The sequence below is a fragment of the Pseudarthrobacter sp. fls2-241-R2A-168 genome (genome assembly GCF_030209335.1).
Taxonomy (GTDB): Bacteria; Actinomycetota; Actinomycetes; order Actinomycetales; family Micrococcaceae; genus Arthrobacter.
In genome coordinates this window covers 169,528-259,920 of the sequence record NZ_JARVSG010000010.1, presented here as the reverse complement: position 1 = coordinate 259,920, position 90,393 = coordinate 169,528, and the positions used below count along the sequence as shown (strand labels likewise).

General features: G+C 65.2%; 81 protein-coding genes, 2 tRNA genes and 4 riboswitches (1 of these 87 only partly in view). Of the genes, 48 read left to right on the top strand and 35 right to left on the bottom strand.

Features of this window, described 5'->3' with window-relative positions; genetic code table 11:
- The first annotated feature begins 421 nt into the window (after positions 1-421).
- A complete protein-coding gene (locus QRN11_RS08225) occupies positions 422-952 on the top strand; it encodes an SRPBCC family protein (protein ID WP_285250583.1) in 531 nt (176 codons plus the stop codon).
- Here the strand turns inward: QRN11_RS08225 and QRN11_RS08220 are convergent.
- Both QRN11_RS08220 and QRN11_RS08215 read right to left on the bottom strand, forming a co-directional pair.
- Positions 949-1,983: a LacI family DNA-binding transcriptional regulator gene (locus QRN11_RS08220; protein ID WP_285250582.1), complete on the bottom strand. Its 1,035-nt coding sequence runs from the start codon at positions 1,981-1,983 to the stop codon at positions 949-951. The two genes, QRN11_RS08225 and QRN11_RS08220, sit on opposite strands and share 4 nt — an antisense overlap.
- 2 nt (positions 1,984-1,985) lie before the next feature.
- On the bottom strand, positions 1,986-3,695 hold the full coding sequence (locus QRN11_RS08215) for a glycoside hydrolase family 13 protein (RefSeq protein ID WP_285250581.1): 1,710 nt from the start codon (positions 3,693-3,695) through the stop codon (positions 1,986-1,988).
- A gap of 174 nt (positions 3,696-3,869) precedes the next feature.
- Here QRN11_RS08215 and QRN11_RS08210 point away from each other — a divergent pair, with 174 nt between their 5' ends.
- Positions 3,870-5,243: an FAD-binding oxidoreductase gene (locus tag QRN11_RS08210; RefSeq protein WP_285250580.1), complete on the top strand. Its 1,374-nt coding sequence runs from the start codon at positions 3,870-3,872 to the stop codon at positions 5,241-5,243.
- A 3-nt stretch (positions 5,244-5,246) separates the two neighbouring features.
- Here QRN11_RS08210 and QRN11_RS08205 read toward each other — a convergent pair whose 3' ends face one another.
- From QRN11_RS08205 to QRN11_RS08190, 4 genes are all read right to left on the bottom strand, one after another.
- Entirely contained in the window at positions 5,247-6,665 is a 1,419-nt protein-coding gene (locus QRN11_RS08205; RefSeq protein ID WP_091417162.1) for a DUF4032 domain-containing protein, read from the bottom strand.
- A 244-nt stretch (positions 6,666-6,909) separates the two neighbouring features.
- Positions 6,910-7,992 (bottom strand): ABC transporter ATP-binding protein, encoded by a 1,083-nt coding sequence (locus tag QRN11_RS08200; protein ID WP_091417165.1) that lies wholly within the window; start codon positions 7,990-7,992, stop codon positions 6,910-6,912.
- 218 nt (positions 7,993-8,210) lie between these two features.
- The gene (gene otsB, locus QRN11_RS08195; protein ID WP_285250579.1) at positions 8,211-9,038 is read right to left on the bottom strand and encodes a trehalose-phosphatase; all 828 of its coding nucleotides are present in this window, start codon (positions 9,036-9,038) and stop codon (positions 8,211-8,213) included.
- Positions 9,028-10,527 (bottom strand): alpha,alpha-trehalose-phosphate synthase (UDP-forming), encoded by a 1,500-nt coding sequence (locus QRN11_RS08190; protein WP_091417169.1) that lies wholly within the window; start codon positions 10,525-10,527, stop codon positions 9,028-9,030. The genes otsB and QRN11_RS08190 overlap by 11 nt, the downstream gene beginning before the upstream one ends.
- A gap of 179 nt (positions 10,528-10,706) precedes the next feature.
- On the opposite strand from QRN11_RS08190, the gene QRN11_RS08185 reads away from it, so the two are divergent.
- Positions 10,707-11,594 carry a DsbA family protein gene (locus QRN11_RS08185; protein ID WP_285250578.1) on the top strand — a complete coding sequence of 296 codons (888 nt, stop codon included), beginning with the start codon at positions 10,707-10,709 and terminating at the stop codon, positions 11,592-11,594.
- Between the two features lie 175 nt (positions 11,595-11,769).
- A tRNA-Thr gene (locus QRN11_RS08180) sits at positions 11,770-11,843 on the top strand.
- Between the two features lie 35 nt (positions 11,844-11,878).
- On the opposite strand, the gene QRN11_RS08175 is transcribed toward QRN11_RS08180, so the two are convergent.
- Positions 11,879-13,300 (bottom strand): FAD-binding oxidoreductase, encoded by a 1,422-nt coding sequence (locus QRN11_RS08175; protein ID WP_285250577.1) that lies wholly within the window; start codon positions 13,298-13,300, stop codon positions 11,879-11,881.
- A gap of 191 nt (positions 13,301-13,491) precedes the next feature.
- Between QRN11_RS08175 and QRN11_RS08170 the strand changes: the two genes are divergently transcribed.
- The 3 genes from QRN11_RS08170 to QRN11_RS08160 all read left to right on the top strand — a co-directional run bounded on the left by QRN11_RS08170 (position 13,492) and on the right by QRN11_RS08160 (position 14,923).
- A complete protein-coding gene (locus QRN11_RS08170) occupies positions 13,492-13,695 on the top strand; it encodes a hypothetical protein (protein WP_285250576.1) in 204 nt (67 codons plus the stop codon).
- Between the two features lie 92 nt (positions 13,696-13,787).
- Positions 13,788-14,090 carry a DUF4193 domain-containing protein gene (locus tag QRN11_RS08165; protein ID WP_050056290.1) on the top strand — a complete coding sequence of 101 codons (303 nt, stop codon included), beginning with the start codon at positions 13,788-13,790 and terminating at the stop codon, positions 14,088-14,090.
- A gap of 284 nt (positions 14,091-14,374) precedes the next feature.
- Positions 14,375-14,923: an AMIN-like domain-containing (lipo)protein gene (locus QRN11_RS08160; protein WP_091417178.1), complete on the top strand. Its 549-nt coding sequence runs from the start codon at positions 14,375-14,377 to the stop codon at positions 14,921-14,923.
- A gap of 70 nt (positions 14,924-14,993) precedes the next feature.
- Here the strand turns inward: QRN11_RS08160 and QRN11_RS08155 are convergent, their stop codons facing one another.
- The 3 genes from QRN11_RS08155 to QRN11_RS08145 are packed head-to-tail and all read right to left on the bottom strand — an operon-like array spanning position 14,994 to position 18,642.
- Positions 14,994-16,547, bottom strand: a complete 1,554-nt coding sequence (locus QRN11_RS08155) for an APC family permease (RefSeq protein ID WP_285250575.1) — start codon at positions 16,545-16,547, stop codon at positions 14,994-14,996.
- On the bottom strand, positions 16,544-17,569 hold the full coding sequence (locus QRN11_RS08150) for an agmatine deiminase family protein (protein ID WP_285250586.1): 1,026 nt from the start codon (positions 17,567-17,569) through the stop codon (positions 16,544-16,546). The genes QRN11_RS08155 and QRN11_RS08150 overlap by 4 nt, the downstream gene beginning before the upstream one ends.
- 44 nt (positions 17,570-17,613) lie before the next feature.
- On the bottom strand, positions 17,614-18,642 hold the full coding sequence (locus QRN11_RS08145; RefSeq protein ID WP_285250574.1) for a nitrilase-related carbon-nitrogen hydrolase: 1,029 nt from the start codon (positions 18,640-18,642) through the stop codon (positions 17,614-17,616).
- A gap of 216 nt (positions 18,643-18,858) precedes the next feature.
- Between QRN11_RS08145 and QRN11_RS08140 the strand changes: the two genes are divergently transcribed.
- A complete protein-coding gene (locus QRN11_RS08140; protein ID WP_285250573.1) occupies positions 18,859-19,338 on the top strand; it encodes a Dps family protein in 480 nt (159 codons plus the stop codon).
- A 100-nt stretch (positions 19,339-19,438) separates the two neighbouring features.
- Here QRN11_RS08140 and QRN11_RS08135 read toward each other — a convergent pair whose 3' ends face one another.
- Positions 19,439-21,019 (bottom strand): MFS transporter, encoded by a 1,581-nt coding sequence (locus QRN11_RS08135; RefSeq protein WP_285250572.1) that lies wholly within the window; start codon positions 21,017-21,019, stop codon positions 19,439-19,441.
- 66 nt (positions 21,020-21,085) lie between these two features.
- On the opposite strand from QRN11_RS08135, the gene QRN11_RS08130 reads away from it, so the two are divergent.
- From QRN11_RS08130 to QRN11_RS08110, 5 genes are all read left to right on the top strand, one after another.
- Positions 21,086-21,625, top strand: coding sequence for a TetR/AcrR family transcriptional regulator (locus QRN11_RS08130; protein ID WP_091417920.1), 540 nt, complete (start codon positions 21,086-21,088; stop codon positions 21,623-21,625).
- Positions 21,626-21,719: 94 nt separating this feature from the next.
- A riboswitch (glycine riboswitch) is annotated at positions 21,720-21,818 on the top strand.
- Between the two features lies 1 nt (position 21,819).
- A riboswitch (glycine riboswitch) is annotated at positions 21,820-21,957 on the top strand.
- 38 nt (positions 21,958-21,995) lie between these two features.
- Positions 21,996-24,923 (top strand): aminomethyl-transferring glycine dehydrogenase, encoded by a 2,928-nt coding sequence (gene gcvP / locus QRN11_RS08125; protein WP_285250571.1) that lies wholly within the window; start codon positions 21,996-21,998, stop codon positions 24,921-24,923.
- A gap of 4 nt (positions 24,924-24,927) precedes the next feature.
- Positions 24,928-26,076, top strand: coding sequence for a glycine cleavage system aminomethyltransferase GcvT (gcvT, locus tag QRN11_RS08120; RefSeq protein WP_285250570.1), 1,149 nt, complete (start codon positions 24,928-24,930; stop codon positions 26,074-26,076).
- A 606-nt stretch (positions 26,077-26,682) separates the two neighbouring features.
- Positions 26,683-27,066: a glycine cleavage system protein GcvH gene (gene gcvH, locus QRN11_RS08115; RefSeq protein WP_285250569.1), complete on the top strand. Its 384-nt coding sequence runs from the start codon at positions 26,683-26,685 to the stop codon at positions 27,064-27,066.
- A gap of 43 nt (positions 27,067-27,109) precedes the next feature.
- A complete protein-coding gene (locus QRN11_RS08110; protein WP_285250568.1) occupies positions 27,110-28,507 on the top strand; it encodes an L-serine ammonia-lyase in 1,398 nt (465 codons plus the stop codon).
- Between the two features lie 32 nt (positions 28,508-28,539).
- Here the strand turns inward: QRN11_RS08110 and QRN11_RS08105 are convergent, their stop codons facing one another.
- A complete protein-coding gene (locus QRN11_RS08105) occupies positions 28,540-29,073 on the bottom strand; it encodes a TspO/MBR family protein (protein WP_285250567.1) in 534 nt (177 codons plus the stop codon).
- A 125-nt stretch (positions 29,074-29,198) separates the two neighbouring features.
- Between QRN11_RS08105 and QRN11_RS08100 the strand changes: the two genes are divergently transcribed.
- From QRN11_RS08100 to QRN11_RS08090, 3 genes are all read left to right on the top strand, one after another.
- Positions 29,199-30,332, top strand: coding sequence for a lipid II:glycine glycyltransferase FemX (locus tag QRN11_RS08100; RefSeq protein ID WP_285250566.1), 1,134 nt, complete (start codon positions 29,199-29,201; stop codon positions 30,330-30,332).
- A gap of 125 nt (positions 30,333-30,457) precedes the next feature.
- Entirely contained in the window at positions 30,458-31,774 is a 1,317-nt protein-coding gene (locus tag QRN11_RS08095) for a peptidoglycan bridge formation glycyltransferase FemA/FemB family protein (RefSeq protein WP_285250565.1), read from the top strand.
- Between the two features lie 55 nt (positions 31,775-31,829).
- The gene (locus QRN11_RS08090) at positions 31,830-33,317 is read left to right on the top strand and encodes a threonine/serine exporter family protein (protein ID WP_285250564.1); all 1,488 of its coding nucleotides are present in this window, start codon (positions 31,830-31,832) and stop codon (positions 33,315-33,317) included.
- Here QRN11_RS08090 and QRN11_RS08085 read toward each other — a convergent pair whose 3' ends face one another.
- Positions 33,318-34,157, bottom strand: a complete 840-nt coding sequence (locus QRN11_RS08085; protein ID WP_285250563.1) for a siderophore-interacting protein — start codon at positions 34,155-34,157, stop codon at positions 33,318-33,320.
- A 14-nt stretch (positions 34,158-34,171) separates the two neighbouring features.
- Positions 34,172-34,942 carry a uracil-DNA glycosylase gene (locus QRN11_RS08080; RefSeq protein ID WP_285250562.1) on the bottom strand — a complete coding sequence of 257 codons (771 nt, stop codon included), beginning with the start codon at positions 34,940-34,942 and terminating at the stop codon, positions 34,172-34,174.
- A 126-nt stretch (positions 34,943-35,068) separates the two neighbouring features.
- Between QRN11_RS08080 and QRN11_RS08075 the strand changes: the two genes are divergently transcribed.
- The 5 genes from QRN11_RS08075 (at position 35,069) to groL (ending at position 39,674) form a co-directional block, all read left to right on the top strand.
- Positions 35,069-35,398: a DUF3263 domain-containing protein gene (locus QRN11_RS08075; protein WP_142059961.1), complete on the top strand. Its 330-nt coding sequence runs from the start codon at positions 35,069-35,071 to the stop codon at positions 35,396-35,398.
- A gap of 51 nt (positions 35,399-35,449) precedes the next feature.
- Positions 35,450-36,088, top strand: a complete 639-nt coding sequence (locus QRN11_RS08070; protein WP_285250561.1) for a LytR C-terminal domain-containing protein — start codon at positions 35,450-35,452, stop codon at positions 36,086-36,088.
- 193 nt (positions 36,089-36,281) lie between these two features.
- Positions 36,282-36,488, top strand: a complete 207-nt coding sequence (locus QRN11_RS08065; protein WP_091417924.1) for a cold-shock protein — start codon at positions 36,282-36,284, stop codon at positions 36,486-36,488.
- Positions 36,485-37,765, top strand: a complete 1,281-nt coding sequence (locus QRN11_RS08060; RefSeq protein ID WP_285250560.1) for an ABC transporter substrate-binding protein — start codon at positions 36,485-36,487, stop codon at positions 37,763-37,765. Before QRN11_RS08065 ends, QRN11_RS08060 begins: the two co-directional genes overlap by 4 nt.
- Positions 37,766-38,045: 280 nt before the next feature.
- The gene (groL, locus tag QRN11_RS08055) at positions 38,046-39,674 is read left to right on the top strand and encodes a chaperonin GroEL (RefSeq protein WP_091417205.1); all 1,629 of its coding nucleotides are present in this window, start codon (positions 38,046-38,048) and stop codon (positions 39,672-39,674) included.
- 86 nt (positions 39,675-39,760) lie between these two features.
- Here the strand turns inward: groL and QRN11_RS08050 are convergent, their stop codons facing one another.
- Positions 39,761-41,071, bottom strand: a complete 1,311-nt coding sequence (locus tag QRN11_RS08050) for an ABC transporter substrate-binding protein (RefSeq protein WP_285250559.1) — start codon at positions 41,069-41,071, stop codon at positions 39,761-39,763.
- 273 nt (positions 41,072-41,344) lie between these two features.
- Between QRN11_RS08050 and QRN11_RS08045 the strand changes: the two genes are divergently transcribed.
- Positions 41,345-42,358 carry a ribonuclease HI family protein gene (locus QRN11_RS08045; protein ID WP_285250558.1) on the top strand — a complete coding sequence of 338 codons (1,014 nt, stop codon included), beginning with the start codon at positions 41,345-41,347 and terminating at the stop codon, positions 42,356-42,358.
- A gap of 32 nt (positions 42,359-42,390) precedes the next feature.
- Here QRN11_RS08045 and QRN11_RS08040 read toward each other — a convergent pair whose 3' ends face one another.
- The 7 genes from QRN11_RS08040 to QRN11_RS08010 form a co-directional block, all read right to left on the bottom strand.
- Positions 42,391-42,678, bottom strand: coding sequence for a WXG100 family type VII secretion target (locus QRN11_RS08040; protein ID WP_091417210.1), 288 nt, complete (start codon positions 42,676-42,678; stop codon positions 42,391-42,393).
- A 110-nt stretch (positions 42,679-42,788) separates the two neighbouring features.
- Positions 42,789-44,264 carry a sensor histidine kinase gene (locus QRN11_RS08035; protein WP_285250557.1) on the bottom strand — a complete coding sequence of 492 codons (1,476 nt, stop codon included), beginning with the start codon at positions 44,262-44,264 and terminating at the stop codon, positions 42,789-42,791.
- A gap of 2 nt (positions 44,265-44,266) precedes the next feature.
- Positions 44,267-44,977, bottom strand: a complete 711-nt coding sequence (locus QRN11_RS08030; protein WP_142059953.1) for a response regulator transcription factor — start codon at positions 44,975-44,977, stop codon at positions 44,267-44,269.
- Between the two features lie 88 nt (positions 44,978-45,065).
- Complete coding sequence (locus QRN11_RS08025; protein ID WP_285250556.1) at positions 45,066-45,566, bottom strand: DUF427 domain-containing protein; 501 nt, start codon at positions 45,564-45,566, stop codon at positions 45,066-45,068.
- A 56-nt stretch (positions 45,567-45,622) separates the two neighbouring features.
- Positions 45,623-47,269, bottom strand: a complete 1,647-nt coding sequence (locus QRN11_RS08020) for a DNA repair helicase XPB (protein WP_285250555.1) — start codon at positions 47,267-47,269, stop codon at positions 45,623-45,625.
- A gap of 13 nt (positions 47,270-47,282) precedes the next feature.
- Entirely contained in the window at positions 47,283-49,763 is a 2,481-nt protein-coding gene (locus QRN11_RS08015) for a helicase-associated domain-containing protein (protein WP_285250554.1), read from the bottom strand.
- A 10-nt stretch (positions 49,764-49,773) separates the two neighbouring features.
- The gene (locus tag QRN11_RS08010) at positions 49,774-50,007 is read right to left on the bottom strand and encodes a hypothetical protein (RefSeq protein WP_285250553.1); all 234 of its coding nucleotides are present in this window, start codon (positions 50,005-50,007) and stop codon (positions 49,774-49,776) included.
- A 206-nt stretch (positions 50,008-50,213) separates the two neighbouring features.
- On the opposite strand from QRN11_RS08010, the gene QRN11_RS08005 reads away from it, so the two are divergent.
- Together QRN11_RS08005 and QRN11_RS08000 are read left to right on the top strand one after the other, a co-directional pair.
- The gene (locus QRN11_RS08005; protein ID WP_009358151.1) at positions 50,214-50,597 is read left to right on the top strand and encodes a cold-shock protein; all 384 of its coding nucleotides are present in this window, start codon (positions 50,214-50,216) and stop codon (positions 50,595-50,597) included.
- A 6-nt stretch (positions 50,598-50,603) separates the two neighbouring features.
- Positions 50,604-51,260 carry a DUF3027 domain-containing protein gene (locus tag QRN11_RS08000; protein ID WP_285250552.1) on the top strand — a complete coding sequence of 219 codons (657 nt, stop codon included), beginning with the start codon at positions 50,604-50,606 and terminating at the stop codon, positions 51,258-51,260.
- A gap of 65 nt (positions 51,261-51,325) precedes the next feature.
- Here QRN11_RS08000 and serC read toward each other — a convergent pair whose 3' ends face one another.
- Positions 51,326-52,456, bottom strand: a complete 1,131-nt coding sequence (gene serC / locus QRN11_RS07995) for a phosphoserine transaminase (protein ID WP_142059943.1) — start codon at positions 52,454-52,456, stop codon at positions 51,326-51,328.
- 279 nt (positions 52,457-52,735) lie between these two features.
- Here serC and QRN11_RS07990 point away from each other — a divergent pair, with 279 nt between their 5' ends.
- From QRN11_RS07990 to QRN11_RS07945, 10 genes are all read left to right on the top strand, one after another.
- Entirely contained in the window at positions 52,736-53,443 is a 708-nt protein-coding gene (locus tag QRN11_RS07990) for an iron-dependent transcriptional repressor DtxR (protein WP_091417222.1), read from the top strand.
- A gap of 135 nt (positions 53,444-53,578) precedes the next feature.
- A riboswitch (cyclic di-AMP (ydaO/yuaA leader) is annotated at positions 53,579-53,790 on the top strand.
- 10 nt (positions 53,791-53,800) lie between these two features.
- Entirely contained in the window at positions 53,801-54,622 is an 822-nt protein-coding gene (locus tag QRN11_RS07985; protein WP_091417224.1) for a M23 family metallopeptidase, read from the top strand.
- 147 nt (positions 54,623-54,769) lie between these two features.
- Positions 54,770-54,930: riboswitch (cyclic di-AMP (ydaO/yuaA leader) on the top strand.
- A 70-nt stretch (positions 54,931-55,000) separates the two neighbouring features.
- On the top strand, positions 55,001-55,675 hold the full coding sequence (locus QRN11_RS07980) for a C40 family peptidase (RefSeq protein WP_285250551.1): 675 nt from the start codon (positions 55,001-55,003) through the stop codon (positions 55,673-55,675).
- A gap of 162 nt (positions 55,676-55,837) precedes the next feature.
- A complete protein-coding gene (locus tag QRN11_RS07975) occupies positions 55,838-56,614 on the top strand; it encodes an NlpC/P60 family protein (protein WP_091417228.1) in 777 nt (258 codons plus the stop codon).
- A 255-nt stretch (positions 56,615-56,869) separates the two neighbouring features.
- A complete protein-coding gene (locus QRN11_RS07970; protein ID WP_091417229.1) occupies positions 56,870-57,370 on the top strand; it encodes an HNH endonuclease in 501 nt (166 codons plus the stop codon).
- Between the two features lie 49 nt (positions 57,371-57,419).
- Positions 57,420-58,067 (top strand): molybdenum cofactor guanylyltransferase, encoded by a 648-nt coding sequence (gene mobA, locus QRN11_RS07965; RefSeq protein WP_285250550.1) that lies wholly within the window; start codon positions 57,420-57,422, stop codon positions 58,065-58,067.
- 15 nt (positions 58,068-58,082) lie between these two features.
- Complete coding sequence (locus QRN11_RS07960) at positions 58,083-58,376, top strand: DUF6457 domain-containing protein (protein WP_170850692.1); 294 nt, start codon at positions 58,083-58,085, stop codon at positions 58,374-58,376.
- Positions 58,373-59,752 carry a molybdopterin molybdotransferase MoeA gene (locus QRN11_RS07955; RefSeq protein WP_285250549.1) on the top strand — a complete coding sequence of 460 codons (1,380 nt, stop codon included), beginning with the start codon at positions 58,373-58,375 and terminating at the stop codon, positions 59,750-59,752. Before QRN11_RS07960 ends, QRN11_RS07955 begins: the two co-directional genes overlap by 4 nt.
- A 75-nt stretch (positions 59,753-59,827) precedes the next feature.
- The gene (fdhD, locus tag QRN11_RS07950) at positions 59,828-60,715 is read left to right on the top strand and encodes a formate dehydrogenase accessory sulfurtransferase FdhD (RefSeq protein ID WP_285250548.1); all 888 of its coding nucleotides are present in this window, start codon (positions 59,828-59,830) and stop codon (positions 60,713-60,715) included.
- Between the two features lie 144 nt (positions 60,716-60,859).
- The gene (locus QRN11_RS07945) at positions 60,860-63,901 is read left to right on the top strand and encodes an alpha-mannosidase (RefSeq protein ID WP_285250547.1); all 3,042 of its coding nucleotides are present in this window, start codon (positions 60,860-60,862) and stop codon (positions 63,899-63,901) included.
- Between the two features lie 254 nt (positions 63,902-64,155).
- On the opposite strand, the gene QRN11_RS07940 is transcribed toward QRN11_RS07945, so the two are convergent.
- Entirely contained in the window at positions 64,156-64,893 is a 738-nt protein-coding gene (locus tag QRN11_RS07940) for a hypothetical protein (protein WP_285250546.1), read from the bottom strand.
- The gene (locus tag QRN11_RS07935) at positions 64,890-65,627 is read right to left on the bottom strand and encodes a hypothetical protein (RefSeq protein WP_285250545.1); all 738 of its coding nucleotides are present in this window, start codon (positions 65,625-65,627) and stop codon (positions 64,890-64,892) included. Before QRN11_RS07935 ends, QRN11_RS07940 begins: the two co-directional genes overlap by 4 nt.
- Positions 65,628-65,873: 246 nt before the next feature.
- Between QRN11_RS07935 and QRN11_RS07930 the strand changes: the two genes are divergently transcribed.
- Together QRN11_RS07930 and QRN11_RS07925 are read left to right on the top strand one after the other, a co-directional pair.
- Positions 65,874-67,517, top strand: a complete 1,644-nt coding sequence (locus QRN11_RS07930) for an ABC-F family ATP-binding cassette domain-containing protein (RefSeq protein WP_285250544.1) — start codon at positions 65,874-65,876, stop codon at positions 67,515-67,517.
- Positions 67,514-69,427: an ABC transporter ATP-binding protein gene (locus tag QRN11_RS07925; protein WP_285250543.1), complete on the top strand. Its 1,914-nt coding sequence runs from the start codon at positions 67,514-67,516 to the stop codon at positions 69,425-69,427. The genes QRN11_RS07930 and QRN11_RS07925 overlap by 4 nt, the downstream gene beginning before the upstream one ends.
- A 43-nt stretch (positions 69,428-69,470) precedes the next feature.
- Here QRN11_RS07925 and QRN11_RS07920 read toward each other — a convergent pair whose 3' ends face one another.
- The 3 genes from QRN11_RS07920 to QRN11_RS07910 all read right to left on the bottom strand — a co-directional run bounded on the left by QRN11_RS07920 (position 69,471) and on the right by QRN11_RS07910 (position 70,452).
- Positions 69,471-69,887, bottom strand: coding sequence for an NUDIX hydrolase (locus QRN11_RS07920; protein ID WP_285250542.1), 417 nt, complete (start codon positions 69,885-69,887; stop codon positions 69,471-69,473).
- Complete coding sequence (locus tag QRN11_RS07915) at positions 69,884-70,378, bottom strand: DUF6314 family protein (RefSeq protein WP_285250541.1); 495 nt, start codon at positions 70,376-70,378, stop codon at positions 69,884-69,886. The genes QRN11_RS07920 and QRN11_RS07915 overlap by 4 nt, the downstream gene beginning before the upstream one ends.
- A gap of 1 nt (position 70,379) precedes the next feature.
- Positions 70,380-70,452, bottom strand: a tRNA-Arg gene (locus QRN11_RS07910).
- Positions 70,453-70,536: 84 nt separating this feature from the next.
- Here QRN11_RS07910 and QRN11_RS07905 point away from each other — a divergent pair.
- On the top strand, positions 70,537-71,325 hold the full coding sequence (locus tag QRN11_RS07905; RefSeq protein ID WP_285250540.1) for a DUF998 domain-containing protein: 789 nt from the start codon (positions 70,537-70,539) through the stop codon (positions 71,323-71,325).
- Here QRN11_RS07905 and QRN11_RS07900 read toward each other — a convergent pair.
- From QRN11_RS07900 to QRN11_RS07885, 4 genes are all read right to left on the bottom strand, one after another.
- Positions 71,287-71,577, bottom strand: coding sequence for a hypothetical protein (locus QRN11_RS07900; protein WP_255470787.1), 291 nt, complete (start codon positions 71,575-71,577; stop codon positions 71,287-71,289). The genes QRN11_RS07905 and QRN11_RS07900 overlap by 39 nt on opposite strands.
- 128 nt (positions 71,578-71,705) lie before the next feature.
- Positions 71,706-73,172 (bottom strand): PGAP1-like alpha/beta domain-containing protein, encoded by a 1,467-nt coding sequence (locus QRN11_RS07895; RefSeq protein WP_285250539.1) that lies wholly within the window; start codon positions 73,170-73,172, stop codon positions 71,706-71,708.
- Positions 73,173-73,174: 2 nt separating this feature from the next.
- A complete protein-coding gene (locus tag QRN11_RS07890; protein WP_285250538.1) occupies positions 73,175-73,987 on the bottom strand; it encodes a hypothetical protein in 813 nt (270 codons plus the stop codon).
- A 107-nt stretch (positions 73,988-74,094) separates the two neighbouring features.
- Entirely contained in the window at positions 74,095-74,727 is a 633-nt protein-coding gene (locus QRN11_RS07885) for a hypothetical protein (RefSeq protein ID WP_285250537.1), read from the bottom strand.
- 32 nt (positions 74,728-74,759) lie between these two features.
- Here QRN11_RS07885 and QRN11_RS07880 point away from each other — a divergent pair, with 32 nt between their 5' ends.
- Positions 74,760-75,590, top strand: a complete 831-nt coding sequence (locus tag QRN11_RS07880; protein ID WP_285250536.1) for an inositol monophosphatase family protein — start codon at positions 74,760-74,762, stop codon at positions 75,588-75,590.
- An 18-nt stretch (positions 75,591-75,608) separates the two neighbouring features.
- Here the strand turns inward: QRN11_RS07880 and QRN11_RS07875 are convergent, their stop codons facing one another.
- Positions 75,609-77,045: an HNH endonuclease gene (locus QRN11_RS07875; RefSeq protein WP_285250535.1), complete on the bottom strand. Its 1,437-nt coding sequence runs from the start codon at positions 77,043-77,045 to the stop codon at positions 75,609-75,611.
- A gap of 120 nt (positions 77,046-77,165) precedes the next feature.
- Between QRN11_RS07875 and pcrA the strand changes: the two genes are divergently transcribed.
- The 5 genes from pcrA (at position 77,166) to sucD (ending at position 84,104) form a co-directional block, all read left to right on the top strand.
- Complete coding sequence (gene pcrA, locus QRN11_RS07870; protein ID WP_285250534.1) at positions 77,166-79,658, top strand: DNA helicase PcrA; 2,493 nt, start codon at positions 77,166-77,168, stop codon at positions 79,656-79,658.
- Between the two features lie 105 nt (positions 79,659-79,763).
- Positions 79,764-81,071: a glycosyltransferase gene (locus tag QRN11_RS07865; protein ID WP_285250533.1), complete on the top strand. Its 1,308-nt coding sequence runs from the start codon at positions 79,764-79,766 to the stop codon at positions 81,069-81,071.
- 19 nt (positions 81,072-81,090) lie between these two features.
- Positions 81,091-81,798, top strand: a complete 708-nt coding sequence (locus QRN11_RS07860) for a hypothetical protein (RefSeq protein ID WP_285250532.1) — start codon at positions 81,091-81,093, stop codon at positions 81,796-81,798.
- Positions 81,799-82,020: 222 nt separating this feature from the next.
- Positions 82,021-83,190 carry an ADP-forming succinate--CoA ligase subunit beta gene (sucC, locus tag QRN11_RS07855; RefSeq protein WP_050056227.1) on the top strand — a complete coding sequence of 390 codons (1,170 nt, stop codon included), beginning with the start codon at positions 82,021-82,023 and terminating at the stop codon, positions 83,188-83,190.
- 11 nt (positions 83,191-83,201) lie between these two features.
- Positions 83,202-84,104 carry a succinate--CoA ligase subunit alpha gene (gene sucD / locus QRN11_RS07850; RefSeq protein WP_091417276.1) on the top strand — a complete coding sequence of 301 codons (903 nt, stop codon included), beginning with the start codon at positions 83,202-83,204 and terminating at the stop codon, positions 84,102-84,104.
- Positions 84,105-84,267: 163 nt separating this feature from the next.
- On the opposite strand, the gene QRN11_RS07845 is transcribed toward sucD, so the two are convergent.
- Positions 84,268-84,777 (bottom strand): SRPBCC family protein, encoded by a 510-nt coding sequence (locus QRN11_RS07845; protein ID WP_285250585.1) that lies wholly within the window; start codon positions 84,775-84,777, stop codon positions 84,268-84,270.
- Complete coding sequence (locus QRN11_RS07840) at positions 84,719-85,099, bottom strand: ArsR/SmtB family transcription factor (protein WP_285250531.1); 381 nt, start codon at positions 85,097-85,099, stop codon at positions 84,719-84,721. Before QRN11_RS07840 ends, QRN11_RS07845 begins: the two co-directional genes overlap by 59 nt.
- A 152-nt stretch (positions 85,100-85,251) precedes the next feature.
- Here QRN11_RS07840 and QRN11_RS07835 point away from each other — a divergent pair, with 152 nt between their 5' ends.
- The 5 genes from QRN11_RS07835 to QRN11_RS07815 all read left to right on the top strand — a co-directional run.
- On the top strand, positions 85,252-85,656 hold the full coding sequence (locus tag QRN11_RS07835; RefSeq protein ID WP_285250530.1) for a tautomerase family protein: 405 nt from the start codon (positions 85,252-85,254) through the stop codon (positions 85,654-85,656).
- 191 nt (positions 85,657-85,847) lie between these two features.
- Positions 85,848-86,882, top strand: coding sequence for a 5-dehydro-2-deoxygluconokinase (iolC, locus tag QRN11_RS07830; protein ID WP_285250529.1), 1,035 nt, complete (start codon positions 85,848-85,850; stop codon positions 86,880-86,882).
- Positions 86,879-87,817, top strand: coding sequence for a Cgl0159 family (beta/alpha)8-fold protein (locus tag QRN11_RS07825; RefSeq protein WP_285250528.1), 939 nt, complete (start codon positions 86,879-86,881; stop codon positions 87,815-87,817). The genes iolC and QRN11_RS07825 overlap by 4 nt, the downstream gene beginning before the upstream one ends.
- Before the next feature lie 29 nt (positions 87,818-87,846).
- On the top strand, positions 87,847-89,796 hold the full coding sequence (gene iolD / locus QRN11_RS07820; protein ID WP_502935020.1) for a 3D-(3,5/4)-trihydroxycyclohexane-1,2-dione acylhydrolase (decyclizing): 1,950 nt from the start codon (positions 87,847-87,849) through the stop codon (positions 89,794-89,796).
- Between the two features lie 35 nt (positions 89,797-89,831).
- Positions 89,832-90,393: the 5' end (the start) of a CoA-acylating methylmalonate-semialdehyde dehydrogenase gene (locus QRN11_RS07815; RefSeq protein WP_285250526.1), read on the top strand. 953 nt of this gene lie beyond the right edge of the window; only the first 562 of its 1,515 coding nucleotides appear in the window; the start codon lies at positions 89,832-89,834; its stop codon lies off the right edge, out of view.

Genomic DNA, 90,393 nt, shown 5'->3' with positions numbered 1-90,393 from the left:
AGCGCCGATGGTACTGCACCCGGGAGGGTGTGGGAGAGTAGGTCACCGCCGGACATAAATTAAACAAGTAGGGCCCTGACAAGAGACGTCAGGGCCCTACTGTGCTTTAACCACCCAAACCATCTCTCACTCAGTGCGCCAAATAGCCGATCCCTCTCTCACCTAACGCGGCCTTTCCACGAATCCTCTCTCACTTGATGTGCTGTCAGCCCCAACGTTCTCTCATTTGATGTGGTTTTCGGCCGAGGTAAGACCCCGTCGGGCTGTCGGCCGCGTCAAGTGATTGAGCGTCACCAGAAAACCCGCATCAAGTGAAGGAGCGTCACCCTAGAAGCCGCATCAACTGATAGAGCGTCGCCCCAAAAGGCGCATCAAGTGAGCGAGCGTCCGGGGGAGGGCTGGACGGGTAGAGTGGGGCACCATGAACAGCCTCTTCAGCCACGGCGCCGAGCCGTTTGGAAGTGATAACCAGCCGGCCCTTGAGCTCCTGGAACCGGTGGTCAACACCATTACCGTTCCGGGCACCGTGGCCCACGCCTTCGCCGGCTTCACGGACCATACGCACCTCTGGTGGCCGTTGGAATCATTCGGCGTCTACGGTGCAGCGTCCTACGTTGAGTTTGAGGAGAACCTCATCCTCGAAACGGCTGACGACGGCCGGACCAGCATCTGGGGAACCCTCGACGATTGGCAGCCGCCTTTGTCCTTCCATGCCACCTGGCACCCGGGATCCACAGCGCTCTGGTCCACCGAGCTTCGGGTGGCCTTCCGGGCCGTAGGGGAGGGCACCGAGGTGCGGGTTTTCCACGAAGGCTGGGAAGGGGCCGAGGATCCCGCCGCCGAGCGTCAACGGTACGTGGAGGCGTGGCCGGACATCCTGGCCAGGTTTGCCCGCTTTATGGGCGCTCCGGAAGAAGACGCCAAGAACGCCAGCGGGAACCAGGACCGCTAAGGGCCGGCCGGGGGCACAGCTGTACTCGTCCTGATAACAAACTCGGTGGGGAACTCCTGATCAGCTGGCACCGGTCCATCATCGGAACCATTCGGTCCACCCTCAAGCAATTGCAGTGCAGTGGCGGCCGCCAGGACTCCTTGCCTGCGGGGATCCTGGTCCACGGTGGTCAGTCCGAACGTCTCGCCCAGTTCGTGGCCGTCCATCCCAACTACTGAAAGATCCCGCGGAACCTGCAATCCAAAGTCCCGGGCGGCGAGAATGGTACCCACCGCCATTTCGTCGGAAGCTGCAAAAATCGCCGTGGGCCGATCCGTGGCACCGCCCAGCAGCCGGCGTGCCGCCGCGTAGGCGCCCTGGACAGTGAAGTCAGCGGTGATCTGCCACTCCGGCCGGATTCCCAAGCCAGCTGCCGCCATGGCCTTTTGGTATCCGCCCTGGCGGATGCCGGGCAGCTTAAAGTCCTGGTTCAGCGCCGCGTCGCCGGTGACGTGGCCTATCCGGGTGTGGCCAAGCCGGATCAAATGGTCAGTCGCCATCCACGCCAGCCGTTCGTCGTCGATCCTGATGGTGGAAGCCCCCGGCAAGGTGCCACCGATACCCACAATGGGGCGGTGCACAGCCAACAGTTGCTGGATTTCGCCGTCCGTCAGCACCAGTGCTACCGCAATGACCGCATCCAGGCGCTTCCTGAGCAGGAAATCGTTGAGCACACTGTGCCGGCGCTCGGGTTTGTCGCCCACGTTGTACAGAGTGAGGTCATAGCCGGCATCCAGCAGGGTCTCAGAGACGCCTTCCAGGACTGAGGAGAAGTACCACCGGTGAATGGACGGGACCACCAGGCCGATGTTGTGGTTCCGGCCGGAGGCAAGGCTGGCCGCGTGATAGGACGGGACGAATCCCAGTTCCCCCGCCGCTTCCATCGCCAGCTTCCGGCTCTTCGCAGAGACATTGGGCTTGCCGCTCAACGCCCGCGAGACGGTGGCAATGGACAGCCCTGCCCTGTCGGCGACGTCCTTGATACCCGCCATACTCAGGGAGCGGAAGTGAGGCTGATCCAGGCGGTCTCGCCAGACGCCAGCAGGCCCTCCGGCCCGGACGGAATGCTCCGGACCAAGACCTGTCCGGCAGGCATTTCCAGCGGTTCGTGGTTGAGGTTCATAAGCACCAGCGTAGTGCCGTTGACATACCCCAAGGATGAGCCGGTGCACCAATCCTCGGCCCAGGCCAGGGATCCCCGCCCCAGGTCCAGCTCGCGGCGCACCGCCAGCATGTTCCGGTAAAGAGCAAGGTGCGACGACGGTGACCCGGCCTGTACGTCCCGCGCCAAGTCCCCAAACGAAGCAGGAAGGGGCAGCCAGGGGTCCTCACCGTGGCCGAAGCCAAGGTGGGGCTCGCCGGCGCGCCACGGCAGCGGAACGCGGCAGCCGTCCCTGCCCAGCCGTTCCCCGCCGGTACGGGCGAACGTGGGGTCCTGGCGGAGGTGTTCCGGAATGTCGACGCCGTCGGGCAGGCCCAGCTCTTCACCCTGGTAGACATACGCCGCGCCGGGCAGCCCCAGCATAAACAGCGATGCGGCCGCGGCGCGCTGCCGTCCCAGTGCGATGTCCGGCTGCGGATCCGCAGGGCCGATGCCGTCGCCGTCGCGGGGGCCCTGCCCGTTGTACCCGAAGCGGCTGGCATGCCGGACGACGTCGTGATTGGAAAGCACCCAAGTGCTGGGAGCCCCAACGCCGTCAAGAACGGTAAGGGAGTCAGTGATCACCGAACGCAGCCGGTACACGTCCAGCCCGGCGTGCAGGTACGGGAAATTGAAGGCCTGATGCATTTCGTCCGGCCTGACCCAGTGCGCCAGCCGGGGAAGGTCAACGCTAGCTTCCGCGCACAGGATCCGGTCGGGACCGTAGCCGTCCAGGATCTGACGCCACGTGCGGTAGATGTCGTGGATGGCCGGCTGGCCGAACATCGGCGCTTCGTGCCCCGGGAAGCCGTCTGAGCTTCCGCCGTCGGGCCGTCCGCCCCAGGCGGGGAGACCGGGCGCCTTGACCAGCGCGTGCGCCACATCCACCCGGAAACCGGAAACACCGCGGTCCAGCCAGAACCGCAGGATCCGTTCGAACTCGCTGTGCACGGCAGGGTTGTCCCAGTTGAAGTCCGGCTGGGAGGAATCGAAGAGGTGCAGGTACCACTGGTCCGGCTGGCCGTCGGGACCGGTCACCCGGGTCCAGGCGGGGCCGCCGAAGTGGGACTGCCAGTTGTTGGGCGGCTCGTGTCCCTCGGGGCCGGTGCCGTCCCGGAAGATAAACATGTCCCGCTCGGGGCTGCCCGCAGGCGCAGCCAAGGCTGCCTGGAACAGCGCGTGCTGGTCGGAGCAGTGGTTGGGAACGAGGTCCACGATCACCCGCAGGCCCAGCCGGTGGGATTCGGCCATCATCACGTCGAAGTGCCCCAGGGTGCCGAAGATCGGGTCCACGTCGCAGTAGTCGCTGACGTCGTACCCGGCGTCGCGCTGTGGGGACCGATAGAAGGGGGACAGCCACACGGCATCCACACCAAGGTCCGCCAGGTGGGGGAGCTCCTCGGTGATGCCTGCGAGGTCTCCCACGCCGTCGCCATTGAGGTCCCGGAACGAGCGGGGGTACACCTGGTAGATCACGGCAGACCGCCACCAGCCCGGCTGGTTGTCGGAAGCGTGGATCAGGGTCAGCGGACCCGCGGCGGGTGTCAAAGTTTCGACAGACATAGGCCCCAGCTTAGGCGGTCGACGACCTTCATGGAAACGCTTCCATCACTATTTTAGAGCCCGTTTCAACGCAGATTAGCGTTTCCGCTGGTCAGGACTGGAAGCGCTTGCAGAAGTGTTACGGGAAGAGACCCATAAACTGATGGAAAACGTGCGACGGCGGATGGAGGCTTCGTGGGAAGCGTGGCAGTTGAGGAGCTGGAGGCGAGCCTGGCGAGTGGTCAGGTGGACCGGGAAGAGACCACGCTCATCCGGTATGCGGTGGACCAGGCGCCGATCCTTGACTACCAGCTCCCGTTGGCCGTGGTGTTTCCGGAGTCGGTGGAAGATGTCCAGGCAGTAGTGCGGATCTGTGCCGCCGGCAAGGTGGCACTGGTGCCCCGCGGGGCGGGAACTGGGGTTTCCGGCGGAGCCCACGCGACGAAGGACTGCGTCATCCTCTCCCTCGAGCGGATGGACCGGATCCTTGCGCTGAACCCGGATGATGAAACAGCTGTGGTGGAGCCGGGGGTCATCAACGCCGTCCTAAACGAAGCAGCAGCCGAACATGGACTGATGTACGCGCCGGACCCCGCCAGTTTCCGCAGTTCCACCATCGGCGGAAACGTGGCGACGAACGCCGGCGGGCTCCGGTGCGCAAAATACGGCGTCACCCGCGACTCAGTGCTTGCGCTGGACGTGGTCCTGGCGGACGGATCACTCCTGCACACGGGCCACCAGACGTTCAAGGGCGTGGCCGGGTACGATCTCACGGGCCTCTTCGTGGGGTCGGAAGGAACGCTGGGCATCGTGGTGGGCGTAACGGTGCGCCTCAAGTACCTCCCCCGGGAAGTGCACACCATCGCTGCCTTCTACCCGGACTTCCGGCAGGCCGCGGCCGGCGTCCTGGCCGTGGGCAGGGCGCGGGTCCAGCCCGCCATCATGGAATTGCTCGACGGCGGCACGCTGGCACAACTGGACGACATCCATGGGTCAGACCTCGCCGCCCGGGGCCGCTCCCTGCTTCTGGTCCAGACCGACGGCTTCGGCGCCGCCGCCGAGGCCCGGATGGTCCGGGAGGTCCTGGCAGCGGGCGGTGCTACCGTCACCACCGAAGCCAGTGCCGAAGCGGAACGGCTCGTGGAACTGCGGCGCCACAGCCGGGGCGTGGAAGTGGACGACGAGTACCGGGTGGGGGAGGATGTGGCCGTTCCCCGGTCCCGCCTGGTGGATTACGTGGCCGCCCTGGAGACCATGGCCGTGGAGCACGCCGTGCACCTCAAAGTGGTGGCGCACGCCGGCGACGGGAACCTCCATCCCACGTTCTGGATCGACCGGAAGGACAAAGCGGTGGACGAGGGAGCACTGGAGCGGCTCCACCGGGCCCTGGATGAGTCCATTACGGCCGCGCTGGGCATGGGCGGCACCATCACCGGCGAGCACGGCGTGGGGCAGTACAAACTGCGGTGGCTCGGGCAGGAGCAGCCGGAACCGCTGCGGGAACTCCAGCGCCGGATCAAGGACCTGTTCGATCCCGCCGGCATCCTCAACCCGGGAAAGGCGATTTAGGGATTAATCATCCACGTCGGGGTATTCGTCGATGGATTCCTCGTCGCCGTAACGGGATTCTTCCGTCTCCACCTCGAGGATCTTCAGCAGCCCGGTGGGCGGGTTCAGCATAATGGCCGCCTCGTCCCGGCGGTGCCGCAGGATGGAGTCGATGTAGCTCTGCACGGCCTCGGCGAGGGGGATGTGCCGTTCCTGTTTTTCTGACATGTACCAGCGGTGTTCGAGGACCTCGTGCACCACTTCGGCCGGCTCCAGCTTGCCGGACAGGTCCCGCGGAATCGACCTCACGATGGGCTCAAAGACCTGGCTGACCCACAGGTGGGCGCTGTATTCCTCATCCATGTCCGGGTTGTTGTCCGCCCGGAAGGTATCCATGTCGTTGAGGAGGCGGCGCGCCTGGTTCTCCTGGGCGTCCAGGCCGGTCAGCCGCAGCAGGCGCCTCATGTGGTGCCCGGCGTCAACCACCTTGGGCTGCAGTTGGATGGTGGAGCCGTTCTGGGTGGTCTTGATGGCGTACTCTTCGACGTCGAAGCCGAGTTCGTTCAGCCGGCGGATGCGGGCACCCACCCGCCAGCGTTCGCCCAGTTCAAAGGATTCCTTCTCCGTCAGCTCAGCCCACAGGCGCCGGTAGCTGTCCATGATCAGCTCGCTGGTGGCCACGGGATCCACCTTCTCCTCGATCAAGCCGCCGTCCAGCAGGTCCATCAATTCACCGGCGATGTTCACGCGGGCGATTTCGAGATCGTACTCGCGCTGGCCGGTGGAAAGGTCCGGATACAGCTCGCCGGTTTCTGCATCCACCAGGTAGGCGGCAAACGCGCCTGCATCGCGGCGGAACAGGGTGTTGGACAAGGAAACGTCGCCCCAGTAGAAGCCAATCAGGTGCAGCCGTACCAGCAGAAGCGCCTGCGCGTCGATGAGCCTGGTGAGGGTGTCCTTGCGGAGCATCTGGGAGAAGAGGGCCCGGTAGGGCATGGAGAACTTCAGGTGCCGCGTGACCAGGACGGGGTTCAGCGGCTTTCCGTCCAGCGTGGTGCGGCCGGTGATCACGGCCACCGGCTCCACGCACGGAACATCCAGCCGGGCCAGCTTGCGGAGCATGTGGTACTCGTGCCGGGCAACGTGCTCGGAGGTTTCCTTGATGGCGATGACCGAACCGCCCAGGTGGGCGAAGCGGACGATGTGCCGGGAGATGCCGCGGGGAAGGGCGGCCAGGTTTTCAGCCGGCCAGTCCTCCAGCGCGATGTGCCACGGCAGGTCCAGCAGCTCGGGGTCGGCCGCTGCTGCCGTGATGTTCAGGGAGCTGGCTGCCGAGGCGACCTTGCCGTCGTCGGCACTCGCGGCCACAAACCGCGGCAGTTTGCCTACCTGCGCATAGTCGGTGGGTTCGTCGTGCCACTGGGCGCTGTATTCCTCGGTCATGCGTCAATTCTTCCGTAGATAGGCGCGGCCAGCTAATTCTTCTGCGGGCACGGTTAAAGGCCGACGGCGGCCCGCACCATTGCGAAAAGGTGCGGGCCGCCGTCAGCTTCATGCGGTATTACCTTGGGCCCACGCCGGCAGGGTTCCCTGGCCGAAGCGGAGCGAGGTTAGGGTGCGGGTTGGGCCCACGCCGGCAGGGTTCCCTGACCGAAGCGGAGCGAGGTTAGGGTGCCGGTGGGGAGGACTAGTCGCCCAGGCGCAGGCCGGTCTTGGTGTCGAACAGGTGCACGTGGCCCGACTGGGGACGGACGTAGATGGACTCGCCCTTCATCGGAGGGCGGCGGCCGTCGACGCGTGCCACGATGTCGTGGTCCTTGCCGTCAAGCGTGGTGTGGCCGTAGACGTAAGCGTCGGCACCCAGCTCTTCGACGACGTCGACCTCTACCTTCAGGCCTTCGCCGTGCGGAGCGGTCTCAAGGTCCTCGGGACGTGAACCGAGGGTCACGGTGGAGCCGTGTGCCTCTTCGAGGACGTCACGCGGCACGGGGTAAACGGTGCCGCCGAACTGGACGCCGCCGTCGACAACGGGCAGTTCCAGCAGGTTCATGGCGGGGGAGCCGATGAAGCCGGCGACGAAGACGTTCTTCGGGCGGTCGTAGAGGTTGCGCGGGGTGTCCACCTGCTGCAGGAGGCCATCCTTCAGCACGGCAACGCGATCGCCCATGGTCATGGCCTCGACCTGGTCGTGCGTCACGTAAACAGTGGTGACGCCCAGGCGGCGGGTTAGGGATGCGATCTGGGTGCGGGTCTGCACGCGGAGCTTGGCGTCCAGGTTGGACAGCGGCTCATCCATGAGGAATACCTGCGGGTTACGGACGATTGCGCGGCCCATGGCAACACGCTGGCGCTGGCCGCCGGAGAGTGCCTTCGGCTTGCGGTCCAGGTAGGGCTCGAGGTCAAGGAGCTTGGCGGCTTCACGGACGCGCTCGGCACGCTCTTCCTTGGAAACGCCTGCAATCTTCAGGGCGAAGCCCATGTTGTCGGCCACAGTCATGTGCGGGTACAACGCGTAGTTCTGGAAAACCATTGCGATGTCGCGGTCCTTCGGGGGAACGTCGGTGACATCGCGGTCGCCAATGAGGATCCGGCCTGCGTTGACGTCCTCGAGGCCTGCGAGCATGCGCAGGGAGGTGGACTTACCGCAACCGGAGGGTCCAACGAGGACCAGGAATTCGCCATCGGCGATGTCGATGTTGAGCTTATCGACGGCGGGCTTTTCTGTGCCCGGGTACAGACGCGTAGCGTTATCAAAAGTAACTGTAGCCACAGTTATCAATCCCTTCACCGGCAGGTACGTGCCGGACGATCCGTTGTGAATGGTTCATGTTTGTTCAGTTATGTGCTGCAGATGCTTCCCGGCCGAGGCCAGAAGCCACCGAGTGACGCCGCACGGTTCTTGTGCGCCACATCACAGATGAAGAGTATGTCAGATAGTGTTCGAATTGGTGCAAATGTTACGAACGTCACAAGTGAGCTTGGTAACCCTCACCCTTCCGGATCTTCCTCTGCCACGGCAAGGCTCCGTTCCTGGAGCAGCACTTCGAGCAGTTCTGCCACATGGACAGGAGCCTCCACCCGGTACTGCGCCTGGGTGAAATCAAGGCCCACTTTGACCCCGACATCACCGGACTCCAGCCGCGCGAGTGCGTCCTCGTCCGTGGTGTCGTCGCCGGCGAACAGGACGGCGCTGGCGCCGCTGATCTGCCGCAGGAACGTGACGCCCTCGCCCTTGGACGCGTTCACCACGGAGGTTTCCAGGACCCGTTTTCCGTCCTTGAGGAAAACGCCTTTGCGGTCCTGCAGCAGCGAGCGTGCTGCGGCCACGGCGTCCTCTGCCACGTCGTCGGGCGCCTGGCGGGTGTGCAGTACTACGCCGGCCGGCTTGTCCTCCAGCATGGTGCCGGGTGCCTCCGCAACGATGCCGGCGAGGATGCTGCGCACCTCGGCGAGGAGTGCTTTCTGCTCATCGTCCAGTTCCAGCCCGGCTGATCCCGGGCCCAGCCACGCTTCTGCCCCGTGGCTGCCGATCAGCAGTGTGTCAACCGGTGGCGAGGCGACCTTGCGCAGGCTGGCGAGGGCACGCCCGGAGATGAGTGCCGTCGTCGTACGCGGCAGCACGGCGAGCCCGGCGAAAGCCGTGGCGGCCCGGGGAAGCGGCCGCGCGTCGTCGGCATGCCCCACGATGGGCGCCATGGTTCCGTCGAAGTCCATGGCCACCAGCAGGTGCTCTGTCCCGGCGATGGTGCGAATGGCTTCGCGCAGCTCCGGCGTCAGCGCCAGCTTGCCGTTGCCGGCCCGGCTCTCAGGTGTCATCACGGACCACTTTCTCCTTCAGGGCCTGCAGGAAATCGGCAGACCAGTAGTCCACGTCGTGCTCAAGGATCTGCTTGCGCATGGCCCGCATCCGCCGCGACGCGTCCCGGGGGGACATCTCCACGGCGCGCATGATCGCGTTCTTCAGCCCGTCGATATCGTGCGGATTCATCAGCAGGGCCTGCTTGAGCTGGTCGGCTGCGCCGGCGAACTCGCTGAGCACCAGCGCGCCGTCGTTGTTGGTGCGGGCCGTCACATACTCCTTGGCCACCAGGTTCATGCCGTCCCGCAGGGCCGTGACCAGCATGACGTCGGCGGCCAGGTACAGGGCCACCATCTCCTCCACGGGGTAGCTGTGGTGCAGGTAGCGGACAGCGGTGTTCTCGAGGGTGTCGTAAGTGCCGTTGATGTGGCCCACAGTGCCCTCCACCTCCTCGCGCAGGAGCCGGTACTGCTCAACGCGTTCCCGGCTGGGGCTGGCCACCTGGATCAGGGTGGCGTCGCTGACGGACAGCCTGCCGTCGGCCAGGAGCTCCTCGAAGGCCTTGAGCCGGTGCCGGATGCCTTTGGTGTAGTCCAGCCGGTCCACACCCAGCAGGATGGTTTTCGGGTTGCCGAGGTCCTGGCGGATCTGCCGCGCGCGCTCGATGATCTCCGGCTTCGCGGCCAGCTCGCTGATCTGCTGGACGTCAATGGAGATGGGGAACGCCTGGGCCCTGGCGATGTGGGTGATTTCCCCGTCCTTGCCCTTGACGTGGACCTGCTGCTGCTTGACGCTCGCGCCCAGGAAGCGACGGGCAGAGCGCATGAAGTTGCCCGCGTCGCTCGGCCGCTGGAAGCCCACAAGGTCAGCGCCGAGGAGTCCGTCGATAATGGCCTGGCGCCAGGGCAGCTGGGCGAAGATCTCCGGCGGCGGGAACGGGATGTGGTTAAAGAACCCGATTTTGAGGTCGGGCCGCGCTTCACGGAGCATCCGCGGCACCAGCTGCAGCTGGTAGTCCTGGATCCAGACGGTGGCGCCGTCGTCGGCATGGCGAACGACGGCGTCGGCGAACCTTTTGTTCACCGAGCGGTAGGCGTCCCACCAGGTCCGGTGGAATTCCGGCGGGGCGATGACGTCATGGTAGAGCGGCCACAGGGTGGCGTTGGAGAAGCCTTCGTAGTAGAGCTCGACATCATCGGCGCTGAGCTGGACGGGCACCAGGTCCATGCCGCCGTGGCTGAACGGGTCCACGGTCTCATCGGGGGCGCCGTGCCAGCCGACCCACGCGCCGTCGGTTTTGGTCATCATGGGTGCCAGCGCCGTCACGAGTCCGCCGGGGGAGCGCCGCCAGCCGGAGTCGTCGTCGCCTTCGCCGGGGGCGACCCGGTCCACGGGCAGCCTGTTCGAGACCACCATAAAGTCGTACTTGGTCTCGGCGCTGTGGCCCGCGCCGGCGGCGCCGGATGCGGCTGCGGTGGCGGGTTTTTCCTGGACGGGTGTTTGCATTGCTGCCCCCTGGGGTTGCTTGTGCCTCTTAGCCCACCCTAACGGGACGGAAACTTCCATGCTATTCGTCCGTTGGTCAACCCGGAGGAATACTTGAAACCGCAAGCTCTCAGCTTTCTCCCCTAAAATGATGGGGTTGCCACGAACTGGTCCCCCTCGTCGATCGACCCAAGGAACACATGAGCCCCGCAAACGAAGTACGTAAGTCCAAGGCTGAGCGCACCGCGGAGGCCCGCGAGAAAGCGCGCCTGATCCGCGAAGCGCAGCTGAAAAAGGACAAGCGCAACAAGCTGCTGATCGGGTGGGGGATTGTGGCCGCCGTGGTGGCCATCCTGGTGGTGGTGGCACTGGTGGTGACCACCTCAATGAAGCAGAATGCGCCCATCGCCGACCAAGGGCCCACGCCGGCCAACGGGAATGTGCACGGCGGCGTCACGCTGCTGGCGAACACTGAAGTGGCCAAGCTGGACCCGGCCACTGTTGACGCAGCCGCTGTTGGCGCGCCGCCGCAGGCTGCTCCGGCCGAAGTGGTGGCTCCCGGGGCCGAGGCCGAGGCGGGCAAGCCGGTGAAGGTTGTGCTGTACATCGACTTCATCTGCCCGGTCTGCAAAAACTTTGAGGCCCAGTACAACGAGCAGCTCACGTCCCTGCGCAACGAGGGCAAGATTACGGTGGAATACCGCGCGCTCGGGTTCCTCGACAGCCGCTCCACCACGAATTACTCGTCCCGGGCTGCCAACGCCGCCGCCTGTGTTGTGAACGAATCGCCGGAGAAGTACGCGGAATTTGTGGATGCGCTCTTCGCCAACCAGCCTGCTGAAGGCGGCGCCGGGCTCTCGGACGACAAGCTCAAGAGCATGGCCTCGGACATCGGTGTTGACATCAGCAGCTGCGTGGACGAGAAGACCTACCGGCCGTTCGTGAAGTTCACCACGAAGGAAGCCTCGGCCATCGGCATCACCGGCACACCCACCGTTTTCGTGGAAGGCAAGCAGTGGGGCAAGGGTGAAAGCGCCCAGACCCCGTTCCCCGATTTCCTCCAGGCCGCGATCGACGCGAAGGCCTAAGGGTTTTCCAAGGGCCCGCTTTCCGGATCTGTTCCGGAAGGTGGGCCCTTTTGTTGCCCCCATTCCTCGCGCCCGGCGGTTCTCCCGGCCTTGAAGCAAGGCCGGCGTTTTTACCACCGGGAAGACTTGGGCTAACCTTATCTAGCGCCGTTGAGGCGCCCGTCCGTATGGGCATGCCTCCTTAGCTCAGTTGGCCAGAGCACCGCTCTTGTAAAGCGGGGGTCGTCGGTTCGAATCCGACAGGGGGCTCTATTTTTTGCCCCGGTGCCGGCCGCGCCGGCCTGCTAGCCGCCCGACGGCGGAATGTTGTGGTTCAGGCGCAGGAGATTCTGCGGGTCATATCGGTCCTTGAGGGCCACGAGGCGCTGGTACTTGTCCTGTCCGTAGGCGCTGCGGGCAGCGTCCGGCGCCTGCACTCCCACTTCCGCTCCCAGGAAGTTGACGTATTCGCCCTGCTCCGCGAATGGCTGCATTGTGGAGTAGGCCTTGCGGGCGAATGCTGTCAGCCGTTCGTCCTCGGCCGCGTCATGCCAGAACCCGTAAACGTTCAGCCAGTACCGCGCGGAGCGGTTGGGGAACGCCGTGTCGTCTTCCGGGACGCGGCCGAACGCACCCTCCAGGTGATGGATATCGATGCCCGTTCCCTCCCAGGCCAGCTCGGAAGCGAAGCCCAGTACGGCGTCCACCACCTCCTCGTCCAGGCGGGAGAACGAGACGTTCTTCCAGTAGCCGCGCGACCCCTTGGGGAAGACGGCGTCCATGGCGCTTTGCCATTCGGGCCACGACGTCGGTCCCACCTCCTCGCCGTCGGGCTGGGCAGCGGCGCGGAGCTTGTCCACCAGCGCCAGGCCTGCCTGCTGGTCTTCGGCAACCCAGGCGAATCCGACAGCCATCCACGGCTCGCTGCCCATGCCGAATTCGGCCGGGAGCACCAGGAACGACGTGATCGAGTTCATGTCGTCCGGTAGATCCCGGGTCCAGGCCTCGAAGGCGAGGAGGGCATTTCGCCAGTGCTCCGGCCGGTAAAAGAGGTTGCCGCCCAGCGGTGCGGCCGGCAGGGCGAGAGCGCGGAACGTGAAGGAGGACACCACGCCGAAGTTCCCGCCGCCGCCACGCACTCCCCAGAACAACTCCGGGTTCTCTTCCGCGCTGCCGTGCACGTGGTCGCCGGCAGGGGTGACCACATCCACGGAGTCCAGGTTGTCCAGGCTGAGCCCGCCGGTCCGGGTCAGCCAGCCTACGCCGCCGCCCAGGGTGAGTCCTGCCACTCCCGTTCCGCTGATAACCCCCAGGGGTACCGCAAGGCCATACGCGGCTGTGGCCCGGTCCACGTCCCCAAGGGTCGCTCCGGGCCCGACGACGACCCGCCTGCTTTGCGCATCGATCCGTACCTCCCGGAGGGCTCCCAGATCCAGGACCAGGCCGCCCTCGACCGTGCCGTGGCCGGCGATGTTGTGGCCGCCGCCGCGGACGGCCAGTGCGAGGCCGCTGCGCCGCGCACTGGCCAGGACCAGGTCAATATCGGAGACGGCTCCTGCCCTGGCGATGGCCCGCGGACGCAGATCGACCATGCCGTTCCACACCGCGCGGGCTTCGTCGTACAGGGGATCCTGGGGTTCGATCAACGATCCCTGCAGCTGCCCGCGCAACTCGTGCAGCGACTGCTGGACGTCCGGCTCCGGAAGGTTTTCATGAACTATGGCCATCGCTGATACTTCCAGATCAAAAGGCGGTAAGAATCCAGCAGGAATACCGATGCCGCGATTTTAGGATCGGCCTCTGGGCGGGTCAACAACTTCTTTTGAGGACTGCCTGTCGCCGTATTCGCGTGGGGGATTAATGTGCGTGAGACCGGGACGAAACGCACCCACAACAATGCCTGCGTAGCGTCGCCGGCATGACAACATCATTTCCCGCCCGTGTCCGGGCCTGGCTTGCAGATGCCTTCTACTTTGACACCCCGGGACAGGCTGCCGATGCGATGGCCGATGCCACGAGATGGGGGTGGCTGCCGGCCCTGAGTGGTGTGGCGGCAGGGGCGGACCAGGTCCGCCGAACCCATTCAGAAACCATCCCGGAACCCCGTGAATTGTCTGCTTGAACACACTATTGCGCGGGTGAGGGCATTATGACCTAAACTGCTTCACTGAGGTGCCTGAAATGGTGCTGTGCAGCAACGAAAGTGAACTCGCTATGGCTACCGATTACGATGCTCCACGCAAGCAAGAGGAAGAGTCTCCCGCCGATTCCCTGGAGGCCCTGCAGGCATCCCGCGGCGGCAACGCCCAGACCGCGGTGATCGACGTTGACGAAAACGACACGGCCGAGGGCATCGACCTGCCCGGCGCCGATCTTTCCAACGAGGAACTGACCGTCATCGTTGTTCCCGAGCAGTCGGACGAATTCACCTGCTCATCGTGCTTCCTGGTCCGTCACCGTTCCCAGGTGGCCCGCGAAAAGAACGGCATGAAGTATTGCCGCGAGTGCGAAGGCTAGAACCGCGACACACAACAGCGTAAAAACAGCGCCGGCCGCCCCTTGGGTGGCCGGCGCTGTTTCGTGGTTCCGGCACCGTTATCCGGCATAACGGCCGGGTCCAGAAACGGCACCGGAACGGTTAAGGAGAGCGGCAAAAGCCCGCGGGATTTACAGCGGCGTGATACGGATCCGGGGTTCCTTACGGTTGCACGCCGAAGCGGCCACAACCCTCGTTTCGGGCTCCCGGCACTCCTACGCTTGAGCTATCCAACCGCACCACTTCCCTCTGGATGGCACACACAATGAAGAAACTCCTCCTCTGGCTCACGGCGCTCCTCGCGGCCGCCGGGCTGGGAATCCTGGCACCGGGGCCCGCCTCGGCAGCCACCTCATATTGCGGTCTCGCATGGGGATCCCTGGCCAAGACCGGGCCAGATTTGAGCACCGCCTCCGTCACCAACGTCCGGACCGGGCAGCATTACTGCTTCGACCGGATGGTGGTTGACCTCAATGGCCCCGTCAAGGGCTACACGGTCCGGTACGTCCCGGAGATCATCCAGGACGGCTCGGGCTTCACCATTCCGGTGCAGGGCAGGGCACGCCTGCAGGTCACCGTGAACGCACCTTCGTACGACCAGAAGGGCAACGTCACCTACGCTCCCGCCGCCAAGGCTGAGCTGTCCAACGTGTCCGGCTACCAGACCTTCCGGCAAGTGGTTTATGCCGGAAGCTTCGAAGGCTACACCAGCGTTGGCCTGGGCGTCCGTGCCCGGCTGCCCTACCGGGTCCTGACGCTGGACGGCCCCGGTTCCGGTTCCCGCCTGATTGTGGACGTCGCCCACTTCTGGTGATGGAAACAAAAAAGGTGCCGCACCCCGTTGATCCGGGTTGCGGCACCTTTTTGCGTACGCTTGGGTTTTCCTATTCCGGGACCACCAGGGCCGGGGTGTCCTGCTTCAGGGTCTCACCGCGGAAGAACCGGGGCCGCAGCCGGGACATCACCAGCATGAACACTGCGCCTAGGGCCAGGATGCCCACTCCGAGGACGAACACCAGGCCCACCCCGAACACTTCCGAGCCACTGCCGAACTCCGGTGCCAGGCTGTCCACAGCCGTCTGGAAGAACACCACGAACAGGCCCACGCCACCCAGCACAGGGCAGAGGAACCGCAGCATGAAGTTGCGGAGGCTGCTGAAGACGCTGTTGCGGAAGTACCAGGCACAGGCGATCGCCGTCAGGCCGTAGTAGAAGCAGATCATCAGGCCCAGCGCCAGGATGGTGTCGTTCAGGACGTTTTCGCTGAGCACGTGCATCACTGCATAGAACCCCGCAGACAGGATGCCGGCGGCAACGGTGGCGTAGCCCGGCGTCGCAAACTTCCTGCTCACCCGGCTGAAGGGCTCCGGCAATGCCTCATAGTGGGCCATGGCCAGCAGGCTGCGCGACGGCGACATAAACGTGGACTGCAGCGACGCGGCGGAGCTGGACAGCACGGCGAGGGACATCAGGATGGCGAAGGGACCCATGATGGGGGAGGCCAGGGCCGTGAAGATGTTTTCGTGGTTTTCGGCGTTGTTCAGGCCGTTGCCGGTATCCCCGACGCCGGCGAACATCATGGTGGCGATGCTGACCAGGAGGTAGATGGCCAGGACGATGACGGCGGTCAGGGTGCCGGCCACTCCGGCGGTCTTCTTGCCGTTGGCCGTTTCCTCGTTGACGGTCAGGCAGACGTCCCAGCCCCAGTACACGAAGATTGACAGGGAGATGCCGGCGGCAATCTGGCCGAACGTCTCGATCTTCGTGACATCGAACCAGTCCCAGCTGAACGGGATGGCCGTTTCGGAGGTGGACCAGTTGGCGAAGGCCATGGCGACGAACAGTCCCAGGACCAGCAGCTGGAAGCCCACCAGGCTGTACTGCACCACCTTGGTGGTGTGCAGGCCGCGGTAGCTGACCCACACGGCCAGGGCTACGAACACAAAGCAGGTGAGGACGTTCAGCGGCTTGTTGTCAGCCAGGTCCGCCAGTTCCGGGGAACCCGTGAGCTGGGACAGGAATAGGTAGAAGAAGTCGACGGCGACCCCGGCCAGGTTGGACAGCACAATGATGTTGGCTGCCAGAAGGCCCCAGCCGCCCATCCAGCCGATCCAGGGGCCGAAGGCTTTGGTCACCCAGGTGAAGGTTGTGCCGCTGTCCGGGGAGTCGGCATTGAGCTCCCGGTACGCCAGTGACACCAGGATCATGGGGATAAACCCGATGAGGAAGATGACGGGCAGCTGCAGACCGGCTTCGTTGACGGTGGGTCCCAGTGCGCTGGTGAGCGTGTACGCCGGAGCGATGGTGGAGATGCCCAGGACAACGACGGCGAGGAGCCCCAACTGCCCGCCCTTCAGGCCCTTAGGGGAGACTCCGGAGGGGGTTGCCGGCTGTCCGGCTCCGCCGGCGGAGGCGCCGGTGCGGATGGTTTCTGTCATAACACCACTTTCTGGGAGGCAGCAGGCTGCTGTTGGGTGATGCAGTGGATCCCCCCGCCGCGGGCAAAAAGCTCACGTGCGTCGATGGCGACAATACGCCGTCCGGGGTAGGCCTCTGCGAGGATCTGCAGGGCCTTGTCGTCCTGGGGGTCGTTGAAGCTGCAGGCGATGACGCCGCCGTTGACCACCACGTGGTTGATGTAGCTGTAGTCCACGAAGCCGTCGTGGTCCCGCAGGGTTTCCGGGGCTGGGACTTCGATGATGTTCCACTGCCGCCCGGCGGCGTCGGTGGTGCCCCGGAGGAAGTCGATGATTTCCCGGGAGACCTCGAAGTCCGGGTGTTCCGGGTTTTCCTGCGAGTGGACCAGCAGCGTCCCGGGGGAGGGGATGGCGGCCACGATGTCCACGTGGCCGCGGGTACCGAACCTCTCGGAGTCCCTGGTCAGTCCGCGCGGCAGCCACACAACATGCGTGGCGCCGATGGTACGGGCCAGTTCCTGCTCGACGTCGGACCGGTTGAGGCCGGGATTGCGGCCGGGATCCAGCTGCACGGTCTCCGTGACGAGCACTGTTCCCTGGCCGTCCACCTGGATGCCGCCGCCCTCATTGACCAGTGCTGACACGATGTGGCGGGCGCCGGACCGGCCGGCCACCTCGCCGGCGATCAGGGCGTCCTTGTCCCACCGTGCCCAGTCCTGGCCGCCCCAGCCGTTGAATACCCAGTCCACGGCACCGAGCTGCCCGTCACCGTCCAGGACGAAGGTGGGGCCGATGTCCCGCATCCAGGCGTCATTGAGCGGGGCGGCAAGCACCTCGACGTCGGGGTGCAGGTACGCTGCGGCCCTTTCGACGTCGTCGGGGTCCACCACCATGGTGACCGGCTCGAACTCGACGGCGGCGTTCGCCACAGCTGCCCAGGTGGTCCTGGCCGCATGGGCGGCCTCAGTGGACTCGCCGAGCGTGTAGCCGCCGGCAGGGAATGCCATCCACAGCCGCTCCTGGCGGGCAGTCTCTGCAGGCATCCGCCACTGCGGAGAGGTGGCGGCGTCCAGGTGCGCGGCGGCGGTCACGAGCAGACCTCGGCGAAACCGCGCTCGCCGCCCAGGAGTTCATTCTGGCGGACCGGCTCGGTGAGGCGGCCATAGGTGTCCGGCCGGCGCGTTGCGAGGAACGGGAACAGGGTCAGCCAGTCCTTCCGCTGGTCCAGGTCCAGGTCCGCCACGAGCACAGCGGACTCATCCCGCGGAGCTTGGGCCAGGATGCGGCCGTAGGGGTCGGAGATGAAGGACGAACCGTAGAAGTTCAGTGTGCCTTCGCTGCCCCAGCGGTTCGGGGCGATCATAAAGAGGCCGTTGGCGATGCCGTTGCCCACAATGACCTGCTGCCACAGCGGCTGGGTATCGAAGTCGGGGTGGTCCGGTTCGGAGCCGATGGCGGTGGGGTACACCACGATGTCCGCCCCGCCCAGGGAGTACAGCCGGGCAACCTCGGGGAACCATTCGTCCCAGCAGGTGGGCATTCCCAGCTTCGCGCCGCCAAGTTCGGCGGGAGTGTGGACTTCGTAGGCGTCGGCGGCGGCCGGTCCCTGGCGGAAGAACTTGTCCTCGTAGTATCCGGCGGTGACGGGGATGTGGAGCTTGTGCGTCCTTGCCAGGAGCTCGCCGGCCGGGGAGACCAGGATGGCGGTGTTCAGCCCCAGGCCGTCGTCCTGGCCGTCCGGGTTCTCCGCACGCTGGTACAGGGACGCGTGGACGGATACCCCGTGGCGGCGGGAAGCTTCGGCGGCGAAGCGGAAGGTGGGACCGGTCAGCAGGTCCTCGGCGATGTCTGAGGGCCGGGTCCTGGTGGGTCCTTCGGAAGGGTCATTGTGCGGGCGGGTATCCGCGGGGTAGCGCGAAAGCGTCAGCTCGGGCAGGAAGACCACGGAGGCTCCCAGCCGGGCTGCCCGGCCGATGCCCTCGTCCAGTTCGGCTTCGAGGACGGCATTGTCCGCGTGCCACCGGTGCTGGACCACGCCGACGCGCAAGGCGGGCCGGGCGGACTGCGTTGTCCGGGCCAGGGAAGCGGGTGCGCCGAGGCAGGAAATTTCAATCATGTTTGCTACTCCAGTGAGACGACGGTCACTAAATGAATGACGTTCATTTAGTATGCGGTGCGACGGCTGCAGATGCAAGGGAAAATATGAATCACGTTCTTTTATGTCACCCAAGGCAGGGTTAGTAAGCTCACTGAGAAATTGCAGCAGGGGTTACCGCCTGCGGTATGGCGGGCTGATAGCGTCGGGAATTACTGGACCAATCGAGGAGGACGCATGAAAGCTTCACCGACACTGACCAACAACCTTCAGGTTGTGCTCGTGGACCTGATTGAACTGCACATCCAGGGCAAGCAGGCCCACTGGAACATCGTGGGAACCAACTTCCGCGACCTCCACCTGCAGTTGGATGAAATCGTGGACGCCGCCCGCCAGTTCGCCGACGATGCGGCCGAGCGGATGCGCGCGCTGCACGCCCTGCCGGACGGGCGGAGCTCCACGGTGGCGGAATCCACCAGCCTTGCCCCCTTCCCTGAGGGGCTCATCAACACCAAGGATGCGATCGAGCGCATCGTGGCCGCCCTGGAGGCAGCCGTGGGCACCATGCGCAAGGTCCATGACGAAGTGGACGAGGAAGACCCCACGTCGGCCGACCTCCTGCACGAATTCATTGCCAAGCTCGAGCAGTTCGCATGGATGGTCAACGCCGAGACGATGAAGGCCACAGCCAGCGTTACGGCGCCCGACTCAAAGTAGCCCACCGCGGCCCACTAGGCATTCGGCGCCCGGTGCCGGACTTCGAAAGTCCGGCACCGGGCGCTGTTTTTGTCTCGTCCGCCTGCCGGCATGCTTCCCCTTAGCCGGCCTTGGGCACCTTCCGCAGGACGACGGCGGCAAGTACTGCCGCCGTCGCCATCAGCACCAGCCCGATCGCCGCGGTGACATGAACTCCTGAGTCGAAGGCGGCGCCGGCAGCCTGCCGCAGGGCGTCGGCCATCGGAGCGGGAAGCCCCGCCGCCAGTTCCATGGCTCCGGCAAGGGTCTGCCCGGCGTGTGCAGCGCCCTGGCCGCTGGCGGCTTCGGCGATGCCGGCCGGTAGCCGCAGGTTGTGCTGGTAGGAGGCCGTGAGGATCGAGCCCAGCACCGCCGTGCCGAGCAGTGCACCAACTTCGTATCCGGTTTCGGAAATGGCCGACGCGGCTCCGGACTTCTCCGCCGGAACACTTCCGAGGATGAGGTCGTTGGAGATGGTCTCCGCCGTCCCCACTCCCAGCGCCAGGACCAGCAGGGCTGCCAGCAGGAGCACCGGGCCGTTCTCGTGGCTGCCGAATGCCACCAGGCTGTACCCGGCAGCGCTCATGGCGAGACCGGCGCCCACCACGAAGCCAGGGCGGATCTTCCGGACCAGCGGCACCACCGCGAGGCCCGCCACCACGGTGGCCACCAGGGCCGGAATCATGGCCACTCCTGCGGCCGAGGGGGACATGCCTTCAAGTAGTTGAAGGTGCTGGGCCAGGAAGAGGATAAAGCCGTTGAAGGAGAACAGGGCCAGGATGTTCGCCGTGATGGCCATGCTGAATACCCGGTTCCGGAACAGCGACATGTCCAGCAAGGGGCTGTCCAGCCGGTGTTGGCGGCGGACAAAGGCGGCGCCCATGGCCAGCCCGAAGGCGATGCTTCCCAGGGCCGCGGGGTTTGGTCCTTCGGTGGCGTACTCCTTGATGCCGTAGACCACCGGCACCATGGTCAACAGCGAAAGCAGGATGCTCGGCGCATCCACCCTGCCCGGGTTGGGGTCGCGGGACTCCGGAATAAACGCCGGGCCAAATGCCAGCAGCGGAAGCATGATGGGCACTGCCACCAGGAGGACTGCTCCCCACCAGAACTGTTCCACCAGCCAGCCGCCGAAGATCGGCCCCAGGGCGGCACCGCCGGAAAACCCGGCGGCCCAGATGGCGATGGCCAGCCGGCGGCGGTTGGGGTCCGGGAAGATGTTCCGGATCAAGGACAGCGTGGAGGGCATCAGCATGGCTCCGAAGAACCCCAGTGCGGCGCGGCCTGCGATCAGCCAGCCGGCGCTGGGAGCGAAAGCCGTTGCGGCTGACACTGCGGCGAAGCCGATGCTGCCGATGATCAGCAGCCGGCGCCGCCCGATCCGGTCACCCAGGCTGCCCATGGCAACCAGCAGCCCGGCCAGCACGAGCGGGTAGGCATCCACGATCCACAGCAGTTCGACGCCGGAGGTGTCCAGTGCCCGCGCTATCGCGGGCAGCGCGAACGTCAGTGCCGTGTTGTCGACGGCGACGAGGAGGACCGGGAACATCAGAAGCGCCAGCGCGAGCCAGTCGCGCCCCGCCCTCCGGGGTGAAACAGGTGCCTGACCCGCTGTGGCGTTCAGGCGGGTGTGGTTTTGCTGCGATGCGGAGGAAGCGGTCATCGTTTAACTATACCGTCCGGACGGTACAGTTAAGAAACCCGTTCCCGTCAATGCATGATTGGAACCATGGCCAGAAAACCCGTGGCGCGGGACGCAGTCCTCGATGCCTTTGAAGAACTCCTGATCGATGTGGGGGAGCGTGCCGCCACCCTGGACGCCGTGGCGAAGCGGGCAGGCGTCTCCAAGGGCGGGCTGCTGTACCACTTCCCCAACAAGGAAACGCTGATCGCGGCCACCCTTGAACGGCTGGACCGCCTGGCGGGGGAGGACCTTGACGCCATGGCGGCGGCACCGGAAGGGGCGGCCGCCTATTTCATCCGGTCATCGCTCTGGTCCGACACCCCCATGGACCGGTCCTTCGTCGCCGCCACGCGCCTGGCTGAAGTGGCCCACGAGGAAGCACGCCGCCGCTTCGCTGCGATCCAGCACCAGTGGCTGGAGCTCATCGGCAAGGATGTGGGCCCGGCCATGGCAAAAGCTGTCCTCTACATGGGGGACGGGCTGTACTTCAATGCCATGTGGGAGAGCGGGCCGTCCGGAAAGCCCGGAAGCCGGGAGGCGGATGTGAAGGAACTGCTGGCCGCCGTCGACCGGCTGCGGGGCTAGCCGTTCATTTGCCCGGGGGACGGCGGCGTAGGAGAATTGGTCCATGTGCCGGCCGTTCCGGCAGCCAGCAAAAACAACCTAATTGAATAGCCTTTGATCTGCGGCGGGAGAGTTCTGCCAGAAGGTACAAGCAGGCGCCGTAGGAGCAATACCTCCCCAGGAATCTCACAGGCCCATGTACCGCCGCGGCGAGGCACCTCTGGAAAGCAGCACGCTGTCCGCCCCGGGAAACCGTCCCGGTTCCTGGACTGCTGTGCTCACCGACGGTGCAAGCGGGACCGGCGCAAGCAGGGACCGCGGAAACTCTCAGGTCCAGTTACAGAGCGGGGAGGACCCGAATCGATGTGGCGTACCCTGCGCCGCCTTATGTATGGAGTTCCTCGTGACTGCTATTTCGGCCTCCGCCATTCCAGCCTCCGCCAATCCCGCCACTGCTCCGGCTGCCACCTTCGTTGACCGGCATATCGGCGCCCGCCGCCAGGCCGACGTCGACACCATGCTTAAAGCCGTCGGCTACGACACCGTGGACGCACTGGTTGATACCGCCGTGCCCAAGGACATCCGCCAGGATTCGGCACTGGCACTGGCCGGCGCCCTGAGCGAAGTCGAGGCGCTCGCTGAGCTGCGGCGGCTGGCGGCGAAGAACAAGACCGCTGTGCAGATGATCGGCCAGGGCTACTACGACACCGTGACCCCGCCGGTGATCCGCCGCAACATTCTTGAGGGCCCGGCCTGGTACACCGCTTACACGCCCTACCAGCCCGAGATATCCCAGGGCCGCCTCGAAGCACTGCTGAATTTCCAGTCCATGGTCGAGGACCTGGTGGGGCTGCCGATCGCCAATGCTTCCCTGCTGGACGAAGCCACCGCCGTCGCCGAGGCCGTGCTGATGATGCGCCGGGCCAACAAGAACGCAGCCGCCCGGGACGGCAAGACGGTGCTGGATGCGGACTGCCTGCCGCAGACTATCGCCATCGTCAAGGGCCGCGCCGAGGCGCTCGGCTTCGAGGTGGAGGTCGCCGACCTCGCCCAGGGACTACCCGACGGCGCCGTCAACGGCGTTGTCCTCCAGCAGCCCGGCGCCTCCGGCCGGGTCTTTGACCACACCGCGGTCATCGCCGAGGCGAAGGAACGCGGAGCCCTGGTGACTGTTGCCGCCGACCTCCTGGCCCTCACCCTCATTACGCCTCCCGGCGAGCAGGGCGCCGACATCGCCGTCGGCTCCGCCCAGCGTTTTGGCGTCCCGCTGTTCTACGGCGGCCCGCACGCCGCCTACATGGCGGTGCAGAAGGGCCTGGAACGCTCCATGCCCGGCCGCCTGGTGGGGGTTTCCAAGGACAACGCCGGAGTGCCCGCCTACCGTCTGGCCCTCCAGACCCGCGAACAGCACATCCGCCGTGAGAAGGCCACCTCCAACATCTGCACCGCCCAGGCGCTGCTGGCGATCGTTGCCTCGATGTACGCGGTGTACCACGGCCCGGAGGGCCTGAAGGCGATCGCCCGGTCCGCGCACACCCACGCCAAGACTCTCGCAGCGTCCCTCAAAGCCGCCGGCTTCGACGTGCTGCACACCAGCTTCTTCGACACCGTGACGGTCTCCGTCCCCGGGAAGGCCGCGGGCATCGTCGCCGCCGCCGAAGCCAAGGGCATCAACCTGCGCAGCATTGATGCGGACACGGTGGGCTTCTCCACCGATGAAACGACGACGGCGGCAATCGTCGACGGCGTCCTGGCCGCCTTTGGCGCCACCCAGGCAGAGGTGACGGACGGTTTCGCCCTGGACGCCGCCGTCGAACGTTCCTCCGACTTCCTGCAGCACCCGGTGTTCAACACCCACCGCTCGGAGACCCAGCTCCTGCGCTACATCCGGAAGCTTTCTGACCGGGACCTGGCGCTGGACCGCACCATGATCCCGCTGGGCTCCTGCACCATGAAGTTGAACGCCACCGCCGAGATGGAAGCCATTTCCTGGCCCGAGTTCGCTTCAATCCACCCGTTCGCCCCGGACTCCCAGACCGAGGGCTGGCGCGAACTCATTGCGGACCTGGAAGCACAGCTGACAGAGATCACCGGGTATGACCAGGTATCCATCCAGCCGAACGCCGGGTCGCAGGGCGAGCTCGCGGGCCTGTTGGCGATCCGCGGGTACCACCACTCCCGTGGTGATCAGCAGCGCAACATCTGCCTGATCCCGGCTTCCGCCCACGGCACCAACGCCGCTTCCGCTGTGCTCGCGGGCATGAAGGTTGTTGTCGTCGCTACTGCTGCCGACGGCACCATCGATCACGCCGACCTGTACGCCAAGATCGAGGCACACAAGGACGCCCTGTCCTGCATCATGATCACCTACCCGTCCACCCACGGTGTGTACGACGCCGACGTCCGCGAAGTCTGCGACGCCATCCACGCGGCCGGCGGCCAGGTGTACATCGACGGTGCCAACCTGAACGCCCTGGTGGGGCTGGCGCAGCCGGGCAAGTTCGGCGGCGACGTCTCGCACCTTAACCTGCACAAGACCTTCTGCATCCCGCACGGCGGCGGCGGACCCGGCGTCGGACCGGTTGCTGCCAAGGCACACCTCGCACCGTTTATGCCCGGCAACGCGGCCACGTGGACCGAAGGAAACGACGTGCCGATCTCCGCGTCCAAGTACGGCTCCGCGGGCGTGCTGCCCATCTCCTGGGCCTACGTGAAGCTGATGGGCGGACAGGGGCTCACCGAAGCCACCAAGTCCGCGCTGCTGGCAGCAAACTACGTCGCCGCCCGGCTGAATGACTTCTTCCCCGTCCTGTACACCGGTGAAGGGGGACTGGTAGCCCACGAGTGCATCCTGGACCTGCGCGAGCTGACCGCCAAGACCGGCGTCACCGCGGAGGACGTGGCCAAGCGCCTCATCGACTACGGCTTCCACGCTCCCACCCTGGCGTTCCCCGTGGCGGGCACCCTCATGGTGGAGCCCACGGAATCCGAGGATCTTGGCGAGATTGACCGCTTCATTGAGGCGATGATCTCCATCCGCGCCGAAATCGACCAGGTGGCGAACGGCGAGTTCTCCGTGGAGGACAGCCCGCTGCGCAACGCCCCGCACACGGCGGCCGCCGCCATCAGCAGCGACTGGGACCGCGCCTACCCGCGCGAACAGGCGGTGTTCCCGGTGAAGTCGCTTAAGCAGGACAAGTACTTCCCGCCGGTAGGCCGCATCGATGGTGCGGCTGGCGACCGCAACCTGGTCTGCTCCTGCCCGCCGCTGTCCGAGTTCGAGGATTCGACAAGCTCAACCACCGGCTTGGAAGGCTGAGCACATGAGTGAGAAGTACACGGCCCTCTATGAGGAGCACAAGAAGCTCGGTGCCTCCTTTACCGACTTCGGCGGCTGGCAGATGCCCCTGAAGTACAGCTCCGAGCTCGCCGAGCACCACGCCGTCCGCAAGAGCGCCGGGCTGTTCGACCTCTCCCACATGGGCGAGGTATGGGTCAGCGGGCCGGACGCCGGCGCCTTCCTGGACTACGCCCTGGTGGGAAAAATTTCCGCGATGCCCGTGGGCAAAGCCAAATACTCTTTGATCTGCAACGAGGACGGCGGCATCATCGACGACCTCATCACCTACCGGCGGCCACCGGCTGCTGACGGCACCGATGTCTTCCTGGTGGTCCCCAACGCCGGCAACGCCGCGGTGGTGGCCGCTGAACTGGCCAAGCGGGCTGCCGGGTTCGACGTGCAGGTGGACGACGCTTCCGATGCCACTTCCCTGATCGCTGTGCAGGGCTCCAAGGCGCAGGAACTGCTGCTCCGCCTGGTCCCTGCCGCGCAGCACAGCCTCGTGACGGACCTGAAGTACTACGCCGCCGTCGAAGTCCCGTTCCTGGTGGGCGGCGCAGGACTGGACCTGCTGCTCGCCCGGACCGGCTACACCGGCGAGGACGGTTTCGAGATCTTTGTGTCCAACGACGACGCCCCCGGGCTTTGGCAGGCGCTCGTCGCCATCGCCGACGACGGCGAGCTGACGCCCGCGGGCCTGGCCTCCCGCGACTCCCTCCGGCTCGAAGCGGGAATGCCCCTCTACGGCAACGAGCTGTCGCTGCAGGGCGACCCGTTCGCAGCAGGCCTGGGGCCCGTCGTCGCGTTGTCCAAGGAAGGTGACTTCGTGGGCAAGGCCGCCCTGGCAGCCAAGAAGGAAGCGGGCGCCGGTTCCACTGCCGGGCGCAGGCTCGTCGGGCTCAAGGGATTGGGGCGCCGGGCCGGCCGCGCCCACTACCCGGTCCTCAAGGACGGCAACGTCGTCGGCGAAGTCACCTCCGGCCAGCCCTCGCCCACCCTCGGCTACCCCATCGCCATGGCATACGTCGACGTCGGGTTCACCCAGCCCGGCACGCCACTGCACATCGATCTGCGCGGCAAGGCAGAGCCCTTCGAAGTCGTCGACCTCCCGTTCTACAAGCGCTCCAAGTAGTTCTCCGGTCCGTGGTTGAGTCCGGTCCCGCCGGACCGGACTTTTCACGCGTGCTTACTTGGGTGCCTGGCTGTGGTCACCATTGGCCCGTCGGGTGCGGCAGGTCACCGATTCCGTGGGCTGCGGGTTGCGTCCGGGCGCACCGGACCGGACTTTTCACGCGTGCTGCTCGTTCCTCGCTTTGACGCACGCTTTCGAAAAGCCCGGCTCCGCCGTGCCCTCGTGGTCAGGTCACCGTCCCGGTGGTTGAGCTTGTCGAAACCTCAGGGCAGGCGACGACTAATCTCGGTGGATGAGTCGTTGGGCTGCGGGTTGCGTCCGGGCGGACGGACACATCATCTTGGGCGGTTAAATCCCTCGAGACTGAGGGGTTCGTCCTGCCTGGCCGTGATTGCGCTTGTTGGAGACTGGACCCTGCAGCACTCTGGCGACGTGTTTGTTTTTCTGGACTGTTGGCCTCGAAAACTGAACCTGCTTTGGCGGCTGTGGGGATTCCGGAAGCGTACGTCAGAGGCGAGGAACGAGCCAGTACGCGGAGGAATCCGCACAGCCGCACCCAACCCGGCCACGAAGAGTTTTCAAACAACAAACAAAGGAAAAACACACATGGCAAAAGTTGCCGCAGACTTGCAGTACTCCGACGAGCACGAGTGGGTGGCCCGGGAGGGTGGGAACCTTGTGTCGATCGGGATTTCCGCTGTCGCTGCGGATGCCCTCGGCGACATCGTCTACGTGGACCTGCCCGAGGTGGGTGCCACGGTGACGGCGGGGGAGACCTGTGGTGAAGTGGAGTCCACGAAGTCGGTCTCCGATTTGTACTCGCCAGTGACGGGTGAGGTGGTGGAGATCAATACTGGAGTTGTGGATGATCCCGCGCTGATCAACAACGATCCCTATGGGGCCGGCTGGCTCTTCAAGGTAGCTGCCGAGTCCGAAGGACCCCTGCTGTCCGCGCAGGAGTACGCGTCCAAAAATGGCGGGGACCTGTAATCCCCGTCAAGCAGCACCAAACCTCTATTAAGGATTTACGCACATGGCTGTTGGTGTCTTTGATCTCTTCTCCATCGGGATCGGGCCTTCGAGTTCGCACACCGTAGGGCCGATGCGCGCTGCCGCCGTCTTCGCCGAGGAGCTGAAGTCCTCCGGAGCGCTGGACCGTGTGGCATCGCTGCGGGTGGACCTCTATGGTTCCCTCGCGGCGACCGGCCACGGGCACGGCACCATGACCGCGATCCTGCTGGGACTGGAGGGCTTCCACCCGGAGCTGATCCTGCCCGACGAGGTGGAGGAACGGCTCGCGGCCATTGCCGAAACCGGAATCCTGAAGCTGGCCGGTGAGGTGCCCCTGCCGTATGGGGTGAAGGACATGGTGCTGCGGCCGCTGACCATCCTGCCGCGGCACACCAACGGCATGACCTTCACCATCTTCGACGCCGAGGACGAGATCCTGCACACCGCCACATTCTTCTCCGTGGGCGGCGGCTTCATAGTCCGGGAAGGCGAGGAGGACGCTGCACGGCAACAGTTGGAGGAGTCGAAGAAAGAACTTCCGCTGCCGTTCCGGACCGCCGCGGAACTTTTGGGCCGCAGCCAGTCCAAAGGACTTTCCATTGCCGACATCATGCTGGTCAACGAGAAGGCCTCCCGCTCCGAAGAGGACATCCGCGAGGGCCTGCTGCACATCTGGTCGGTGATGGAGGACTGCGTGCAGGTGTCCCTGAAGCGTGAAGGGCTGCTGCCCGGGGGACTGAAGGTCCGCCGTCGTGCGCCTGATTGGCATGACCGCCTGCTGAAGGAAGACAAGGACCGGGACCCCAAGTATTGGCAGGAGTGGGTTAACTTGATCGCGCTGGCGGTGAACGAGGAAAACGCCTCCGGCGGCCGGGTGGTCACCGCCCCCACCAACGGCGCGGCCGGGATCATCCCGGCGGTGCTGTACTACGCCCTGCATTACGCCCCCGGGATGGAGAATGCCACCCAGGAGGACCGCGACGACGTTGTGGTCAAGTTCCTGCTCACCGCGGGCGCCGTCGGGGTGCTGTACAAGGAGCAGGCCTCGATTTCCGGGGCTGAGGTGGGCTGCCAGGGCGAGGTGGGATCGGCGTCGTCCATGGCGGCTGCCGGCCTGGCCGAGGTGATGGGCGGAACTCCGGCGCAGGTGGAAAACGCGGCGGAGATCGCGATGGAGCACAACCTGGGGCTGACCTGCGATCCGATCGGTGGACTGGTGCAGGTGCCCTGCATCGAACGGAACGCGATCGCCGCGGCGAAGGCCATCAACGCCGCGAAGATGGCGCTCTGGGGTGACGGCTCCCACCGGGTCTCGCTGGATGAGGTCATCGTGACCATGCGCGAGACCGGCAAGGACATGAGCTCCAAATACAAGGAAACGGCCATGGGCGGCCTCGCCGTCAACGTGGCCGTGTGTTAGGAGCGGCCTGAAAGCGACAGGTGGACCGCCCCTCAGTTGTGGAGGGCGGCCCACCAGTTAAGCGTTGCGGCGAACACCAGCCAGGACACGTAGGGCAGGAGGAGTACGCCTGCCGTGCGGCTGACGGGGCCAAAAGCCAGCACAGTAACCGCGACGGCGGCGATCAGGGCAATGATGATGGCCAGAGCCAGCCACAGGGCAGCTCCGCCGATGGCGGGGTAGAGGCCGAAGAACACGGGCGTCCACGCAAGGTTCAAGGCAAGCTGGAGGCCATATAGTCCCAAGGCGCGCGGGGTGCCGGGTTCCTGCTTGCGCCACACCAGCCAGGCGGCCACGGCCATCCCGGTATAGAGAAAAGTCCAGACCGGGCCGAACACCCAGTTCGGCGGTGACCAGGGCGCCTTGTCCGCGGCGGCGTACCAGCCGCTCACGTTGTTGAAGGTGGCGAGCGAGCCGAGACCCGCAACAAGGAACGATGCAGCCACGAAGGCAACCAACACCAGGACCTGCCTGCTGATGCCCGGCGGTTCCTGATTTTTCCGCGGGGATGGTTCCACCTGCTGCATGCCCCAACCCTTGCCAAGAGCCTCGCTGGAGTCAAGGCAACAGGGCCGGCTCCAGCTTTGAGATGCGGCTCGAGTCCGCTCGACTGAAAAGCCGCCGTGCCGCCAGGCTTTAGACTTGAGGCTGCATGTCCGCACGCAGCCACGAGTACAGAACCGCGCACAACCCCCGATTGGACACGGCCCCTTTGCGAGAATTCACCGCACGTTTTGCCACAGCCGAGGAAATTGAAAACTGGGACAAGCACGTCACGGCCAACCCGAACGGCGGCAACATGCTGCAGTCCGCCGCGTACGCGACGGTAAAAAACGGCGCTGGCTGGAAAGTCCGGTTCCTGGTCCTGGAAAGCCCTGGCTCTGCCAGCTACAACCTGGTGCTGGAGAAAAAGTTTCCGGTCATGGGCCGGCTCTGGTACCTCATCAAGGGCCCTGACCTGGCAGCTGCCGGGGACCTCGGGGCAGCGCTGGAAGCCTGCGCAGCCTTTGTCCGCGACAGGAAACTCAACGTCTTCACCATCAAGATCGAACCGGACATCGTGGACTCCGACGATGCCCAGGCGCACTTGGCCGCCACCGGCCTAGTGAAGGCCCCCAACATCCAGTCCAACGACTCCACCGCGCTGCTGGACATCTCCGGCGCCGAAGAAACAGTCTTCAAAGCAATCTCCTCCCGGGCCCGCAACGCCATCCGCCGCGCTGAACGGGAAGGCTGCGAGGTGCTGCGGGAAGAACCCGGGCCCGCAACCTACCGTGCGCTTTATGACCTCATGGCGGACACTGTGAACGCCAAGGGCTCCATGCCCCTGCGCAGCTACGAGTACTACGCGGCGTTCTGGGACGAGTTCTGCAGCCGCGGCCAGGGCAACTTCTTTTTCGTCTACGAGGACGACAAACCCAGCGTGGGCGCCTTCGTGATCAATTACGGCGCCAAAGCAACGTACAAGGACGGCGGTTCCACCCAGAACCGCAAACAGTACGGCGATTCGCACCTGGTCCAGTGGGCAGCCATCCGGCGGATGCAGGAACTTGGCTGCACTGAATACGACTTCTGTGGCACACCGCCTGCCTCCCGGATCAAGGACAAGAGCCACAACCTGTACGGCATGGGGATGTTCAAGACCAGCTTCACCAAAACCGTCACGGATTTTGTGGGCTGCCACGACTACATCCTTGCCCCGCTCCGCCACCGCCTCTGGGTCAACGGCGCAGAAAAGGTCTTCCGCCGGATTGAAACGGCGCGGACCGGCCAGCAGTTCTACTGACCGCAGCCCCGGCGCAGGCTTAGTCCGCAGGCTGAACCCCGGACTGTAAACAAGGCCGCGCCCGCATACCCGTCCCTGATCCAGCGGCTTTCCTGTTAGCCGCACACCGTGAATAAGGAAATCCCTTGAATCCAGTCACCACCGGCACCGATCTTGAATTTGCCATCCTCAGCGACTCAGAGTTCGAGGCCTTTGCGGTCAAGCACCCGCAAAACAGCTTCCTCCAGTCCGTCGACTTCGCCCGATTCCAGCGCGCCCGCGGCCAGCAGGTGGAGCTCTTTGGCATCCGGCGCGGCGGCGAACTGGTGGCTGCCGGGAAGCTGAACTACACCACTACGCGGCTGGGGTACACGGTGTGTGAATGCGCCAAGGGTCCCCTGATGGACTACACGGACCTCGAACTGGTGCGGGACGTCGTCGGACTCCTCCGCCGGCGGGCTGCGGAGCGCAAAGCCGCGGAACTGCGGATTTCCCCCAACCTGAAGTACATCGCCCGCGACGAGGACGGTGCAGAGCACCCGGAGGTTGAGGACAACCGCCCGCTGGTGTCACGGCTGTCCGGCCTGGGCTTCCAACACCAGGGACTGGAGATGAACTTCGTCAACGTGAACTGGATGTTCATCAAGGACCTGACCGGAATCACGGACGCCGAAGAGCTCATCATGGGCACGAGCTACCGGACGCGCAAGGCCATCCGGAAAGCTGAGAAAAATGGCGTCTTCCTGGAACAGGCCACGCTGGAAACCCTGGACGAGTTCTACGGTGCGCTGAGTAAGGCCGGGGACGAAAAGGGATTCGTCTACCGCGAGCGCGCCTACTACGAGCACCTGCTCCGGACCACGTCCCCGGAATTCACCAAGCTCATGATGGCGAAGATCGACATCCCGGCCTACCGGAAATCCATCACCGAGCGGATGGCGGCCGAATCAGCCACCGCGGCGGAGTTGCGCCGTGAGGTGGAAGAGACCGGCAGCAAGAAAAAGGCGAACCGGCTCAAGGTGGTCCAGGACCTCGTGGACAGCTACGAGCGGAGCCTGACGGACATCGAGCGGTTCCCCGACTCCGTGGGTGTTGCCACTGTGGCCGCCATCCACTTCGTCTGCTACGGGGACGAAGTGGTGTGCGTGATCGGCGGCACCGTGCAGGACTACATCTACTTCAACGGGGCCACGTCGCTCTACTGGGGAATGATGCTGCACGCGCTGGAAAAGGGATACCCGCGGTACAACTTCTACGGAACGTTCGGCATTTCCGGGCAGGACGAGGAAGGCCACGGCGGCTACGAGTTCAAAAAGGGTTTCGGCGGAGAAGTGGTCCAGCTGGTGGGTGACTTCGTGATGCCGGTCCGGCCCGCCGTCTTCCACGCCAACCGCCTGGCCCGGACCGCCGTGGCAACAGCCCGCACGGTGCTGGGCAAGCTGCCCCTGAGGCGTACGGCCTGAAAGACTGGTCACAACACCGCACCGGGACACTGCACCGCACTGGGAGGAGGCAACCATGACTGACCAGCCTGAGTACCCCGGGCGCAGGCCGCAGACGGACGGCCTGCCCAAAACGGAGCCACTGACAGCCTCCCAGGCGCGCCAGAACGCCGCCGCGAAAAGAATGCTGCGCCGCCTGGTCCAGGGCGAAAGCCCGCCTACCGCTCCTTTGAGCATCGTGGACCGGCTCACCGGCAGCCCCTACGCCAACCCGATGATCCAGGTGGGCGGCGTCGACACCTCTGCCCGCAAGACCCTCGACTTCGTCCTGCACCTGGCCGAGACGATGTTCCGCTATGGCGCCGGTGCGTTGGAGGTGGAAACCAGCATCATCGCCGTCACCGCGGCGCTGGGGCTGAAGAACATCGAAGTGGACATCACCAACCAGTCCGTCGGCATCAACTACGCTCCCAAGGACCAGACACCCATCGCGCTGCTGCGCGTGGTGCGCTCCTGGACCAATAACTACGCGGGCCTGGCCAAGGTCCACCAGCTGGTCACGGACATCGTGGCTGGGGGAGTGGGCCGTGACGAGGCTATCCGCCGGCTGGATGAGGCGATCACCAGCCCTAAACCGTTCCCGCGGTGGCTGGTCACGGTGGCGTTCGGGACCTTCGCGGCGGTCTTCGTGGGCGTCCTGGGCGGCGGGCCGGTGTCTTCGGCCATCGCCTTTGTGGCCAACATTGGCATCAGCCTGCTGGCCCGCCAACTGGGCCGGTGGCGGGTGCCGGACTTCTTCATCACCGCCAGCTGTTCGTTTGTGGTGACACAGCTGGCGCTGCTGCTTTGGCAGTTCGGGCTGACAACATCGCCGGCCATCGTGGTGGTGGGCGGAATCCTGCTGCTCCTGCCCACGGGACGCCTCGTCTCCTCGGTGCAGGATGCGATCAACGGCTTCCCCGTTACGGCTGCGGGACGGTTCCTGTCAACGCTGCTGACGTTCGGCGCCATCGTTGCGGGCATCGCCGTCGCCTTCGTGGTGGGCGAGCTGACAGGCATGCAGCGGATCGATGTCACGGAGACGTTCCCGCCGGCCTACGACCTCTGGGTCCTGGTGATCTTCGTGGCGGTGGCCGTGATGGCCATCGGGATTACGGAGCAGACCACCTGGAAGCTGCTGCTGCCCACGGCGGGAGTGGGAGTGGCGGGCTACTTCGTGCTGCTCGCCGCCGGCCAGCTGGGAGTCGGGGACCGGTTCTCGCCCGCGCTGGCTGCCGTAGTGATCGGCCTGCTGGCCCGCGTGGTTGCCCTGCGGATGGGGGCACCGCAGCTTGTGGTGGCCGTGCCGGCCGCCTTGATCCTGCTGCCGGGCCTGACCATCTTCCGGTCCATGTATGTGCTCACCATCGAGGAAGCCGAGATCCTCCTCGGCGCCGGCGGGATGCTCAATGCCGGTGCGATTGTCCTGGGAACGGCGGGCGGGATCGTCCTCGGCGACACGCTTGCCCGGCCGCTGACCAGGAGCCTGGCGAGCAACGAGCGGCGCCGGGCCCGCCGCCGCTGACTAGATCTGGCCGACCGGCAGCTTCTTCTCCGCCTGGAACACGTCCTCCACCCGGCCCTTGGCCCAGTAGCCCGAGAGCGAGACCTGCTTGCGGTCGAGGCCGCGCTGCTTGAAAAAGACGTCGCGCAGGGCCTTCATGTAGCCACGCTCGCCATGGGCGAACACGTCCACGCGGCCGGCAGGCCACGCGGCATCGGCCACGGCCTGGACCAGGAGGTTGCTCTCGCCGGCAGGGACGCCGTTGCGGGTGAGCCAGCGCAGTTCAAATCCCGGCGGGGCAGCGATGGGCTGGATGTCAGCGTCGGAATCCACCTCAAGGAAGGCCAGGCCTGTGGCTTCGGCCGGCAGCGACTCGATGACTGCCGCGATGGCCGGCAGTGCAGCCTCATCGCCGGCGAAAAGGTACCAGTCCGCGTCGGGTGCGGGATTGTAGGCGCCACCCGGGCCGGTGAACGTCAGGGTGTCGCCCGGCTGCGCCTGCGCGGCCCATGGACCCGCCAGGCCCTCGTCGCCGTGCACCACAAAGTCGATGGCCAGTTCGCGGGCTGCCTCGTCCACCCAGCGGACGGTATAGGTGCGGGTGAAGGGCCACTGTTCCCGCGGCATGGTTTCGCGGACGCTCCACAGGTCCAGGGGGGAGGGGTACTCGATGCCCGGCTGCGGGAAAACAATCTTGACGTAGCGGTCAACGAAGTCGTTGTTGGAGAAGTCTGCGAAGCCGTCCCCGCCGGCAACAATCCGGACCATGTGCGGGGACAGTTCTTCCCTCCGGATCACTGTGAGATTGACCTGCGGACGGCTTTTTTTGGTGGCGCTGGTGGCGGCGGGCACGGTGCTCATAAGGCAAGCCTAAGCTAGGGGACTGGCGGGAGCTCCCAGGTTACGTCCGGCGCACCCTGGCTGCGCAGGAGTTCGTTCACCCGGCTGAAGGGGCGGGAACCAAAAAAGCCGCGGGACGCGGACAACGGGCTGGGGTGGGCGCTCGCCACCGCGGGCGCCCCGTCCAACAGAGGGCGGACGCTGTCCGCGTCCTTGCCCCACAGCACTGCAACGAGGGGCTGCCGTGACCCGTCCGGACGGCGCCGGCCTGCGACGGCGGTGACGGCCGCCGTCGTGATCTTCTCCCAGCCTTTGCCGCGGTGCGAGCCGGGGGAGCCCGCCCGCACCGTCATCACCCGGTTCAGGAGCAGCACACCCTGGTCTGCCCAGCCGGACAAGTCCCCGTGCACCCGGGCGGGCACACCGAGATCCGCTTCCAGCTCGCGGTAGATATTTGCCAGGCTCCGCGGAATGGGCCGCGTGCGAGGGTCAACCGAAAAGGAAAGCCCCACCGCATGCCCCGGCGTGGGGTAGGGGTCCTGGCCAACAATGAGCACCTTCACGTCCGCGAGCGGCTGCCGGAAGGCCCGCAGGACGTTCGACGGCGCCGGCAGGACCTGGTGCCCCGCTGCCACTTCGCCGGCAAGGAAGGTCAGTACGTGGCGGAGTTCGCTTTCAACTCCCGCCAGAGCAGCAGCCCAGTCAGGTGCCATAAGCTCATCCAGGGGGAGCAGCGCCAGCTCCGCGAAACCCACTGCATCCGCCGGTTGCTGCGCCAGGTCGAACAAAGCATCTGATTCAAACACCGTCCCATTCTTGCAGGGACGCCCAGGGTGAGGGGCCGGCAGCCAGGCCGTGTGCAAATGACATTGGTGTTATTCGCCCGTAGCATGGGGGTCAGACATTTTTGTAAACCAGCAAAGGAGTATGCAGTGGCGGAGCCAGCCCGGGAGCACCTGCCGGAGCAGGAACCACGGCATTCACTCCTGGCCGATTTCTCGCTCCGTGACTCGCCGCTGAGCGAGCGGGAGCAGCAGATGCTCGCCCTCGAACGGCAGTGGTGGAAGTACGCCGGTGCCAAGGAGCAGGCCATCCGGGAGCTCTTTGACCTCTCCGCGACCCACTATTACCAGCTGCTCAATGCCCTCATCGATACCGAGGATGCGCTGGCCCACGATCCCATGCTGGTCAAGCGATTGCGTAGACTACGTACGTCGCGTCACCGTGCACGTACTGCACGGCGCCTGGGGTCCGACGCGTAAGACGCTCCCGCTGTGCCCTCCAGCAGCAAACCAACAAGGATGTCATCCACCATGACCAGATATGCCCGCGATGAATTCGACAAGGTCCCGGAGACTGCTTCGCGACAAGGTGTCCACCGCACGGCTTCCGCCCCCGCCAGGGTGCGGCTGTGGCCTATCCTCGCCGTGGGCGTGGCAGCACTGGCCATTGGGCTGGTGTCTTTCCTGATCCTTCCCAAGCTGGGTTTCGCCACAGCCGGTGACCAGGCCTCCGTCAGCCAGGAGGCAGCGCCGCTGGCCGGCACCGGATCCACGCCCTCGGCAACTCCGGACGCTTCTCCGTCCGCTGATGCCCAGCCTTCCGCGACGGCTGAACCCGAAGCAAGCGCCGAGGCCAAATCCGCACCGATCGCATCTGCCGAGGCCCCTGCACTGATCAACAAAGCCCAGGCTGTGGCCATCTACAACGCCGCGGGCACCGCAGGGCTGGCAAGCCGTGTTGGCGGCACGGTCCAGGCTGACGGCTGGACGCTGGGGCAGGTGGGCAACTGGGCCGGTTCGCCACAGCAAAGGTCCACCATTTTCTACTCGGGAGCAGGCCAGCTGGCCAGCGCCCAGGCGCTGGCAGAGCTCCTTGGTATCCCCACGCTGGTGAACAGCACGGAATTCCAGGTGCCCCTGGTTGTGGTGCTGGGGCCCGGCTACCGGTAGACAGCGTCCGTCCTGGCGGCCACGCACCTGCCCGCCTGCCCGGCTGTTACGCCTGAATAACTATTGCCGGCTGTCCCGGAGCCGTCCCGCCCCGGGGGGCACGGAGTTGGCTAGAGTGATTTTCAGGTTCGGTTCGGGCCAGCCGGAATACCGCGGCGTGGACACCCGGACACAATGGAAAGAGTGGTCGGACATGGCACTGGGGACCGTCAAATGGTTCAACGCGGAAAAGGGCTACGGCTTCATCACCGTGGACGGCACGGGTGATGACATCTTTGTCCATTGGTCCGCCATCCAGGGCGAAGGCTACCGGGCCCTCGACGAAGGCCAGCGCGTGGAGCTCGAAGTCGGCGAAGGCGAGAAGGGCCCGCAGGCCGAAAGCGTCCGGCCGGCCGAGTGAACAGCGCTTTCCTCCGTCCCGTGGGCATCCGCCGGACACTCATCACAGCTGCCGCCTGCTCAACCCTCGCCCTGACCGCCTGCTCCGGTGCCACCGGCAACGCGAGGGTGGAACCGGCGGAGGCGTCCGGGGACGGCACCCTGCGGATCGGGCTGATCCTGGACAGCACCGGCGAGAACTCCTTCCTGAACGCACCCCAGCTCGCTGCCGCCAGGCTCGCCGTGCAGGAGATCAACGCCGCGGGCGGCCACAAAGGCAAGCCGGTGGAGCTGCTGCCTACCGAAACGGGCCAGGATGCCGCCGGGCAGGCCCAGGCACTCGTTTCCGCAAAAGCTGACGTTGTGATCGGCCCCACCGATTCGAGCCACGCCGCCGCTGCCATAGACATCCTGTCCCGCGCCCGGACACCCCTCATCTCGCCCGCCAACACGGCCGCCGGCCTCAGCACCTCCAACAGCGGCGGCTATTACTTCCGGACGGCAGCTGCCGACGTCGCACAGGGCCCCGTCCTCGTGAAGCTCGCCAAGGACGCCGGCGCCATAACTGTGGCCGTGATGCACCAGGACGGTTCCTACGGCACGGACGTGTCAGCCGCCGTCGCCACCGCTGCGGAACAGGCCGAAATGAACGTGGCAGCCACCAAAGACTTCAAACCGGGTGAGGTTGGCCCTGCTGCCGCGGAGGTCGGCAAGGCCGGAGCGGATGCTGTGATTGTCATCGCCCGGGACGGTGCACAGGGTGTCCTGGCCGAACTCGCCAATGCCGGCGTGGACGGGAAGCGGATCATCCTCAGCGACGGTGCCTTTGCCCGCTACAGCTCCCGGCTGCCCGCCAAGTTCCTCGACGGCGCCCGGGCGGTGGTTGCCGGGCAGCTTCCCGACGCCGACTTCCAGGCCAGGCTGCTCACGGTGGACCCAGGACTGAAGGATGTTTCGTTCGCCGCCGAGGCCTACGACGCCGTGACCGTTGCCGCCTTGGCTGCCGCCAGGGCGCAGGATGACGCCGGCCGCTCCATCGCCGCCAACCTGATCTCCGCCTCCGGAGGAGCGGTGGAAGGATCCTCCGGGAAACCGGAGGCCGATGCCTGCCAGACCTACAAGGACTGCCGGGCAGGGCTCATGACCCGCCCCGATATTAATTACGACGGCGAATCGGGCCCGATTGCCTTCGACGCCAACGGGGACATCACCACCGCCACCTTTACCGTCTATACCTACGCGGCCGACAACAATCCTGTGCCGAGCGGCCGGGAGACCGCCGGACGGGCAGCGGGCTGAGCTTCGCCCTCGGCTAAACGGGGCAAAGCAGGGTCTTATTCGCTTGCACTCTAACGTGGGGAGTGCTAATTATTGAGTTAGCACTCTGACGTACCGACTGCTAAAGCAAAGCTGGTTCCGGCCCGCGGCGCGCTGCACCGGTCGAGGAGCGAAGAAACACCTAACTGGAGTGAGATCCGCAGCCGGAGGCATACAGAGGCCAATGGCGAAGGATCGTCCGTCGCGGGCACTGCAGCGAAGGTTCATTCTTAACGACTGTCCCGAAAGGACTACTGCCGTTATGGCCAAGATCATTGCATTTGATGAAGAGGCACGCCGCGGCCTTGAGCGGGGTCTGAACATCCTCGCCGACGCCGTTAAGGTCACCCTCGGCCCGCGTGGACGCAACGTCGTCCTCGAGAAGAAGTGGGGCGCCCCCACGATCACCAACGATGGTGTTTCCATCGCCAAGGAGATCGAGCTGGACGATCCTTACGAGAAGATCGGCGCCGAGCTGGTCAAGGAAGTTGCCAAGAAGACGGACGACGTCGCCGGCGACGGTACCACCACGGCAACCGTGCTGGCACAGGCACTGGTGAAGGAAGGCCTGCGCAACGTTGCTGCCGGCGCCGACCCGCTGTCCCTCAAGCGCGGCATCGAGAAGGCCGTTGAGGCCGTCACCGCCGAACTGCTGAACTCCGCCAAGGAAATCGAAACCAAGGAAGAGATCGCCGCAACGGCGTCCATCTCCGCCGGTGACGAGGAAATCGGTGCCCTCATCGCCGAAGCCCTGGACAAGGTGGGCAAGGAAGGCGTCATCACGGTCGAGGAGTCCAACACCTTCGGCCTGGAGCTTGAGCTCACCGAAGGCATGCGCTTCGACAAGGGCTACATCTCCGCCTACTTCGTCACTGACGCCGAGCGCCAGGAAACGGTCCTCGAGGATCCGTACATCCTGATCGTCAACTCCAAGATCTCCAACGTCAAGGAACTGGTTGCTGTCCTCGAAAAGGTCATGCAGTCCAACAAGCCGCTGCTGATCATCGCCGAGGACATCGAGGGCGAGGCCCTGGCCACCCTGATCGTCAACAAGATCCGCGGCACCTTCAAGTCCGTCGCCGTCAAGGCTCCGGGCTTCGGTGACCGCCGCAAGGCACAGCTCGCCGACATCGCCGTCCTCACCGGTGGCCAGGTCATCTCTGAAGAAGTTGGCCTCAAGCTGGAGAACGCCGGCCTGGAGCTCCTGGGCAAGGCACGCAAGGTTGTTGTCACCAAGGACGAGACCACCATTGTCGAAGGTGCCGGCGACGCCGACCAGATCGCCGGCCGCGTGGCCCAGATCCGCGCCGAGATCGAGAACTCCGATTCGGACTACGACCGCGAGAAGCTGCAGGAGCGCCTGGCCAAGCTGGCCGGCGGCGTTGCAGTCATCAAGGCCGGTGCCGCAACCGAGGTTGAGCTCAAGGAGCGCAAGCACCGCATCGAAGACGCAGTGCGCAACGCCAAGGCTGCTGTTGAAGAAGGCATCGTGGCCGGTGGCGGCGTGGCCCTCATCCAGGCCGGTGCCAAGGCATTCGCCAACCTGCAGCTGTCCGGTGACGAAGCAACCGGTGCGAACATCGTCCGCGTTGCCATCGACGCCCCGCTGAAGCAGATCGCCTTCAACGCCGGCCTGGAGCCGGGCGTTGTGGTCGACAAGGTCCGCGGCCTGCCCGCAGGCCACGGCCTGAACGCCGCAACCGGCGAGTACGTCGACCTGCTGGCTGCCGGCGTGAACGACCCCGTCAAGGTGACCCGCTCTGCCCTGCAGAACGCGGCCTCCATTGCCGGTCTCTTCCTCACCACCGAGGCAGTTGTGGCCGACAAGCCCGAGAAGAACGCTGCCCCGGTTGGCGGCGGCGACGACATGGGCGGCATGGGCGGCTTCTAAGCCTTCCCTGCCGGGCCTGGTCCCGCGAATACATAAATGCGGCCCCCTCTTGGAGGGGGCCGCATTTGTTTTGTCCAGCAGGAGATTTACTTCCTGGCGCTGGCCAGCATTCCTTCAACTTCCTTTTTGAATGCTTCAGCAGCTGCCTGCGGCGTGAGGCGGTCGTAAAGGACTTCATCGGTGTACCGCTTGATGACGTTCTGCACGCTGCCGGCACCCACCGGCGGAACCGGTGGTGCTTCCTTGATATCCGCGGCGATGTCCTTCAGGAAGCTGACCACCGTGGTGTCCGCAGGCTTCAGCGAGGGCGTGATGCCCTCCACGATCTCCGGGTTGGTGGGTACGCCCCGGTCAGTCATCAGGATCGCCCCGGCTTCAGGGCTGTTGGCCAGGTAGTTGATGAAGGTGGCTGCCTCTTCCGGATGCTTTGAGCGGGAGGAGGCGGACCAGAACATGGTGGGCTTGTAGTACATGCCGTTCCCTGCAGCGGAGCCGTCAGTGCTGGGCGCGCGGAGCATCTTGATGCTGCTGCCGGTCGTCGCCTCGAGGGAACCGAGCTGGTTTGTCCACCACCAGGCCATGCCCACCCTGTTGGTGCCGAAGAGGCTTTCTTCCAGCCCCGCGCCGGCGTCTTCGGTGGCGACAGTGGCGGGCGGGCTGGCCTTCGAATCACGCTGTTCCTTCAGGCGCTCCCAGAAGGAGGCGGCCGTCGAGGTATCGAAATCCAGCTTGCCGTCCTCTGAATAGAGGTTCTCGCCGTGCTGCCGCAGCCAGATGATCAGGTCCGCTTCGTTGGCGCCGTAAGCCGCGCCGTAGTTCTTGCCGTCATCTGATGCGCTGATCTTGGCGGCCGCGGCCATGAAGTCATCCCAGGTCCACTTCGTGTCATCCGGGAGGGGAACATTGGCCGCCTCAAAGACTTTGGTGTTGGCCATGACCACGTAGGCATTTTGGCCTGTGCTCAGGCCATACTGGGCGTCGTCGTACTGCCCTGATGCCAGCGCTTCCTTGTCCAGCTTGGAGGTGTCGATACCCTTCTGCTTGGACAAATCAAGGAGGGCACCGCGTCCGCCGTATTCGGCGATGTACTTCTGGTCCATCTGGATGACATCCGGCGCGTCGTTCGCAGCAGTCTTGGTGGCGAGCTTGTCCCAGTAGCTGGCCCACTCGCCGGGCTCGGATTCGATCTTGATATTCGGGTGCTCGGCTTCGAAAGCGTCAATGACCTTTTCGGTCTGTGCGTTGAGGTACTCATTGCCCCACCAGGCAAACCGCAGCGTCACTTCCTCGCTGTTGCCGGAACCGCCGGACGCGCCGCATCCTGTTGCCAGGAGGGAGAGGGCCACTGCTACTGCGCCCAGCTGGAATTTCCTCCGCCTGCCGGTTGGAATCGTCATCGATGTGCCTTCCTCGTTCTGGTGGAAACGCCTTCTCCTTGGGTGACAAAGGGGACGTCCTCGCCCGCCTCGCCCAGACCAAGAAAGCGTTTTCTGGTATGACATCCGATTGTGCCGGGCGCCGATGCCGCCGTCAAGGAGTTTCGGTAAACGCTTTCCTGCCAAGGGGTGTTCCTTCGTCCGGTGAGGGCAGGCAGCGGTCACAGCAGGCAGCAGTGGCCGGAAGCGCGGCCCGACCATCTGTTTGTCGGTCTCTTCTGGCAGGATGGACCGGTGACGATTACAGCAGCGGCCGACGGTTCGGCTTTGGGAAATCCCGGCCCGGCAGGCTGGGCCTGGTACGTGGACGACGACTGCTGGCGCGCCGGCGGATGGCCGCACGGGACCAACAACCAGGGCGAGCTGATGGCTGTCCTGGATCTGTTGCGGGCCACTGCCCATCTTCCCGAAGAGGACCTGCACATCCTCTGCGACAGCCAGTACGTCATCAACTCCATCACCAAATGGATGCCAGGTTGGAAGCGGAAGGGCTGGCGTAAGGCGGACGGCAAGCCCGTGCTGAACGTTGACCTGCTCAAGGAACTGGACCGGGAACTGGCGGGGCGCAAATACCGGTTCGAATGGGTCAAGGGCCACGCCGGGCACGACCTGAACGAAGCCGCCGACGAGCGTGCCCGGGCTGCGGCCACTGCCTACCAGCAGGGTGTGGCCGCCCGCTCAGGGCCCGGCTTCCCCGGTGCGCACCACCTTCCCGCCTCGGGAGCACGTACTGCGGGGCCGGCTGCAACCCCGGTCCGCACTCCCGCAGCAGCAGCCCGTGAGCCTGACCTGTTCAACCAGCAGGAGCTGACCCGGCAGGACACCAGCCAGGACTACGCCCAGCTGGATTTCGCCCAGCTTGGTGATGGGGCTTTCGACCTCGCCGGAACCGGCCCGGCTGAAACGGCGCCGCCCGAAGCACTCGTGGAGCAGCTGGAGCGGGAACTGCTGGGTCCCCTGGTTCGTGGTGATATCGGCAGGACAGCAGTCCTCCTGCACCCTGACTTCCTGGAAATCGGCAGCTCCGGCCGGGTCTGGACGCGGGATGCCATGATGATGGCGCTGGAAGAGGACCCGGGAGAGCGGACCGACATCGAGATCATCGGCGCGGACCGTGTGGGCCCCGGCGCCGTGCTGCTGACCTACCGGAGCTTCGCGCGCTCAGGCACCACCCTCCGGAGCTCCCTGTGGGTGCTCGACGGTGAGCGCTGGCGGCTGCGGTTCCACCAGGGCACGCCCGAAGCCTGACGAAGGCTACGAGCGGGTGTCCGGCGGTGGGCCTAGCTGAACCGCTGGGTATTCCCCTGCTCTGCCTGCGCGTACGTGGCAGCCGCCGAGGCAAGTGCCATGTTGATGGACGCCAGCGAAGACTCCACCCGGCCCTGCGTGATGGTCCATTCCGTGACCAGCGCCTGGAAGTTGGTGGCTGCGGAGCCGCGCCACGAGCCCTGAAGCTCGTCCAGTCCCCGTTTCATGGCCTGGACGTCGGCGCTGATCCGCTCCACCGTTGCCTGGACGTTGGCCGACTTGAGCTGCAGGAGTTCGGTATCGACAGAGATGATGCTCATGGCAGTGCCTTTCGCTGTAGCGGGCAGCAGTATGTGCTCCCGTGCCCGGCTTCTCCGGACGTCTGCAACGAGCCTAGGGATGCGCCGGCTAACGGTGCCACGGCCGAAAGTTATATGTGGATAACCTCGTCGCTGCCCTCGGCTTTGGCCTCCATCGGCGCGTCTTCGCGCTTGGGAAGGCTGACCACCAGGGTGGCCCCGCCGCCGTCGGTGGTGGCAACCCGCACCGAACCGCCGTGGGATCCGACAATAGCGGCCACAATGGCCAGGCCCAGGCCGCTGCCGCCGGTCTCACGGGTGCGGGACGTGTCGGCACGGTAGAAGCGTTCAAAAACCTTGGACGCATCCTCCTCGGAGATACCCGGTCCATGGTCGCGGACTTCGATAACGGACCGCTCCTGCCCGTCCTCTGAAACGTGGACACCAACAGCCAGTTCAATGGGGGTGTCTTCAGGAGTGTACCGCAGGGCGTTGCCCACGAGGTTGCCCACCACCTGCCGGAGCTTGGCCTCGTCGCCCAGCACGGGCGCAGGTGCCGCGGAGCCGCCGTCGAGCCCCACCAGGGAGATCACCCGCGACCGCGAGCTGGCCTGCGTATCCACCACCGCATCATGGGCGATCAGCTGCAGGTCCACCGGCTTGCGCTGCAACGGGCGCTGCTCGTCAAGGCGGGCCAGGAGCAACAAGTCCTCCACCATGGAGCCCATGCGCTTGGCTTCGCTCTCGATCCTTCCCATGGCGGTGGCAACGTCCTCGTCAGTGGTTAACGCACCGTGCCGGTACAGCTCGGAAAAACCGCGGATGGTCACCAGCGGGGTCCGCAGTTCGTGCGAGGCGTCGGCAGCGAACCGGCGCATCCTCGCCTCCGAGGCCGTCCGGGCGGCGAACGCCGTTTCGATGTGGGCGAGCATCGCATTCAGCGAACTGCTCAGCCGGCCCAGCTCGGTGCCGGGGTTCTCCACTTCAACGCGGCGGGAGAGGTCACCGGCGGCAATCGCGGCTGCCGTCTTCTCCACCCTGGCGAGCGGCCGGAAGGAGCGCGACACGGTCCAGCTTGCTATCAGGGACGCCAGCAGCAGGGTCAGGAGGCCAACGCCTGTCACCACGAGCGTGGCGTGCTTCAGCACATCATCGACGCTCTGCAGCGGCAGCCCGATGACAACAACAGCCGTGGTCTGGTTGGTCTGGACGGTCACCGCAACCACCCGCCAGTTCTGCCCGTCGGTACCCCTCACCTGGTACGGGACCACTCCGCGGGCCTGGGCTTGCTCAACGCTGATGGCACTGATGTCCGGATGCTTCTCGGCGTCACCACCAAACGGATAGGGTTCCTGTCCCGGGACAAAAAGTATCAAGGAGTAGTCGGTGGGGACCGGAGGATTGGGGGTCTGCAGCTGCGTGAAGGAGCGCTGCTTCCCGGCCAGCTCGACGGCGGCATACAGCTTGTCATCCACCTGGCCTTGCAGGTAGCTGTGAAGCAGGGTCAGGGTTCCCGCGCCGGTCACGGTCAGTGCAACGATCAGCAGGGCCATGATCATGGCCACGAGCTGAGTCCTGAGGGAGGCCGACTTCCAACGCTGGAGCAAGGTCAGCGCTTTTCTGCCGTCCGAAGCACGTACCCCACGCCACGCTTGGTCTGGATCAGGGCTGGAGCTTCAGGATCGATATCCACCTTCCGGCGGAGGTAGGAGATGTAGGACTCCACGATGGAGGCGTCACCGTTGAAGTTGTATTCCCACACGTGGTCCAGGATCTGCGACTTGGACAGCACGCGGTTGGGGTTGAGCATAAGGTAGCGGAGCAGCTTGAACTCGGTGGGGGAGAGTTCGATGACGGTGCCCCCGCGGCGGACTTCGTGGGCGTCGTCGTCGAGTTCCAGGTCATCCACCCGGATCACGGCGTCGTCATCGAGCAAGGGCTGCGTCCGGCGCAGGACGGCGCGGATCCTGGCCACTACCTCGTCCAGGCTGAAGGGCTTGGTGACGTAATCGTCGCCGCCCACGGTGAGGCCGGTGACTTTGTCCTCGGTGTCGTCCTTGGCGGTCAGGAACAGGACGGGGAAGTGTTTGCCTGAAGCGCGGAGCCGCCGGGTGACGGTGAACCCGTCCATGTCCGGGAGCATCACGTCCAGGACGGCGAGGTCCGGTGAATGCAGGTCGGCGGCGGCAAGGGCGTCGCGTCCGTTGGCTGCGGAGACGACGTCGAATCCGGCGAACCGCAGGGAGGTGGACAGCAGCTCGCGGATGTTGGGTTCATCGTCCACCACAAGGAGCTTCGCTTCTGGACCGTTCTTGTTCATGTTCCCATCATGCTCCCAGACTCTGGGAGTTGTCTGGATATTGGGTGGAAGGCCCTTGTGAAGAAGGAGTGCCGGCAGGAGCAGCGATTCACCAGAACGCCGTTGCCGGTTCGCCCTTGAACGGGCCCACCACCCTGCTGGTGATCCACCCGCCATAGAACGAGCCGCCCTGGGGACGGACACGCTCGCCGTCCACCTCGCAGTGGTCCATCCGGCCGGGGTACAGGGCCACGTAACCGGCCAGTGCGGTGAAGCCCGGCGACGGTTCAGGGTAGAACCACGCCGCCGCAGGGGCCACCGTGCCGCCGCCAATAACATCGAGGTACCGTGCCGTCCCCTTGAACTCGCAATAGCTGCTTCCCGTTGCCGGCTCAAGCGTGCCGGCCCCGAAGGCTTCCCGGGGGAAGTAGTAGACCGGCGGGTGGCTGGTCTCCAGAACGCGCAGTGACTGAGAGGCGTCAAGGATGAGCTCACCGCCCAAGACGATCTGGATCCGTTCTTCACTGGGCTCCACGCGCGGTGGCCGCGGATAGTCCCAAACGGATTCCTGGCCGGGTTGCGGTACAAAGGGTTCCACAGGACGTCGCATGCTTTCAGTATGCGCTGTACCGCAGTGAGCCCGGGGAGGGAAGCCGCCGGAGAGGACTACTCCGCTTTTTCCACGTCCTTGGCGTCCATGATCCGGTAGGCATAACCCTGTTCGGCGAGGAACCGCTGGCGCTTGGCGGCGAAGTCCTGGTCCAAAGTATCCCGGGCCACCAGCGAGTAGAACCTTGCAGCCCGGCCGTCCTTCTTGGGCCGCAGCAGCCGGCCCAGCCGCTGTGCTTCCTCCTGCCGCGATCCAAAGGAACCGGAGACCTGGATTGCCACCGACGCCTCGGGCAGGTCGATGGAGAAGTTGGCCACTTTGGACACCACCAGCGTCTGGAGCTCCCCGGCCCGGAAGGCATCAAAGAGCTTCTGGCGCACCTTGACCGAGGTATCACCCTTGATGACGGGCGCCTGGAGGCGCTCGCCGAGCTCGTCCAACTGGTCAATGTACTGGCCGATGACCAGCAGCTGCTCCCCGCTGTGCCGCGCCACGAGCTGCTCCACCACCTGCGTCTTTGATTCGGACGTGGCGCAGAGCCGGTACTTGTCGGCGTCCTCGGCCATCGCGTAGGCGACGCGCTCGTCCCGCGGCAGGTCCACGCGGACCTCCACACAGTCGGCGGGCGCGATGTAGCCCTGGGACTCGATGTCCTTCCACGGCGCGTCGTAGCGCTTCGGCCCGATCAGGCTGAAGACCTCGCCCTCCCGGCCGTCCTCACGCACCAGGGTTGCGGTCAGGCCCAGGCGGCGCCGGGCCTGCAGGTCCGCCGTCATCCGGAAGATCGGGGCAGGCAGCAAATGGACCTCGTCGTAGATGATCAGGCCCCAGTCATGCCCGTCCACCAGTTCCAGGTGCGGATACAGCCCGCCGCGCTTGGTGGTGAGCACCTGGTATGTGGCAATGGTGACGGGGCGGACTTCCTTCAGGGCCCCCGAATATTCGCCGATCTCGTCCTCGGTGAGGGACGTGCGCTTGAGCAGTTCGTCCTTCCACTGCCGGGCGGCAACGGTGTTGGTGACCAGGATCAGGGTGGTGGTGGAGCCGGTGGCCATCGCCGCCGCGCCCACCAGGGTTTTGCCCGCCCCGCAGGGAAGCACCACCACGCCACTGCCGCCGGCCCAGAAATTGTCGCTGGCCATCTGCTGGTAGGGCCGCAGTTTCCAGCCGTCCTCATTGAGGGCGATCAGGTGCGGGGTGCCGTCCACGTAGCCGGCAAGGTCCTCGGCCGGCCAGCCGATCTTGAGCAGCAGCTGCTTGAGCTGCCCGCGCTGGGAAGCGTGAACGACTACCGTTTCGCCGTCGATCCGCGGACCCAGGAGGGGCTGGATCTTTTTGGACCGGATCACTTCTTCGAGCACGGGGTAGTCGTCCGTGCGCATGACCAGCCCGTGCTGCGGGTCCTTTTCCAGCCGCAGCCGGCCGTACCGCGACATGGTTTCCTCGACATCGATCAGCAGCGAGTGCGGCACCGGAAAGCGCGAATACTTCAGCAACGTGTCCAGGACCTTTTCGGCGTCCAGTCCGGCGGCGCGGGCGTTCCACAGTCCCAGCGGCGTCAGCCGGTAGCTGTGGATATGCTCCGGTGCGCGTTCCAGTTCAGCGAACGGCGCGATGGCGTGCCGGGCTTCGGTGGCGAGGTCATGGTCCACCTCGAGGAGGATGGTTTTGTCGCTCTGGACAATCAGGGGTCCGTCGTTCACGCGGGGAAGTCCTTCACTGGTGCAGTTCCTCTGCAGCCTCAATGTCGATGATGCGGTGGATGGAAAGAACCCGTTCGGTGTCCTTCGCGGGGTCGAAGACCCGGACGCGCCCGCCGCTCACTGAGAGAGGAACAACGATCTCCAGGTTGGCATTCCCCATGCCGTCCACCACGTTCATGCTGATCCGCTGCTTCAGCCGGATGGCGCGCTGCAGGGCCTCGAGCCCCAGCTGGGTGGCCGCCTCCGAGCCGAAATCCGCCTGCCCGGCATGGCTTACGACGGCGGCCGGGCGGTGGCGGAGCACGTCCAGCTGGGCTTGTATTTCCTCAGGCTCCGGTGCTGTCCGCGGGGCGGTGTAGACGGGCCGCGACGGGGCATGCGGGGCGGGAACACGCCGGAGCCGGAGAACGGGCTGTTCCGATTCATCCAGCGACGGGGAGAGGCCCAGGCTGCGCAACACCTGCGCCGTTTCACGCGGGGGAGCCGAAGAAATCAGGACGGTGGGAGCAATCCGGACCAGGCCGAGCCCCTCGGCTTTGGGCCCCCGCAGCAGTTCAAGCAGGCCCGCCTCATCCTCGCTCTGGATGAAGCTGGCCGCCACACCCACGCGGAGCCGGCCGTGGCGTGCCGCCGTATCCTCCACGAGGTACTGCAGCGGTTGGGGAACGGCTGTGGCCGAGTGCTCCCGCAGAAAGTCCAGCAAGACCGCGGCATCGTGCCCGGCGTCCAAGGCGCGGCGGATGGACTCCGGTGAGAACCGGTAGATGGTGGCCGGCCCCTGGCCTTCCGCGTCCGCCATCAGCAGCAGTTTTTCGCTGAGCGCCGGAGCAAGGTAGCCGGGCGCCACCGCAGTAAGATCCGCCTGGAGCAGCACGTGGTTCAGCTCTGCCGGCAGGTGCTCACCAAGGATGGTGAGTGCGGCGTCGGGGTCGTCGCCGGCGATGGCGCTTCCCAGCTGGCTGAGCGCTCCGGAACCCAGCAAACCGAGGATTTCCGCTTCGGCCAGCACACCCCGGATCAGGGAGCTGAAGCGCCGGGCCATCCGCGGCTGCGCCCACTCGGCGCGCTGCAGGACTGCGGCAGCATCAAGGACCGGCGCGGTTCCGTCCGGTGCCGCCGCCTCCTGGGTGAGTTCGTTGAGGATTTCCAGGATCCGCTTGCGCACAACGGGGGCGTCAGGCCGCTGTGCTTCGGCCGATAACGCTATGACCGTGCTCCCCGATGCAGCCCGGTGCCCTGCCGTTGCTCCTGGTGTCCCGCTGATGGGTTGGCCCACCATGGACGGTACACGCTCGCTGGCCAGCCAGGCGTTTACCAGCCAGAGCCATTGTTCCTGCCGGGGCAGGACCAGCCACTCCAATTCGGGCGGCTGCATCCACGAGGACGAGTCGACGTCAAGACGGATCAGGCCGGCAAGCCCGCAGAGCTCCAGGAGCAGCCCGACGCGTGGCTGGTCGATCCGGAGGACGTCAGCCAGCCGCCTCATCTCCCGGACGCCCACGCCTCCGCTGCGGAGCGTGGCCAGCGGCTGTTCCTTCACGGCATGGAGCATTTCGCCCACCAGCCGCAGGGTTTCCGCGATGGCGCCCAGCGCGGCGTTGCGGCGCAGGGCGGCGCTGGTGCGGCCCAGTTCAGGGACCGGCGGCGACAACGTGAAGTCATTGATAATGGCCCCGCCGCGCAGGGAAAGTCCCACGCTGTGCGGCAGTTCCACGTGGGCGGCGTCCAGCGGCACCAGCAGGCCGCGGGCCAGGAGCCAGTCGACAGGCCCGACGTCGGATCCCTCAGTGGCGATGGATGCCTTGCGCTGGGCCTGGGGGACGGCACCCATGGCCCAGTTACGGAATTTGGCGAGCAGCGTGGTGGTCCGTTCGGGGGCCGTGGACAGGATGCTGTGCAGCGCCTCTGGGGAGGACGTCCAGTGCTGCAGCGCCAGCGCCGCCTCCATGGGCGTTGTGGCGCCATGGATGGCGACGCCGCTGCGGTGGAGTTCGGAAACAAGCTGGACGGCCCGCTGCGCGAACGCGGGCTGGAGGCGCACCAGTTCCGTGTAGCTCCGTCCCAGCCCGGCCGGGTATATCCCCACCACGTCCTTTAGGCTGCCCACCGGAAGGTAGTAGCGCTGCTTGCCGGCTGGAGTTCCGTGCGGCGGTTCGGCACGGTGCACCAGCGCCAGTTCCTGCAGCGACGCCAGGATGCGTTCCACGGCCGCAAGGGTGGATCCCGAAATAAGGGTGCGCAGGCCCGCGGCTGACGCGCTGTGCTTGGTATCGGTGTTTGTACACAGATGGAGGGTTTCCAGGACCTGCATCTGGGGCCGGTTAAGGCGCTCCAGGGCGCGCTGGACGCTGACCCTCCCGCTGGCCCTGGCAGCGAGGGCGGCGAAATCGGGAACGGCGGGGGAGATGAGGTCCGGCCGCGCGTCGAACAGGGACCGCAACGAATCGTCGCTGCGGGCCTCCAGGTCCTTGCTGAGCGCGCGAATAAGGGACATCAGTCCAACGTTACCGCCCGTCCGGTTTTCCTGCCCGGCGGCGCCCGGCGACGCTGTCCAGGACAAGGAACAGCATCAGGAGGAACGCCAGCGGCAGCGCGTACAGCGCGGTGTAAGTGACCCAGGCGGGGGCTACCGCACCGGCGAACGCAAACGCCATGACGGCAGCCACCGCCGCCAGCGAGAGCACGGCAATAACCGCGGCGAAAATCGTCAGGGGCCGCCGGTAACGCGAGGGAGTCATGGACGTAACGCTAACAGCCCGGTCCGACAGTGCGGGCATGCGTCTCCGGGCGCCGATGAAAGCAGGATTAGGGCATCGGGCAGGATAACCTTGAGGGATATGGACCAACACGGTCTTCAGCCGCCATACCCTGAACCCGCACAACAATGCGGATGCGGTGACGGCTGGCCGTGTCTCAAGACGTCAGAACGAAGAAGGTTGATTACGTGCCTACCGGCAAGGTCAAGTGGTATGACAAGGACAAAGGCTTCGGATTCCTTGCGGGCGAAGACGGCCAGGAAGTGTTCCTGCCCAAATCCTCGCTGCCCGAGGGTGTCACGGAGCTGAAGGCCGGCACCCGCGTTGAGTTCGGGGTCGCCGACGGACGTAAGGGTGCCCAGGCCCTGGGACTGCGCGTGCTGGATAAGACGCCGTCCATCGCCAAGGCGAAACGTCCCAGCGCCCGCGATCTTGCCCCGCTGGTCCAGGACCTGGTGAGCGTGCTGGACAACCTGTCCGGAACGCTCTCCAAAGGCAAATACCCGGAAGGCAACAAGGGCAAGGCCATCGCCGCCGCCCTGCGTAAGGTTGCCGACGAGCTGGACGTTTAGGCCCTGATGAGTTCGGAAGCTGATCAGCCGCAGCCGGCAGTTGAGTCCCGGGAGTTCGCGTCCCGGGAACCGGAGCAGCAGGAGCCGGTTACCGCCACCGCCGCATCACGGGCCGCCGCGCCTGCGCCGGTGCGGAGCCCCAAGCCGCGTGCAGGTGTGCCCGTATGGCGGACCGGCAAGCCCGACGCCTTCCTTGCCGCCGCGGTGGACACTGCCCGGACGGCGATCGAAGGCATTACGGCGGCAAAGGATATTGGTCGGCACCTGGCAGCCAGGAGCGAAGGCGACCGCCTGGTGACGCATCTTTTTGAGTCCCGGCTGCCCGGCTACGGTGGCTGGCAATGGTTCGCGGTCCTGACCCGGAACTCACGCTCCAAGGTGGTCACGGTCAACGAGTTGGGTCTGCTGCCGTCCGAGGACTCCATCCTTGCCCCGGAATGGGTTCCGTGGGCGGAGCGGGTCCGGCCCGAAGATGAGCAGGAACCGGAGCAGGAAACTGCTGAGGTTGAGCCTGGGGTCCAGGAGCCAGCTTCGGCGAAACCTGCTGCGGCGGACGACGCAGCAGCTGGGCCGGCCGCAGGGGAACAGGAGCAGGACCAGGAGTCCGGGGACGGGGAGCCCGACGACGGCGGGCAGCCCGGCGACGCAGCAAGGACTTCCTGACCACAAACGAACGGCGCCGTCCGGGATGAACCCGGGCGGCGCCGTCGTACGTTAAAGCGTCCTGGCTACTTGCGCAGCTCGCCCACGACGTAGTCGATGCTTTCCAGCAGGGCCGAAACATCTGCCGGCTCGATGGCCACGAACGTTGCGATGCGGAGCTGGTTGCGGCCCAGCTTGCGGTAGGGCTCGGTGTCCACGATGCCGTTGGCGCGCAGGACCTTGGCCACTGCGGCTGCGTCCACGGACTCGTCGAAGTCGATGGTGGCGATGACGTTTGAGCGCTCGTCCGGGTTAGTGACGAAGGGAGTGGCGAACCCGGAAGCCTCGGCCCAGCTGTAGATGCGGCCGGCGGAATCGGCGGTGCGCTTGGACGCGAAGTCCAGGCCACCGTTGGAGTTCAGCCACTGCACCTGTGCATCCAGCGTCACCAGGGTGGACAGCGAGGGGGTGTTGTACGTCTGGTTCAGGCGGGAGTTGTCGATGGCGGTCTGCAGGTCCAGGAAGTCGGGGATCCAGCGGTCGCCGGCCTTGATCCGGGCGGCGCGTTCCAGGGCGGCAGGGGAGAACAGACCAAGCCACAGCCCGCCGTCGGAGGCAAAGTTCTTCTGCGGGGCAAAGTAGTAAACGTCACTCTGTGCCACGTCGACGTCCAGGCCGCCGGCAGCAGAGGTGGCGTCCACCAGGACAAGCGAGCCCTCGTCCGCGCCGGAGACGCGCTGTACGGGAGCAGAGACGCCGGTACTGGTCTCGTTCTGCGGCCAGGCGTAAACGTCCACGCCGGCTTCAGCCTGCGCGGAGGGGCGGGTGCCGGGCTCGGACTTGATGATGGAGGACGCCTCAAGGAAGGGTGCCTTGTTGGTGGCTGCGGCAAACTTGGAGCCGAACTCACCAAAGGAAAGATGCTGCGCCTTCTTCTCGACCAGGCCGAAGCTGGCGATGTCCCAGAATGCCGTGGAGCCGCCCACGCCAAGAACTACCTCGTACCCTTCAGGTGCCCGGAAGAACTGGCTCAGTCCCTCGCGGACGGAGCCCACGAGGTTCTTGACCGGGGCCTGGCGGTGGGAGGTGCCGAGGATGTCCTTTGACGCGGCTGACAGGGCATCAATCTGCTCCTGCCGGACCTTGGAAGGCCCGGCGCCGAACCGTCCGTCCTTGGGGAGGAGATCGGCGGGAATAGTGATGCTGGTTTCGCTCACGGGTGCTCCAATTTCGGCATGGACATAACTGTGGTCCGGACGGGTGTTGGCGGCCGGCAGTCTGCGGTGACTGCAACCAGGGCCTTCCTCATTCTGCCTGAAGCGCTGATTCCGCGGGAACCCGGACCGTCATAGTCCAGTCAATGAGACGCCCCCGTAGCACACGTGCGAACTATTCGGACAAAGTCAAAATAGGCTAAGCTTTTCCACGGACTACGTCGCGGTGTAAGGCGATACGGTGGGACAACGCAAGGTACTGCGCTCGAGGAGCTGAGCTGGATGACGGATCTGATCGACACTACGGAGATGTACCTTCGGACCATTTTGGAGCTTGAGGAAGAGAACATCGTTGCTCTTCGTGCGCGCATCGCCGAACGGCTCCGCCACTCCGGGCCCACCGTCTCCCAGACCATCGGCAGGATGGAGCGGGACGGGCTGGTGGTTGTCTCCGGAGACCGGCATCTGGAACTCACGGAAACGGGCCGCAAGCGCGCAACGGAGGTTATGCGCAAGCACCGGCTCGCCGAGCGCCTGCTTGCCGATGTGATCGGCCTGGACTGGGCCTACGTCCATGACGAAGCCTGCCGCTGGGAACATGTGATGAGCGAACGGGTGGAGCGGCGCATCTACGAGTTGCTCAACCACCCCACCGAATCACCGTACGGAAATCCGATTCCCGGCCTGGCAGCCCTGGGCGGCACGCCGTCCCTGGGTTTTGCCGACGGCGCCATCAGCCTCCTGGATGCGATGAAGTCCTATGGTCCGGCATCAGAGGTGACTGTGAGCCGGCTTGCAGAACCCATTCAAGTGGAACCGGAACTGCTGTCCCAGCTCGACGAGGGCGGTATCCGGCCGGGCGCCGCAGTGGCCCTGGAGCGGGTGGGCGATTACATTTCGGTACGGGTTCCGGGTATTGAAGGGGCGCTGGAACTGCCGCCCGAGGTGGCCGCGCACGTGTTTGTCGCCATTCGCCAGCCTGCAGCTTAAGGGGCTGACTACCCCATCACGGGGCATATACCCAAAGATAACGGAATTGTTACTAAGGGCCTTAAGCCCCTATAGTTGAACCAAGCGTTGATATTAAAGCGTTACCTGATCTGGAGCCGAGCTCTGCCAGCGGATCAGGAGCACGAGTCGTAACTGGCAGAGGCGGGGGAACCACAAGCGGCAGCGGGGGACTGCCTTGGGGTGAAGTCCGTCAGCAGCAAGCCTCTTCCAGTGAAGGATCCCTCCCGGGATATCTCTGTGCCGAAGCTTGCTTACGGCGGACCGGGTCTTTGAACTCTCTGACCCGAATCCGACAGCTAACTTCGCAGGCTTTCCAGAGAGGAACCCTTCTTGACCATGCAGAATTCCAGGGGACGCCGCCGCGCGGCGGGCCCCGCTTCGACACCGCGTGTTGTCGAAGTCATCACCTCGGAGCGCCCCCGCGATCTCCACCGTGATGCGCGCCGCCGTCGGGGTCCCCTCCGCCAGATCACCGAGTTCGCGTCCGCCAGCGGCATCGGCCAAAAGGCCGGCGTTGCCCTTGCCGCCACCGGCCTGGTCCTTACGGTCACGGTTCCGGCCACCAGTCCCGTTATGGCCACTGATGCTTCGGGCGCTACGCCTGTTGCCGCCTCCGCCGTGGCGCCCCAGCCCCAGATTTCAGCCGAAGCCGGAGCGCAGATCGACTTCAGCCGCTCCGCCGTGGTGACCCAGGCTGATCCGGACGGCAAGCTGAAGCAGCTGCTCAGTGCACAATCGGCGGGCGCCATCAGCCGCGCCGCCTCGGCCGGCAGCCTCGGCGCTCCGCTCGCCGTGATGACCACCGCATCGCCCTTCGGCTACCGCGTCAGCCCCATCACCGGCGGCACCGGCGACTTCCACCGCGGACAGGACTATGTGGCGCAGTGCGGCACCTCCGTTATGGCCGCCGCCACCGGAACCGTGACCTTTGTGGGCTGGCACCAGTTCGGTGGCGGGAACCGCGTTGTGATCGACCACGGGAACGGGCTGGAAACCACCTACAACCACCTGTCGTCCTCCAGCGTGAAGGAAGGGCAGACCGTATCGCGCGGGGAAGTTATCGCGCTCAGCGGCACCACGGGAGCCTCCACGGGCTGCCACCTGCACTTCGAGGTCCAGGTCAACGGCGAAGTGGTTGATCCCACTGGCTGGCTCTAGTCAAGTGACGGTGAACTATCAGATGATCTTGACTTGCCGTGACCTGAATGTGACATTCATTCAAAACTGCTGTACCGTCTAACTCGCGTCAACTTTTCCGAAGTTGACGCTCTTGTGCGGATTGCCTAGCTCTGCCACCGCTCAAGGTCCGTTCGCATGACATCGTCTGGCAGGGGCGGGGGAACCAATTTTGGCCTTTCCATGGAAAGGCCTTGGGGTTAAGTCGCAAAGCTTCCCAGGAAGCAGCGCGGCCGGGTGACTCCCATCCGAATCCGACAGCTCACCTCGCAGGCATTGGGAGAGGCTACCTTCGTGTCTTCACGCCATAATTCTGCGCGCCACCGTGCGCAAACGGTTCGTACCAACCCCTTGGATACTGTGTCCAAGGCCGTTAGTGCCAATGCCGGGACAGTTGGTCGCCAGGCTGCAGTCATCGCAGCTGCCTCCGGCCTGATCCTGAGCATGGGCCTGCCAGCCACTGCCGCGGACAACGCCGCTGGTGTTTCCGCTTCCACCGAGTCCGGGTCGGCCCAGAGCGCGCTTGCCGTTACTGCCGCCCCCACTGCCACCGTGTCCTTCGAGCGCCCGGTGGTCAAGACCACAGCCGCTCCCAAGGTGCAGACCGTACGCACCCAGTCCACCGCCTCCGCAACTGGAAACGCTGCCACCGGTACTGCTGCCTCCGCTACGGAGAAGCTGGCCGAGACTGTCTCCTCTGCTTCCACCTCGGGCATCGCCGCAATCGCCTACACCGGAATCGGCCACTCGTACGTATGGGGCGGCACCAGCCCCGTCACGGGCTGGGACTGCTCGGGCTTCACGCAGTGGGTCTATGCCCAGGCCGGCATCAGCATCCCCCGCACCAACGCGTGGACGGCCATGAAGCCGACCTCCACTCCGCAGCCCGGTGACCTCGTTATGCAGAACGGTGGCGCCCACGTTGGCATCTACGTTGGCAACGGCATGATGATCAGCGCACTGAACCCCTCCCAGGGAACGCTGCTGCACGCGGTAGCCGCCACCGGCTCCTCCGCGTTCTTCACAATGAACTAGTTCTTCGACCTCCGGGTCCAAGGGCTTTTTCTTTGCCCCCAAGCTTTTTTCGCTAAATCACACATCCCCGTTCGGGACGTGCCGGCGTACCCCCAAGATGCCGGCACGTCCAAACCCCCTGTCTGCCTACAAGGCGACGGGGGAATACGAAAGAGAGAACTGATGACTACTCGTGCAACCGCACGGCATCGCGCCGAAGTCACTAAAACCAACTCGCTCGCCATCATTGCCAAGGCTGTCGGCGACAACGCAGGCGGCGTCGGCCGCCAGGCAGCAGTGATCGCTGCCGCTTCCGGCCTGGTCCTGACCAGCGGCCTGGCAGCCAACGCCGCAGACACCAACGTCCAGCGTGACTCTGCTCCGGCTTCCAACCTGGAAGTTGAATCGACGGTTGAGGCTCCGATTTCGGCTGAGTCCACCATCGCCATTTCCTTCGAGAAGCCCGCAGTGACCACCACTCCGGCTCCCGTGGTGGAAGCTCCGGAACCCGAGGTTGAGGTCCAGGAAGCCGCTCCCGCTCCTGCCGCCCAGCCCGTTGCTGCTCCCAAGGTCACCGCCAAGGTTGCTTCGGCCGCTGCTCCTGCCGCTCCCGCAGCCCAGGCTTCCGCGTCCGGCAAGGGTGCAGCCATCCTTTCCGCCGCCTACGCCCAGCTCGGCGTGATGCAGGACTGCACCATGCTGGTCACCAACTCCCTGGCCGCCGTCGGAATCAACTTCCACGACTGGCCCGCCGGCTACCTCTCCCTGGGGCGTACCGTGAGCGCTGCTGAAGCGCAGCCGGGCGACCTGATCTACTACGCCGATGGCGGCGCCGGCATGGCCCACATCGCTGTCTACGCCGGTAACGGCCAGGCGGTACACGGCGGCTACAACGGCAACCAGACCGTTGTTTTCAGCGCAAACGTTGGCTCCGGCCCCGTCTTCATCCGCGTCAACTGATATTTCTGACATCGCAGTCCGTTTAATCGGACGCATCAGCACCGAACACAGCCCCAGCCGCAAGGCAGGGGCTGTGTTCGTTTAAGCAGGCAGGCCGCGGCTGCCGTCGCGAACGGACACGGCCTGTCCCTTCCTCGGAATTAGCCGATAGCACACTTCTTTGTTTACTCTTGTGGTGTCGATCCATAGCCCGGACATGCCGAGGGCAGCCGGCCCTCGTGCCCCTGACGGGTGCGGCCGTGAAGAGGTACGTGCATGCGCACTCTCGTTCTGAATGCTGGATATGAACCGCTGGCGGTTATTTCTTTCCGCCGGGCGCTGGTGCTTGTGCTGACGAACAAGGCGAGCGTTGTGGCTGAAGGGGACGATCCTGTGGTGGGTCCCCAGGAGATCCTGGGCCGCCCGTCCGTGATCCTCCTGAACCGCTACATCCGCCCCAGATACAACCAGTCCACGGCGGTGAGCAGACGCGGAGTGCTCCGGCGCGACGGGCACAAATGCGCCTACTGCGGAAAAGCTGCGCATACCATCGACCATGTCCAGCCCAAGTCCCGCGGCGGTGCGGATTCGTGGGAAAACCTCGTGGCGGCATGCCTGCGGTGCAACAACGTCAAAGGCGATCACACTCCGGCGGAGATGGGCTGGAAGCTGCGGTTCGTGCCCGAGCCGCCGCACGGCACCATCTGGCAGATCAAGGAACTGGAGAAGCCCACTCCTGCCTGGGATCCGTTCCTGCTGCCGGAGCGCGCTGCCTGACGGTGCCTCACCGGCCCGGCCGGGGCCCGTTCCGGATTAAGCTGGTGGAGTGGAATCAGACAGGCTGGACTTCGACGCCCTGATCCTTGCGGGCGGCCGTTCCTCCCGCCTGGGCGGGGTACCCAAGCAGGGACTCGTCTTTGAAGGCGCCACCCTGCTGCAGCATTCGCTTGCGGCCTGTTCCGCGGCGTCCCTCATCGCCGTGGTGGGCCCGGATACCGGTCCGTTGCCTGCGGGGGTCCTCGCCTGCCGCGAGCAGCCGGAGTTCGCAGGACCGGCTGCGGCGGTCGCCGCCGGGCTGGAAGCGCTGGGCCGTGCAGGCGGCGGACGCGACTTCACCCTGGTGCTGGCCTGCGATATGCCCAGGGCCGCGGGCGCCGTGGAAACCTTGGCGCAATGCCTTGCGTCCCCGGCTGGCGCCGGGGACGGAGTGATGGCGTGTTCTGAAGACGAAACCGCCCAAATGCTGCTGGGTTTTTACCGCACAAGCGGGTTAAAAAGGGCAGTTCAGGCGCTGTCTTCGCGGGACGGCTTAATCAACGGTTCCATGCGGTCCCTCCTTGCTAGTCTGGACGTGCAGCTTGTCACCGTCCCCGCCGGCACCACAGATGATGTGGATACCTGGGATGATGCCGCCGCATTAGGAGTTGACGCCGGGCAGCCGGACGTGCGCCAGGACCGGCGCGGCAGCAGTTGAATTGGGAGGCAAAGAGTGAAAAGCCAGGATGAAACACTGGAGGAATGGTGCAGGTCCCTCCTCCAGGCCTATGAGCTTGAGGACGTCCAGGTGGACGTTAATGCCATCCTTGCCCTCGCGGGCGTTGCTGCGCACTCCGTTGTGCGGCCGGCGGCACCTTTGACCACCTTCATTGCCGGCTACGCAGCCGGCCTTGCCTCGGGCTCCGGGCAAAGCACCGAGGCTTCGTCCATGGAGGACGCCTTGGCTGTGGCACGTTCACTGGCTGCCGATTACGACGCTGAAGCCGCCGGGGCTTCCGGCGAATGATTGAAGAACCCGGGGAAGAACGGAGTTCAACAGACCAGCCGGAGGAGACGCGGCACCTGGCCCATACCTGGGAGGAGGCGCGGCAGGCTGCCTTCGAGGCGGCAACCCCAATTCCAGCCGGACCGGTGCCGTTGCACCTGGCCCTGGGCCGCACGTTGGACCGGGACATCGTGGCACTGCAGGACATGCCGCACTACGCGTCGTCGGCCATGGACGGCTGGGCGGTCAACGGGACGGGGCCGTGGATCCTGGTGGAACCGGGCACGCGCCTTGCACCGCACCAGGCAAGTCCCATTGTGACCGGCGGGCTCATTCCCCCGGGCGGGAAAGCAATACTTCGCAGCGAGAGTGCACTGCTGGGCCAAGATGAGGACGGACTGCCGGTCCTGCTGACCGGCGGCAGCGCCAGGCCCGGTGAGCCGCGCACCGGCCAGCACATCCGGAAAGCCGGGGAAGAAGCGCTGGCGGGAGACGTGCTGGTGAAGGCTGGCGTGCAGCTCAACCCCGCTCATCTGGCCCTGGCTGCCTTGGCCGGATATGACGAATTGCCCGTCCAGGGCAAGCCCATGGTGCGCCTGCTGCTGACGGGCTCCGAAGTGATCGGAAAGGGCGTCCCGGTTCCCGGCAAGGTGCGGGACACCTTCGGTCCGCAACTGCCGGCCGTCGTGAACATGCTCGGCGGGATCGCCGGCGAACAGCAGCGGATCGGCGACTCTTACGCCGAGTGGCTCGCAGCACTCGAAGATGTGGTCCCGGAGGCGCCGGGCGCACCGGACCTGCCGGCCGACGTCGTCATCACCACGGGAGGGACCGGACGGTCAGGCACGGACCACCTCCGCCAGGCGGTTGCCGAACTGGGCGGACGGCTCATCATCGATGGCATAGCCATGCGGCCTGGGCATCCGGCCGTCCTCGCGGAACTGCCGGACGGGCGCTTTGTGCTGGGCCTGCCGGGGAATCCCCTTGCCGCGATGATGGCGCTGTCCACCGTGGGGGCGCCGCTCCTCGCCGCACTGGGCCACGGCAAACTGCCGGACACCCAGGAGGTGCCCTGTGGAAGCATCATCGAACCCGACCCGGGGCGTACCCGCCTGATGCCGTTCCGCCTGCTGTACGGAATGGCGTCGCCGGCGCAGCATACGGGCCCCGGCATGATGCGGGGCCTGGCTTCGGCAGACGGTGTGCTGGTGGTGCCGCCGCACGGTGTCCAGCTCGGTGAACTGGTGCCCGCCTTCGCCCTGCCCTGGGGACCGCCCATTCCGGCCCTTCCAGAGCCAGGTTCGAAGGCGAAGCCCCGGAACGCTGCGCGGCCCGGACGGACCCCCGCCAAGCCGGCAGCCAGTGGCCCCGTAGACTGGAGCGTGCTGCTTGGCTGACCATCGCCGGGCAAGCGCGCTGGCATCCCGCACCGGCAGTTGTCATGATGGACCTATGAACACACAGGGGTGGCCATGGGCCGAGTGACCCAGCGCCGCAAGGTGCACAAATATGTCCTCGATGGCTCTCCAAAGGCTCTCGAATTTCCGGTACGGCACCGCGAGGATGTCCTCGCGGTGGAGGAGCCGCTGGAAATCCGGCTGGGCCAGCTGTCCTTCTCGGTGACCATGCGTACCCCGGGTGACGATTTTGACCTCGTGGCCGGGTTCCTGGTGTCGGAGGGCATCATCTGGAGCGCCGAGCAGCTTGTATCTCTGCGTTTCTGCGCCGGCGAAGACGAGAACGGCGTGCAGACCTTCAATGTGGTGGAGGTGCAACTGCGGCCGGACGTCACCATTCCCTCCATCGGGCGCCACATCTACACGTCGAGTTCCTGTGGCATTTGCGGGACCGATTCAGTGGAGTCCGTGCGGAAGTCATCGCGCTACAGCCTGGATGAGGATTCCCTGAACCTCGACGCCGGACTCCTGGCATCGCTGCCGGGGCTGCTGCGGAAATCCCAGCGCGTTTTTGAGGACACCGGGGGAGTACACGCTGCCGGTCTGTTCAAGATCACGGACGACGGCGGTGCGGAGCTTATGTGCCTCCGCGAGGATGTAGGGCGCCATAACGCCGTGGACAAGGTTGTGGGCTGGGCTCTGCGTGAAGGACTGCTCCCGCTGCGCGGGACCGTTCTCCAGGTGTCCGGCCGGGCCTCCTTCGAGCTGGTGCAGAAAGCGGCGCTGGCAGGAATCCCCGTGCTGGCAGCCGTCAGCGCGCCGTCCAGCCTTGCCGTGGAACTCGCGGAAGCCAGCGGCATGACCCTGGCCGGTTTCAGCCGGGGAACCAGCCTGAATATCTACACCGGGGACCAGCGCGTCATCAGGCCTGCTGTACAGGTTCCTGCCGCCGCACTTCCCTGATGCAACGGGCCACCCTGCGAATCTGTCCACAAACCGCTGCGGAATTGTTCCCCGGATAGTCGTTGGCTAGTAAGCTACCAGTGGGTAGTTAATCCACCGAATGGACACCTTGGTCCACATTTCCAGCGCTGAAGAGGGCCAACATTGCATGACGACCGCCGGATCACGGAAGTCCGCCTCGAAAGGTTCGTCCGCGAACGCATCGTCCCAGCCGTCTACAGCCGGAGCCTGCCTCTGGCCTTGAGCAGCTGGGATGTTCCCGACGAGCCGGTCCCGGCCCTCGAAGCCATGCGGCAGGACTTCCACCCGCAGGACCACGGTGCCCCATGGGGGAAGCCGTGGGGCACCAAATGGCTCCGCCTTCAAGGCGAGGTGCCGGAATTCTGGGGTGCCGGGCCGGACACCACGGTTGAAGTGGTGGTGGACCTGGGCTTCACCACTGAAGTCCCGGGTTTCCAGTGCGAAGGGATAGCCTGGCGGGCCGACGGCACCATTATCAAAGCGCTCTCGCCCCGCAACCAGTACATCCCGTTGAAGCTGCTTGGCGGCGGCATGGCGGTGGACTTTTACGTGGAGGCAGCTGCCAACCCCGACGTCGCCCAGGGCTGGACCTTCGCGGCCACACCGTACGGCGACAAGTCCACGGCGGGAACGGCCCCGCAGTACCGCCTGGGAACCATTGCCATTGCTGAACTGAACCAGACAGTGTGGGAGCTCCAGCAGGACATCTGGACGCTGTCCGGGCTGATGGCGGAACTGCCGTGGGAGCAGCCGCGGCGGCATGAGATCCTCCGCGCCCTCGAGCGCATGATGGATGCGATGGACCCTGACGACGTCGCAGGAACGGCAGCAGCCGGACGCGAAGCGCTCGCCGAAGTCCTGGCCCGGCCAGCCTATGCGTCGGCACACCAGCTCGTGGCCACCGGTCACGCCCATATCGACTCCGCCTGGCTGTGGCCGGTCCGGGAGACCATCCGCAAGTGTGCCAGGACGTTCTCCAACGTGGTGGCCCTGATGGATGAATATCCGGATTTCGTCTTCTCGTGCTCCTCGGCACAGCAGCTCGCCTGGATCAAGGAGTACTACCCCGAACTTTTCGGCCGGATCCGGGAAAAGGTGCGGGCAGGCCAGTTTGTTCCCGTCGGCGGGATGTGGGTGGAATCCGATACGAATATGCCCGGCGGGGAAGCCATGGCCCGGCAGTTTGTTGAGGGCAAGAGCTTCTTCCTGGCCGAATTCGGAGTGGACTGCCAGGAAGCCTGGCTGCCGGACTCCTTCGGGTACTCCGCGGCCCTGCCGCAGATCGTGAAAGCTGCCGGCAGCAGGTGGTTCCTCACGCAAAAGATCTCGTGGAACCAGACCAACAGGATGCCGCACCACACTTTCAACTGGGAGGGCATCGACGGCACCCGGCTCTTTACGCACTTCCCGCCGGTGGACACCTACAATTCCCAGCTCAGCGGACGCGAGCTGGCCCACGCGGAGCGCAACTTCCGTGACCACGGCCGCGGCACGGTGTCGCTGGTGCCTTTCGGTTATGGCGACGGCGGTGGCGGGCCTACCAGGGAAATGCTTGCCGCCGCTGCCAGGACTGCAGACCTGGAGGGCTCGCCAAAGGTGCGGATCGGATCGGCCAAAAGCTTCTTTGAGCAGGCCGAGGCAGAATATCCGTCCCTGCCGGTCTGGGTGGGTGAGATGTACCTCGAACTGCACCGCGGCACGTACACCAGCCAGGCGCGGACCAAGAAGGGCAACCGGCGCAGCGAGCACCTCCTCCGCGAAGCGGAATTGTGGTGTGCCACTGCCGCTGTCCGGGCAGACTCGTTCGTTTATCCGGCGGCCGAACTCAAGCGGTTGTGGCGGCTGGTGCTGATGCAGCAGTTCCATGACATCCTGCCGGGCAGTTCCATCGCCTGGGTGCACCAGGATGCCGAACGCAATTACCAGGCCATTGCGGCTGCCCTCGAAGCCCTCATCGCCGAGGCGGCCGCGGCCGTGCTTGGCAGTGGGGAGCGGACCTTCCTGCTCAATGCCGCGCCGCATCCGCGGGCGGGAGTCGAGGCGCTCGGAGCGGCGGAACCAGCTGTCCCGGCGCTTCCAGTCCGCGCTACTGCACAGGAGGGCGGCTACGTCCTGGACAACGGAATCATCCGTGCAGTGGTGGATGCCGACGGCCTGATCAGCTCACTGAGGGACTATGCCAGCGACCGCGAAGCGATTGCTCCGGGGGAGCGCGGCAACCTGCTTGAGCTGCACCGGGACACGCCCAACGAGTGGGATGCATGGGACATCGACGAGTTCTACCGGCGGAACGTCACGCCGTTGACAAGCGCGGATTGTGTCCGGCTGCATGAGGACGGGGACGAAGCCGCCGTGGTGGTGGAGCGGCTGGCAGGATCCTCGGCCATCACCCAGCGGATCAGCCTTGCCGCCGGAAGCCCATCACTGTCCATCACCACCTCTGTGGACTGGCAGGAGCGCGAAAAGCTGCTGAAGCTCGGCTTTGCCCTCGATGTGCGGGCTGACCGGTCCGCTGCGGAGACGCAGTTCGGGCACGTCTTCCGCGCCACCCATACCAACACATCCTGGGAAGCAGCGAAGTTCGAAATCTGTGCGCACCGCTGGATCCACGTGGCCGAACCAGGTTACGGCGTCGCCGTGTCCAACTCGTCCACGTACGGGCACGATGTCACCAGGAGCATCAGGGAGGCCGACGGCGGCACCACCACCACAGTGCGTTTGTCACTGCTGCGTGCCCCGAAGTTCCCTGACCCGGAATCGGACCGCGGGCACCACGAACTGACGATGACCATCCGCCCGGGAGCCGATATCGCCGATGCGGTCCAAGAGGGTTACCGGACCAATCTGGCGCCCCGCCTGGTCAGGGGCGGTTCACCAGCAGAGCCACTGCTTGCCGTGTCCAACCCGGCCGCTGTCATCGAAGCAGTGAAGCTTGCCGAGGATGGCTCTGGAGACGTGATCGTCAGGTTGTACGAGTCATTGGGCCAGCGTTCGGCCGGCAGTATCACCGCCAATTTCCCGGTCCACCACGTCGCTTCAGTAGACCTGCTGGAGCGGCCCATCGAGTCCGCAGGGGTGGAGGCCGGGTCCGGCGGTGCCGAGCTGCTCCTGCGCCCGTTCCAGCTGGTGACGCTGCGGTTTGTCCGCGCTGCGGCCGGGAGTTAGGTCGAAGCTTCCGGCTTGCGGGGAGACGGACTCCAGAGGCGGAAAAGCTTCGGATGAAGGTGAAAAGGGGCCTTAAATGGCTGAGTGGGGGCGGTCCCCAACGGCCGCCACCACTCATCCCCCCAAAGCGTGCAAAGGCCCCCGGGAGCTGCCACGTTCAAGAAATTATCCCCGTTCGTAAACGCCCCGCAACCCCCACCTTCACACATCCATGATTATTCCACATTCTAATGAATATGTGAAAGCCAGTAAGGTTACTTTTCGGTAGATGTCCTTCTGGCGCCTGCGGCCCTCTTGTTCCTCACCCGCGCAGCCCAGATCAGCGCCAGGCCAACCACAAAGCAGAGCACTGCCGTGTAGTTGACGATGAACCGAATCGCACCCAGCTCCGGTGGCACCACAGGAAACAGCAGGGTCAGCGCAATGGCTACCCCACCAACTGCCAGGAGCCCCGCGGCAAGCCGCACCAGCACCGGCAACCTGCTGCCCACGGCGCGGACCATTGCCGGCAACAGCACCAGGGAAACATAGGAGGGATAGGCGCGGCCGGCAGCCCCGTAGTACTCCACCAGGGCGGCGTGCCACGGGTCCTTTCCCGCCACCGCACTCAAACCTGCGGACGATCCCGCAGTATCCATCAGGAAGAACACCCCGATCAGCACCAGCGAAATCACCAGCAGGACGGTCATCCCGGTTTTGCCGGTGATGAGCCGGTAAGCATGGTCGGCGCCGAAACCGCGGGTCACCCGGATGCCCACGAAGTAGATGGCAGCGAAAATGATGAAGCGCAACAGCAGGTTGGCAAGGTTGATGCCACCCAGCGCGGTGTCCACGGCGACGTACGGCGCCTCGATGCTCAACAGGATGGCGGCGGTCATCAACGCAAAAATGTAGAAGAGGGACCTGTTCTCGCCGCGGATGGCGCTGGGTACGCGGGCTGCCGCGATGAGGCCGCACGTGGCCAACGTTGACCATTGAAGTATTTCGATCATCCCAGGTTCTCCCAGATCTTTTCCGTTTGCGCCTGGTCCTGCTCCTGGCGTCGCAACACCTTGCCCAGTGCCTGCAGCCTGTCACCGGCGAGAACGGCAAGGTCGCCGTCGGACAAGCTGTCCAATGCGGCCCGGCGTGCACCGGGCGTCCAGCCGGCCTCTTCCTCGGTGACCAGTCCGGTGGCCACCAGGCCGTTGGCCAGGCCAACGCCGGCGGCCCGGGCCGTGGCCACGGCCAGCTCGGCCGTAAGGCGGTTGGCGGTCAGCTGCGCTGAATAGTTTTGCGGGGCGATGCCCGTGGCGGCAGACACCCGGTGCCGCACCTCGCCGTCGTCAATTGCATCAACCCAGTTCTTCACCGAGGTGGGGTGCGGCGCGGGCGAAAGAGCGGGCGGTTCGGGGCCGGCTTTTCGTCCCGGGTCCATCCCGGGACGCGCCAGCATGGTGTGCAGCAGGTCCGCAGTGGAAATCTGGCTCACCAGTTCACAGCGCGTGGGACCAGGCTGGGGATCGGCCAGCTCCCGGTAAGCGTCGAAATCGGCCAGGGCGGCAACCGGGTTGATGCCGTAGGCGCGGCTGATGCTGACAACGGTAGAGACTGATACTTTCCCGCGCACCAGCTGCTGGGCGAGTGTTGTCCGCTTGATCCCGGAGATCCTGCAGACGTCGGCCGTGCTGGCCTCCGGCGCAACGCCTTGCAGCCAGCGCTGGAACGCCTTGGCGGGGAGGGTCATAAGGGGCTCTCTGCAGAACGGGTGGTGTGTCGATTTTAGCTGCCAATTTGCCGCCGGTTTTACCCGCGCCCGGGTTTCGACTATGCTTGATGGTCGAGCCCGTTGGTCCGTACACCCCCCAAGTCCGGACCAGCGGGTTCTTTTATGTCCGCCGGCTCTGGCGCCCTTCCTCCTGCGGATCAGCAAGCCACTTGCGCACTGCAACGGGGAAGACCGGCTGCGGATGCGCCGGCGAAAGGATGGATCATGACTGCGACCCTTGTTGCCAAGGATGTTTCCGGCGGCCATGACCACCGGCAGCTTTTCTCCAGGCTCTCCCTGACTGTCGCCCCGGGCGACGTGGTGGGCGTGGTGGGTGCCAACGGTGCCGGCAAGTCCACCCTGCTGCGGCTCCTGGCGGGCGTTGACCAGCCGCAGGACGGAACGGTCAGCCTTGCCCCGGCAGACGCATTCGTGGGCTGGCTGCCCCAGGAACACGAGCGCATTCCTGGTGAAACCGTGGCCGGATACATCGCCCGGCGGACCGGTTGTGCGGTTGCGACAGCGGAGATGGAGTCCACCGCCGAAGCCCTTGGTTCCGGCGCGCCCGGTGCCGATGACGCCTATTCCCGGGCCTTCGACCGCTGGATGGCCTCAGGCGCCGCGGACCTTGATGAGCGTATCCCTGCCGTCCTGGCCGAACTGGGCCTCGACACAGGTGCCGATGCCGTGATGACCGGCCTGTCCGGCGGGCAGGCAGCCCGGGTGGCGCTCGCGGCCCTGCTGCTCAGCCGGTTCGACGTGGTGCTCCTCGATGAACCCACTAATGACCTGGACCTGGCCGGCCTGGCGAAGCTGGAGGATTTTGTCCGCGGCCTGCGCGGCGGTGTTGTGCTGGTCAGCCACGACCGGGAGTTCCTGGCCCGCTGCGTCACTACCGTGGTGGAGCTTGATCTGGCGCAGAATTCGGTGGCAGTTTACGACGGCGGCTACGATGCCTTCCTCGAAGAACGCGCCGTTGCACGGCGGCACGCACGCGAGAAATACGAGGACTTCGCTGCCACAAAGGCGGACCTGGTGTCCCGTGCCCGGACCCAGCGCGAATGGAGCTCCCAGGGCGTGCGTAACGCCATGAAGAAGAGTCCCGACAACGACAAGATCCGCCGCGCCGCGAGCACCGAGTCTTCGGAAAAGCAGGCCCAGAAAGTGCGGCAGATGGAATCGCGGATTGCCCGGCTGGATGTCGTCGAAGAGCCGCGCAAGGAATGGCAGCTCCAGTTCTCCATCGGCCAGGCGCCCCGCTCCAGCTCAGTAGTGGCCACCCTCCGCGACGCCGTGGTGCGGCAGGGCACCTTCACCCTGGGGCCCGTCAATCTCCAGCTCAACGCGGGGGAGCGGATCGGTATCACAGGCCCCAACGGCGCCGGCAAGTCCACACTGCTCCGCCTTCTGCTGGGCGACATCCTCCCGGAGTCCGGCAGCGCGGCCATGGGTGCTTCGGTGGCCATCGGGGAGATCGACCAGGCCCGCGGACTGCTGGCCGGCCACCTTGCGCTGGCTGACGCCGTCGAAGCGGTCCTGGTGGACCTGACCCCCGCGGAGGTCCGGACGCTGCTGGCAAAGTTTGGCCTCAAAGCGGACCACACCGCCCGGACCATCGATTCGCTGTCTCCGGGGGAACGCACCAGGGCCGCCTTGGCCCTGCTGCAGGCGCGCGGCGTGAACCTCCTTGTCCTGGACGAGCCCACCAACCACCTCGACCTGCCGGCCATCGAGCAGCTGGAGGAGGCCCTCGAAAGCTACGACGGCGCCCTGCTGCTGGTGACGCACGACCGGCGGCTGCTGGAAAACGTCCGGCTGGATGTACGTTGGAATGTGGAGAACGGAACGGTAGAGGAGCAGCAGCAATGAGCATGGAAGGGGTGGCCTGGAGCTCGCTGTACAAGATCACCCGGGCCAAAAGCGGTTCCCAACCCTTCTCCAAGGCCACGCTGAAGCGCGTCCTTGGCTTCGCCCGCCCGCATCAGGGCAAACTCGTGGCGTTCGTGGCGTTGTCCGTTGTGATGGCATTCCTGGCTGTGGCAACCCCGGTCCTGGCAGGGCAGGTGGTGGACGCGATCGTCGCCAAGGCCGCCACGGAGGAGGTGGTCCGCCTCGCGGTGCTGATCGCCGTCGTGGCAGTAGCCGAAGCGGGCCTGGGACTGGTGAGCCGCTGGCTCTCCTCCACCATTGGCGAAGGCGTGATCGTGGACCTGCGCACCCGGGTCTTCGACCATGTGCAGAAGATGCCCATCGCCTTCTTCACCCGGACCCGTACCGGCGCCCTGGTCAGCAGGCTCAACAACGACGTCATCGGCGCCCAGTCCGCTTTCGCCGGCACCCTGTCCGGAGTTGTCAGCAACGTGGTGGCACTGATCCTCACGCTCGTGGTGATGCTGGGGACATCCTGGCAGGTGACTGTCCTGGCCATGATCCTGCTGCCCGTGTTCCTCATCCCCGCCCGGCGGATGGGTTCAAGGCTCGCGGACCTGCGCCGCGAAGCTGCCGAACACAACGCCGCCATGGGCACCCAGATGACCGAGCGGTTCTCCGCCCCGGGGGCCACCTTGGTTAAGCTCTTCGGCCGGCCGGATGAGGAATCCCGCGAATTCGCCGTCCGCGCCGGCCGCGTCCGCGACATCGGCGTCCGCACTGCCATGCTGCAGTTCACCTTCGTGACCGCCCTGACGCTGGTTTCCGCGCTCGCGCTGGCCCTCGTCTACGGGCTGGGCGGCTGGCTCGCCATCACCGGCCAGCTGGCAGCCGGCGACGTTGTGGTGCTGGCACTGCTGCTTACCCGGCTCTACGCCCCGCTCACTGCACTGTCCAACGCCCGGGTGGAGATCATGAGCGCGCTGGTCAGCTTCGAGCGCGTGTTTGAAATCCTGGACCTGAAGCCGCTGATCCAGCAGAAGCCGGACGCCGTGGCGGTTCCGCCGGGCCCGGTATCCGTGGAGTTCGACGACGTCCGCTTCGCCTACCCTTCAGCGGCAAAGGTGTCGCTTGCCTCGCTGGAGGAAGTGTCCACGCTGGACACCCGCGGCGGCGAGGAGGTGCTGCACGGCATCAGCTTCCGGGTTGAGCCCGGGCAGACCGTGGCGCTGGTGGGATCCTCCGGCGCAGGAAAGTCGACGGTCGCGCAGTTGCTTGCCCGGCTGTACGACGTCGATTCCGGCGCCGTACGGCTCGGCGGCACCGTCCCGGGAACCGGACTCGATGTCCGCGACGCCACCTTCGATTCCCTCCGGGACACTTTGGGCATGGTGACGCAGGACGGCCACCTTTTCCACGAAACCATCGCCTCCAACCTCCGGCTCGCCAAGCCGGACGCCACCGAGGAAGACATGTGGGAGGCCGTCCGCCAAGCCCGGCTCGAAACAATGATCCGGTCCCTGCCTGACGGGCTGGACACGGTGGTGGGTGAACGCGGCTACCGGCTTTCCGGCGGGGAACGCCAGCGGCTGACCATCGCCCGGCTCCTCATCTCCCAGCCCCGCGTTGTCATCCTCGACGAGGCGACGGCGGCGCTGGACTCCACCAACGAAGCCGCCGTCCAGGCTGCCCTGGGCGCTGCGCTCGAGGGGCGCACCGCCGTCGTGATTGCCCACCGGCTTTCCACCATCCGCGCCGCGGACGCAATCCTGGTGGTGGAGGACGGCCGGATTGTGGAGCGCGGCACGCACACCGAACTGCTGGCCGCCGAAGGCCGGTATGCCGAGCTTTACAGGACGCAGTTCGCCGAAGCCACCGCAGTGGCACAGGAAGCGGTCCCCGAGTTCTAGATGTCCTGCGGCTGCCGGACTGACGGCCGCCAGGCCCGGCGGTTCAGGCCTGGCGGCTGAGCTCCGGCAGGATGTGGTCCGTCAGCAGCGGGGCAAGGTCCGCGGGCAGGTCGGGTCCGTTCCCCAGAGCTGCCAGGTCAAGCCACCGGATCTCCGCAATCTCGGCGGAAGGATGGGCCTCCCACGTCCCCGGTGCCATAAACACCGTTGCCTCGATATCCGTGGCGGCTTCGTTGGCGGCATCGGCGATCCAGACGCCCATCAGCTGCAGTTCGCCCGGGTCCAGGACAATGCCCACCTCTTCGGCGAGCTCACGGGCAGCGGCCTGGACGGCGCTTTCGCCCGCTTCGGGCTTACCTCCCGGATGCATAAACATGGCAGTGCCGCGCTTCCTGACGGTCAGGAGCCGTCCGGTGTTGTCAAAGACGCAGACTGCCGAGACGACGATGCGGTTTTTCATGCTTCCTCTTTCTGCAGCCGGACCAGCCGTGACGTCAGCAGGAGATCCTTCCGTGGCCCGGCGACGTCCCAGCTGTAGCTGAAGCTGTCTGGACCCTGGTAGTTGTAGGTGACGCGGTAGGTGTCCGGATCGCACCAGTGCTGGTCCAAATTTTCGCGGGGAGTGAAGCTCATGCTGTGGAAGGGGCGGCCGTCCGGGAAGAAGACATCCATGGTGTCTGCGCGCGGGGTGGTTGCCAGGACATATTCGCGGGTGGCGGGGCCGGTGAAAGTGGGCCAGTGCATGGTGCCTTCCTCGCGGAGGTCCAGGCCGCCGTCGTCCCTGGAAGCAAAATGGACGACGCCGGAGAAGGTTCCGGCAGTGCCCTGGGCCCGGTCCAGCAGGTCCCGCCGGATGGTCCACAGTCCGGTTCCCGGAGCAGCGTCCCCAATGGCCGCGGCGGGGCCCAGCAGGTAGGGGCGGAGGTCGAACTCCGGGGGAGGAAAGTCCAAGTGCCCTCGATTGGAATCGAACCAACGACACCGGCTTTAGGAGAGCCGTGCTCTATCCACTGAGCTACGAGGGCGGGCATCCATTGGATCGGCAGAGCCGGTCCGCGTCGGACACGGATACAAGCATACAAGGTGTGGAGCCGTACTACGCTCAATGCATGAGTTCAGCGCCGTCCACATCGTCAGCCGCTGCCGTTATTCCGGACACCACCTCCACCCGGCAGTACATCGGAGCCTGGTCAGTGCTCAGCGTGCTGCAGTATTTCGCGGCGGAGGCTGCGGTGATCCTGGCCTGGGCGGGTCCCCAGCCCTACGACCTGCGCACGGGCTACATCAGCGACCTCGGAGCCCTCCGCTGTGGTGTCTTTGACGGGCGCTCGGTGTGTTCTCCGTTGAACTGGCTGATGAACGCCTCCTTTGTGGTTCAGGGACTCGGGATGCTGCTCGGTGCGCTGCTGCTGAGCTCGGGACTGCTGTGCGTGGCCGCCTTGGCCGGGGCGCGTGTACAGCGGCGGCGGCCCTGGCTCGCGGCTGTCTGGGTGCGGCTGTTGACCGGAACGGCCGGGGCCGGGACGGTGATTGTGGGACTGGTGCCGGAGGATGCCGGCTCCGGGTGGCACTACACGGGTGCCGTGATGTACTTCATTTCCGGGGCGGCAGCCCTGCTGGTGCTGGGATTCCTCTGGCTGCGGAAAACCGCCATGGCGTGGTTCATCCTGGCCTGCGGTGCTGTTTCGCTCGCTGCCCTGGTCACCGGCGGACTGACCCGGATGGCTGTGCCGGAACCCGGCACGCTGGAACGGCTCATGGGCTACCCGGTCACCGTGGGGATGGCCGCGGCCGGACTGGTCATCGCCCAGCGCGTCCACCGGCACCGGAAGCTGGTCCGGGCCGCAGCCGCACAGGGATCAGGGCCGGTTAAGGAAGAATTCCCTGAAGTCCGTTAAACCGGTGCCGCCTGTATAGCCAAGGGCATCCGCTCCCACCGATACGGCATCATCGGGTGAAAAGATGGTGGTGGAGAAGGTCCCGGACTGAAGGTTTTCGGTTTTCTCGAGCATTGCAGGGAGGGCTCCTTCCAGAGCCCGGGTGAGCGTTGCCTCGTCGTTGCCGGTTCCCACGAGCTTCGCGGTGATGAAGTTTCCGGACGTGTTCATGTTCACGTGGACCTGCGCCGATGCAATTCCCTGAACTGACATGGCGGCGTCCTCGATGGAAGCTTTCAGGCTTTCAGCCGATGATGCGGGGCCGGGGCCGCACCCAGTGAGAGCAAGGAATGCCAGCGCCGGCGCGAGCATCCGGGAAACGGTTCTAAATCGGCGCATCATCACTGCTTTCGGGAAATGTTGGACACTGTCGAGGTTACTTGGCTGGCATCCGAGGTCAGGAATCGCTGGGTCGATTGCTGCTGGCTGTACTGGGCAATCGGGCCGCCGGCTTCGTGGTTCCGGACTGACTCCACATAGGCGGAGCCGTCGTGGTAGTTGATGCCGGCAATCCCGGGATCTCCGCCGGGGTTTGGCAGTTCCACGATGGTGGCCCCATTGTCGCGGGTAGCGGAAACCATCCCGCCCGGCCATGCCGTGGCGTCGGCCAAGTCCACCTTCGGTACCGGATCTCCGGCGTGCTGAAGTGCCAAAACATCGATGGACGACGGGATCTGTGTGGAATCCACGGGTGAACCGAACGTGACCACGTTGGTGACATTGAAGCGGTCAGTAAACCCCGCATCGGATGCGAGTGCCGTAGCAATCATTCCGCCTTGGGAGTGACCGGACAGCATCACCGGTGCACCTTCCGGAATGCCGGCCTGCTCCATGGCGAGCCGGACCGCCTCCGCCGCGGTGGACAGGTTGCCGCCGGCCAACTGGAGGTTTCCAGTAAGGTCGGTGGGATTTGCCGCGCCGTCAGGCATCCACCGCGTGGTGCCGGGAATGTTGATGATGTAGGCCGGCGGCTCACCCGGCTTCTCGATCCTGTTGATGCGGACACCGGTGTCCTCCGTACCGGGCTTTCCCTGGTCCCCGTAGGCCATGTTGGTTGTGGCCAGTACAGCGCTGATGCTGGACGGGACGGGCGTATTGCCCCTGCCGTTGGTATCCACCTTCGTGGGATCTCCGACGCCAACAGGAATAGGCTCCCCGGCCACCGGCCGGCCGTCATCCAGCAAGTGGGGGTTGGATAAGCCCAGATTGAAGGTGGTTGCCCGCAGGTTGTCTACGGCGACCGCCAGCAACACGCCGTTGGAGAAGAGCTCTGTTATCGATGGCGGCTCGCCGGATGTCAGCCACCGCCAGCCCATGTCCGTCACATTGCCGGTTTGGTCCAGGACATTTCCTTGGGCGTCCATCAGGTTGCGGATGGGAAGCGGAGCTGAGTCCTGGACAAAGTTCCATGCGGTACCGACTGCGTCCTGGACAGTAGTAGTTACTTTTCCGGCGGTGTCCCACAGGTCGCCCGCGGTGCCGGCAATGGAGTCAAGCAGCGAGTCGGGAAATGACGGGGCCTGCGGAGCAGACGTTCCAGCCGGCCCCTCGGTGCTGGCCGCAATCTGCTCCTGGACGTTGCGCTTGACGGTATCCGAGGCGGCAGCGAGCGCATCAGCTGTGCCTAGCAGCATTGCCCTGTGGCCGGTCCATTCGGCACTGAACTTCTGCGCGTCAGCACCCTTCCAGTGCGAGCCCTGGATTAGGGGTGTGAGGTTCCGGCCCAGGGCAACCAGCCGGTCGCTGGCGCGTGCCAGCTCTTCGCTGAGGCGCAGCCCGCTCTCGACGTCCATCCCGTAGAGGGTCATTATCAGGCCACCTGTCCCGCCACGCTTGCCAGGTATTCCCTGGCGCCCAGCAGGCGCCAGGCCAACCCGTGGCCGATGGCATCGGACGCAACGGGAGTCAGCGCGAATCCCTCACGGGATGGACTGGCGTTGACTGAATAGAGGCGCTCCGCCAGTGCCCAAACATCCCGGCTTAGATAGTCCGGGGCCTGGACCGGGGTTGCCACGGGTCCAGTTGGGCGGGAACCACTTGGGTGGGCCGACACGTCGAGATGAATCGTGTATCTGGCACGGGCGCCTATTTCACTGAGCCCGGCGGCCGGCGGACTGGCCAGTCCTGTGGCCTCGGGGACTTCCGCGAGGTCCGGGAGGTGGCGCTTGATGGCTGCCCAGGCATTTTCCTCAGCGAAGAAGGCTATTTCGACGGCGTTGCTGGTCGCAGTCACGTCTATGCCACTGCCGCCATGCCGGATACGCCGCAAGTAAGTGAGTCCGACGCCCCGGCCGCCTGACAAGGCGAGCTCGGTGTGAACGGACGTTTCATGTGTTTGGACCACGGCTGCCGCCCGTAGGGGACCGAATGCCGAAATCCAGACTGCCAACACCCAATGCCGGCTGATGGCACCGTCCCCGTCAACTATTCCCGTCTGGCGGAGTTCGGCCTCGGCCATCTCGAGTGCTTCCGAATCCAGCGCAACGAACGCCTGGGCGTCGATGGAGTCAAGATAGGCGGACAGGTCCGCCTCCGACCCGTGCGCGAGTGCCTCGGCCGCCTTATGGACTGTCAAGGCCCAGGCTACGCCGGTGATTTTAAAGACGTTGAGGGCAACGTCCATCTGTGATTCCCCCAAGGATCCCCCAATGAAGTGTCCGCAACAGGCATCCAGCGCCCGTAGCCAATACCCTATCCGGGCCCTCTTAGGAACCGGAATGGGGAGTTCTATCAGGCCACTTGCCGCTGCGGCCTTTTCCGCAGGAGCACAGCGGCGGCGCCGGCGAGCAGGCTCAGGACCAGCAGGAGCCAGCCGGCTACGGTAAGGCCGGACGCGAGGGCCATCTGGCCGGCGTCAGGGGTTGCTGACGCCAGCACGCCGTCGATGGCCACGTTGGCCCAGAGCCGGACCACAACAAAAAGCAGCGGAAGGGCCCACAGCGCCCAGCGCAGTGCCTTCCTGGCAACACTTGTCCCGATCAGCAGCAGCCAGGTGAACCCGAAGATCAGAGGGAACAGGGTGCCGGCGGTTTTGTGGACGTAGTTGAGCTGGCCGCGGGCGTCGTCATCCATGGCGGTGTGCAGCTGGCCGATGTAGTTGGCGTCGAACCCGCCGATGAGGGAGTCCGGCATGGCCAGGCCGCCCGTGGTGAGTTGCCGCAGCTGGTCCAGCGTGAGCAGGTGCAGGTACCAGAACAGGAACAGGCTGGCCACCACTCCGGCGATCAGGATCAGGTTGCTGTTGTTCTCGGCCTTCCGCGGCGTGCGGTTCGTGCTGGGGTTCACCACTGGCGGAAGGTGGTGCTGCGGCACCGCCGCCTTGGAGCCGTGCTTCTTGATCCGCTGGGCAGGGGTTTTGGCCATGGCACCATTATCCCGCCCCATAAACTGAAGCCATGACCATTGGCCGGCACAGCGCTGTTGAACTTGACCCCTCCCTGGACGACTACGAGCTGGCGGCGGCTCTGGTCCGCGAAGCAGGGCAGCTTGCATTGCTGATGCGGATGGCGGGCCTGCAATCCGAACAGAAGACGTCGGTTTCAGATGTGGTGACAGCTGCCGACCATGCCGCCGAGGCCTACGTGCTTGGGCAGCTGCGGCGGTGCCGGCCGGAGGACGGCATCCTGGGGGAGGAGGGCGCTTCGGTCCAGGGGACAAGTGGCCGGACCTGGGTGATTGACCCGGTGGATGGCACCTACAATTTCCTGCATGGCTCGACCTACTGGTGCTCCGCGATTGCGCTGAAGGATTCCTCCGATGTGATGCTCGGGGCCATTTTCCAGCCGGAGGAAGACAAGCTTTGGCTCGGGGGCAAGGCCCACCCGGCAACGCTGAATGGTGAACCCCTCACGGTGTTCCGCCAGGACCGGGGCGCGCGCAACAGTACATCCGTTGCCAAACTGGGCGCCGCCACCTACATCCACCCGAGCTGGCTGATGGATCCCCTGTGCGCGATGCCGTGGCACGCCGCCGCCACATCCGCCGCCGCACTGCGCATGCTGGGCTCCGGGTCCTGCGACCTGGGCCGGGTGGCTGACGGGCAGCTTGGATGCTGGTTCCAGCACAGCTGCCCTGAGTGGGACTGGCTGCCGGGCAAAGCGATCGTCCGGGCTGCCGGGGGAGCCGTGGACACCGTTCACGTAAACGGCCTCGAATGGTTCATGGCCGGGGGAACGACGGCGGTTCGTGAGTTGCGTGCCGCCCTCGAGTCCGGCTCGGTGGCATAACAACACAGGCATAGAAGATCACCACAGCACGGCTTGATGGAACTTAAGTCGTCCCGCCGCTTTGGTCCGGCGCTGCCGCACGTGATGATCGCGCTGCCGGTCCTCCGCCGCTATAGCCACGCGGTTTATCAACTGCGAAGCAGTCCCCGGTAGGGGTGGTGCAGTGGAGCGGTAAGTGTGGCCGGTGGGTGTCCTTGTTTCGACTGAATGTCTTTTTCCTGGTCGAGTAACCGTCTTTGCGGCCCAGCCTGGTGTTTCTTTGGTGTGGTTGCAGGTTTCGCAGAGGCCTTGGCCGTTGGTGCTGGTGGTTGGCCCGTCGTTGTGCCAGGGGATGATGTGGTCGTGGTGGCGGATGGGCGCGTCGCAGTAGGGGGTTCGGCAGGTGTCGTCCCGTACCTGGATGAACCGGCGGAGTCCGGGCGGGAAGAGCCGGGCTTTGGAGTCCATCCCGACGAGCTCTCCGTGCGCCGGCGCTGTGTAGAGCCGGCGAAGCCAGACTTGAAGCCCGGTATCATCCGCAGAGGGCGGGGGTCCCGCGTCTGACAGCAGCTCGCCACGGATGGCCTTTCGAGCCCATTCGCCGGGGACGATGCCGTAGCCGGTGAGGCGTGCGGGTTCGCTGTCGCCTTGGAAGAGGGTGCGGTCGGTCATGACGAGTTGGAGGTCGATGCCTGTGTAGCCGCCCGGGGTGCCGGTGACGCGTTCGACCAATTCGTCGGCCATAATCGCGCCCTTCGGGCGCTCCTCCCCGGAAGATTTCAGGGTGTCAGCGTGGCGGGTCAGCTCGGCATAGACGGCCACGCCCTGGGCCACCGGGAGCAGTGCGGTCAGCCGGGTCATCGTGTCCGGCGCCGGACGCAGCGTGACACTCCGCTCATTCACAGCGTGGCTGGCCCGCCTGGCGACTGAGTGTGGGTCGCGCCGGTACGCAGCAGATCGGACCGCGGCGATGATGGCCCGGTCCCCACAGCCAGCCAGGGAGCCGCTGTCCGCGGCGAGTTCCTCGTCTACCGCGGCCCGGTCCTCGACCGCGAGGCATGCTGTTTCCTTCACCACCAGGGTGGCCCGCCACTCGTTCAATTGGCCTGATTCCAGCGCCGCGAAGGTGTGGGGCATCTCAACCAGGGCTTTCCCCAAACCCAGCAACCGGGCGCCACGGGACGGTGACTCCCGACGGGCCAGCGCGATTTCCGCTGCCACCCCGGCACCAAGCTCATCCACCGGGACACCCGCTTCGGCCTGTTCCTGCCGGGCGGCAAGCTCATAGGCCACGGCGATCCTCGCCTGCTTCGCAGCGGCCGCGGACTTCACGTCCTCCAGCTCCCGCATCTGGTCAATCATTCTTTGCCGGTCAGCAGCGGGACGGACCAAAGACAACGTGTGCAGGACATCCCCAACAACAGGCCCAGGGCGGTTTACCGCCCCCTGCTGCACCACCGTCATGATCGGTTCCATAAGCAAAGTCTTCCAGCCGCCCCAGTCAACGGCGCTAACCCCAGTCCCTATGTGGATAACGTCCCGTCATCCACAGGCTGGAGCTGGGTGTCTGCCCCACCGCCTAGACTTGTAGGCACCATGGATATGTTGTTTGACCCGTACTCTGACGGACCCTTCAAAGCCGCTCCCACCGCCGCTGCCCGCACCAAATCGCCTTCCGAGGGCGCAGCTGCGGCTCCGGGGACGGGCGGAAGCGTCCGCGCTGGCGTCCCGGAAGCGAAGGCCCACCGAAGCCACGGCATGGACCCGGCCAAGCTGCTGGAGGGGCTCAATCCCGAGCAGGAGGAAGCCGTCAAACATGCAGGCGGCGCCCTGCTCATCGTGGCCGGTGCCGGTTCGGGAAAGACCCGCGTGCTCAGCAACAGGATTGCCTACCTGATCGCCACAGGACGGGCCCACCATGGGGAAATCCTGGCGATTACCTTCACGAACAAGGCCGCCGCGGAAATGCGGGAACGCATCGAAAAACTGGTGGGCGGACGCGCCAAGATCATGTGGATCTCCACCTTCCACTCATCCTGCGTCCGCATCCTCCGGCAGGAGGCGGCCAATGTGGGGCTGAAATCGAACTTCTCCATCTACGACTCCGCCGACTCCCTGCGCCTGGTCACCCAGGTCTCCAAAACACTTGACCTGGACCCCAAGAAGTTCGCGCCCAAAGCCATTCAGCACAAGATCTCGGCCCTGAAGAACGAGCTCATCGATGCCGATTCCTACGCTTCCGCCGCGAACTACAACGATCCTTTCGAGCAGGCTGTCGCTGATGTCTTCAAGGGCTACACGCAGCGGCTGCGGCAGGCGAATGCGATGGACTTCGACGACCTCATCGCCGAAACCGTGTACATGTTCCGCGCCTTCCCGGCACTCGCCGAGTCTTACCGCCGGCGGTTCCGGCACGTGCTGGTGGACGAATACCAGGACACCAACCACGCCCAGTACGCCCTGGTCCGCGAAATTGTGGGGGAGGGCCCAGGGGCTTCCGAACTGACCGTAGTGGGAGATTCGGACCAGTCCATCTACGCCTTCCGCGGTGCCGATATCCGCAACATCGTGGAGTTCGAGAAGGACTACCCCGAGGCGCGGACTATCAAGCTGGAGCAGAACTACCGCTCCACCCAGAACATCCTCAGCGCGGCCAATTCGGTGATCTCGCGGAACCCGAACCGTCCGGAAAAGCGTTTGTGGACGGCCGAGGGCGAAGGTCACAAGATCATCGGCTACGTGGGCGAGAACGAGCACGACGAAGCCCAGTTCATCGCCAAGGAAATCGACCGGCTCCAGGACGAGGAGAACCTCCGTCCCGGGGACGTCGCCATCTTCTACCGGACCAACGCCCAGTCGCGCTCCATCGAAGACGTGCTGGTCCGGGTCGGCCTTCCCTACAAGGTGGTGGGCGGCACGCGCTTTTACGAGCGCAAGGAGATCAAGGACGCCCTCGCCTACCTGCGTGTGCTGGTTAATCCGGACGACGACGTCAACCTGCGGCGGGTGCTCAACGAACCGAAGCGCGGCATCGGTGACCGCGCCGAGGGCGCCGTGGCCGCGCTTGCCCAGCGCGAACGGACCTCGTTTATGGCCGCCGCGCGCCGGGCCGAGCAGGCTCCGGGTATGGCAACCCGGTCCGTGAATGCCGTGCTCGGGTTCGTGAAGTTGCTGGATGACCTGGCAGAAGTGGCCGCCGGCTCGGGCGCGGCGGCAGCACTGGAAGCCGTCCTGGAGCAGACCGGCTATCTGGCCGCGCTGCGCTCCAGCACGGATCCGCAGGACGAGTCCCGGGTGGAAAACCTCGCCGAACTCGTCGCCGTCGTCCGTGAATACGAACAGGAGAACCCGGAAGGGTCACTGGAAGCGTTCCTGGAGCAGGTGTCCCTGGTGGCGGATGCAGACCAGATCCCGGACGCGCCCGGCGCGGACATTGATGCCGCCGTCGCGGAGGCAAAACGGCTGGGCGTGGTCACCCTCATGACCCTGCACACCGCCAAGGGGCTCGAATTCCCGGTGGTGTTCCTGACCGGCATGGAACATGGACTGTTCCCGCACCAGCGTTCAGCAACGGATCCGAAGGAACTGGCGGAAGAACGCCGCCTCGCCTACGTAGGGCTCACCCGCGCCCGGAAGCGGCTCTACGTGACCCGTTCCGAGGTCCGCAACATGTGGGGGCAGAGCCAGTACAACCCTGCCAGCCAGTTCCTTGAGGAGATCCCGGCCGATCTCCTGGAATGGAAGCGTGAAGGAACCAGCAGGCAGTCCAATTGGGGCGGCGGATCCATCAGTTCGGGCCGCTACAGCGGATCCTTCTGGGGCGCCGGGACCTCCCGCGGTGCTGCCGCCGACCCCTCTGCCGGCTTCAACGCCGATGTCCCCGCTGTGATCGCCCGCAACCGCGTGCAGCCGCAAAAAGAGATCGTGGCGGTCAGTGTGGGGGACAAGGTCAACCACACGAGTTTCGGCAACGGAACGGTGCTTGCCCTCGAAGGCGCCGGGGACAAGACCGTGGCAAAGGTGAAATTCGACGTCGGCGAGAAACGGCTGCTGCTGCGCTACGCGCCCCTGACCAAGCTCGACGCCTAAGAGCGGCGGAGCCGGACACAATGCCCAGCCCTTGTCCGACTCCCCGCGCGGGTCTACAGTTCAGGAACGTTTCCCCAGAGCCGTACCAACATGACGGAGCGGGCCATGAACATTCTGTTCGCCAGCCAGGCAATCGACGGTCATTTCAACCCCATGACAGGGGTGGCAAAGGAGCTTCAAGAACGCGGCCACGATGTCCGGTGGTACACAGGCCCGGTCCTCGCCGGCAAGCTCCGCGAACTTGGGATTCCGCTGTTCCCTTTCAAGCGCGCCATCGAGCACCGCGCAGACAACCTCAGCGAGCTCTACCCGGAACGCGCCAAGCTGAAAGGGCCCCGCGCCATCGGCTTTGACGGGGAGAAAATCTTCGCCAGCAACATCAGCAACTTCTTCGAGGACATCCGGGAACTGGACCAGGCCTTCCCTTTTGATGTCCTGGTGGCAGACAGTTCCATGTTCATCCACCGGCTCGTCGTGCACCTGATGGGAAAGCGGGTGGTGGCCTTTGTTGCGATTCCCAATATGGAAAGCGATCCACTGGTGCCCCCGCTCTTTTTCGGTTTCCTCCCCGCGCGCAACGCCCGGGAAAAGGTCCTGCAGGCCGCGGCCGGGCTTCTTTCCGACAAGGTCATACTTCGCCCCGCCAGCCAAAGCTACCGACGGCAGCACGCGTTCTACGGCCAGGAGGTGCCCAAAAGAGGCCGGCTCACCGACGAGCCGTACCGCTGCTCGGACGCCGTCATCCAAACCGGCTCCAGGTCCCTCGATTTTCCGCGAAGAAAGGAAAACCCCAACGTCCACTACGTCGGGGCGCTCCTGCCCTACCGGCTAACGGATACGTCAGCCATGCAACTGGAGCCGCACATGGATCCGCAGGGTTCCGCCGGAACAGGTTTTGCCAGGACAGTAGTGGTCACCCAGGGCACGGTGGACAACCTGGACCCGAACAAACTCATCATTCCCGCAATAGAGGCACTGAAGGACACGGACACCATAGTGATGGTGGCGACGGCAGGCCGCGGAACGGCGGAACTCCGTGAACGCTATCCGCAAGCGAATATCCAGATCCACGACTACATCGACTTTGCCGCCGTCTTCGACCATACGGACGTCTTTGTCACCAACGGCGGGTTTGGCGGCGTACAGCTCGCACTTTCCAAGGGAGTCCCTCTGGTGGTGTCCGGGATCAACGAGGGAAAGAACGATGTCAACGCCAGGGTGGAGTACGCCGGAGCGGGCATCAACCTGCGGACGGACAACCCCTCGGCGGAGAGCATTGGCAAGGCCGTAAACAGCATTTTGGCCGATCCGGCATGGAAGGAACGGGCCCAGCAGATGGGCCGCGATTTTGGCTCCGACAATCCTGCCGAGGCTGCCGCCGAAGTGGTGGAAGCCGTCTTCAGCAACAGGTAAAGCACCGGCGTAAAGCATAATGGGGCGCATGCGACGGACTGTTCTGGGGATCTTCGCCGCCCTCATCCTGGCGGCGGCCACGGCCTGCACCATCACCACGCAGGATCCCGGCTACGTCCCTCCGCCCCCGCTGCGGCCTTTGGAACAGCTGGAACAGACCCCTTTGGTGGATGCCAAAGGCTTCTCCAACGGTGAAGGGGTTGTCTCCTTCATCACTGCAGACCGTACTGTTGCCTGTTCCCTGACCGCCGCCAGGGGAGAGCATGTGAATCTGCCCTACGAGCAAAACAACTTCAGTGATTCGGCCAACAACAAACTGGCGACGGTGCCCGTGGCACACTGCGAACTTGCCAGGTACCCCAAGCCAAAGGCCGAGGACGCCAATGACGACTGTGCCGGAACAAACCTGGGCTATCTGGGCGGCGTTGCCCTGCTCACGCCGGACAGCGCGCGGTACGGCGAATGCCGTTCCGGCGTCACAGAAATGGAGGCAACGTACGGTCCCGGAGGAAGCAAGACCGGCGACATAAGCGAACTGCAGGTGCTGGGGGAGGGGCAGAACCTCGAAGGGAACGGGCTGCGCTGTTCGGCCTACAACGGCGGGGTGGCGTGCGGAAACGTCTCCGCCGGCGTCGGATTCTTTGTTTCCCCGGACCATTACGAACTGATTTACAAGCCGGACGAGACTGCCTCCCCGGCCCCTCACGAGCCCTCAAAAACCCCGTAATTCCGCGGTTTTTCTACGCCCCATAGAATAGTGTCCTTACTCACATAAGCGGTACTCTGGGACGGGCCGGTCCCTCCAAAGGACTAGAGTTCCCAGTGGAGCATCACGCCGCGTGGCTCGTTTCCAACAGGCCGCCGGTGCGTGCAATTCCGCAGCCCGGTCATCGTCTTCGATGGTGTCCGACTGTACAGAAACTACTTCGACGTAGAAGGACACTAAACCGTGGACCTGTTTGAATACCAGGCGCGCGATATGTTCGAGGCGCACGGTGTACCCGTGCTTGCCGGCATCGTGGCGCACACCCCAGAAGAAGCAAAGGCAGCTGCCGAGAAGATCGGCGGCGTAACTGTCGTCAAAGCCCAGGTCAAGGTTGGCGGCCGCGGCAAGGCCGGCGGCGTCAAGGTCGCAAAGTCCGCTGACGAGGCACTTGAGCACGCCACCAACATCCTGGGCATGGACATCAAGGGCCACACCGTCAACAAGGTGATGATCGCCCAGGGTGCTGACATCGCCGAGGAATACTACTTCTCCGTCCTGCTGGACCGGGCCAACCGCAACTACCTGGCCATGTGCTCGGTTGAAGGCGGCATGGAAATCGAACAGCTCGCCGTCGAACGCCCCGAAGCGCTGGCCAAGATCGCCATCGACCCTGCCGTGGGCATCGACCAGGCCAAGGCAGACGAAATCGTCGCCGCCGCAGGCTTCGCTGAGGAACTCCGCGGCAAAGTCGCCGACGTGATCCTCAAGCTCTGGGACGTCTTCAAGAAGGAAGACGCCACCCTGGTGGAGGTCAACCCCCTCGTCAAGACCGGCGCCGGCGAGATCGTGGCACTGGACGGCAAGGTCTCCCTCGACGAGAACGCCGACTTCCGCCACGCCAAGCACGCCCTCCTTGAGGACAAGGACGCAGCTGACCCCCTTGAGGCCAAGGCAAAGGCGCAGGACCTCAACTACGTCAAGCTGGACGGCGAAGTAGGCATCATCGGCAACGGTGCAGGCCTGGTTATGTCCACCCTCGACGTCGTTGCCTACGCCGGCGAAAACCACGGCAACGTCAAGCCCGCAAACTTCCTGGACATCGGCGGCGGAGCCTCCGCTGAGGTCATGGCTGCAGGCCTGGACGTCATCCTCGGCGACGAGCAGGTCAAGTCCGTGTTCGTGAACGTCTTCGGCGGCATCACTGCCTGTGACGCGGTTGCCAAGGGCATCGTCGGCGCGCTCGCCGAGCTCGGCCACACTGCCAACAAGCCGCTGGTGGTCCGCCTCGACGGCAACAACGTCGAAGAAGGCCGCCGCATCCTGAACGAGGCCAACCACCCGCTGGTTACCCTGGCCGCCACCATGGACGAGGGCGCCGACAAGGCCGCCGAGCTCGCCAACGCAGCGAAGTAAAGGGACGCACCATGTCTATCTATCTGAACAAGGACTCCAAGGTCATCGTCCAGGGCATCACCGGCGGCGAAGGCACCAAGCACACCGCCCTGATGCTGAAGGCCGGCACTAACATCGTGGGCGGCGTCAACGCCCGCAAGGCCGGCACCACCGTCCTGCACGGCGACAACGAAATCAACGTCTACGGCACCGTCAAGGAAGCCATCGCCGAAACCGGCGCTGACGTATCCATCGTCTTCGTACCCCCGGCATTCACCAAGAACGCTGTTGTGGAAGCCATCGAAGCCGGCATCGGCCTCGTTGTGGTCATCACTGAAGGCGTGCCGGTCCAGGACTCCGCCGAATTCTGGGCCCTGGCCCAGTCCAAGCTGGACGCCGACGGCAACCAGGTTACCCGCATCATCGGCCCGAACTGCCCCGGCATCATCACCCCGGGCGAAGCCCTGGTGGGCATCACCCCGGCCAACATCACTGGCAAGGGCCCTATCGGCCTGGTCTCCAAGTCAGGCACTCTGACCTACCAGATGATGTACGAACTGCGCGACCTGGGCTTCTCCACCGCCATCGGCATCGGCGGCGACCCCGTCATCGGCACCACCCACATCGACGCCCTCGCCGCGTTTGAGGCTGACCCCGAGACCAAGGCGATCGTGATGATCGGCGAAATCGGCGGCGACGCCGAAGAGCGCGCAGCCGACTTCATCAAGGCCAACGTCACCAAGCCGGTCGTAGGCTACGTGGCAGGCTTCACCGCTCCCGAAGGCAAGACCATGGGCCACGCCGGCGCCATCGTCTCCGGTTCCGCCGGTACCGCACAGGCCAAGAAGGAAGCCCTCGAGGCTGCAGGCGTGAAGGTCGGCAAGACGCCGTCCGAGACCGCCAAGCTGCTGCGCGAAGTCTACGCAGCCCTCTAGAAGTTCCGTTTAGAACAACGCGGGGTCACTTAACGCCCGTTCCACACAGTGGGATGGGCGGGAAGTGACCCCGCGTTGCTGTTTAACGAGTTAGTTGTTGAAGTACGACGACGGCAGGTCACCTTTCCCGAAAAGGTGACCTGCCGTCGTCGTACTTTTTTGTTCAGACCTTGGCGCCGCTGAGCAGCTCTTCCAGCCGCTCGTAGCCTTCGCTCATGCCGCCCTCCATGCCGGACTGCGCCATGCCGTCGCGTGCCTCCTGGCTGGGGTAGACCGAATGGCCGCGCAGCCGCGTCCGGCCGTTGCCAAGGTCCTCGAACGTCATGAACTCCAGGCTGACCACATCCGGGTACCCGCCGAACTCAAAGGTCTGGATGGCGAACTCGTTCTCGCGGACGGTGTGGAAGATGCCCTTGAACTCGTAGGGCACGCCCTCGGGCCCGGTGTGCAGGTAGCTGTAGCTGCCGCCGGTGCGGAAATCGTAGTGGTCGATGTCCATTTTGTAGCCCCGGGGGCCCAGCCACTGGACGATCAGGTCCGGTTCCTTGTGGGCCCGGAACACGTCCGCGACCGGGAAATCAAACTCGCGCTCGTAATCGATGAAGGGGACGCCCTCAGGAACGCTGAGTTTCAGGGAATGATGACTCCTTGGGTTTGTCGCTGCGGGCCGCAGCTTTTGATCTAAGTACGGCGTCGAGGCTGCGGAACTGCCCTTCGCGGACCAGCCTGTACTGGTCGATCCAGGCGGTGAGGGCCTCAAGCCGTGCCGGGTTCAGGTGGACGGGCCGGCGCTGCGCATCCCTGGTCCGGGTCACCAGTTCCGCCTGCTCGAGCACCTGGATATGTTTCGAGACCGCCTGTTTGGAGATCGCGAACGGTTCTGCCAATTCATTAACAGTGGCCGGGCCCCGGCTGAGCCGGGCGATGATGCTCCGCCGCACGGGGTCGGCCAGGGCCATAAAGGCCGAGTCCAGTGCCGCGCTTTCGGAGATCATGACGGGCCTCTCTTAGTCAACCTTCTTGTTTATCAACCTCTCGGTTGTTTAACCGTACTCCTGGCAGGTCTGCGCTTCAAGACCCGTAGGCCTTGTCTTGAACTCGCAAGCTTTGTTAGTATGTCAGGACAAATTATTGAAGGAGAAGGTTGATGCCCCTCGTCCGTATTGATGTCAATGAAGGCCGTTCCGCCGAGGACCTGCAGCGGCTTAGCCGCGGGATCCACGATGCGATCCTTGCTGAGTACGGCATTCCGGAACGCGACTACTTCCACATCCTTACCGAGCACCCGCAGGGGCAAATTTTCGCCCAGGACGCTGGGCTGGGCTTCGAGCGGACCGGGGAAGTGGTGATGATCCAGATCTTTACCCAGGGCGGGCGTTCGCAGGAGGCGAAGCAGCGCCTCTTTGCCGCTGTTGCCGACAAGCTTGCCGGGGTGGGGGTGGCCGGTGAGGATGTGTTCATCGGTTACGTAGAAAACAGCGCCGGCGACTGGTCGTTCGGATTCGGCCGTGCGCAGTACGTCACCGGCGAGCTGTTGGTCCCCAAAAAGTAGCTCCTGCACCCCCTTCCTGCGGCCATGCTGCGAGGGGAAAGCATTGTTGTAAGTATGTCAGTACAAACCTTTGACAGGACATGCGATCTAGGGCAAAGTAGTGCCTGTGGCCCACACCACGGCCTGCCAGTCCAGGAACTCCTGCCGCTTCAAAGGATCCGAGTTCCACACCAGAAAGGTCCACGATCACCGTGACCCACGAGCTTCTTACGATCGGGCGCATCAGCGTTGATATCTACCCGAACGACATCGGGGTTGGCCTGGAGGATGTCAATTCCTTCGGCAAGTACCTGGGCGGTTCGCCGTCGAATGTTGCCGTTGCCGCCGCCCGCCACGGGCGCCGCACCGGGGTCATTACCCGTACCGGCGATGACCCTTTCGGTGAATACCTGCACCGTGAGCTGCGCAAGTTCAACGTCGATGACACCTATGTCACACCGGTCGAGGACTGGCCCACAGCGGTGACCTTCTGCGCGATCAAGCCGGCGACCGACGAGTTCCCGCTGTACTTCTACGGCCGCTTCCCCACTGCACCGGACCTGCAGATCAAGACCGGGGAACTGGACTTGGACGCCATCCGCGAATCCGGCATCTTCTGGTCCACCGTGACCGGGCTGTGCCAGGAGCCCAGCCGCAGCGCCCACATCGCCGCCCACGAGGCCCGCCCCCGCACCGGCCTGGCCGAGGGGCAGTTCACCATCCTGGACCTCGACTACCGGCCCATGTTCTGGGCTTCGGAAGGGGAGGCCCGTGCCGAGGTCGCCAGGATCCTTCCGCATGTCACCGTTGCTATCGGCAATGACAAGGAATGCGCCGTGGCCGTAGGTGAAGGCACCCCTGATGAGCAGGCAGACCGGCTCCTTGCAGCCGGCGTGGAGATCGCCGTCGTCAAGCTCGGCCCTGAAGGCGTGATGGCGAAGACCCGTTCCGAACGTGTGGTTTCCGCCCCTGTCCCCGTGGAGACCCTCAACGGCCTCGGTGCCGGTGACTCCTTCGGCGGCGCCTTCTGCCATGGGCTGCTCTCCGGTTGGCCGCTGGCCCAGGTCCTGGACTACGCCAACGCTGCGGGTGCTATCGTCGCCTCCCGTCTCTCGTGCGCCGACGCGATGCCGACGCCGGATGAGGTCATCTCGCTGCTGGCCGAACGTGGCCGCCCGGTTCACGGTGCCGGTGCTGCTGGTTCCGAGGCAAATGCCCAGCTTGCCGCCGAAGGAGCAGCACTGTGACACTCACCCCGATCGCCGCCAATCAGGCGCTCAATGACGATCCGCGCCGCTACGAGCACCTGAGTACCATCCGGCTCGAAGACCCCGACGCCGTGGCCCGCGCTGCGAAGTCCCGCCGCCGCCACCCCGGCCTCAAGGCGGGCCGGCAAGACTTCATCGTCGCCGCCGACCACCCCGCCCGCGGTGCCCTCGCCGTCGGCAGCGACCCGGTGGCAATGGCCGACCGGCGGCAGTTGCTGGACCGGTTGCAGATTGCGCTCGCCAACCCCGCCGTCGACGGAGTCCTGGCGTCCCCGGACATCATGGATGACTTGCTGCTGCTGGGTGCCCTTGACGGCAAGCTGGTGTTTGGTTCGATGAACCGCGGCGGCCTGTCCGGGCTGGTGAACGAGCTCGACGACCGTTTTACCGGCCACACCGCCGCAGCTCTTGAGGCCCTGCGTGCGGACGGCGGCAAAATGCTCACCCGCATCTGCCTGGGCGATCCGGACACCGTCGCCACCCTGGAGGCGACCGCGAAGGCCATTGATTCACTGGCGGAGCGGAAGCTGATCGCGATGGTGGAACCATTCCTGTCTGTCCGCGAGAACGGAAAGGTCCGCAACGACCTGTCCACCAACGCAGTGATCAAGTCCATCGCCATCGCCGAGGGCCTGGGCTCCACCAGTGCCTACACCTGGATGAAGCTTCCCGTGGTGGCCGACATGGAACGTGTCATGGCTGCTACCACCATGCCCACCGTTCTGCTGGGCGGGGACCCGGACGGCAGCCAGGACGAAATCTTCGCCACCTGGCAGTCCGCACTGGCGCTGCCCGGCGTCCAGGGCCTCACCGTGGGCCGCACCCTGCTCTATCCTGCCGACGGGGATGTCGCAGGCGCCGTTGCCAGCGCCGCCTCGCTCCTGCACCACACCACCGAAATCACGGAGAACTAGCAATGGGCACAACAACAGGAACGCGCAGAATGACGGTGGCCCAGGCCGTCGTCGAGTACCTCTCCAAGCAGTACACCGTGGACTCGGTCAACGGCGTTGACTACCGCGAGCGGCTCATTCCCGGCACGTTCGGTATTTTTGGACACGGCAACGTTGCAGGCGTTGGCCAGGCGTTGAAGCAGTACCAGCAGCTGGATCCGGCCATCATGCCGTACTACCAGGGCCGGAACGAGCAGGCCCAGGTCCACCAGGCCGTGGGATACGCCCGGCACACCCGCCGCCGGCAGACCTACGCGGTCAGCACCTCGATCGGCCCGGGCTCATCGAACCTGCTGACCGGTGCCGCGCTTGCCACCACCAACCGGCTTCCGGTGCTGCTGCTGCCCAGTGACACTTTCGCCACCCGTGCCGCTGACCCGGTGCTCCAGCAACTGGAACAGCCCTACGCCTACGACATCACCGTCAACGACGCGTTCCGGCCGCTGTCCAAGTTCTTCGACCGGGTCAACCGGCCCGAGCAGCTGTTCTCGGCATTCCACCACGGCCTGCGCGTCCTGACGGACCCGGCCGAGACCGGTGCCGTCACCATCTCGCTGCCGCAGGACGTCCAGGCCGAGGCGTTCGACGTTCCCGAGGAATTCCTGGCCGAACGGGAGTGGCGGATCCGCCGCCCGGACGCGGACGACGACGACATCGCCCGCGCCGCCGCTGCCATCCGTGCCGCGAAGCGGCCGCTGATCATTGCCGGCGGCGGCGTCCTGTACGCCTACGCCAATGACGAACTGGCGAAGTTCGTGGAACTGACCGGCATCCCGGTGGGGAACACCCAGGCCGGCGTCGGTGTCCTGCCCTGGGACCACAAGTTCTCCCTCGGAGCCATCGGCTCCACCGGCACGACGGCGGCTAACGCCATCGCAGCCGAGGCGGACCTGATCATCGGCATCGGCACCCGGTACGAGGACTTCACCACCGCGTCGCGGACCGCGTTCCAGAACCCGGACGTGAAGTTCATCAATATCAACGTGGCTGCGATCGATGCGTACAAGCACGGCACCACGCTCCCGATCGTGGCCGACGCCCGCAAGGCACTGGTGAAGCTCAACGCAGCGCTGGGCGGCTACCGTGTGGGTGCCGACCTGGAGCAGAAAATCGCTTCCGAGAAGGAGCGCTGGGACGCCACCGTGGATGCCGCTTTCGATACCCGCTACACGCCCCTGCCGGCACAGAACGAGATCATCGGCGCCACCAACCGGGCCATGGACGCCCGCGACGTGGTGATCTGCGCGGCCGGGTCCCTGCCCGGTGACCTGCACAAGATGTGGCGGGTCCGGGATCCGTTCGGCTACCACGTCGAATATGCCTACTCCTGCATGGGCTACGAAATCCCCGGCGGCCTGGGCGTCAAGCGAGCGGCACTGGCCGAAGCGGCAAGTACGACGGCGGCAGGCACGCCGGGCGCGGAGGTCCGGGACGTCGTCGTGATGGTAGGGGACGGCTCCTACCTGATGATGCACACCGAACTGGTCACCGCCGTCGCCGAACGCATCAAGCTGATTGTGGTCCTGATCCAGAACCACGGCTACGCCTCCATTGGTTCGCTCTCCGAGATGCTCGGCTCGCAGCGGTTCGGTACCCAGTACCGGGCCCTGAACGAGGAACAGCACAGCTTTGACGACGGCGAGACCCTCCCCGTTGACCTTGCCCTGAACGCCGAGTCGCTGGGTGTAAAGGTGATCCGGATCGAACCGGGCGAGAAGGTCATCGCCGAACTCGAGCAGGCCATCCGCGATGCTAAAGCCGCCCCCGAACGCGGCGGCCCCATCCTGATCCACGTCGAGTCCGATCCGCTCCTGGACGCACCGTCCTCCGAGTCCTGGTGGGACGTCCCCGTCTCCCAGGTCTCCGAACTGGAATCCACCCAACAGGCCTTCCAGACGTACACCGACCACAAGAACCGCCAGCGCAAACTGCTTGGCTGACACCCCCTCCTGACCCACTCAAGGAAGAGTCCTTCATGACTGCCACGACCACTGAGACCACCGTCATCAACCACTTCATCAACGGCGCCGAAACCGCAGGCGAGGGTGACCGCACCACCCCGGTCTACAACCCGGCCACCGGTGCCGTGTCCGCCACCCTGCGCCTGGCAAACCGTGCCGACCTGGAGGCCACTGTCGCGGCCGCCCGCAAGGCCGCCGACTCCTGGGGGGACATCTCCCTGGCGAAGCGCACCGCGGTCCTGTTCAAGTTCCGTGAGCTCGTCGCCGCCCACGTCGAGGAGCTGGCGCAGCTGGTCACCGCCGAGCACGGCAAGGTCATCTCCGACGCCAAGGGCGAGATCGGCCGCGGCCTGGAAGTCATCGAATATGCCTGCGGCATCCCCACCCTGCTCAAGGGTGACTACTCCGACCAGGTCTCCACCGGCATCGACGTGTTCAACTTCCGCGAACCCCTCGGCGTGGTGGCCGGTATCACGCCGTTCAACTTCCCCGTGATGGTGCCGCTGTGGATGGCTCCGATGGCCATCGCCACCGGCAACGCCTTCATCCTCAAGCCCTCCGAACGCGACCCGTCCG

Bases quoted from the DNA above. Each gene is read 5' to 3' on its own strand.
- QRN11_RS08225 (WP_285250583.1), top strand. From the start codon at position 422: ATGAACAGCCTCTTCAGCCACGGCGCCGAGCCGTTTGGAAGTGATAAC.
- QRN11_RS08220 (WP_285250582.1), bottom strand. From the start codon at position 1,983: ATGGCGGGTATCAAGGACGTCGCCGACAGGGCAGGGCTGTCCATTGCC.
- QRN11_RS08215 (WP_285250581.1), bottom strand. From the start codon at position 3,695: ATGTCTGTCGAAACTTTGACACCCGCCGCGGGTCCGCTGACCCTGATC.
- QRN11_RS08205 (WP_091417162.1), bottom strand. From the start codon at position 6,665: ATGACCGAGGAATACAGCGCCCAGTGGCACGACGAACCCACCGACTAT.
- otsB (WP_285250579.1), bottom strand. From the start codon at position 9,038: ATGACACCTGAGAGCCGGGCCGGCAACGGCAAGCTGGCGCTGACGCCG.
- QRN11_RS08190 (WP_091417169.1), bottom strand. From the start codon at position 10,527: ATGCAAACACCCGTCCAGGAAAAACCCGCCACCGCAGCCGCATCCGGC.
- QRN11_RS08185 (WP_285250578.1), top strand. From the start codon at position 10,707: ATGAGCCCCGCAAACGAAGTACGTAAGTCCAAGGCTGAGCGCACCGCG.
- QRN11_RS08175 (WP_285250577.1), bottom strand. From the start codon at position 13,300: ATGGCCATAGTTCATGAAAACCTTCCGGAGCCGGACGTCCAGCAGTCG.
- QRN11_RS08170 (WP_285250576.1), top strand. From the start codon at position 13,492: ATGACAACATCATTTCCCGCCCGTGTCCGGGCCTGGCTTGCAGATGCC.
- QRN11_RS08165 (WP_050056290.1), top strand. From the start codon at position 13,788: ATGGCTACCGATTACGATGCTCCACGCAAGCAAGAGGAAGAGTCTCCC.
- QRN11_RS08160 (WP_091417178.1), top strand. From the start codon at position 14,375: ATGAAGAAACTCCTCCTCTGGCTCACGGCGCTCCTCGCGGCCGCCGGG.
- QRN11_RS08155 (WP_285250575.1), bottom strand. From the start codon at position 16,547: ATGACAGAAACCATCCGCACCGGCGCCTCCGCCGGCGGAGCCGGACAG.
- QRN11_RS08150 (WP_285250586.1), bottom strand. From the start codon at position 17,569: ATGCCTGCAGAGACTGCCCGCCAGGAGCGGCTGTGGATGGCATTCCCT.
- QRN11_RS08145 (WP_285250574.1), bottom strand. From the start codon at position 18,642: ATGATTGAAATTTCCTGCCTCGGCGCACCCGCTTCCCTGGCCCGGACA.
- QRN11_RS08140 (WP_285250573.1), top strand. From the start codon at position 18,859: ATGAAAGCTTCACCGACACTGACCAACAACCTTCAGGTTGTGCTCGTG.
- QRN11_RS08135 (WP_285250572.1), bottom strand. From the start codon at position 21,019: ATGACCGCTTCCTCCGCATCGCAGCAAAACCACACCCGCCTGAACGCC.
- QRN11_RS08130 (WP_091417920.1), top strand. From the start codon at position 21,086: ATGGCCAGAAAACCCGTGGCGCGGGACGCAGTCCTCGATGCCTTTGAA.
- gcvP (WP_285250571.1), top strand. From the start codon at position 21,996: ATGGAGTTCCTCGTGACTGCTATTTCGGCCTCCGCCATTCCAGCCTCC.
- gcvT (WP_285250570.1), top strand. From the start codon at position 24,928: ATGAGTGAGAAGTACACGGCCCTCTATGAGGAGCACAAGAAGCTCGGT.
- gcvH (WP_285250569.1), top strand. From the start codon at position 26,683: ATGGCAAAAGTTGCCGCAGACTTGCAGTACTCCGACGAGCACGAGTGG.
- QRN11_RS08110 (WP_285250568.1), top strand. From the start codon at position 27,110: ATGGCTGTTGGTGTCTTTGATCTCTTCTCCATCGGGATCGGGCCTTCG.
- QRN11_RS08105 (WP_285250567.1), bottom strand. From the start codon at position 29,073: ATGCAGCAGGTGGAACCATCCCCGCGGAAAAATCAGGAACCGCCGGGC.
- QRN11_RS08100 (WP_285250566.1), top strand. From the start codon at position 29,199: ATGTCCGCACGCAGCCACGAGTACAGAACCGCGCACAACCCCCGATTG.
- QRN11_RS08090 (WP_285250564.1), top strand. From the start codon at position 31,830: ATGACTGACCAGCCTGAGTACCCCGGGCGCAGGCCGCAGACGGACGGC.
- QRN11_RS08085 (WP_285250563.1), bottom strand. From the start codon at position 34,157: ATGAGCACCGTGCCCGCCGCCACCAGCGCCACCAAAAAAAGCCGTCCG.
- QRN11_RS08070 (WP_285250561.1), top strand. From the start codon at position 35,450: ATGACCAGATATGCCCGCGATGAATTCGACAAGGTCCCGGAGACTGCT.
- QRN11_RS08065 (WP_091417924.1), top strand. From the start codon at position 36,282: ATGGCACTGGGGACCGTCAAATGGTTCAACGCGGAAAAGGGCTACGGC.
- groL (WP_091417205.1), top strand. From the start codon at position 38,046: ATGGCCAAGATCATTGCATTTGATGAAGAGGCACGCCGCGGCCTTGAG.
- QRN11_RS08050 (WP_285250559.1), bottom strand. From the start codon at position 41,071: ATGACGATTCCAACCGGCAGGCGGAGGAAATTCCAGCTGGGCGCAGTA.
- QRN11_RS08040 (WP_091417210.1), bottom strand. From the start codon at position 42,678: ATGAGCATCATCTCTGTCGATACCGAACTCCTGCAGCTCAAGTCGGCC.
- QRN11_RS08030 (WP_142059953.1), bottom strand. From the start codon at position 44,977: ATGAACAAGAACGGTCCAGAAGCGAAGCTCCTTGTGGTGGACGATGAA.
- QRN11_RS08025 (WP_285250556.1), bottom strand. From the start codon at position 45,566: ATGCGACGTCCTGTGGAACCCTTTGTACCGCAACCCGGCCAGGAATCC.
- QRN11_RS08015 (WP_285250554.1), bottom strand. From the start codon at position 49,763: ATGTCCCTTATTCGCGCGCTCAGCAAGGACCTGGAGGCCCGCAGCGAC.
- QRN11_RS08010 (WP_285250553.1), bottom strand. From the start codon at position 50,007: ATGACTCCCTCGCGTTACCGGCGGCCCCTGACGATTTTCGCCGCGGTT.
- QRN11_RS08000 (WP_285250552.1), top strand. From the start codon at position 50,604: ATGAGTTCGGAAGCTGATCAGCCGCAGCCGGCAGTTGAGTCCCGGGAG.
- QRN11_RS07990 (WP_091417222.1), top strand. From the start codon at position 52,736: ATGACGGATCTGATCGACACTACGGAGATGTACCTTCGGACCATTTTG.
- QRN11_RS07985 (WP_091417224.1), top strand. From the start codon at position 53,801: ATGCAGAATTCCAGGGGACGCCGCCGCGCGGCGGGCCCCGCTTCGACA.
- QRN11_RS07975 (WP_091417228.1), top strand. From the start codon at position 55,838: ATGACTACTCGTGCAACCGCACGGCATCGCGCCGAAGTCACTAAAACC.
- QRN11_RS07970 (WP_091417229.1), top strand. From the start codon at position 56,870: ATGCGCACTCTCGTTCTGAATGCTGGATATGAACCGCTGGCGGTTATT.
- QRN11_RS07955 (WP_285250549.1), top strand. From the start codon at position 58,373: ATGATTGAAGAACCCGGGGAAGAACGGAGTTCAACAGACCAGCCGGAG.
- fdhD (WP_285250548.1), top strand. From the start codon at position 59,828: ATGGGCCGAGTGACCCAGCGCCGCAAGGTGCACAAATATGTCCTCGAT.
- QRN11_RS07940 (WP_285250546.1), bottom strand. From the start codon at position 64,893: ATGATCGAAATACTTCAATGGTCAACGTTGGCCACGTGCGGCCTCATC.
- QRN11_RS07935 (WP_285250545.1), bottom strand. From the start codon at position 65,627: ATGACCCTCCCCGCCAAGGCGTTCCAGCGCTGGCTGCAAGGCGTTGCG.
- QRN11_RS07930 (WP_285250544.1), top strand. From the start codon at position 65,874: ATGACTGCGACCCTTGTTGCCAAGGATGTTTCCGGCGGCCATGACCAC.
- QRN11_RS07925 (WP_285250543.1), top strand. From the start codon at position 67,514: ATGAGCATGGAAGGGGTGGCCTGGAGCTCGCTGTACAAGATCACCCGG.
- QRN11_RS07920 (WP_285250542.1), bottom strand. From the start codon at position 69,887: ATGAAAAACCGCATCGTCGTCTCGGCAGTCTGCGTCTTTGACAACACC.
- QRN11_RS07905 (WP_285250540.1), top strand. From the start codon at position 70,537: ATGAGTTCAGCGCCGTCCACATCGTCAGCCGCTGCCGTTATTCCGGAC.
- QRN11_RS07900 (WP_255470787.1), bottom strand. From the start codon at position 71,577: ATGTCAGTTCAGGGAATTGCATCGGCGCAGGTCCACGTGAACATGAAC.
- QRN11_RS07895 (WP_285250539.1), bottom strand. From the start codon at position 73,172: ATGACCCTCTACGGGATGGACGTCGAGAGCGGGCTGCGCCTCAGCGAA.
- QRN11_RS07890 (WP_285250538.1), bottom strand. From the start codon at position 73,987: ATGGACGTTGCCCTCAACGTCTTTAAAATCACCGGCGTAGCCTGGGCC.
- QRN11_RS07885 (WP_285250537.1), bottom strand. From the start codon at position 74,727: ATGGCCAAAACCCCTGCCCAGCGGATCAAGAAGCACGGCTCCAAGGCG.
- QRN11_RS07880 (WP_285250536.1), top strand. From the start codon at position 74,760: ATGACCATTGGCCGGCACAGCGCTGTTGAACTTGACCCCTCCCTGGAC.
- QRN11_RS07875 (WP_285250535.1), bottom strand. From the start codon at position 77,045: ATGGAACCGATCATGACGGTGGTGCAGCAGGGGGCGGTAAACCGCCCT.
- pcrA (WP_285250534.1), top strand. From the start codon at position 77,166: ATGGATATGTTGTTTGACCCGTACTCTGACGGACCCTTCAAAGCCGCT.
- QRN11_RS07865 (WP_285250533.1), top strand. From the start codon at position 79,764: ATGAACATTCTGTTCGCCAGCCAGGCAATCGACGGTCATTTCAACCCC.
- QRN11_RS07860 (WP_285250532.1), top strand. From the start codon at position 81,091: ATGGGGCGCATGCGACGGACTGTTCTGGGGATCTTCGCCGCCCTCATC.
- sucD (WP_091417276.1), top strand. From the start codon at position 83,202: ATGTCTATCTATCTGAACAAGGACTCCAAGGTCATCGTCCAGGGCATC.
- QRN11_RS07840 (WP_285250531.1), bottom strand. From the start codon at position 85,099: ATGATCTCCGAAAGCGCGGCACTGGACTCGGCCTTTATGGCCCTGGCC.
- QRN11_RS07835 (WP_285250530.1), top strand. From the start codon at position 85,252: ATGCCCCTCGTCCGTATTGATGTCAATGAAGGCCGTTCCGCCGAGGAC.
- iolD (WP_502935020.1), top strand. From the start codon at position 87,847: ATGACGGTGGCCCAGGCCGTCGTCGAGTACCTCTCCAAGCAGTACACC.